This is a genomic window from Hyphomicrobium sp. 2TAF46 (assembly GCF_052114865.1).
Lineage (GTDB): Bacteria > Pseudomonadota > Alphaproteobacteria > Rhizobiales > Hyphomicrobiaceae > Hyphomicrobium_B.
Genome location: NZ_JBFRFO010000002.1, coordinates 446,483 through 558,008, shown reverse-complemented (window position 1 = coordinate 558,008; position 111,526 = coordinate 446,483). Strand labels below are relative to the sequence as shown.

The following is a 111,526-nucleotide window of genomic DNA, read 5'->3' as shown; positions in this document are numbered from 1 at the left end:
GGCTGCGTGGTCTTGGGTCGAGTAGATGTTGCACGAGACCCAGCGGATGTCGGCGCCGAGAGCCGCGAGCGTCTCGATCAACACGGCCGTCTGGATCGTCATATGCAGCGAGCCGGCGATGCGCGCGCCCTTCAGGGGCTTCGATGCGCCATATTCCTCGCGCGTCGCCATCAGGCCGGGCATCTCGGTCTCGGCGATGGAGATTTCCTTACGCCCCCAATCGGCGAGGCTGAGATCCTTGACGATGTAGTCCGTGAATTTCGTGCTCATATGGCTTTGTTCCTCGTGGATGCGCCCTGAGTGCGGAAGCGCGGTGTGCTGCCTCGGAGGGCACACCTCAGCCGTTTCAAATTTCGGCTGCGCAAACTGTCGTTGGGCGTTGCTATAGCGAACTCACGGCAGGCACGCAATAACATATAAACAAGTCTTTATGTCCTTAGGCCGGCGCGCGCTTGCACGACGCAATGCGATGACGGGTTGAGTATCGAAGTAAACGCAAAGTAAATTTATAAAATACATTTTGATTAAAACTGAATTCTTGAAATAAGACTTCGGTTAATCTCGATGTGAATTCGGCATATCGGATTAATTCGTCTTAAATGATCAACCCTTCAGTGTGGATCGTAAGTATTCCCTGGAGGCGGTCGATGAAGTTCGCGTCATATTCTGTACGGCGTGCGCTGGGCAGTTGCCGGATGGCCGGAAAGGCTCTGGCGGGCAAATCGCAGAAACGCGCGAGCACGCTTTACCGGTTTGCCGCCGATTCGCGCGGCGACGTCGCCATCCTGTTCGGCCTGATGGCGCTCGTCCTTGTGATGATGATTGGTCTGGCGGTCGATTATGGGCGGCTCATCAACGCGCGCAATCAAACGCTGGAGGCGGCAGACGCGGCGGTGCTGGCGGGTGCCCGCGCGCTGCAGACCAACGGGGGCGACCAAGCTGGCGCCATCAAGGTCGCCCAGGCCTTCTACAAGCAGGCCGTCCAAAGCCGCATCTCGGTCGTGTCCAAATCCGATACGGTTGACTTTGCCGTCACCGATAACGGGACGGCTGTCATCTCGAAGGGCAATGCCCAGATCTCGACGCCGTTCATGAGTGTGGCTGGCATCAAAACACTGCCGCTCCTGCATGCCAACGGAACGGACTATGCGAAGGCGGTGCTTGCCGTCGGCGGCAATGCCCAACTCAACCTCGAAGTCAGCATGATGCTGGACGTTACGGGGTCGATGGCTGGTCAGAAGCTAATAGACATGAAGTCTGCAGCTAGCGATCTGGTCAACATCGTCGTGTGGGCTGATCAGAGCAAATACACGTCCAAGGTCGCGATCGTGCCATTCACCGAGGACGTTCGGCTTCCGGTCAGCGCATTCAAGTTGGCTACCGGCACCACGCCGTCTGCTACCAACCCGAAACCATGCGTCGTCGAACGCACAGGCACCCAGAAATATACCAATGCTGCACCCAAGTCGGGTCAATATGTCATGGTGCACAATACGTCCAACATGAAAGCTACTTGCGACTTGGCATCGAGCGCCGAAGCGCTCCCGCTGACAAGCGACAAGACCGCGTTGACGACGAAAATAAACAACCTCACCACGGCTAACAGCACCGCTGGCCACATCGGTACGGCGTGGGCTTGGTACATGCTCGACCCCAACTGGGCGTCGCTGTGGCCAGCTTCAAGCACGCCGGCAGCTTACGGCACGGACAAGTTGAAGAAGATCGCAGTGCTGATGACGGACGGCGAGTATAATATGCAGTACACCTCGAAAGGTGTCGACGATGGCTCGTATTCTCTCACGTCTTGCCCGAATGCCGCGAATGGTTGCTCGAGCGCTCAGGCTATCGAGCAATGCAAAGCCATGAAGGCCAACGGTATCGAGGTCTACACAGTCGGCTTCCAGCTCGGCGGCAGTCAAATCGCAATCAATACGCTCTCAAGCTGCGCGACCGACGCGAACCATTTCTACAACTCGACGACCGGCGACGCCTTGAAGGCAGCGTTCCGCGATATCGCGCTGAAGATCTCGACGCTCTATCTTTCGCAGTGACGTTTCGGAACTGACTGCAAGGGGCGCTTTTCGCGCCCCTTTTTCTTTGGGCGGAGCGTTCGCTCAGGCGTCGCCGACGCACTCCTCGTCAAAGCCTGCTTCGACCAATTTGACGAGAGCCTGCAGCGCTTCCGGGCCCTGCGGGCCTTCGGCAACGATATGGAGTTCGGAGCCCGGACCCGCGGCAAGCATCATCAATCCCATGATCGAGGTGCCGCCTACAGAATTGCCGTGGTGGGTGACGGTGACGGTTGCATCAAAGCTTTCGGCGCATTTGACGAACTTCGCCGACGCCCGTGCGTGCAGGCCCTTGACGTTACGGATGATGACGACGGCTTCCGGTTTCAGACTGTTGACCAGTTCGGGCATAATTCCTTCTCAGCCGCCGGACAGTTCTTGGCTTGCAACCTTGATATATTTCTTGCCGGCGTCCCGCGCCATGATGACAGCTTGCCCGAGCGGCGTCTCGCTGCGGATGCTGGCGAGCTTCACCAGAATTGGAAGACTGATGCCTGCGATGACTTCGGCCTTCGTCTCGTCCATCACCGAGATAGCAAGGTTGGAGGGCGTGCCGCCGAACATATCGGTCAGAACGATCACGCCCTTGCCGCTATCCACGCGCTGGACGGCATTCAAGATTTCCACGCGACGCGCTTCCATGTCGTCGTCTGGACCTATGGCTATCGTCTCAAGCGCCTGCTGCTTGCCGACGACGTGCTCAAGCGCGTTGCGAAACTCTAGCGCAAGCCCGCCATGCGTGACGATGACAAGTCCGATCATGAGCGACGGGCCATTTCATTAGCGTGCGGCGAATTCATGTTTTGCCGCCGTGTCGCGCGGAAATTGGCAAGTGTTTGGAGCCGGCGCAAGCAGTTTCTGGACCTCATTCAGGGCTTTGGTTAGAGACGTGGCTGAGGGGCCGTCTGAATGGCTGCTACAAGTTTCAGTGGACTAGAGCCTTCGAAGGGCGATAGCCGGGTTTGCGGCAACTCCAGACCCAGAATACGGGCGCGGGGCCAGGGGTCGGGAAACCTGTCGATGACGCCTTCGCGGACAAGATCCACGATGAGAACGACGTTCGCTTCGGTAACGGCGTCAACCTCAAGGATGCCAACGCCGCGAACTTCAAGCTTGCCGCGCAGCTGAGCCGGGGCGCTGGCGTGCAGAGACGCGCCCTCGCGCCTCAGCAGGACCTGGTCGTCGGAAACCAACATAACCCTGTCCTGAACAAGCGCCGAGAGCCCAAGACCGAGGCATCGGAATGCCAGATCGGACTTGCCCGAACCGGAGGGTCCACGGATCAGAGCCGCGCGGCCGCCGACGGCGATGGCGGTAGCGTGGACGCGCTCAAATTCTCCAGGCAAGGCCAGGTCCTATGAGCGCCAGCGGGAGGCGAACCGTAAAGCGCGCGCCTTTCGGCACCTGCCCGGTATTCGCAGCGCGATTTTCCGCAAAGATTTCGCCGTTGTGGCTGACGACGATCTCACGCGAAATCGAGAGGCCTAGGCCCGAGTTCTTTCCGCGTTTGGCGTCGGTCTGCGGACGGTCGCTGTAAAACCGATCGAAGATCTGGGCGAGCTTGTCCGGAGGAATGCCCGGCCCTTCGTCCTCGACGGATATTTCGATTTTTCTGCCGTTCGGTTTGGCGCGAACGGTGACGTTCCCGCCTTCAGGCGAGAATGACAAGGCGTTATCGATCAGGTTCGTGAAGACCTGGCCGAGGCGACCGTCATTTCCGCGTACCGTGTAGGCTGCGGCCGTTCCGGGCTCGACGATCAAGCGAATGTTGCGCGTGTCGTCCGCCAGCATTTCCGAGAAGAGTTTATCGACGCTTTCGAGCACCGTGCGGATATCGAGGGGCTGCATTTCCTGGCGCGCGAGCTCGGCATCGAGACGCGAGGCGCTCGAGATGTCGTTGATCAGCCGATTAAGCCGCTTCAATTCGGACTGGATCTCCTGCACGAGTTCGGTGCGGTCGGCGTCGGACCGTGCGTAGGCGAGGGCTTCGGCCGTCGAGCGTGCGGCCGCGAGCGGATTTTTCAATTCGTGCGCGACGTCGGCTGCGAACTTCTCACTCGCTTCGATGCGTCGATAAAGTGCGTTCGTCATCGCAACAAAAGCGCGGCCCGTTTGTCCGACCTCGTCGCGGCGTCCGGTCAGGTCCGGCAGCTGTTCGCGGGCTGAAATATTTTGCGACACGCGATTGGCCGCTTCGGAAAGCCGCCGCATCGGACCTGCAACTGTGCGTTCCAGGACAAGAGAGCTGCCGATCGAAACAAGCAGCGCCATCGCCGCGATCTGCAGGATCAGCCAGCGCTCGTCCCAGAGGACATCGTCAATGTCGCCCGGATTTGTCGAGAGGAGCAGAACGCCGAGGATTTTGTTGCCGCGTTTGATGGGCTCCGCCATCGAGACGATTTGCTGGCCGTGCCGGTTGAGCAGCAAAATCGGAGTTTCGACGCCGTTCTGCGCCGCTCGCTGAACTTCCGGATAGAGGAAGCCGTTGGCCGTTCCGAGCTCGCGATAGACCTTGAGCTCCTTGTTGATCACCCAGTAATGCAGCCGGGTCCAGAAGTTCTTGAGGCGCGGAGCGGGCTCATCGGCTGTTTCGACTGGCGGATCGGCAGACGGATCGTCATTCGAGAAAAGCGTCTCGCCGTTGAGGATCAACGTGCCCTTCGCCGAATAAATACGCGCTTTCAGATTTGCGGGTCCGACCAGCTTTTTCAGAATGATCGCCGCCTGGTGCGGGTCGATCGGCAATTCGAGCGCGGCGAACGCATCGTCGCGCTGGGCCCGTGCGAGCGTCTTTTCGGGGATGCGGTTGGGATCGAAAATGGCGCGTTCGTTGACTGCGCGATAGGCGATGGCTTCCGCCGTGATGCGCGACACCGTCTTTACGACGTCCACCTTGGCGTCGAGCAGCCAGCCGTGATGGAGGCTTAGGTAAAGCATCGCGAACAGCAGGCCGGCCAACCCCAAGACGTTGGCCAGAAGAATGCGGCGTCGGAGGTTCTTGCCGATGATGCGGCCGATGAGGCTTTGCGCCAGCCATTGGCCGGTCGCGGCGCTCGCTCGCACGGCGGCGCCCCGAAGATCGACTCTCGGGTTCCTATCGCCAACTGCGGGCGCGGAGGCGTCCGCCCCGCCACTCAGCGTTGCGGTCGCCGAAATGTCATTGCTGTCGAGCGCCATCCCGTCCCCGGTGGCTGACCGGCCGCTTATTCCTTGAAGCGATAGCCGACGCCATAAAGTGTTTCGATCACGTCAAAATCGTCATCGACCTGCTTGAACTTCTTGCGCAGCCGCTTGATGTGACTGTCGATCGTGCGGTCATCCACATAGACCTGATCGTCGTAGGCCGCATCCATCAAGGCGTCGCGCGTCTTGACGACGCCCGGTCTCGTCGCCAATGCCTGCAAGATCAGGAATTCGGTCACCGTCAGCGTCACGCCCTTGTTGTCCCAGTGGCAGGTATGACGCTCCGGATCGAGCTTCAGCTTGCCACGCTCGAGCACGCGCTTGGCTTCGTCTTCGGTGGCGACGCCGTCTTTCGGCGCAACGCGGCGCAGAACGGCTTTGACGCGTTCGACAATGAGCCGCTGCGAAAATGGTTTTGCGATATAATCGTCGGCGCCCATCTTGAGGCCGAACAGTTCGTCGATTTCTTCGTCCTTCGACGTCAGAAAGATGACCGGCATCGTCGACTGCTGGCGCACGCGGCGGAGGAGTTCCATGCCGTCCATGCGGGGCATCTTAATATCGAAGATGCCGAGATCGGCGGGCTCCTCGGTCAGCGCTTCAAGAGCGGAGACGCCATCCCCGTAGGTGCGGACCTTATAGCCCTCGGCCTCCAGGGCCATGCGCAACGAGGTCAGGATGTTCCGCTCGTCGTCAACGAGAGCTATTGTGCTCTTTTCCTTCATCTGTTCCTCTTATGCCCCTCGGCCGCAGCGGGATGTGCACCGCGCCTCTTCAGGCGCTTATGGCGGTATGGTGTACCAATTGTGGCGTCCCGTCCAATGGACGCCGGAGGCTGAATGAGCCCTGAATAGGCGACCGCGCCTTCGACGGCAAGCGAACTGGATGAAATCTGCGGTCACAACTGCAAATTTCCGCTTGTTTACCGAAGTTGCCGCTCGCATCCTCCGCACAAAGACGAGTCCTGCAATATTCGAACGGTAACATAATGTTACCGATTTTTTCGTGCGTCGTTGCGTGCGGGACTCCAAATCGCCATAGTTCGTGTTAGGGCTTCGGGACCAGCGGCATTTGGGCCCAACTGAGTCTCTTTTGTGCGGCACAAAATCGCTTGATCGGGCGTTGTTTTTTGCGAGCGCAGGAAATTTCGGCGCGGCGCGACCTCGACGTCCATTTTCATGGGGCAGGAGAACGATGGCTGAGCTGTTTCCGACGTTATCTTCGCAGAGGGTACGTCATAACCTGCTTGAGGCGGACCTCGTCGAGTACGCGGTTCGCCGAGGTGAGGGTAAGCTCGCCGCCAGCGGCGCGTTCGTCGTCGAGACCGGGCAGCACACCGGCCGCTCTGTGCAGGACAAATACATCGTTCGCGATGCCGAAACCGAAGGCGCGATTTGGTGGGACAATGCGCTTTCGATGACGGACGAGCAATTCGACCGTTTGCTCGCCGACTTCATCAGCTTTGCGCGACACAAGGAAATTTTCGTTCAGGATCTCTTCGCCGGCGCCGAGAAAGAGCACCGTCTCAACACGCGCATAATTACAGAGCACGCGTGGCAATCGCTCTTTATTCGCAATTTGCTGCGGCGCCCCGAGCGAAGCGAACTCGCGTCGTTCGTTCCGGAATTCACCGTTGTCGATCTGCCGAGCTTTCGTGCGGCGCCGCTCTATCACGGCACGCGCTCGGAAACGGTTATCGCGTGCAACTTCTCGAAGCGCATCGTTCTCATCGGCGGCACCAGCTATGCCGGCGAGATCAAGAAAAGCGTGTTCTCGTTCCTGAACTACATCCTACCCGGCAAGAACGTCATGCCCATGCACTGCTCGGCAAATGTCGGCAAGGATGGAAGCTCGGCCGTGTTCTTCGGTCTCTCGGGCACCGGCAAGACGACGCTTTCAGCGGATCCTACGCGCGAGCTTCTGGGCGATGACGAGCACGGCTGGTCGGACCGCGGGATCTTCAATTTCGAGGGTGGCTGCTATGCAAAGACGATCCGTCTTTCGAAGTCGGCCGAACCGCAGATCTGGGACGCATCGAACCGCTTCGGAACGGTGCTCGAGAATGTCGTCATCGATCCCGTCACGCGCGTTCCGAACTTCGACGACAACCGGCTCGCAGAAAACGCCCGCTCGGCCTATCCGCTCGATGCGATTGCCAATGCAAGTTCAACCGGCACCGCCGGGCATCCCAAAAACATCGTGATGCTAACCGCTGACGCTTTCGGCGTTCTGCCGCCGATTGCGAAGCTCACGCCGAGCCAGGCGATGTATCATTTCCTGTCTGGTTTCACGGCAAAAGTTGCGGGAACGGAGAAGGGCATGGGGCCTGAACCGCAGCCGACATTCTCGACGTGCTTCGGCGCGCCGTTCATGCCGCGGCATCCGCGCGTTTACGGCAATCTGCTGCGTACACTCATCGCCGAGCACGGTGTCGATTGCTGGCTCGTCAACACCGGCTGGACCGGCGGCAAGTTCGGGCAGGGAACACGCATTCCGATCAAGGTCACGCGGGCGCTTCTTGATGCGGCGCTTTCGGGTGAACTCAAGCATCAGCCGATGCGGACCGATCCTGTTTTCGGCTTCGCTGTGCCCGTTGCCGTTGCTGGAATCGATCCGAAATTGCTCACTCCACGCGACACGTGGGCCGATCCGAAAGCTTACGATGCGATGACTGCGAAGCTCGCGCAGATGTTTCACGACAACTTTGCGAAGTTCGTGCCCTACGTCGATGCGGATGTGCTGAAGGCCAGTCCGCTCGGAGGCGCGATCATCGCTGCGGAGTAGCAGCGTCGACCCGTCGACGTTCGACTTGAAACAAAACCGTCAAGAAGACCCGTCGCGCATGTCGCGCGCGACGAGGCCATTGCCCACTTTCGGTGTGGCGCATAAACAGAAGCCGCGTGATCGACCGGCTCGAACCTACGAGGCTCACCACATGGGTACCCGCATTCCATTCGCCCGTCCGGACGGGAAGACTGCTGAAGGCTATCTGTCGCTTGCCGGCAAGGCCAACGCTCCGGGCGTCGTCGTCATTCAGGAATGGTGGGGTCTGCAGGACCAGATCAAGGGGCTTTGCGATCGCTTTGCGCTCCTCGGTTACGATGCTCTGGCGCCGGACCTCTTCAACGGCGTCGTCATTCCCTATCACGACGCGGATGCTGCCGGCCGCGAAATGAGCTCGCTGAATTTTCTCGAAGCGGCAGATCAACACGTGCGCGGCGCGGCGCAATTTCTATTGCGGTCGAGCCCCAAGGTTGCCGTTTCGGGCTTTTGCATGGGAGGTGCCGTCGCCGTGCTCGCTGCCTCGCGTGCACCGGAATTTTCGGCCGTCGTTCCCTTCTATGGCCTGCCTCCCGAGACGGTCGCGAAGCCCGCGGACGTGAAGGTGCCTTTGCAGGGACACTTCGCCAACAGCGACGACTTCATTACGCCAGCAATGGTCGATGCTTTCGAAAAGGGTTTGAAGGCCGCGGGGAAGCCGGCGGAGATTTTCCGCTATGACGCCAGCCACGCGTTCATGAACGAGCAGCGATCAGTTCATGATCGGCATTGCGCCGAGCTGGCTTGGGAGCGCACGAGCGCGTTTCTGAAGACGCATCTCGGCTAGGGCGCGTCCGGCGCTATTCGTCAGCTTCGGAAATCAGCGAGCGTCAGGAGCGGTTCGAACTTCAGGCCGGCGGCGGCGAAGGTCTCGGCGGCGCCGTCGAGACGGTCAACGATTGTGATGACGCTGACGATTTCGGCACCTGCAGCGCGAAGTGCTTCGGCCGCCTTCAGGGCTGAGCCGCCCGTCGTTGTCACGTCCTCGACGACAACGACCTTTTTGCCGGCCATGCTGTCGCCCTTCGCCAGCCCTTCGACGAGCGCCTGCGTGCCGTGTTCTTTTGCCTGCTTGCGGACGAAGAAGGCGGACAACTTTCGGCCTTCCGTATAGGAAACGGCTGCGACGCTCGAGGCGATCGGAACGGCGCCCATTTCGAGGCCGCCAATCAGGTCTGCTTCGATATTCTCAAGCCGATCAAGGATGAGCGAGGCGATCAGGTAGGCGCCTTCGCTGTCCAGCATGGTTGGCTTCATGTTGAAGTAAAAAGTCGACGTTTTTCCCGACGCGAGCTTGAACTCGGGCCCTTCCTGAAAAGACCGCTGTTTGATGATCTCGATAAGCCGCGCACGGCGGGCCGCTCGATCAGCCGATTTTCCTGGCATGCGGTAGTTGAGCCCTTGCGTTTTTTGCGTTCGATGCGCAAACAGCCGAGTTCCGAGGGCATGTCAAGTTTCGAAGGGCATATTGTGGTGGAGCGCCAACGCGCAATGTGGAACTGGTGGGCAAACCTCGCGGCGCGGCCGTGGGTGCCGTCGCTCGCGCTCTTGGCGTTGTGCCTTGCCGTATATTTACCGGGTGTGGTGCGGCTCCCAGCGGTCGATCGCACCGAGATCATCTACGCCGAGACGACGCGCGACATGGTCGAGCGCGGCGATTGGACGGACCCGCGCTACGGAAGCGTCGTTCACCAATATCGCCCCATCGGCACGTTCTGGGCGCAGGGCGCGGCGCGATGGCTGGCGGGCGAGGCGTTTGCGCGCGACATCACGGTCTATCGCATTCCATCGTTGCTCGCGGTGACGCTGGCCGTGCTGGCGCTGTTCTGGCTCGGACGCGGGCTCGTCGGCGCGGAGACAGCGCTAATCGCGGCGGCGCTGTTCGCCGTTTCGCCGTTGACGGTGCTCGTTTCCCAGCTTGCGATCGCGGAAGGGCTGTCACTGTTGCCCGCGACGGTCGCGATGGTGGCGTTGGCGCGGATCTATACAAAGCCCGATGAAGGCTATCCGCTGGCCCTGTTATTCTGGATCGCGCTCGGGTTCGGCATTCTGATCAATGCGCTGCTTGTGCCGATCCTCGTCGTTGCGACGCTGATCGCGCTCTATGTCATGGACCGCGATCTCACGTGGCTGAAGCGTTTGCGTCCTTTCATTGGCCTGCCGATTGCGCTCGCCATCGGGGCTTCGTGGCTGATCATCCGTACACATCAGGACGGTACCCCCTTTGCGGGCATGGACTGGCGGTCGTTCCTCGGCGCGCTCGGCGGTGCACAGGACATGAAGCTTCGGGCTTTCCCCGGCACGTTCGTGCTTGCGGTCGTCCTTGGCTTTCTGCCGGGAACTGTACTCATCGGCACGGCGTTCAAGCGTTTCTGGGATAGCCGCGAGCAGGCGCTTTCGCGATTTCTGCTCGCCTGGGTGCTCGGCTATATCGTTTATCTCGAATTGCTGTCGTCGAAGCCCGGCACCTACATGGTGCAGACGATGTTTCCGGCCCTGGCCCTTGGCGTTGCCATTGTCGTGACGAACGAAAGCGGGTTGGGCAAGCGTCCGCCGTGGAGCTTCTTCACGATCTGGCCGACATACTTCGCGGCGTTGCCGCTCGCGATATTTGCAGGCGTTTATCTCTTTACTGGCGAGGTTCCGGGCGTCATTCCGGCCGTGCTTATTGCGCTCATCGCGGTGCTCTTCATCTGGAGCGGGCGCCTTGGCCGGGAAGGCCAGCTTCGTCGTTGGGCTGCGATCGGCGTCGGCGCGCTCGCACTCTTCGCCGTTACGCTGCTTGGCATCATTCTGCCGAGCATCGACAGGATCTGGCCCGCACGGGAGATCGCAAAGGCGATTGCAAAGTGTCCGGCACAGAACGCGGCTCTCATCGGGTTCCGCGAGCCGTCAGGCCGGTTCGTGCTCGGTATTCCTTCCGAGCAACAGATGCCGGAAGCGCTTGCACAAGCCGTCGAGGACAAAGTTCCGACGCTGTCGATCATCGAGGATCGCTGGAAGAAGCGAACGAACTGGACGCTGCAGTCGAAATCGCAAGCGCCGCTGCCGCCGCCAACAGGGTGCGTTACGGCCTATAACGTGATGCGCGGCTGCGCATTGCACTTCCGGATCTATTCGCCAAATCCGGCACAGCCCTGCGCGGTTCCCGCCGCGTTTGTGTGCCCTGAGAATATTCCGCAGACAGGCCCTGAGAAATCGGGCGATTGCGATTGAAGGGGGCAGCCCCCTGACGATTGCGGGTCAATGATGCTATATGACGGAAAAATAGCGCAAGGATTCCTTTGAGATGTTCAACCCCGAACGCCCACCCGAGATCATCGCGCAGCGGTGGCTCAATTCCGACAAGAAGCGCACGCTGAAGGCCGAGAAGGGGAAGGTCGTCGTCATCGCGATCTGGCAGCTCGCTTGCCCCGGATCGCAGAAGTTCGGCCTGCCGCAGGCCATGCGTCTGCGCGGAAGCTTCACCGAGGATGAGGTCGCGGTGCTCGGTCTGCACATGGCTTTCGAGAAGTTCGACGAGCAAACGCCCGAGAAGGTTGAAGCGTACCTTGCGGAAAACGGCATCACCATTCCTGTCGCGCTCGACAAGCCGAGTGCCGAGGGCCTTCCGGAGACGATGAAGGCTTACGAGCTGCAGGGAACGCCGGCGCTGCTGATATTCGATCGTCAGGGGCGGTTGCGGCGGCACTACCTCGGCGCGGTCGACGATTTCCGCCTCGGCGCGGAAGTGATGGCGTTGCTCATCGAGGACAAGGACAGCCCGCGCGAAATGTCGATTGCGCTGGAGCGCAAGCTCGCGGCGGCGCTGGTCGATCCCGAGGCGCATCATCACGACCATGGCGATGGTTGCGGCTGCGGGCATGATCACAGTCATGATCATGGGCACGATCACGGCCATCATCACCATGATCACGGCGCGGCGCACGGCGAGCCAGGACACGTTCACGGCCCTGACTGCAAACACTGATCGCTGACGGCGGGCTGCCCGAAGAAATATATGCGGAACGGGCAGACCGCTGACGCCTGACTTTCTTGTGCCACCCGAATCACGCTTTCCTCCGCCCTACAAGTCGAGAGCGGAGAAAGCTCATGGTCGAGCGAGCAGGCGGGCGGGGAACGAAGGTACGGCTAAGCGAGGGGGCGCAGGCGAATTCGCGCCGGCGTTCGCAGGGCACTTCGGGCGCCGCCGAGGCGATTTCTCCGAGCCGTACAGCCTCGCCCGACAAGAAAGTCATCGCGCTCGTCTATGATTTCGATGGCACGCTATCGCCGCGTCCGATGCAGGAATACGCGTTTCTGCCGAAGCTCGGCATCGAGCCGAAAGAGTTCTGGGCCGAGTGCACGCGCGTCTCGAAGGCTGAGCGCGCCGACTCGCTGATCACCTACATGCATCTTCTCTACAAGAAGGCGAAGGAGAAAAGCGTTCGCATCGATCGGGCCGATCTCGTCGCACAGGGGAAGAAGGTCGAGCTGTATCCTGGCGTCGAGGCGTGGTTCGATCAGATGCACGCCTACGTCAAGAAGCGCGCCGGCGACGCGGGCATCAATGTGAGGCATTACCTCGTGTCGTCCGGTCTGACGGAGATCATCGAAGGGACGAAGATCTACCCGCACTTCGCCAACGTGTTCGCGAGCGAGTACTGGTTCGACGCCTACGATCTGCCGTTTCCGAAGCGCGTCATTTCCGACACCGGCAAGACGCAGTTTCTGTTCCGCATCAATAAGGGCATCGAGGACTTGGGTGAGAGCATCAACGCTCACATGCCCGAGGAGCAGCGGCCGATCCCGTTTTCGAACTTCATCTATTTCGGGGACGGCGATACTGACGTGCCGTCGATGGCGCTGCTGAAGAAGAACGGCGGCCACGCGATTGCCGTGCATGATCCCGGCGAGAGCGAAGGGAAATGCGTCGAGCTTTTCAAGGCCGGCCGCTGCGATTTCTACGCGGGCGCCGACTACCGTAAGGGTTCGGATCTATTCAAGCGCACGTGCCTGCTGCTTGATCGGATTATTGCGGATGTGCGTGTGAAGGAAGAGGCGCGGGGGTTGGGGTAATTTTGTCATCCTCGAAAAGTTGGTCTGTTCGAGGATGACGGTCGTGGGGGATCAGATCACCGCCCCTCGATCTTGATGCCAGGGAGATCGACCTTCACTTTGGTCTGCTGTGCTTCCCAGAGAAGGTAGCCGAGCACGATCACCGTTCCGGCGAGCACTCCGATGATGATCGATCTAATGTCCATTACACTTCCCCTTGGTTGAGCGTTCATCATGCCATCAATCGGCATGATGATCATCCATTTGTTCTGGCTGTTCTTCTGGCCGCAAAAAAGCGGCTCCGCAGAACGGAACCGCCGATGTCATTGCGATTACTTATCCTACCTTCATGGCAGGAAAAAGCGGTTTGAGGTTTTCAGCTTGCGTCCGCCTCAAGGCCGTCGGCTTTATCCGGCGGTCGAGAACTGGGCTTCAGACGTGTCTCTGGCCGCCGTCAGCAAGTCGCGCAGCGCAAACGGTGCCCAAACCAAGCCGAAGCTGAGCAGGGGAGTGTACAATGCGCCCCAATAGACGTTGAACGGTTTGCCGGCGACGCAGAACAGCATCGCATAGGCACTAACCGTCAGGGCCATGCGGTTGCCGCTGGGAAAGGCGAAGAGCCCCAGCAGTGCTACCGGCAGCAATGCGGCGCTGATCCAGAGCGGCGCCAGCACAAACGCGCCGTTGAATGCCGCAGTCCCTGCAAGAAAGTGCAATCCGCCAAAAGTGATCCAGCCACCGCTCGGGTCGGCGATGTCGTTGGGCCCGAGTTGCGCCGCGACCGCATGCATATGGAAGAGAAAGTACGCGGCATAGGCGGCAAGACCCGCAATGCCCAGGGCGAACTCGCCCCGCCGGCCCTGCAGCAGCGCAAGGCCAAGACAGATCACAACATAGGGTGCTGCCAGTTCACGCACGAACAACGCCAGCAGTGCCAGCAACATGCCCGGGAGCCATAGCCGCAACCCATAACAGCAGCAAGAGGCCAGGATCAGTACGCCGCCGACCAATTCGCCAAAAAACACTGCATTGGGCACCAGGACTGTGCAGAGCGATATAATCAGCAGACATGCCAGTGGTCCCGCCACATCCAGATTTCCCTCGCGATTGACCAGGTAAACACCCATCGCGCAGGCGCTGAATGTTATTGCGATCAGCACGATATGGGCCCAGAGCGTCGCCGGTGCCGCTGCAATCAACGTCATCAACAGCGGCGTGCGCCAGTTGAACACCGAGAGGGTGGGATAATAGTGCCCGGAAAGCAGTTCGATGTGAGCGGCCGAATAGTAGTCCTCACCATGCCGCAACCGATCGACAATGCGAGCGTAAAGGGCCGCATCTCCGAGTTCGGAAGACGTCGCGCCGGCCGGTGCCTGCCCGCCGAAGGAAAATGTGACGAGCAGCACGATCGCGGCGGCAACGGCAATAAGAACAGCCAGCGCCATGCCGCGACCAAACTTCCTGAAGGGGGTCGAGATCTGTGAGGTCGGCATCCCGACCAGTCTACGAGGCCGCAGTAAAGKGACGCTTAAGTCCCATGGAGCAGGCCGCCTCTCGCCGTTGTCTTGGCAACCGCTAGCGCTCTGTTCGCGCGTATATCCACTCGGCCTGCCCTCAGAACACTGAAGCTTTGCAACCTCAGCTTCCTCGGGCAGGACCGAGTGGACAACCTATGGGGAGTTCATATCCAACAGATTTGCTTAGTAGCAGACCCAGACGAATTCAGCGTACCGGGGAGACCAGCGCCAGCAGGAGCCTACGCCGTAGGAGTACCAGCGGCCGTGCCAGAACCGACGTCCGTGGTGGCCATGATGGCGACGGCCGCCGTGGTGGATATTTCCGCCGTCATGGCGTCGGCCCGGGCGGAAATGCTTGCCGCCGTTATGATGTTTGCCGATGTGGTGGCCACCGCCATGATGACCGCCGCCGTGGGGACGCGCGTCTGCCGCCAATGGCATCGCCAGCGCCGCTGCCAATGCAGACGCAAATACCAAACCTCGTTTCATGCTGACTCCTTTTTATAGTGGCGGTTGGTGCCGCAAAGCGGCGCTGTGCGCACCGTGGAATGACGCTACCTCGCAAACGGCAAAGCTCCGCGATCAGTTCCGAGCGGCGCGCAAAGTCGAGCTAAATTGGCTGCTAACTTTTATTTGCAGTTAAAACGGCCAGGTTTTTTGCGGGGTTGCGACGGATTTTCGATAGTTATGCGTCAAGCGCACCGGTTTTCCGTTTTCCGTGTCGCAGCATCATAGACGGAGCAAACGCCGCAGAAATCCACGGCTGGCTTTGGCTGCGGTCTCGCCGCTCTTGTCGACGCCGATGAGGAGCGCGGCGACGATGATGTCGCCGTCTTCGCTCATCGCGAGGACCGTGCCGCCGCCCTCGCGCTGACCATCGCCATAGATCCAGTCGGTGGCGTTGGTCGTGTCGGGCGTGGGGCGATCGTTGTAGGGTTGGCGCGTCGCGTAGATGCGGGCGCTGTAGTCGTCTGGAAAATAGATCTGTCCGGTCACAAGGCTCGTCTCGTTCAAGAAGACCTTGACGTGGATGTGCGGCGTGCGGCCCGGATACCATCCGGGATAGACGGAGGTGAATGCAACGCGTCCGTCGGCGTCGGTGGTCTGCGTGCCGCGCAGATAGGTCTGGCCTTTCGTCGAAATTTCCCGCGACGCGCCTTGGCCGGTATATCCGGAATAAATACCGCTCGCATCGGCGTGCCAGACATCGACGCGCGCGCCCGATATCGGCGTGCACGAGCCCGCTTCGATCATGCGCAGCGAAAGCCGGAGCGGTGCGCCGGGGCGGCCTTCGGTAATATCGGAGCGCACGAGCTTCGGATCGAAGTAGTAGGGCCCCTCGACGGCCTGGGGCAGGAGTATGCACTGGCCCGCAGGCTGCGCAGCGGCGGCTGGAGTTTCGCTCGCGGCGAGCGTGGGCTCGGCTATCATCGTGGACGCGACTGGCGCCGCGAGCGTAGTCTTCAACGCCTGACGCCGCGACAGAAGTTTCATCATTGTTTCTTCCGCTTTCTCGCAATCACCGTCCCAAGGCAGGGCAGTGGTGAAATCGAGATATAGGGAAACTCTGCGGCAGATTTAACGTGCGCGAAGCGCGCAGACGCCGAGTTCATTTGGCATTCGTCGGGATGCGTGCGCGCCGCGCTTTAGGCGCCGGGTTTTTTCGCGAGGAGGCGATTGACGTGCCCCATCTTGCGGCCGGGCCGCGCTTCGCGCTTTCCGTAGTGATGGAAGAACGCGCCAGGCTCAGCCGCGATCTTTTCCCAGGCGAGAATGTCATCGCCGATCAAGTTGATCATTTCGGCAGCGGGGGCTTTCAGCGCCGTCGCGCCGAGCGGCCATCCGGCGACCGCGCGAATGTGCTGCTCGAACTGCGAGGTCAGCGCGCCGTCCATCGTCCAGTGTCCGGAGTTGTGGACGCGGGGCGCCATTTCGTTGACGTACAGGCAATCGCGGCCGCCATCCGTCACGATGAAGAATTCGATCGCGAAAACGCCGACGTATTCGAGCTTTTCGGCGATCCGGTGTGCGATGTCGATGGCCTCGGCGGCGGTTGCCGGTGCGAGCGCGGCCGGCGCGACAGAGCGATGGAGGATGTGATTGCGGTGTTCGTTCTCGGTCACGTCGAACGCTTGGAACGTTCCGTCGAGTCCGCGTGCGGCAACGACCGAGGCTTCCGCGCGGAAGTTGACGAAGCTTTCGAGGATCGACGGCTGATCAGCCATATCGGCCCAGGCCGCCTCGGCATCTTCGCGCTTCAGGATTTTGGCTTGGCCCTTGCCGTCGTAGCCGAAGCGGCGCGTCTTCAGAACGGCGGGGATTTTGAATCCGCCGTCGAGAATTTTCGTGAGATCGGCGAAGCTGTCGATCGCGGCGAACTCGGCCGTCATGGCACCCAGCCCGCGCGCGAGGGCTTTCTCGTTCATGCGGTCCTGGGCGCAGGCCAAGGCTTTCGCACCGGGGCGGACGGGAACGCGCTGCGAGAGGAACTCGACGGTTTTCACCGGAATATTCTCGAACTCGTAGGTGGCAACATCTACCCCATCGGCGAAGGCTGTGAGCCGTGCTTCATCCTCGTATGCCGCGACCGTGTATTTGGTGGCGACATCGAATGCGGGGCTGTCCCCTTCGGGTGCGTAGATGTGAGACTTGAGACCGAGCCGCGCGGCAGCCAACGCCAGCATGCGGCCGAGCTGGCCGCCGCCGAGAATGCCGATTGTCGAACCGGGGGGAAGGGCGGTCATCGTATTCGTCTTTAGCCCTTCACGGGCGTTTCGGCGACGTCGGCCGAGTGCTGCTGGCGCCAGGCTTCGAGCCGCTCTGCGAGCGCGGTGTCGGAGAGCGCCAATATCTCTGCCGCCAGAAGGCCGGCATTCTTCGCGCCCGCTTCGCCGATGGCGAGGGTACCGACCGGCACGCCGGCGGGCATCTGGACGATGGAATAAAGACTGTCCTGGCCTTTGAGGGCTTTCGATTCGATCGGCACGCCGAGAACGGGCAGCGTGGTCATCGACGCGGTCATTCCAGGGAGATGGGCTGCGCCGCCGGCGCCCGCGATAATGACCTTCAAACCTGCGGCCTTGGCGCCCTTGGCGTAATTATAAAGCCGGTCGGGCGTGCGGTGCGCGGAGACGATCTTGGTCTCGAACGCGATGCCGAGCTCCGTCAGAATGTCAGCGGTGAGCTGCATCGTCGGCCAGTCTGACTGGCTTCCCATGATGATGCCGACGTGCGGCCTGATCCGGCTCATAGTGGCGTCCAAAGCCCCGAAAACGGAAACCGCGTCGGTACAGGAGGGACGTCTAGTTTACAAGGGTTTCCGGTGTCGCCGGGGAGAAATTGAGTGCGTAAGCCGCCATTCGCACAAAATGCGGGATCGGACCACGGGAAAGGGCGATAGCGGCCGCTTTCAGGGAGCGGAACCAAGAAGATAGTTGATTGAGTGGAAGAAGTTCTCCGGGCCGACATAGCCGGATATACGGCCGACTTCGTGCTGCGATTTGACGACGACGAATGTCGGGACGATGTCGACCGAGGTGTTGAAATCGAGATGGCCCGTCTCGACGTCGTTAACGTCGACGAACCGGATCGGCATCTTCTTTCCCTGCTCGGAGGTCTGGTAGGCGGGGAGGACGTCGCGCCGGAATACTCCGCAATATATGCAGCCATCCGCTTCGACGACGATGAGTTCAAACGTTCTGTCGGGGTTTCCAGTCGCTTCCGTGTCGAGGCCGGCGCGCGAGGTCGCGGCCGGGGACAGCATGAGCACTGCGGAAAGTATCACTCGGAAGATCGTCGGCATGATGGATCTCGCACGCATAAGCAACGCATCGATTTTAAATCAAATGCGTGCGAGCCGATCTCCGAAAATGAAGAGCTAGTTAATCACCGTCACAAAGCGAAACGGGAAAACGTTGGCCGAAGCGCGGGTCAGGACTTCTTGCAGGAAATCGCGACGGTCTTGTACGAGCCGAAACCGATGGCTCCGGCGCCAAACTGCTGCGCCATGGCGTCGCCGAGCTTCTTGGCCTGTTCGTCCTGCTTGTCGGCATCGGGATCGATGAGTGTCGCCGCGCAGCCTTCGGGGGCGGACGCAAGTTTGATCGCGTCGGTCTTCTCGGGTTGGAAGTCGATGAAGTAGGACGGATCGAAGACCGCGAACGTCAGACCCTCGGCGCCGGGGGGAAGAGGCTTGGCGAGCGGCAGGTGGAAGTAGAGGCGCAAGACGCCATTCGTATAATCCAGGCGCGCATTCGTCGGCGGCGAGAATTCGAGCGGTTTTTCACCGAGCTTCGCAACGGTGAAATAGTTGAATTCCTTCAGGCCATCCATATTGACCTTCAGAAGCTCGGCCAATTCGCTCTGGTCATACTTGCCGTCGTTGTTCGTATCGAGCCCTTCGAGCGCCATCGCTGTGTAGGAATCGTCGAAGCTCCATACGTGGTCGACGCCGGTTACGGAGCCTTTGTCGTAATCGACGGTCAATACGTACGTCACCCACATGTGCGGGTGCGCAGAGACCGGAACAATCGTGGCCAATACGGCAACGAAAATGAAAGCCGCAAGGCGATAGGACTTGTTAAATTCGAGCACGCGCCGCTCAACCCTTTTGCTCTGATGCCGGTCGAATCGCCGGTCGACCCTAACGGACGCATATCGAACCGGCGAGATTGCGACGCTCTATCGGCTACATGGTCTAAGAGATTTGCGCATCCCCTTGCGAATGTTCTCCATTGGTTGTTATATTATACGCTTCAAATTTTGGGGGAATTGAGCATGATCGGCAGGCTAGCGGGATATTTCGGGGCTTTTCTCGTGGTGGCGAAAATCTCCGCGGCGGCTGCAGCGGAGACGCCGAAGGTCGTTGTTACGATCAAGCCCATTCATTCCCTCGTCAGCCGGATCATGGACGGCGTCGGTGTGCCGCAGCTCGTGGTCGAGGGTTCGGCCTCGCCGCATACGTTCACGCTGAAGCCTTCGACGGCCCGGGCCATTCACGATGCTGAAGTCTTCGTTCGTGTGTCCGACCAGCTCGAGCCATTCACGCGGAAAATCGTGGCGTCGTTGCCTGCGAACGTGACGGTGCTGACGCTCGCGGGTGCGGACGGCGTGAAGCTTCTCGATCAGCGTCAGGGCGGCGCCTTCGAGAAGCATGAACACGAGCATGAGCATGAAGAAGCGAGTGGCGCAGCGGGTGATCACGACGACCACGACGAAGATGGCAAGGACGGGCACATCTGGCTCGATCCGCAGAACGCCAAGGCTATTGCCGCCGACGTCGCGAAAACGCTCGAGGCGCGCTATCCGGAATATGTCGACAAGTTCAAAGCCAACACGACCGCGCTTATCGCCGATCTCGACACGCTCGATAGCCAACTGACGGCGGAGCTCAAGGACTCAAAAGGAAAGCCGTTCATCGTCTTTCACGACGCGACGCAGTATTTTGAGGATCACTTCGGGCAGAAGGCTGCGGGCTCGATCACTGTCAGTCCTGACGTGCCGCCGAGCGCCAAGCGGCTGACGGAGGTTCGTCACAAGCTATCGTCGCTCGGCGCCATTTGTGTTTTCGTCGAGCCGAATTTCCAGCCGAAGCTCGTGGACGCAGTCACCGAAGGAACGAACGCGCGTTCGGGAACGATCGATGCCGAGGGGCAAACGCTTAACCCTGGGCCAGGCCTCTACTTCGATCTGATGCGCGGCGTCGCCCACAGTATTTCGGACTGTCTGAACGGGCAGAGCTGAGCCGTTCGATGCCGGCGCGGGCCCTTACTGGGCCGGCGCTTCGGCCTCGCGTCCGTCGAACACGTATCCGGCACCGCGGACCGTGCGGATCGGATCGCTTTCGTTGCCCCGGATCAGCGATTTTCTGAGGCGGCCGATGTGAACGTCCACTGTCCGCTCGTCGACCTCGGAGGACTGGCCCCAGACGCGATCGAGCAGCTGGCTGCGCGACAGAACGCGGCGCGGGCTTTCCATGAAGACTTCCAGCATCCGGTATTCGGTCGGGCCGAGACGCACTTCGCGCGGGCCGCGAGTCACCTTGTGGGCGCCGCGATCCATGGTGATCTCGCCGGAGACGAGGATATCGCTCATCCGCTCGGGCGCCGCGCGCCGAAGCAGAGCCTTGATCCTTGCCATCAACTCCTGAACCGAGAAGGGCTTCGTCACGTAATCGTCGGCGCCGGTCGTCAGCCCCCGCACGCGGTCGGTTTCTTCACCGCGCGCGGTCAACAGAATGATGGGCAGGCTTTGCGTCTCGGTGCGATTGCGAAGACGGCGGCACAACTCGATCCCGGAGATCTTTGGGATCATCCAGTCGAGTATCGCAAGATCGAAACTTTGCTCCGAAAGAAGAAGCTCCGCTTCCTCTCCGTCCGAGGCTTGCACGACGTCATAGCCTTCGGACTGAAGATTGTATTTCAGAAGTTCTGCGAGTGGAGCTTCGTCTTCGACGACGATGATCTTGGCTGGCATGGCTTTTCGTCAGTGTTCCTTCACAAGGTCTTCGTCATTAACGCGGCGTGATCAACGTCGACGACGTCTTGTCGCCCTTCGGCCGATCGTCGGCGATGGGTACGCCGTGAACGAGGTAGTAGACGTTCTCGGCGATGTTGGTCGTGTGGTCGCCGATGCGCTCGATGTTCTTGGCGCCGAACAGGAAGTGCGTGCAGATGCCAATGTTGCGCGGATCTTCCATCATGTACGTCAGCAGTTCGCGGAACAGCGAATTGTACATCGCGTCGACCTGCTGATCGTCGCGCCAGACCTGCATCGCCTTCTCGGCATCGAGCGCGGTCAGCGCATCGAGGACGTCGCGGAGCTGGGTCTGCACCATTTCCGTCATGTGGCGCATGCCGGTCATCAGCGGCTTCGGATAGGGTTCGTTGGCGATCGCGAGAGCGCGCTTGGCGATGTTCTTCGCCAGGTCGCCGATGCGCTCGAGATCGGCTGCGATCTTGATGACGGTCATGATGTGACGGAGATCGTTGGCCAGCGGTTGGCGGCGCGCGATCATCACGATGACCTGTTCCTGCAGCTCACGCTCGAGCTGATCGACCATCACGTCGTCCGAAACGGCCTTTTCGGCGAGTTTCGGATCGCGGCGCTCGAGCGCATCCATGGCCTGCACGAGAAGCTTCTCAGCGTAGCCGCCCATCTGCGCGATGCGGCGATCGAGAAGTCTCAACTCGTCTTCATACGATTTCACGGTATGTTCGTTCATGGTCTCAATTCCTGAAATCCGATTTGGGCTCAACGCCACGCATTATCCGAAGCGGCCGGTGATGTAGTCCTGGGTCCGCTTGTCCGACGGGTTTGTGAAAAGCTTCTGGGTGACGCCAAATTCAACAAGTTCGCCGAGATACATAAACGCGGTGCGCTGAGAAACGCGGGCGGCCTGCTGCATGTTGTGAGTGACGATTGCGATCGTGAACTCGTTCTTCAGTTCGTCGATCAACTCTTCGACCTTTGCGGTCGAGATCGGGTCGAGCGCCGAGCACGGCTCGTCGAAGAGGATGACCTCAGGACGGATTGCGACGGTGCGTGCGATGCACAGGCGCTGCTGCTGTCCGCCGGAAAGGCTCAAGCCGCTGCTGTGAAGCTTGTCCTTGACTTCCTTCCAGAGGGCGGCCTTCTCGAGAGCGGATTCGACGCGGCCGTCGATTTCCGATTTCGGGAGACGCTCATAAAGGCGGATGCCGAACGCGATGTTTTCGTAAATCGTCATCGGGAACGGCGTCGGCTTCTGGAAGACCATGCCGATGCGCGAGCGAAGGAGGTTCAGATCCTTCATGTCGAGGACGTTCTCGCCGTCGAACATCACTTGGCCCTCGGCCCGCTGGTTCGGGTAGAGGTCGTACATGCGGTTCAGGACGCGAAGCAGCGTGGACTTGCCGCAACCGGACGGTCCGATGAACGCAGTGACCTGCCGCTCATAGAGCGGCAACGAGATGTTCTTCAGGGCCAGAGTCGAGCCGTAGAAGAATTTCAGGTTGCTGACCGTGATCTTTTCGGTAAGCCCCGTATCAACGTCTTTTGACATCAAGTTCATTGCTGCGTCCTCGAAGAGCTTAACCAACGTGCGGCGATGCTAAGTGTCAGCACGGCTGCGGTAATAAGTAATGCGCCTGTCCAAGCGAGACGCTGCCAGTCCTCATAGGGGCTGAGAGCGTACTGGAAGATCACAACCGGCAAACTTGCCATTGGAGCGTTGAGATTGGTGCTCCAGAACTGGTTGTTCAGCGCGGTGAAAAGTAGTGGCGCCGTTTCTCCGCTGACGCGGGCGACGGCCAGCAGCACGCCTGTGATCATACCGGCGCGGGCCGCCTTGTAGGCAACCTTGCGGATGACGAGCGATTGGGGAAGTCCCAACGCTGAGGATGCCTCGCGAAGCTGGTTCGGCACCAGCAGCAGCATGTTTTCGGTGGTGCGGACGACCGTCGGGATGACGAGAACGGCGAGGGCCGCGGCGCCGGCGATGGCCGAGAAGTGACCCATCGGACGCACGAGCAGCTCGTAGACGAAGAGGCCGGTGACGATCGACGGCGCACTCAAGAGAATGTCGTTGATGAAGCGGATCACCGACGAGACTTTGCTGAAGCGGCCGTATTCCGCGAGATATGTGCCCGCGAGAATGCCGATTGGCGTGCCGACGATAACGCCGGCGATCGTCATGACGAGACTTCCGGCGATGGCATTGAGGAGGCCACCGTCGCTGCCGGGCGGCGGCGTCATTTCGGTGAAGACTTTCGGTCCGAGTCCGGCGAGGCCCTTGTAGAGCAGCGTCGCCAGAATGACGCCGAGAATGGCCAGGCCCAGAGCCGAGGCCGCCCAGCACAGTCCAACTGTGATGGTGCTTCTGAGACGGCGCCGGCGGTATTTCGAGATGTCCAAGGCCATGATTATGCTCCCGCCTTTTTCTCGATGCGCATCAACATGAGGCGGGCGAGTGCCAAGACGATAAACGTGATGAAGAAGAGGATGAGGCCGAGCGCAATCAACGACGATGTGTAGACGTCGCCGACGGCCTCGGTGAATTCGTTGGCGATGGTCGCCGAGATGGTCGTTCCAGGCGCCAGGATGGATCCCGAGATTCGATGGGCGTTACCGATGACGAAGGTGACCGCCATCGTCTCGCCGAGCGCGCGGCCAAGGCCGAGCATGACGCCGCCGATGATACCGACGCGGGTGTAAGGAATGACGACGTTGCTCACGACTTCGCGCGTCGTCCAGCCCATGCCGTAAGCCGCTTCCTTCAAGACCGGAGGAACCGTTTCAAAGACGTCGCGGCAGACGGCGGTTATGAACGGGAGAACCATCATCGCCAGGATCAGGGCGGACGTCAGGATGCCGATGCCGTAGGGCGGGCCGGCGAACAGCTGATTAAGGATCGGTACGTTCTGGAACGCCGAGATCAGCTCCGGCTGGACGTAGCGCTGGATGACGGGTGCGAAGAAGAACAAGCCCCAGATGCCGTAGATGATGCTTGGTACGCCAGCGAGGAGTTCGATCGCGATGCCGATCGGGCGGCGAAGCGCCATCGGGCAGAGCTCGGTCAGGAACACGGCGATGCCGATGCTGATGGGCACGGCGACGAGCATTGCGATCAAAGAGGTGACGATCGTTCCGTAGATCGGGGCGAGGGCGCCGAACTGCTCGGTAACGGGGTTCCAGACCTCGGTCGTGAGGAAGCTGAAGCCGAATGTCGCGAATGCGAGGTATCCGCCGATAACGAGAGAGGCGAAGATCGCACCAAGAAGAATGAGGACGAAATACGCGGACGAAACCGTCAGGCCGCGAAAGAAAACGTCTGTCGTGCGAAGACCTTCGAGAACTTTGCGCCTAGCTGCCGCCGCAGCCGTCGCCTGAGAGTTAGCGTCTGCAAGGAAGGCCAAGATATCGCTCCAGACTAAAGAAATGCCGCCGCTTTATAAACAAATCGGGAAGCGCCCGCCTGGGGCGCTTCCCGTAATCCAGTGATTAGTTCGAGAAAACCGGCTTGTTGTCCTCGCCGACGACGCCTTCCCAGCTCTTCTTGACGAGAGCTACGACGCTGTCGGGCAGGGGAACGTAGTCAAGTGCTTCGGCTTCTTTGCTGCCGTTGGCGTAGGCCCAGTTGAAGAACTTCAGGGCTTCCTTAACGGCTGCGACGTCCTTCGGCTTCTTGTGGATGAGGATGAACGTCGGGTTGGTGATCGGCCAAGATTCGGCGCCAGCCTGCTCTGTGAGGATCACGCCCATGCCAGGAGCTGAGGTCCAGTCTGCGCCAGCTGCAGCGGCCTGGAATGAAGAGATGACCGGAGCAACCGTCTTGCCATCCTTGTTGATCAGCTTGGTGTGCGAGAGCTTGTTCTGCTTGGCGTAGGCGTATTCGACGTAGCCGATCGCGCCCTTCGTCTGCATCACGTTGTTGGCGACGCCTTCGTTGCCCTTGGCGCCGAGGCCGACCGGGAACTGAACCGACGTGTTCGAGCCGATCTTCGCCTTGAAGTCAGCGCTGACCTTCGAGAGATAGTTCGTCCAAACGAACGTCGTGCCCGATCCGTCCGAACGGAAAACAGCTGCGATCGCGTCGGAGGGGAGCTTCACACCCGGGTTCAGCTTCTCGATGGCCGGGTCATTCCATTTGGTGATTTCGCCAAGGTAGATCTTGGCGAGCGTCGGGCCGTCGAATACGAGTTCGCCCGGCTTGATGCCGTCGAGGTTAACGACCGGGACGATACCGCCCATGACGGTCGGGAACTGAATAAGGCCGTTCTTCTCAAGTTCTTCGCCGCCAAGCGGCTTGTCGGTCGCGCCGAAGGTCACGGTGTTGGCTTCGATCTGCTTGATGCCGCCACCCGAACCGATCGACTGATAGTTAAGACCGACGTTGGTCTCTTTCTTGTAGGTGTCAGCCCACTTCGCATAGATCGGATAGGGGAACGTAGCGCCCGCGCCGGAAATATCCGCCGCCTTGACGGGAGCAGACACGGCGGCAGTCGCCGCAAGTGCCGCAAACAACGCCATAATAGACTGTTTCACTGTGGTCTCCTTGTTGAACGGGGGGCTTTAGGCCTCGCCACTCCATGCCGGCCATTGGCACCGGTCCGCACTCTCTAGTTCAGTTAAGTCACGGCCATGTGAAACGTTAACGCTTTGTTATCGAAGACTTTTTGTCTCGGCACTCACGCTTTTTCGCAACGGCAGTGTCGGGTTTCGTCAAACAATTCCGGCAATCATGCTCGTCATGATCATTAGCGCCGGAGCGTTCGCGGCCTTCCCCAAGGCGCGCGGTGCGACGAACGCGGACATTCTGAAAGTGAAGCCGCCTTAGCGGCGTGCCTTCAAAAAACTGTCGTTCAATCGCCAGCCCACTTCTAGCGATGTGACACAATAGAATTGTGACAGTGCAACGTTTTGTTTTGTAATAATTTTATTTATATGCCGGTAAAACGACATCGAAGGTCGTTCCCTTGTCAACCACCGACTGTACTGAAAGTTCGCCCTCGTGGCGGTTGAGGACGTGCTTGACGATGGCGAGGCCAAGGCCGGTTCCGCCAACGCGGCGGGAATGTTCGGTGCTGACGCGGTAAAAGCGCTCGGTAAGGCGGGGCAAATGCTCGGGAGCGATACCAGGACCGTCGTCGGAGATTGCAATGAAGGCGCGGGCGCCGACGCTTTCTGCTCGAACGCTAGATTTCTTTTTCAACGAAATTTTCACCGTGCCGCCGACCCGGCCGTATTTGACGGCGTTTTCGACGAGGTTGTGGAAGACTTGAAACAGTTCGTCGCGATCGCCCATCGCCACGAGTTCGCCGCTCGCGGATTCGACATCGATCGAGATATGCCGCTCTTCGGCGAACGGCGCCAGCGACCTTATAACGTCCTCGATCAAATCATTCAGATCGACGCGGCCCGTTGGCTTCAGGTTGGCCTTCTCTTCGACGCGACTGAGCAAAAGCAGATCGTCGATCAAACGTGTCATGCGTTCGGCTTGATCGGCCATGATCGCGAGAAATCGTTCGCGTGCGGCTTCATCGTTTCGCGCCGGTCCCTGCAGCGTTTCGATAAAGCCTCGCACGGATGCGAGCGGCGTGCGCAATTCGTGACTGGCGTTGGCGATGAAATCCGCGCGCATCTCGAGCAGGCGATGCTGTTCCGACTCATCGTGGATCGTGATCAATGCGGCCAAGGGTTGATGCTGCTTGTCGCCGCCGAGCGGCGTCACGGTGGCGATGAGACGTTGTCCCATGCCGCCGCGCGGGACTAGGCGTGCCGTCTGCTTCGCGCCCTTTTCGAAGGCCGATGAAACGGCCGCGATGAGTTCGGGGTCACGATTTACGTGCTCTAGAGGTGCACCTTGCCGCAAGCGATCGAAGAGGCTCAACGCTGCTTCGTTATAATTCAGAATGACGGATGCCGGATCGAGGATGATGGCGGGATTGGGCATCGCCGCCGCAAGGTCCATCCATGTGAGCATCTTGTCGGAATTCGAGATCAAACCAGCCATTTCATTCGCTTTTTGATCGAGTGCGGGGTGCCGCCAGGCCAACAGCGCGGACACTCCTGATACCAAACCACAGACAACGAAAAGTATGCTGCGCAGCGGCTCGCCGACCCATATCCATGTCGGAATGAGTGCAAGAAGCGCACATGCGGCTAGCGCCGCGAAACGCAAACGGAAGTTCTCACGGGTCATATCCCGTTGAACTATCTGCGAAGAGCGGGATAAGCCAGCCAGCAAGGGTCAACTTCGCCGCGAACTGCGTGCCGCCGGCTTTTTGCGCCGGACCTTACTATTGCGATTGTCTTCGCCGGGCTCTTCGGTCTCGCTCAGGCCTATCGGCGAGCGCACCGCGAGTTCGGCAAGCGTATGCTGATCTAGCACGGTGATGAATGCCGTCAGGGCGTCGTCAAACATGGCGTTGATATTGCCGGGGTCCGCATCGTTCGACGTCGGATCGTTTCCGCCCTCGACTTGCACTCGCGTCACTTCTATCGCCCGGACGACGTCGCCGATCTTGATGGAGGTGGCAGGTGCAGCAAGGCGCACCCCACCGTTCGGTCCCCTAACGGCCGAGAGGAAGCCTGCGTGCGAGAGGATGTGCACAATTTTAAATACGTTCTGCTTGGTCACGCCGAGCCGGTCGGAGATGTCGGCGACCTTTACGAGTTGATCTCCGGCCAGCGCGCAATCGATCAGAATGCGGATGGCGTGCCCGGTCTGCTTCGTCAAGCGCATCTGTATTTACCCGGTGCCGCGCGGCCGCGGCTCAAAAATCCTGAGACTTGCTTGTTTCACAAATCTTATCGGCGTGGCAAGGGGCGGGACGGCTCGGAGTTCACTTGACAGTCGGCCAGCGCCGCATTCTATACCATCACGGTAAATAATCGGGGTCCGGGGATCCCCTGCACTTATGTTGTGCCGCCTGAATATAGCTCGTTACGGAGACTGAGATGTCGAAAAAGGCGTTTCTATTAGCCTGCGCAACTCAATTGGCGCTGGCAGCCGTCCTTGGATCGGGAGCGCCCGCTTTCGCGGCACCTGCGACCAAAGACGTTGTGAAGAACTACGGGAATCTGGCGGAGGCGATATACTCCGATGCGCTGGCCAAGGCCAAGGATCTCGATAAGTCGATCGATGCCTTGCTGGCGGCACCGAGCGCCGAAACCCTGGAAGCCGCGCGCACGGCGTGGAAGGCTTCGCGCGTTCCCTACATGCAGACGGAAGGCTTCCGTTTCGGCAACAAGATCGTTGACGACTGGGAAGGCAACATCAACTCGTGGCCGCTCGATGAAGGCCTGATCGATTATGTCGACAAGGCGAGCTACGGCGATACCAAAGAAGAAAATCCTCTCTACACGGCGAACATCATCGCCAACAAGAAAATCCGCCTTGGCCCCAAAATTCTCGACGCATCGAAGATCGACAAGAAGGTCATCGGGCAGCTCAACAGCGCTCTGAACGTCGAAGCGAACGTCGGCACGGGATATCACGCGATCGAGTTCTTGCTGTGGGGCCAGAATTTGCACAAGCCCGGCGTCAAAGCCGGTGAGCGGGCGGCCAGCGATTTCGATCTCAAGAACTGCACGCATGAAAACTGCGACCGCCGCCGGGATTATCTGAAGGCTGCCTCCGGCTTGCTCGTCGATGACCTCACCGAAATGGTGGGCAACTGGAAGCCGGACGGCGCGGCGCGGAAGGCTCTCGCTGGACAGGACGAAAGCGCTCAGCTCTCGACGATCTTGACCGGGCTCGGCTCGCTCTCTTACGGCGAACTCGCAGGCGAGCGGATGAAGCTCGGCGTGCTGCTGCACGATCCGGAAGAGGCGCACGACTGCTTCTCGAACAATACGCAAAACAGCCATTACTACGACGAAGTCGGAATGATCGCGCTGTGGAACGGCAAATACGACGGTCCGACGGCGACAAGCGGACCGAGCATTGCCGATCTCGCGCGCGCGAAGGCACCCGAGGCTGCAAAGCGCGTCGACGAAGCGATGGCGACGACGCTCGAGAAGATGCACGCGATCAAGGCCAAGGCCGATTCCGGCACGATGCTCTATGACCAGATGCTGGCAGCCGGCAACGACGAAGGCAACAAACTCATCCTCGATGGTGTCGATGCTCTCGTGGCGCAGGCGCGAGCCCTCGAAGGTGTCGTTGCGGCGTTGAACCTCAAGGTGAAGATCGAGGGTTCCGACAGCCTCGATGATCCGGACAAGGTCGCCAAGGCAAAGTAGTTGGACTATCCAGCCAACAAAACCGCTGCCTTCGATGAGGTTTTCGCATGGTGACACGCAGAGACCTCATCGCCGGCGCAGCGGCGTTTTCGGGAAGCGCAGCGGCGGGTTTTCTCGCCGTTGGACGCAGGGTTGAAGCGCGCGCGGCCGATCCGCTGGAGGTCATCGCCCGGCCTATCGCAGAGGGCGTCAAAGCGGTCACCTTCGATCTAGCGGAACGGCCGACGGCGCTTCCGTGCTTCGATGGCAAAACGTTGCCGTTGTGGACGTTCGAGGCCGGCGCGACGTTTCCGATCGTGCGGATGAAGCTCGGCGAGCGGTTCGATACGGTCTTCAAAAACAATCTGCCGATGGTCGGCGAGGTCGCCTCGATCCACTGGCACGGCCTCCGGATTCCGAACGATCAAGACGGCGTCCCCTACATGACGCAGCAGCCGATCGCCCAGGGGGCTGAAGGCCGTTATTCCTTCGTGCCGCCGGATACGGGCTCGTTTTTCTTCCATACGCACTGCAACTCGACCGAGCATTTCGGGCGCGGTTTGATTGGCGTGCTGATCGTCGAGGGTGACGAAGTTTCGCCGCCTGACGATGAAGTCGTGCTCTTGATGAAAGACTGGCGCATCGGTCCCGATGGCGCATTCCTGCCGTTCACGACGGACGAGGGTGCCGCCAAGGGCGGTACGCCCGGGACCGTTCGTTCCGTCAATGGAGAGAAATCGCCCGTCATCACCGTTCCGTCGTCGGCCGACATTCGTATTCGCTTCTACAATCTCGATCCGATGCGCATTTCCGAAATCGGCTTCGAGAATGCCGGCGCGGCGATCATCGCGGTCGATGGCAACGGAATTCCGCCGATGGCGTTCGAATCCTGGCGGATGGGCACTGGCATGCGCCTCGACGTTTTGCTGCGCACGGCGGCGCCGGGAGAATCTGTGAAGCTCTTCGACTATTTTTCGAAAGAGCCGTACCTGCTCGCGGAATTCAAGTCGGAAGGTCCGCCGAAGCGCACGGGTCCGTTCGAGCCGACGCCGCTGAAGGTGATGCCGTTCGCCAAGCTCGACGAAGCTTCGGCGCAGCGGATGCCATTTGAATTCTCCGCGACGCCAACTGGCGCTTCGATTGCTGCGACGAGTGCCGTTTCAGACATCCAGATCGGCCCGCTCTGTCTCTCGAAACGGACGTTCTGGGCCATCAACAAGGAGGCTTGGCCCGGACACGATCATAAGGATCTCGGGCCGCCGTTCGCGGTTCTGAAATCCGGCAACAGCTACATCTTCGAGTTGAAGAACACGACGCCGCGGTCGCATCCGATCCATATTCACGGGCACACTTTCGAAGTATTGAGTTCGAGCTTGCGGCACCATCCACGCGTTCGCTGCGATACGGTGCTGCTGCTCCCCAATGAGCGTATCGAGGTTGGCCTCGTTGCGGGCGAACCTGGAAAGTGGATGTTCCATTGCCATATTCTCGAGCATCAAGAAGCCGGCATGATGGGCTACATCGAGGTCGTGTGAACGGCTGGCTTCGCATCTCGATTGCACTGCTGTTCGTTACACTTGCGCCTGAAGATATGCTTCGAGCGGATCAACTCGATGCGGCGGTCGGGAAAGCGCTCTTTGACCGTCAATGGATCCCCGCGCCGGCTTCGACGAAGGCTACCGACGGGCTCGGGCCGCTCTTCTCATCGCGCTCCTGCACCGGCTGCCATTCGCGCGGCGAGGGCGCGCATCTCGTGACCCGTGACGATGGGCAAGCGGATATTTCGGGTGCTGTCGTGCGCTTCGGTAAGGGCGACGGAACGACCGATCCTTTTTATGGCCTGCAACTGCAGACCGATGCGGTGCCCACTTTGATGCCTGAAGGGCAGGCGCGCTTTCTTCCTGGTCTTAAATACAACCTTGCGGGTCCGGCGCTCGCCGACGGCGTCCACGCGGGCGTTCGGCTCGCGCCGCCGCTCTTCGGACGGGCGGCGTTCGATGACGTTCCGGACGAAGAAATTCTGAAGCGCGCCGATCCGGGCGATCGCAATGCGGACGGTATCAAAGGACGCGCAAACGTCACCGCGCAGGGGATCGGGCGCTACGGCTGGAAAGCTGCGCACGTGACACTGAACGATCAGGTAGCGCATGCATTTGCAATCGATATCGGATTATCCAGTCCGAAAATGCCGTTCCCTTACGGGGACTGCACGAAGCTCGAGACGGCGTGCCTCGCTTTGCCGAACGGTGAGAGCCCGGAATTCGATGGGCGCGAGATTTCCTCGGCGATGCTCGGGTACATCGACAGCTATCTCAAAACGCTGCGCGCGGCATCGGATGCGGCGAATTCCCCTGGCGCCGCGGTCTTTGGCGCCATCGGATGCGCCAGTTGCCACGTGCAGACGCTGGCGACGCGCGACGGGCGGCAAATTCCGGCCTTCACCGATCTGCTTCTTCACGATATGGGTCCTTCGCTCGATGACGGTGTCGGCGAGCCCGGCGTCAAGTCATCGGAATGGCGGACTGCCCCGCTCATCGGTCACCGTTTACCTTCCGAGCAACGGCGTTTCCTCCATGACGGGTCGGCCGCGACCGTGGAAGAAGCGATTGGAAAACACGGCGGCGAGGCCGAGCATAGCCGTAATCTTTTCGAGGCGCTCTCGCCGGACGACAAGAGGCGGCTTGCCGAATACGTGAACGGGTTAAGATGATACGAAAAGCGACCCTCGTCGGGCTCTCGATCCTCGCATTAGTTGTGCAAGCCGCAAGCGTCTCCGCCAGCGAACCCATCAGTCATGAGGGGATGGTGAAGGCTGCGATCGAGAGGCACATCATTCCGCATTTCGAAGCACTGAAGGCGGCAGCGGAGCCCTTGCCGGCGGCAGTCGCAAACGTCTGCAAAACGGGCTCAGCGGACGCCAACCGCGAGCTTTCGGAGCAATTTGACAAGGCCGTTATTGCCTATGCCGGCGTCGATTTTCTTCGCTTCGGGCCGATGCTCGAAGGGGGCCGCCGCGAGCAGCTCTCGTTCTGGCCCGATCCGCGGGGCTATCTGGCGCGGCAGATGCGGCTCATTCTGACGAAGCAGGACGAGGCGATCGCGCAGTCTGGCGCGCTTGGCAAACAGAGTGCCGCGGTGCAAGGGCTGACGGCGCTCGAAATTCTGATCCGCGATCCGGATGTGCCGCTCGGGCCTGGCGAGCCGGCGCATTATCGCTGCCTTTTCGCGGAGGCGATCGCCGCGAATATCGTTCGTCTGGTGGGCGAGATCGTCACCGAGTGGGAGAAGCCGGGCGGCTGGGCCGAGAAGATGCTCCATGCCGGTCCCGACAATGATACCTACAAGAACCCGAGCGAAGCCGCCGTCGAGGTCGTCAAAGCGTTGATCGTCGGACTGTCGCTGACGGCCGATCTGCAGATCAAGCCGCAGATCGATCCCAAAATTCGTCTCAAGCCGCCCTACGACAAATCGGGACTGCAGAAGCCGTACTATGCGGCCAGCATCGCGTCGCTACACCAACTCTACAAAGTGCTCCAGCTCGAAGATTATCTCACGCCCGACAAGCGCTGGATGAAGGACTGGGTTGCGGGAACGTGGCGCGCACTCGAAGCGAGCGACGGCGCTGGCGGTCACGCCGCACATGCAGAGCGCGACGATGCGCCCACGCCGCGAGAAATTTTCGACCGCACGAACGGACTTCGCAACATGGTGTCCAACCGGCTGTCGGTGGCAGCCAAGCTGACTGTGGGGTTCAATGAACTCGATGGCGATTGACCGGAGATCGTTGCTGCTCGGCACGCTGGCGTTCGTTGGGACGGCGCCGATGCGTGGCGCTCTGGCAAAGGGCACTGACGACATCGCCTACGTCAGCGCCGCGCGCCGCGCCGAAGGCACGTACAGCGTGCTTCTTCTTCGCGCCGATGGATCGGTCATCAGAGAGGTTGCCCTCTCGGGCCGCGGCCACGACATCGCCATTCACCGCCCGTCGAACAACGTTGCTGTCTTCGCGCGGCGGCCGGGAACGTTCGGCGTCGCCTTCGACCTCGGCACGACGCGTCAGCCATACGTCTTCACGCCCGGCGAAGGGCGGCACTATTTCGGTCACGGCAGTTTCTCGCAGGACGGGCGACTGCTCTACGCGTCCGAGGCCGACATCGGCAGCGGACAGGGTCTGATCGGGATCTACGACGTCGCTTCCGGCTTCAAGAAGATTGGCGAACATCCGAGCTACGGCACCGGCCCGCACGAGATCATGCTGCTGGCGGACGGCCGGACGATCGCCGTCGGCAACGGCGGTCTCGATACGGTGCCGGATGCTGGACGCGAAAATCTCAACGTCGATGCGATGGAGCCGTCGCTGGCGTTCGTCGACGCCGTTACCGGCAAGCTCATCGCCAAGCATGACATGACGGGCGGTCTCAAATCGCTTTCGATCCGGCATGTCACGCAAGACGCTACGGGCCTCGTATGGTTCGGCGCTCAATGGGAAGGCAGCCCGGGCGAGACTCCGCAGCTCGTCGGCAGCGCGGGTCCGGATCGGGCGTTGAAGCTCATCGAGCCGCAGGCCAAGGGCGGCAGCGACCTCAAGGGATACATCGGCGCTATGGCGGTGAGCGCCGACGGGCGGACGATTGCGGCCAGCGCTCCGAAAGCAGGGCACGTGCTCTACGTCGACACCGCTACGGCGAAGGTTGTCGGGCAGAGCAATTTGAAGGATGTGTGCGGACTTGCGTCTCATGGCGACGCTGACTTCGCGGCATCATCGGGCTTCGGCGTGGTGCGCTATGAAACGGCGCAGGCCTCGACGATCGCGGAGCACGAGCTTCGCGATATTGCGTTCGACAATCACTTGCGTCGGGTCGTCTGACCGGCGGCGCGGAGGATCGCGGGGCGTTTTACTCCGGCACTTTCCGGAAGGCCGAAATGATTTGGGCGAGGATCGAGGTGGCGATTTCGCCGGGCGTCTCGGCCTTGATGTCGAGGCCGACGGGGGCGTTGATGCGGGCGATGGCAGCATCCGTGAAGCCCGCGGCCTTCAATCGTTCCACGCGCTTGGCATGCGTTCGCCGCGAGCCGAGAGAGCCGATGTAGCGGCATGGCGAGTTGAGCGCGATGGTCAGCGCTTCATCGTCGATCTGACCCACGTGGCTCAGCGTCACAACGGCCGTGAACGGATCGGCGGGCGTTTTCTCGAAGGCCTCTTTCGGCGATCTGGCGACGATCTGAGATGCATCGAAACGCGCGGCATTGGCAAATGACGTTCTCGGATCGAGAACCTTGACTTCGTACCCGGCCGCGGTTGCCATCGTTGCAAGATGCTGAGCGATGTGGGTCGCGCCGACGATGACGATGCGCGGCGGCGGCGTAAATGCATGAACGAACGTATCGCCGCTTTTGTCGACGGCGCTGCGGGCGCGCCGGACCGCTTCTGCAATCGCCGGATCGGCCGTCGTCCTCCCATCGTGGATTTCGTAGGCGCCGTCCGAGAGGTGCGTCGTGACGACAACGGGAGCGCGTTTGGCGGCGGCGTCTTCCAATCGTCTGATCAAGTCGAGGCCGGTTTTCGGATCGAGGCGCGCGACGTAAATGCGTATCTTGCCGCCGCACGCAAGGCCGGCACGCTGCGCGGCTTCATCGGGGATGCCGAAACTCAAAGTTACCGGTTTGCCGGTCTTGACGACATCGAGCCCCGCGGAGATGACGTCCGCTTCGACAGGGCCTCCCGAAACGGAGCCCTGGAATTCGTCGATGCCGGCAATCACCATTTGGCCGCCGGGCGGCACCGACGCCGAGCCCCAGGTTTCGATCACCGTTGCGATGGCGACCGGACGCCCGGCTTCGAGCCAAGCTCTTGCCGCCGCACGCGGATTGGTAAGCGGAGCGCCGGTTTTATGGGAAACCTGGTCGGTTTGGATACCGGTCACGGGGCTATCTTCAGGAAGCTGCTACAGTGTCGCGATTGCGCTTGCGAAGTCCGAAGGCTAGAAGCGCGAACATGGCGAGACCCTCTGGAAAGATCAAGGCAAAGGCAAGTGCAAAGGTGCGGCGGCTAGCGCACGGCCCAAGCGCGCCGGAACCGCGCACGCCCAAGGTCGGGTTCGTCTCGCTCGGGTGCCCGAAGGCGCTCGTCGATAGCGAACGCATCATTACCAAGCTCAGATCCGAAGGTTACTCGATTGCGCGCGACTATTCCGGTGCCGACGTCGTCGTCGTCAACACGTGCGGCTTTCTCGATTCCGCCAAGAAGGAAAGTCTGGACGCCATCGGCGAGGCAATGAACGGCAATGGGCGCGTGATCGTCACCGGCTGTTTCGGCGTCGAGGAGGACCGTATTCGCGAGGCGCATCCGGGCGTTCTCGCCGTAACGGGTCCGCATCAATACGAGCAGGTCGTCGAGGCCGTGCACGACGCCGTGCCGCCGCTGCACGATCCCTTTCTCGATCTCGTGCCGCCCGAGGGGCTTAGGCTTACGCCGCGCCATTACGCCTATCTGAAGATTTCGGAGGGTTGCAACAACCGGTGCACGTTCTGCATCATCCCGTCGCTCAGAGGCGATCTCGCCAGCCGTCCCGCGAACCACGTCTTGATTGAGGCAGAGCGGCTCGTCAGCGCGGGCGTCAAAGAGCTGCTCGTCATTAGCCAGGATACGAGCGCCTACGGTCTCGATCTGAAGTATGCGGAAAGCGCGTGGAAGGGCGGATCGCTCAAAGCGCGGTTTCTCGATTTATCGCGGGCGCTGGGTGATCTCGGTGCGTGGGTGCGGATGCACTATGTTTACCCCTATCCGCATGTCGACGACGTCATTCCGTTGATGGCCGAGGGCAAGATCCTTCCCTATCTCGACATTCCTTTTCAGCACGCCTCTCCTTCCGTCTTGAAGGCGATGCGCCGTCCGGCGTCGCAGGAGAAGACGGCAGAGCGCATCCGCCGGTGGCGTGACGTCTGTCCGGACCTCGCCATTCGTTCGACGTTCATCGTCGGGTTTCCGGGCGAGACCGAAGAAGATTTCGAGTTCCTGCTCAGCTGGCTCAAGGAAGCCAAGATCAACCGCGCCGGTTGCTTCAAGTATGAAGCCGTTGACGGCGCGCGCGCCAACGCGATCGAGGGCGCGGTTCCGGAAGAGGTGAAGGAAGAGCGCTGGCATCGTTTCATGGCAGCGCAGAAAGAGGTCAGCAGCGACATGCTGCGAGATCGCGTCGGAACGACGATCGACATCATCATCGATGAGGTCGACGAAGAGGGCGCCATTGGACGCTCCAAGTGGGATGCGCCCGATATCGACGGCAATGTGTTTCTCAACGGTGACGACGAACTGAAAGCCGGTGATGTCATCCGCGGCAAAGTTGTCGAAGCCGATGAATACGATCTCTGGGCCGTTCGCGCCTAAAGCGGTACGGCGCCCGACGCCTCCGGCTTCGCCTTGTACTCCGGCTCGACGTGAATCACGACCTCCGAGCCTTCGATGCTCTGCTCAATCGCATCCTCGAGCCGGTCGCAAATGACGTGGGCGTCATCGACGGTCATCGTGCCCGGCACGACGAGATGAAATTCGATGAAGAGCGCGCGCCCGGCCTGGCGGGTGCGAATATCGTGCGCCTCGAGCGCGCCATGGCCGTTTGCTTCGATAACGCCTCTGATGCGGCCCTCGATGTCCGGACTCGCCGCTTGATCCATCAATCGCGACATGGACTCCGTAGCTATGTTGTAGCCCATGAAGAGGATGTGGGTCGCGACGGCGGCGGCAATCAGTGGGTCGAGAATGGTCCAGCCCGTCAGAATGGCCAAGATCAGGGCGATGACGACACCGACTGACGTGATGACGTCCGTGAACAGATGCTGGCCATCCGCCACGAGTGCCGGCGAGCGCCAATTCCTTCCCCATTTGATCATCGCCCAAGCCCAGCCGGCGTTGATTATCGTCGACAGGACGTTGATTGCGAGGCCAAGGCCCGGATTCTCAAATTCGACGCCATTGACCAAGCCGGAGTAAGCCTTGATCAAAATGAGCACGGCGGCGACGGCGATCATCGCGCCTTCGAACATGGCGGCGAGGAATTCGGCCTTGTAGTGGCCGAAGGGATGATCGGCGTCAGCAGGTTTGGAACTGAGCCGGATGGCGCTGTAGGCCGCGATCGCGGTCATCACGTTGACAATGCTTTCGAGCGCATCGGAGAAGAGGGCCACCGATCCGGAAACAGCGTAGGCGATATATTTCAACGACACGACGATCAACGCCACGGCGATATTGATCGCGGCGATGCGTGCAATTCTGTGGTCTTTATTTTCAGCGGCCGTGAACATTAAGAGTCGTGTTCCCTCGATGGGTGCGTATTGGTCTCAAATTTCGAATCACTGCCCATGGGAGCAGAGCGTCGCTGCGCCCAGTGCAGCCTTCGTGCTCGCAGGCTTATCCACATCCGCGCCGCATCAGGCCCTCGCCGGGAGGGTGCGAATCTGATGCTCCATTAGCCCAAGAGAGGACCGCCAGCCAGTCCTCAAGTCTCGGCTTCCGAGCAGGCATTGCGGTTTGGGGCAATCATGGCGAATTTCACCACTCACATCGCGATTGGTACCGTCGTAACGGGTGCGCTTGCAACCCTCACGCTCGCCGCAGACGTCGTGGCCCCGCAGAATCTCGTCGCGGTAACTTTGGCGGGGGTGCTCGGTTCCGTGCTGCCCGATATCGATCTCAAGGACTCGCGGCCGAGCCGCGCGATGTTTGCCGGGCTCGCGATCTTCTTTTCATTCGCAGTTCTATTCAACGCGGCGACCAAATACTCGATAGCCGAACTCTGGGTGCTGTGGCTCGGGACGCTGCTGCTCGTGCGATACGGACTGCACGCGATCTTCCATCGGATTTCGGTGCACAGAGGCATCTGGCATTCGATCCTCGCCGCGGTCTTCTCGTCCGTCGCGACAGCGATCGTGTTCCGGCATCTGCTCGACAAGCCGGAGGGCGTTTCCTGGCTCGCGGCCGCTTTCATGTTCGTCGGCTACATCACGCACCTGACGCTGGATGAGATCTATTCCGTCGACGTGATGGACACGCGCATCAAATCGTCGTTCGGCACAGCGCTGAAGCTTTTCGATCGTCGGCACATCGGCGCGTCGGTTGCAATGGCGGGCGCAGTTGCCGCGGCGATCATGCTTTCGCCCCAGACGACGACATTCGTCGATGGCCTCAGTTCGCGGAGCATGTGGACGGGCCTCAGCCAGCGGCTTCTTCCGACTGACAAATGGTTCGGGATCGTCGAGGGGCCGCACTTTGCCAGCCGGAAGCCGGACGCCGCGAACGGCATCACGACAAGTTCAATCAGCGATCATGGGGGCGCGCCGCAGGCGAACGGTGCGCATCCGGAAGCAGCAAAGACTGCGCCGGAGGTTGTGGCGCCCAAGCCCGCTGCGGAAGCAGTGCCTGAGGCTGCTCCGGTTACCGATGCGCCGCCTCGGAACGCAAGCCCTTAAGAAAGAGCGTCGTCAATTCCTTGGCGTACGATTGTGCCGTGGCGGGCGTCAGATAAACGCCCTTTTCGGTAGCGGCTATTGCCGTAATGCCATTCAAACCGGCCCAAAAAGCGCGCGCCATTGCGTCCAGCGATTCCCGCGGCTCATGGGGCGCAATCGGTTCAAGAGCGCCTCTAACGATATCCATCAGACTATTCGTATAATCGTGCAGTAATACCGGCACGCTCGTTCCCGGCGGCAAGCTGTGGGCAAGAAACAGGTTCCACATCCGGCGATTGACGAGTGCGAAATCGACGTATCCATACGCCAATGCTTCGATATTTTTGTCGTTATCCGGTCCGAGCGGCACGCGCTTCATGTGCTCGAGAGTACGGCCCATCAGCTGCACCTGGAGGGTCAGCAGAACGTCGTCCAGGTTCTCGAATATATTGTAGAGCGTGCCCGGTGAATAACCGATCATGCGGGCGATTTCTCGAGCGGATAATCCCGTAATCCCGTTGCGCTCGACGATCGTCTGCGAGGCATCAAGGATGAGCTGCCGCAATTCCTCCGGTGAATGTACGGATCTTCGTCCCATAAGGTGACAGGTCCCTAAGCATTTTTAATGCTAAACGAGCAAACTGTACCGGATGGTTGCGACAAAACAAGAGAGGGTCTTGCCGTTGCTAGAAAGGATTACTCAATTCCTTCCTCCCGGCGAAAAAATAATTCCCATTACTTGCCTCGACGAGGTGTTCGCTGACAATTGGATGCTATCCGTTCCGCTGGCGGAGGATTAATTTCCTCCGTAGTCGGATTAATTAAAAAAGTATGTAAATTTAATCAGGTATGGGTGCCCGGCTCACACACTGGCCGGGAAAGTTTATCGTGAGGGGCCGACTAGGTCGGGCAAACCGAATTTTGCGTGGCTTGGCCGTAAAACACCGAGCCGAATCGCGGAGCAAACGTAATCGTGTCGGTCCAAGTCATCTGCTTGATAACATTCGGCAGGAGGTTCGTCAGAAGCGGTGAAAACTGGTACTTGGCATCGATGATGATTGCCGCGTCGCCTTTCGAGAGCAGGTTCGAGGGCACCAGCTTGTTCGCGGTGTAAGTCAGAGAGCAGGGCTGAATGATCATGTTGTTGTACCCGTAAGACCATTCGATCCGCGTCTTGGTCGCGTCGGTGCTGTTCGCCCTGAATTGATAGATCCCCATCTGCAATGATGTGTAGCTGTATGGCGCCATCGCGTGCTGCGCCGCCTTCATGATCGAGTTCAGCTGAGTCACGGCTTCGGAACTGCTCGCCCCGAGTTGCTGCTCGCGAGCGACGAGATCGCCGATCATTGCCGTCGCCCTCTGAAAGCGCTGGTGCATCATCAGCGCGCGGGTTATTTCGAAAGTGCCGAAGGTCATCAACATCAGCACCGGAGCCAGGAAGGCGAATTCAACTGCCGCGACGCCGCCGCTATCGCGTAAGAAACAGCGAAATCGCGATATCAATCGGAGATGACCGATCTGGTGCATGGGTTCAATTGCTCGGGTATGGCTCGCTGCGGAACGCGGTCGCGGTTTGCAGCATGGTCGAACCGTCTGGGGAATTGCCAAGCTTGATGAGGGGCAGCTTGGCGGTGAAATTCCATTGGTAGCAGGTCGTGACGATGACGACCTGGCTTGCGTTGCCCGTATATATTGCGATCAGATCCGTGGGCTTCATGATCTGGTTTTGGTTATTGGTGTTACCCAAGCACTGCGTCGGCTGCAGTGAATCGGTCCAGGTGTCCGCGGCCTGAGCGAAGACTTTCAGATTGTTGCAATCGATCCAGGCGCCCGCTCCCGAGCAAATGGCCTTTCTGAATTGATCGACGGTCATCTTCTGGGTAACGGCCTGGCCGGTTCGAATGAGCCGGGTGGCTTGGTCCATCCCCTTCTCGATCGAGTTCATGATGAAGAAATAAAAGGCGCAGCCGACGAGCCCGAGGATGAACAGCAAGAAGGGAGTCACGACGATCGCAAACTCGACCGCGGTCGCGCCGTTGTCGTCGCGTTGAAGGCGACGAAGGCTGCTGACCTGCAAAAGCGGCCGGCGACAAACCTTTCTTAAATTGGAGATAGGCATCCGCAGAAGCATTGCGCCCCTCATCACTCGTTATGCTGAGAGGTAGTCCTGGAACATTAAAAGCGTATTTATCGAAAGGTCTTTCCTTCTGCGCGGTTCATAAAGCGTTAAACGAAAGCGATACGTCTTCTCTGACCCGGGCGGCGCAGTTGGCCTCCAGCCTATTATTGCTGGTTGTTGGCGTTGATGCCCTGATCCGACGCGCTTTCCGAGAATTTGGTCTTGCTCGAGTTGGCGGATTTGACGTTCTCGAAGAAATCCTTCTCATCGCCGATCGTCAGCGTCGGTTCGCAATTCGGCGTGCAGGCGAACGTGAAGCGCTGGCTCCCCTTATGCAAATTCACGACCCTGCGGTCGTCGCGCTCTACCATCACCCGCTGATCCTGGATGACGTTGTGGTCGGTATCGAGAGCGATGATGTTCGTGATGCCGAATGTCTTGCCGGTCACGACGAGCAGGTTGCCGTCTTGAAGCGTAACGTCCGCGATCGAGGGATTGCCGACGATGATTTCGGACGCCGGTCTCGGAAGCCGCAGCAATTGCGATTGATCGTAGCGCACGATCAGATCGCCGGCGGTGGCCGGTGTCGCAAGCAACCCAATGAGGCTCGCGTAGCCGGCGCGACGAATAAGGCGAAGCGGCGTTGCGGTCGTTTTGAATCTTGCGGGCATGCGGCGTCCGATGTCTCGAGGATGAGATAATTACCGCACGAATTGGTGAAGGAACTGGTAACGGTCGTCTCAATCGAGCGCGAGGCGCCTCGGCGCGATCGCGCAAGTTGCGGCGCGTCATTCGCCAGAAGGGAAAAAGTTACTTGAGTTGAATGTGCGCCCGCGAGTGCTGGCGGTGATCATCCAAGGTCACGCGCGGCTGCGGCCGAGATCGTGGGGCAGAAGATGCCAGGATTTATACTCTGACTCTCTCGCCTCTCGCCGCAAAAAATCAAATAATTAAGTAGTATTAACTTATAAATACCATTATTTTTCGCGTATTTGTGCGGTTATTTTCGATTTGGTAACGAAATTTATCGAGTTTCTTCTTCATGTATACTTTTAATGCTTGTGAAATAATCCGTGTTCATTTGGTCTTTAGTCGTCTCACCTGCTCAACCTCTGCGGTTTTACCTGAATTTAATTTTTGACGATTATTCTCGCTAAAGTTCAACCGCGAGGACGGATACCCCCGGTGGACCAGGATCGGACACTACTTGTGACTAGTTTTGGGAGAGTACAAATGAACATGTTTTCGCGTTTCATGAACGACGAGTCGGGTGCAACGGCCATCGAATACGGCCTGATCGCCGCGATCGTCGCTGTCGGCATCATCACCGCGCTCCAGGGCGTTGGCACGCAGCTCAATGCGACGTTCAGCAAAGTGAGTAGCGAACTTACTACTGCGAATGGCCAGTAAGTAAGTAGTATTGGCTTGGATACATAAAATGCGCTCGGAGAAGGGCTCCGGGCGCATTTTTTTATCAAGGTTTTCGGTTCTACCGGAATGCTTCGTGAATTCATCCGGCCACCGACGATTAATAACTCTGCGTTGGCCTTGTCCGGAGCAGTTCCCTGGAAGGCGAATGCGCCCAACCAGGCAAACAGAAGGGATTTTTCGGCATGTATCAGGATCTTGTGCGGAACTTTCTGCGTGACGAAGACGGCGCGACGGCCATCGAATATGCATTGATCGCCGGGATCGTGAGTACGTGCATTGCCGGCGCTTTGAGCCAGATTTCGACAACATTGCAGGGCACGTTTAACTCCATCGCTGCATCCTTCGCCCCGGCAAACTGACAGAGCCTAAGGGCGGCACGCGGAGCCTTTTTTCGTTAGGCCCGCTTTTACTCAAATACTGCATTCTCGTGGCGTTCGTGGCATTCATCTAGGTTTCTGCATATGACGTCGCTTGCATCGCTTTTTCTCATGACCTTTCCCGTTGCGATGGCCTTTGCTGCTGCCAACGATCTCTTCACAATGAAGATACCGAACAAGATCTCGCTCGCGCTTGTCGGCGGCTTTGTCGCCGTGGCGATTCTCACGCGTATGCCGCTCGAGACATTCGGCATGAACCTCGCGATCGGGTTACTGATCCTGGCGGTGACGTTCGTTCTCTTTTCGCTCAATCTTCTCGGTGGCGGCGATGCCAAGCTGATTGCCGCTGGAAGCATCTGGATCGGCGCCAATCATATTGTCGAATACCTCGTGTTCGTCGCGGCTTTCGGCGGCGTGCTGTCGCTCGCGATTCTCGGTTATCGCAATTTGGTTCCGGCCGAAGCATTTGCCCTTCCGGGATGGGCACGGCGCCTTCACATTCCGAAGGGTCCCATACCCTACGGCATCGCCATCGCAGCCGGCGCGCTCGCGGTCTTCCCGATGACGGACCTCTTTCTTTCGCTTCTCGCGTAACGTACTCGCCGCCTTCGTGCATCGGCGGCGGGCATCCGTTAATGCTCTCATAACTGTCAATACAACGTTTCTCTGCCTTAGCCTCGCTTCGAGACAGAGATTAACCTCAAATTGACAATTGGGCGTCATCGTCCTGAGCAGATCGATTTTTGATCTCAAGGGACTACGGGGCGGATGAAACGGGCTCAGCTCATTGGATTTTCGGTGGCTTTAGGTGCCGCCGGGCTTGCCTATTATGTTGCGCGCGCTTTCGTGCGGCCGCCGCCGGCTCCTGTCACCGTCGAGAAAACCGTCGACGCCACAGAGGTTCTGGTCGCCGGGTCGGATATCCCGGTTGGGCAGATCGTCAACGAGGGAAGCTTTCGCTGGGTAGCCTGGCCGTCCGAAGCGGTGTCGGCGAGTTACGTCACGAAGCAGGGCGGCGGCGTTGCGATGATGCACAATCTCTCCGGCTCGGTGGCGCGTTCGCCGATGCTCGCGGGAGAGCCGATCACCACGCAGAAGCTGATCAAGGCAGGACAGGGCGGCGTTCTCGCTGCGATCCTGCCGCAAGGCATGCGTGCCATTTCGACGAAGATCAAAGCCGAGACGGCGGCCGGCAGCTTGATCCTTCCGAACGATCATGTCGACGTCATTCTGATCCGTCAGGTGCGCAATCGCAGCAATCATGAAGAGACCGTCGCCGATACGCTGTTTCGCAATGTGCGTGTGATGGCCATTGGGCAGCAGATCGAGACGAAGGAAGGCAAGAAGGCGGCGGACGGCTCGGCGACGACGGCGACACTGGAGCTGACGCCGCGGCAAGCCGAGATGATGGCGCTCGCGAATTCAATGGGCGAAATCACGCTGTCGCTTCGCAGTGTCGCTGATTTGAGCACCGATCCGGCACGGGCCGGCAGTCTCAATCTTGATAAGCCTAAAAACAATTCCGTGCGCATCGTTCGCTACGGAGCCAAGTCGCGTGTGTATGGCGTGAACTGAGTAAATCGTTAGTCAGTGGTCGTCATAAGGTAATAGGGCCTCATGCGCAGTAATTTCGGATTTTCGTGGCGCGCACAGTTGCGCGCCATCGTGATGCTTGCCGGCGCGATGCTGGCCCTTTCCGGGGCTTCAGCGCAGCCGCAAGACTCCGACGAGTCTTATCGCGACATCACGGGCGCGGGGCAGCATCAGTCCTTCATCCGTATCCAGGACGCTGGCGGACCGATCCGGAAAAGCCTCAAGATCGGCATGGGCAAATCGGTCCTGCTCGAATTCCCGCGGGATGTCCGCGATGTGATGGTGTCGAATCCTGCGGTCGTCGATGCGGTGGTGCTCAGCTCCAACCGCGTCTTTCTCCTCGCCAAAGGAATGGGCGAAGCGAACGCTTTCTTTTTCGATACGTCAGGCGCGCAATTCGCGACCATGGAACTTTACATCGAAAGGGAAACGGCGGGGCTGCAGGCGCTTCTGAACCGGATCATCACCGGCTCGTCGATCAAGGTCGAGATGCTCAATCAGACGGTTATCCTGACTGGAAGCGTCAAGAGCCCGATCGACTCGACGCGCGCCGGCGACATCGCCGCACAGTTCATCTCGCAGCAACTCGTGAGCGCGTCTATTAACCTCAAAGAAGGCGTGGCGTCGCAGCAGAGCCAGACCAACCAGGTCAAGGAATCCGTCATCAATATGCTGGCGGTCGAAGCCGAAGAGCAGGTGATGCTCAAGGTGACCGTCGCCGAAGTGCAGCGTACGCTTCTGAAGCAGATGGGCGTGAACCTCGGCGGCGTGCTGCAATCGGGAAGCTTCTCGACGACGCTTCTCACGCAAAACTCATTCCCGATTACGACCGCGCAAGGCCTCGGATCGCTTCCGACGTTCGGTGTTCCTGCGGCTGCGGGCGCGGCCTGCGCCGTCGGCGCGCCGATCTGCCCGTTCAACTCCGGTCCCGGTAACGGCGCCATCGGCAACAGCGGCCTGCTTTCGGGCTGGGGTTCCGGATCCAATCGGATTCAGTCGGCCATACGAGCGCTGGAACGCGACGGGTTGATCCGCACGCTTGCCGAGCCGAACCTCACCGCCATCTCCGGGGAGGCAGCCGAATTCCTCGCGGGCGGCGAGGTGCCTTACGTCACCGGCGTCGACACGCAAACAGGAGCGAGCTCTGTTGCGTTCAAGAAATTTGGCGTCCAACTCTCGTTTACGCCGGTCGTTTTGTCGGAAGGCCGCATTAGCCTGAAGATCGATACCAGCGTGAGCGATATTTCGCAGTTCATCGGCGGTAATCCGGTGTTCGATACGCGGCAGGCTAAGACTGTGGTGGAGCTGCCGTCGGGCGGATCGCTGGCGCTTGCGGGGCTCATCAACACTAAAACGCAGCAAAACATCGACGGCTTGCCTGGCGCAAAGGACATTCCGATTCTCGGCACTCTGTTCCGCAGCCGCGATTTCCAGAACCAGGAGTCGGAGCTCGTCGTCATCGTGACGCCGTATCTCGTGCAGCCGACGTCGCGTCAGCAGCTTGCGGCGCCGACGGACGGATTGGCGCCTGCGACCGATCTCAAGGCGGACTTTCTCGGTCATCTCAACAGGATCTACGGCAAGAGCGAAGTCATGCCTTCCGGCGGTCTCAAGGGTGACTACGGTTTTATCGTCGAATAGCTGGGGCGCAGACGCATCATGCCGAGCAAGTGCACGACCGACCGCCTTCCGCAAAATGTGCGATCGGGCATAGCGAAGGTCCTCATCGCCGCGTTGCTTCCGGTTATCGTCGCCGGTTGCCGCCACGACGCGCCCGGTCCTCAGGTTGCGGGTTGGCAGCTCGTCGACCCCGAGCAGCGCCACCCGATCCTCGTGTCGCAGCAGCCGGCAACGCTCAACCTCAGAGTCGCGACGAGTGCCGACGGATTGACGCCGATGCAGCGTGCGCGCGTCTTAGAGTTCGCCGGTCGGAGCAAGGCCTCGGATGCCGGCAACAGTCGCATCGTCATTTCGGCTCCCGGCGGATCGCCAAATGAGAGCGCTGCGATGCAAGCGGCCGACGAGGCTCGTCACTTGATGATCGAAAGCGGCTATTCAGAAACCTCGATCGCGGTCGAGGCTTATCATGCGGACGGCCGGGACGCGCCGCTGCGGTTGTCATACATGCGCTATGTCGCCGAAGCGCCCGACTGCGGAAAAGACTGGTCGGAAAATCTCGCGCGCACTTATCAGAACACGCCCTATCCGAACATGGGCTGCGCGGGACAACGCAATCTCGCGGTCATGGTGGCGAACCCGGCCGATCTTCTCGGTCCGCGCACGATGACGAGCCGCGATGCAAATCGGCGTGACGATATGTACGCGAAATACGTGAAGGGCGCGCCGATCGGTGCGAAGAGCGAAGACGCCGCAATCGCGAAACCTGGCGCCAGCAACTGATCTTTCGGAGACGACATGTCCAAGAACGCTTCAGCCATTCCAAGCGACGAGCCGTTTCTCGATGATGCCGCGCCGCAGGAACTCCACCCAGCGGATCGCGCCCGGCCCATTCCGCGCATTTCGATCCAGGCATTTTGCGATGATGCTCATGTCGCGGAAGCGCTTGAGCATGCCGCCGGTGACCGCCGGTTGTCGAAGGCGCATGTCAGCGTTCATATGGGCGGCATCGGCGCCGCCGTCGCGCATTATGTCGATAGTCCGACGCCAAATCTGATCATTCTCGACAGTGCGCTCAAAGCGGGCCAGCTGCTCGCCGATCTCGACCGGCTCGCGGAAAGCTGCGATCCGGGGACCAAGGTCATCGTCGTCGGACGCCATAACGATGTGGTTCTCTATCGCGAACTCCTGAAGCGCGGCGTCGCGGAGTATCTCGTCGCGCCCGTCGATCCGATGGCGTTGATGGAGAGCATCTCGAATCTCTACAACAATCCCGAGACCGACCCCGTCGGCCATGTGTTCGCGTTCATCGGTGCGAAAGGCGGCGTCGGATCGTCGACCATCTGCCACAACGTGGCGTGGACGATGTCGGAGGTTTTGAAATCCGACGTCACGATCGCCGATCTCGATCTGGCCTTCGGCACCACGGGGCTCGATTTCAACCAGGACCCGGTGCAGGGAATTGCCGAAGCTCTGGCGACGCCCGAACGTCTCGACGATCAGCTGCTCGACCGCCTGCTGACGAAATGCTCGGAACATCTCTCGATTTTCGCGGCGCCCGTGGTTCTCGACCGCGATTACGAAATTTCCCCGGAAGCTTGCTCCATCGTCATCGATGTGGCGCGCCAGAATGTGCCGTTCGTTGCCGTCGATCTTCCGCACGGGTGGTCGGCGTGGTCGAAGCGCGTACTCTTGCAGGCCGACGAGGTTGTCATCACGGCCGTGCCGGATCTGGCGAACCTCCGGAATGCCAAGAACATCGTCGATCTGCTGAAGACGGTGCGAAAAAACGACGAGAAGCCGCATCTCGTCCTCAACATGGCAAACGTGCCGAAGCGGCAGGAAATCAGCGTTAAGGAATTCGAGCAGGCTCTGGGGCTAAAGGTGATCTCGGTCATCGACTATGACTCCGAGACCTTCAGCCAGGCCGCCAACAATGGCCAGATGCTCGGTGAGTTCAACGCAAAAGCCAAAGCTATCGAGAAGTTTCACGAACTGGCGTTCAGGCTAACGCGCCGTAAAGACACTAAAGCGGAAAAACAGAGTTCGCCGCTGTCGGCCATCGCGCCGATCCTGGAGAAGTTGAAGCTCAAGCGTTGAGGATCTGGATCGCATGTTCGGTAGGCGCTCGAACGATTCATCGTCAGAGAGGCGCGTTGCGCCGCAGTCACCTGAACCGCAGGCGGCTGTTGCAGCTATCGAAGCGCGTGCAGCGGCGCCAGGGCGGACGACCATGCCTGCGAGCCCGCCCGTGCAGCGGTCGGCGGAGCCGGTCGTCGAATCACAGCGGCGACATTCGGAAGAGTACTACGACGTCAAAACGACGGTCTTCAACGCGTTGATCGATACGATCGATCTCACGCAGCTGTCGAAGCTCGACGGCATTGCGGCGCGCGAAGAGATCCGCGACATCGTCAGCGAAATCATTCAAATCAAGAACGTCGTGATGTCGATTGCCGAGCAGGAAGAGCTGCTCGAAGATATTTGCAACGACGTTCTGGGCTACGGCCCGCTCGAGCCGCTTCTCGCGCGCGACGACATTGCCGACATCATGGTGAACGGCGCCGGCACGACCTTCATCGAGGTCGCGGGCAAGGTGCAAAAGACCAATGTCCGGTTCGCGGACAATCAGCAGCTGATGAATATCTGTCAGCGCATCGTCAGCCAGGTTGGCCGGCGTGTCGATGAATCGAGCCCGATATGCGACGCGCGCCTTCCCGATGGATCGCGCGTCAACGTCATCGCCCCCCCGCTCGCGATCGACGGGCCGGCGCTTACGATCCGAAAGTTCAAGAAGGATCGTCTGAGACTCGAGCAGCTGGTGAAATACGGCTCGATCACCCCAGACGGGAAGACGATCCTCGAGATCATCGGCCGGGTACGCTGCAACGTGTTGATTTCCGGCGGCACGGGTTCCGGCAAGACGACGCTGCTCAACTGTCTCACTGGTTCGATCGATCACGACGAGCGCATCATCACGTGCGAAGATTCGGCGGAGCTGCAGCTACAGCAGCCGCACGTCGTGCGTCTTGAAACCCGCCCGCCCAACCTCGAAGGCGAGGGCGAGATCAAGATGCGCGATCTCATCAAGAACTGCCTGCGTATGCGGCCCGAGCGGATCATCGTCGGCGAGGTTCGCGGACCCGAGGCTTTCGACTTGCTGCAGGCGATGAATACCGGCCACGACGGCTCGATGGGCACCTTGCACGCCAACAGCCCGCGCGAGGCCTTGAGCCGTCTTGAATCGATGATCATGCAGGGCGGTTACGCGCTGCCGATCAAAACCATTCGCGAGATGATTTGCGGCTCGGTCGACGTGATCGTTCAGGCGTCGCGCCTTCGCGACGGATCGCGCAAGATCACGCACGTCACCGAAGTCCTCGGGATGGAAGAAGAGACGATCACGCTCCAGAATTTGGTCGTCTACGAAATTACCGGCGAGGATGCGCACGGGAAGCTGATCGGCAGGCACCGGTCCACGGGCATCACGCGGCCGCGTTTCATGGAGCGCGCGGAATACTACGGCGAGGCCGAGCGACTGATGACGGCGCTGGTCGCTTCCGAAATCGCAGACAAGCACGGTAGTCCGCTGGGAGATCGCAATGACTGACGTCGATCTTCATTCCCTATTGATTCCGCTGCTTGCGGCGCTGGCATTTGCAGGCGTGGTATTCGCACTTGCCTACCCGTATTTTTCGGATGACCGGCAGGCGAAGCGACTGGAGAGTGTTTCCGGTGTGCGCGGTGCACGCCTTGCGAATGCCGCCGGTGACGTTCAGAGCAGCCGCCGGAAATCGGTCGCGGACACCTTGAAGGAACTCGAAGATCGAGAGAACGCTAATAAGAAGGTTACTCTCAGCCTGAAGCTGGTGCGGGCCGGCACGAAAATGACGCCGCGCGAATTCTATGTCGCGAGCGCACTGCTTGCCGCTTTGTTGGCATCGATCTCAATCTTCGTCATCGGCCTTCCGATGGTGGGTACCTTCGTCGTCGTGTTCGTCGGCGGGCTCGGGTTGCCGCGCTGGATCCTGAATAAAATGATCAATCGCCGCCAACAGAAATTCGTCGGTCAAATGGCGAATGCGCTCGACGTCGTGGTGCGCGGCATCAAGTCGGGCTTGCCGTTGAATGAATGCATTCAGGTCATTTCGCGCGAAAGCCCCGAACCGCTTGCGAGTGAATTTCGCGAAGTCGTCGATCAGCAAAGGCTGGGGCTTTCTATCGGTGATGGCCTTGAACGGATGTGCGAGCGCATGCCGCTGCCGGAGATGCGCTTTCTGACGATCGTCATCAGCATTCAGCAGCAGTCGGGCGGAAACCTGTCGGAAGCGCTCTCGAACCTTTCGAACGTGCTCCGGGACCGGCAAATGCTCGCGCTTAAAGTAAAGGCGCTTTCTGCCGAAGCGAAGGCATCGGCGCTGGTGCTCGGCTCGTTGCCGCCGGGCGTCATGTCGATGGTCTATCTTTCTTCGCCCGATTACATGATGCCGCTTTTTACAACGACCGTGGGGCATTTCATGATTGTCCTCGGCGCGGTGTGGATGGGGATGGGCGTCGTCATCATGAGGAAGATGATCAATTTCAAGTTTTAGATTGCTTTTCGCACAAACGGACATGATGGCAGTACTTCGATGATGTCATTCGTCGACACGGTAATGGACCCGCAATTCGTCGCGACGATGCTGGCGGCGTTCTGCGTTTTTGCAACCGTTCTAACGGTGGCGCTGCCGATGCTGCAGCGTGACCAGATGAACCGCCGCATGAAAGAGATGGCGATCGAGCGCAGCAAACTGCGTTCGGTGCGCCTTGCCGAAATGGCGACGAAGGACCGCGCGCAAACCGGGCGCCTCCGGCCGACGCCCAAGGGCTTCATGCAGCAGGTCGTCGATCGGCTGAAGCTGCGCGAGCGTTTCGATAACGAGGAGCTGCGGGAAAACCTGAAGCGCGCCGGTCTTCGTGGGCAAGCGAATATCGTGTCATTCATGTTCTTCCGTGTCGCCGCGCCGGTTGTGCTTTTCTTTTTCGCACTCTTCTATTTCTTCGTTCTCTACGACACTGGCTACTCTGCTCCGGTCAATGTCCTGATGGCCTTTGGCGCGGGATTTCTCGGCTTTTACGTGCCGAATATGTTCATCTCCAACCGTGTTCAGAAGCGGCAGATGGCGATCAAGCAGGCATGGCCCGACGCGCTCGACATGCTTTTGATCTGCGTCCAATCGGGTATGTCGGTCGAGGCGGGGTTTGCGAAAGTCGGCAAGGAAATCGTCAGCCAGTCGGTCGAGCTTGCCGAAGAAATGATGCTGACGACGGCCGAGCTTTCCTACTTGCAGGACCGCCGCCAGGCTTACGAAAATCTCGCGAAGCGCACGGGACTTCCCGGCGTCAAGGCGGTGATGACGGCGCTGGTCCAAGCCGAGCGCTACGGTACGCCCGTTGGGCAGGCGCTTCGGACGATGGCGAAGGAGAACCGCGAGATCCGGCAGTCGGAAGCCGAGCGGAAGGCTGCGGCCTTGCCGCCGAAGCTGACGGTTCCGATGATTGTGTTCTTCCTGCCGGTGCTTTTCATCGTCATTCTTGGGCCTGCGGGCATCTCCTACATGCAGATGGAAAAGTAGGGATCGCTTAGCGCTCGCAAGAAGCAGTTTGTGTCGCGTTAGCCCCGATCGCCAATCCGGTGATCGGGGCTATTTCTTTTGAGCGAAGCGGTTCGCGCGAAGCAAAAAGCCCGGCGAACTGAAAGCCGCCGGGCTGTTCTCTAATGCTGGAAAAGAAGCGAATGGCCTCTGCTATCTCGCGATAGGCAGCGCTTCGTCGGTGCTCGTTTGCCAGACGCCTTGTGTGACGGGCAACGGCACACTGGTTGCCGTGGCGTTCTGGTATGCTCTCTCAGCCGGTGCGGATGGGTTGACCGACGTATTGACGGCGAAGCTTTGCGCATCGGGCATGGCGGTCGTCGGCTCGAGCTTCACCATCTGCTTCAGATAGGCCGCGTTGGCGGATGCCGTATCGGTGTTGAGCACGCTGGCAGCGACAGATTTCGATTCGTCGTAGCGTCCCTGGAGGCCCAAAACGAGCGCGAGGTTTTCGCGGACTTTCGGTGTCGCGCCCGGCGCCGACACTGCCTGGCGGAGCAGGTCTTCCGCTTTCTTGGGGTCGCCGTTCATTGCGTAGGCCATCGCGAGGTTGTTCGTGACGGTCGCGTTGTTGGGCGAGAGCGTCAGCGCGCGCTCGTAGAACGGGATTGCCTCGGTATACTTGCCTTGCTTCGCCATTACCGTGCCGCGCGCCGAGACGATACGCCAATCGGGCTTCGTCGGGTCGTCGGCCATAGTCAGCATCTGGTTGGCGACGCCGACCTGATCCAATTCCAGCGCCAGGCGGCCGTATTCGCCGGCAACTTCCTGGTCGTTGCCGTGGATCAGGGCGACTTGTTGCAGGACGGCGAGGGCTTTTTCTTTCTCGCCGAGAGCCTTCAGATTTTTCGCATAGTTGAGCGCAGGGCGAATCTCGGTCGGCTTTTTCGTGTATTCGTTGCCCCAGTAGATGGTTGCCTTCTGCAACTCGTTTTGCGGCGACGAGGGCGTGGCGTCGGCCGTCTTGGTGCCGCTGTCCGGTTTCATGGCGATGCTCGGCAGCAGGTCGGTCGACGCGGAGCACGCTCCGAGCAGCAAACTCGCGGAAAGGGCAGCAATGGTGCCCAGGCGAGCGGGCCGCAGTACGCGAAGCGGGAGGTGGCGCTCAACACGCGTCATGAAAGTCTCCGTAGGGGAATGATTCGCGGGTTTGCGCGCGAATCTGAGATGGCCGTCAGTTTCTGAGGCAGGCGTCAACAAACGCTTAAGTTTTGCTGGAGACCCGTATAAGCAGATGCATCTCTGAAAAGCTGTGCTCTGGCCGCCGCGACAGTTGCAGCCAGCGCGTGATTTCAGCCAATGATTACAACGTGCAGCGGAGTGTGAGACGGATGGTCGAGACAGCAGCCTGGGCAGCGGCGGAAACATTTGCACTTGGTGCTCAAGCCGCGGACGACATCCCTATTCACTTCGTCCCTTCCGACGGCGTCGACGCGATCGGCGCGCTCGACGATGTTCAGCGCGCCTGGCTCAAGGCACAGACCTTTTCGGGCAGCTCCAAGCGCACCGTTCTCATTCCCGCCGCGGATGGAAAGATCGCCTCCGTCGCCTTCGGGATCGGCAACGGTCAGCAGGGCGAGCCGAGCGGTCCCTCCGAACTGCTGGCTGGGCTTCTCAGTCCGGCGTTACCCGCAGGTACGTATCGGTTCGCCTCGGAACTGGCGCACGAGGAGCTCGCGGCTTTGGCCTGGTCTCTCGGGGCCTACTCGTTCTCGCGGTATAAGAACAAGGACAAGAACGGCGATCGCGCCAAGCTTCGGCTCGCGGGTCCGGAGGCAGATCGTATCATCAACACGGCCGAAGCCGTTTGGCTTGGCCGGGATCTCATCAACACGCCGGCTTCCGACCTGGCGCCGGCCGACATCGAAGCCATCGCGCGTGTGCTCGCGGAACGTCATGGCGCCGATATTTCGGTGACGACCGGCGACGATCTGCTGACCGCGAATTTTCCGTTGATCCATGCCGTCGGACGGGCCAGCCCGCGGCAGCCGCGTCTCATCGACATGACTTGGGGACCGGCTGGCGCGCCGAAGATCACGCTCGTCGGCAAGGGCATCACCTTCGATACCGGCGGGCTCGACATCAAACCTGCCAGCGCCATGCTGCTGATGAAGAAGGACATGGGCGGCGCGGCAACGGCGCTGGCGCTGGCCCACATGATCATGGGGCAGGGGCTCAAATGCCGCCTGCGCGTGCTGATTCCGACAGCCGAGAATTCAGTCGGCGGCGATGCCTTCCGGCCGGGCGATGTGATCGCAAGCCGTCTCGGTCTCACCGTCGAGATTGGGAACACGGACGCCGAAGGCCGGCTCGTGCTCGCCGATGCGCTGGCGCTCGCAGACGCGGACGAGCCCGACAGCATCTTCGTATTTGCAACGCTGACCGGCGCAGCGCGCACGGCGCTCGGTCCCGATTTGCCGGCCTTCTTCACGAATGACGATGATCTCGCGCGGAGCATGCCGCCGCTCGCGGCCTCGATCGGCGATCCGCTCTGGCATTTGCCGCTTTGGGAAGGTTACCGCCGCCATCTCGACAGTGACGTCGCTGATATTAACAACGTCTGGGAATCGCCGTTTGCGGGCGCCATAACTGCGGCATTATTCTTGAAGCGCTTTGTGAGCAAGGCTCGCCGTTTCGCCCACTTCGACTTATATGGCTGGCGACCGGCATCGCGGCCCCTCGGTCCGAAAGGCGGAGAGCCGCACACGGCGCGCGCGGTGATGGAACAACTGAGGCGAGAGTTGACCTCGTGAATACCGGAGTTTCGCAACGCCCCGCAGGCGCACTCGATCCGCGCCGCAATGCTTTCCGTCCGGACCTCGCAGCGAAGTCGCTCGAAGGTGTCGTCCGCGCGGAGCGTTATGTTGCGGGCGAGGCAGCCTTCGTCGTTCGCGCGACGGTGCCGCTCCGCAAACAGCCCGATCCGGCGCGCGGTTTCGAGACCGAAGCTCTGTTCGGCGAAAACTTGACGGTCTTCGAGGAAAACAACGGCTGGGCCTGGGTTCAGCTCGCGCGTGACGGATACGTCGGTTATCTGCGCTCCGACACGATCGCGCGCGGGGCCACCAATCCCACGCATCGCGTCCAGACGCTCGGTACCTTTCTTTACGGCGCGCCGGACATCAAGTCGGCGCCGATCATGCATTTGCCGATGAATGCGCCGATCGCCGCTCGGAGCGGCGACGAACGGTTTCTCGAACTCGAGGGTGGCGGTTTCATCTACGCGCGACATGCGGCTCCGAGAGACCGCTTCGTGCGCGACTATGCGGAAATTGCCGAGCGCTTCGTCGGTACGCCTTATCTCTGGGGAGGCCGCACGCGCGTCGGGATCGATTGTTCAGGTCTCGTGCAGACGGCGCTGCATGCGGCAGGCATTCCGGCGCCGCGCGACAGCGACATGCAGCAGGCCGAGCTTGGTGGCAACGTGCTCGTCTCAGAAGATCTCGAAGGGGTGACGCGCGGCGATCTCATCTTCTGGAAAGGGCACGTCGGCATCATGCTCGACGGTGTGATGGTGATTCACGCCAACGCCTACCACATGCTGGTTGCGGTCGAGCCGTTGTTGGAAGCGGCACGTAGGATCGCTAAAACGGGCAGCCAGATTTCCGCGATCAAGCGTCTCGCCGGGCACGCACCGGCTTTCTAGTCGTCAGGGCCGTCAGCGGCGATAGGGCAGGAAGCGCCGTGTGCGCCATTCTTCGGCCGCGGTCGCTCGGGCGATCCGGCGGTCGCCGATCCAGTCCCAGCCCGGTGCCAGCTCGACGCGCATCGCGATGCCGACGAGGGCATCCGTCATGGTGTTGTACATTTCGATCTTGTCGACGCGCCCGGCCTCGATTGCCCGCACGAGCGCCGGGAAGATGTCGAACCGTTCGATCGGGCGATCTTCGTAGGTTTCCGCGGCGAGCTTCAGGCCGAATTTCTGATCGGACCTGATCATCAGCTCGAACGCGCAGGCGAGATCCTCTTCCGGAACGACGGCTATCCGCCAATAGCGATCGGAAGCGGCGATGCCAACGTCGGCGCAGTCGCGAATTGTGGCCGCCCATCTCTCGATATCGACGAGCGTCTGTTCGAGGCGGTCTCGGAATACGTCATCGGAAAGCATCAAGGGATCCCGCAATCAGCGATTCGGAGACCTCAGGATAGCTCATCCCTCAGTCTCCGAAACCGGCTGCGCGAGGCGATCCTGTTCAGGATGCGAGTGCCTTGATGAGCTCTTCGTCCTTCGCCAGAGCGCTTTTGAACGCCGGACGGCTCGTCAGGCGTTCGATATAGCTCGCGAATTCGGGCTTTTCCGGCAGCAGCTTGAACAGCGTCATCCAGCGTACGGCGCCGCCGACTACGACGTCTGCGGCAGAGAATCGGTCGCCAAGAATGAAGGGACCGTTGCCAACCGCGCCCAGCAAGGCGTTGACCGTGTCGTCGTAGGTCCCGTAGCTCATCGCGGACGCCATCGACGGCTCGATTTTTCGCCAGCGGTCGGCGATGGCGGGTTCGATGGCGCCATGATTGAAGACGATCCATCTGAGATAGGTGCCGCGCGCGGTATCGCCGATGGCAGGCGCGAGTTTCGCTTCCGGGAAGAGATCAGCGAGATAGATGGCGATGGCTCCGACTTCCGTCACCGGAGTGCCGCCGTGCGTGATGGCGGGGACTTTTCCCATCGGATTGATGGCGAGATATTCCGGAGTTTTATGCTCGCCCTTCTTCATTTTGAGCACTTTGAGCTCGTGGGGCGGCGAGCCGAGTTCTTCGAGTAGCCAGCGGATAGCGAAGGATCGCGTTTGCGGTGCGTGGTAATGAACGAGCTTGGGCGTTGACATTCTCGGCCTCCTTTTTAGCTCGCGACGGCTCCCTTGTAGGCGACTTTGATGTCGAAGGCGGCCGCGAGCAGGGCCTTCGTATACTCGTCCTTCGGCTTTTCAAAGATGTCGCGCGAGGGTCCTTCCTCGACGACTTTGCCGTTCTTCATCACGATGACGTAGTTGCAAAGCGCGCGCACGACCTTCAGGTCGTGGCTGATGAAGAGGTATGCGAGATCGTGCTTCGTTTGCAGGTTGCGGAGAAGATCGACAATCTGGGCCTGCACGCTCATGTCGAGCGCGCTCGTCGGCTCGTCGAGCATGACGAACTTGGGCTGCAGAACCATGGCGCGTGCGATGGCGATACGCTGGCGCTGGCCGCCTGAGAATTCGTGCGGATAGCGATCTTGCGAAGCCGGATCGAGACCGACCTCGGTCAACGCGGCGCTGACCCGTTCGCGGCGCTGCGCATCGTCGAGCTCCGGGTTTTGGATGACCAGGCCTTCTTCGATGATCTGGCCAACAGTCATGCGCGGCGACAGTGAGCCATAGGGGTCCTGAAAAACGATCTGCATTTCCTTGCGCAGCGGCCGCATCTGCTTGTTCGTCAAGCCGTCGATGCGGTTGCCGACGTAGGCGATCGGCCCATCTGATGAGAGGAGGCGCAGGATCGCGAGGCCGAGGGTCGTCTTGCCGGAACCGGATTCGCCGACGACGCCAAGCGTTTCACCGGCTCTGAGCTTCATCGACAGGCCGTCGACGGCTTTGACGTGATCGACCGTCCGCTGCAGCAAGCCATGCTTGATCGGAAACCAGACCTTGAGGTTGTCGGTCTCGACGACAACGGGGCGCGTCATGTCGGTCGTCGGGGGCGCGCCTTTGGGCTCCGCTTCAAGCAGATGGCGTGTGTATGGGTGTTGCGGGTTCGTGAAGACCTCTTCCGCCTGTCCCGTCTCGACGATCTCGCCGTGGCGCATCACGTAAACGCGCTCGGCCATGCGGCGCACGATGCCGAGGTCATGCGTGATGAGCAGCATCGCCATGCCCATCTCTTTTTGCAGCGACTTCAGAAGCTCGAGAATTTGCGCCTGGATCGTCACGTCGAGCGCGGTCGTCGGCTCGTCGGCGATCAGCAGATCGGGCTTGTTGGCGAGCGCGATGGCGATCATCACGCGCTGCCGCTGGCCGCCCGACAGCTGGTGCGGATAGGCGCCGAGCCGCTTTTCCGGATCGCGGATGCCGACCTTCGTCAGCAACTCGATAACGCGTTCGCGGGTTTTTTCGCTCGAGAGCGACTGGTGGAGCTTGATGATTTCGCCGACCTGCTTCTCGATCGTGTGAAGCGGGTTCAGCGTCGTCATCGGCTCCTGGAAGATGATCGAAATTCGGCGCCCGCGAATGTCGCGGAGCTCAGCCGAGTTCGCCTTCAGGATGTCCTTGCCCTCGAACAGGATCTCGCCCGTCGGGTGCGAGGCCGAGTTCGGGAGGAGGCGCAGGATCGACATCGCGGAGACGGTTTTTCCGGAGCCGGATTCGCCGACTAGCGCCACGGTCTCGCCCTTCCCGATCGTGAACGACACGCCTTTGACGACGCGCACGGCTTCGGCGCCATCTCCGAAGGCGACGGAGAGATTGCGGACGTCGACGAGGGGCGCTCCGGCTGTCATCAACTCTTGCCTCTGAATGTCTTTCGCGGATCGAGCGCGTCACGTACGGCTTCGCCCATGAAGATCGCGAGCGACAGAATGATCGAGACGGCTATGAAGCCTGAAATGCCGAGCCAGGGCGCTTCGAGGTGCTTCTTGCCCTGCAGAAGCAGCTCGCCGAGCGAGGCCGATCCGGGCGGCATGCCTAGCCCCAAGAAGTCGAGCGCGGTCAGGGCGGCGATGCCGCCTGAAAGCTTGAACGGGAGAAACGTCAGCGTTGCGACCATCGCGTTCGGCAGCAGGTGCTTGAACATGATCTGCCAGTCGGAAAGTCCGAGCGCGCGCGCGGCGCGAACATATTCAAGGTTCCGGCCACGCAGGAACTCGGCGCGGACGAGGCCGACGAGGGAGGTCCAGCTGAAGATCATCAGGATGCCGAGCAGCGTCCAGAATCCGGGAACGAAAAGGGACGAGAGGATCAGCAACACGAACAGTTCGGGGATCGAGTTCCAGATTTCGAGCAAGCGCTGGAATATGAGGTCGACGCGGCCACCGAAATAGCCCTGCACGGCACCCGCGAGAATGCCGACGGCGGAGGAGACGACTGTCAGGATAAGGCCGAACAGCACTGAAACACGGAAGCCGTAGATGACGCGCGCGAGCACATCACGGCCTTGATCATCGAGGCCGAGCCAATTGGTGTTTCCAAGTTCCTCGTAGCGCGCGACCTGGTCGGCCGGCGCCTCGCAGAGCTTGAGCTTCGTTGCCCACGGTGGCGGTGCGGGATAGCCGAGGCAGACACCGTTATCGCCGATGCGGCCCGGATAATCCTTGTTGATCGTCGAATAGGAATAGCGGATCGGCGGCCACAGCATCCAGCCGTTGGCGTTGATCTCGTTGGCGATGTCGGGTGTCCGGTAGTCGGTCACGGCGAGGAAGCCGCCGAACTTTTCTTCCGGATAATCGACGAGCACCGGGAACAGGATTTCGCCCTTGTAGCTCGCGATCAGCGGACGATCGTTCGCGATGAACTCAGCGAACAGCGAGCCGACGAACAGGGCCGTGAAAATGATGAACGAGCGATAGCCGATCTTGTGGGCTTTGAAGCGTTCGAGACGGCGTTTGTTGACCGGCGAGAGACGGAAGCGCTGGCGCAACCTCGCCAAGAGCGACGTTCTGAGCTTCTCGGCTGGAGCAACAGTGGCGTCTGACGCGCGTTCGGTTCTCTGGTCCATCGTCATACCTCGCGCGTCTCGAAGTCGATGCGCGGATCGACGAGGGTGTAGACGAAGTCCGACAGGATGCCGACGAACAAGCCGACGAGCGAGAAGATGTAAAGCGATGCGAAGACGACGGGATAGTCGCGCTTCTCGATGCTCTCGAACGAGAGGAGCCCGAGGCCATCAAGCGAGAAGATCGTCTCGATCAGCAATGCGCCTGAGAAGAAGGCGCTGATGAAGGCCGACGGGAAGCCCGAGATGACGAGCAGCATGGCGTTGCGGAAGACGTGTCCGTAGAGCACCTGGTTCTCGGTCAGTCCCTTGGCGCGTGCGGCGACGACGTATTGTTTGCGGATCTCGTCGAGGAACGAGTTCTTCGTCAGGAACGTCATCGCGGTGAAGGAGCCGACCGCCATCGCGATCATCGGCAGCACGAGGTGCCAGAGATAGTCAGTGACTTTTCCGAGGAACGACAGCTGATCCCAGTTGTCGGAGAACAGGCCTCGCGACGGGAACCACTGGAAGAACGACGAGCCCGCGAAAAGAATGAGCAGCAGCACGGCGAATAGAAAGCCCGGGATCGCGTAGCCGATGACGAGCACGGCGCTCGACCAGGTATCGAAGTGCTCGCCGTCCTTCACCGCCTTGCGAATGCCGAGCGGAATCGAGATCAGATACGTCAGCAGCGTCATCCAGATGCCGAGCGAGATCGAGACCGGAAGCTTCTCCTTGATGAGGTCCAAGACCGAGACGTCGCGGAAATAGCTCTTGCCGAAATCGAACGTCAGGAAGTTCTTCATCATGATGTAGAAGCGTTCGTAGGCGGGCTTGTCGAAGCCGAACTGCTTCTCGAGACTTTTGATGAAAGCCGGGTCGAGGCCTTGGGCGCCCCGATACTTCGATGTGATCGAGTCGCCGCCGCCGACGCCGAGCTGGTTGCTCATGGCGCCGCCGCCAAGCGTGTCGCCGCCACCGCCGCCCATGCGATTGACGATCGAAGACGATTGGCCCGTCAACTCGGCGATCATGCGCTCGACGGGTCCGCCTGGGGCGAACTGGATGATGATGAACGAGAACAGCATGATCCCGAAGAGCGTCGGGATCACCAGCAGCAGTCGCTTTAAGAGATAAACAGCCATCAGGGCTTTGCCGGTTGTTCCTGAGATTGAGCCGTCGGCTTGCCGGAGCTTAGTGCCGCGGCCTTTGCCGGATCATACCACCACGTATCTAGTATGCCCGCATCATACTTGGGCTGAACAGCAGGTCGCGAGTACTTATTCCAATACGCAATCGAGTACGACGCCTTATAGTAGTGGGGCACCCAATAATGACCTGCACGGAGCACGCGATCAATGGCGCGCGTCGCTGTGACCAGTTCGGCTCGCGATTTCGCTGCGACAACCTTGTCGATGAGGGCATCGATGACGGGGTCGGATATGCCGGCGAGGTTGAATGAGCCATCCGTTTTGGCAGCTTCCGAGCCCCAATAGCTGCGCATTTCGATGCCGGGCGTCAGAAGCAACGAATAGCGCTGGGTCGTTGCATCGAAATCGAAGGCCTTCACGCGCCGCTCATATTGGGACGGATCAACGAGACGCCACGAGGCTTCAACGCCGATCTTGCGCAAATTGTCCGTGTAAGGAACGGTGATGCGTTCGAACATTGCCTCGTAGTCGAGGAACTCGATGGTCAGCCGCTCGCCCCTGTCATTGTGGAGGTAACTGTCAGTCCCGGGTTTCCAGCCGGCTGCGATCAGCAGGTCGCGGGCCTTCTTCAAATTGTCGCGGTTGTTGCCGCTGCCGTCCGTCACCGGCGGCATATAGGGCTCGCCGAAGACTTCGGGCGGCAGCTTATCCTTGTAGGGTTCGAGCAGCGCCAGCTCATCAGGGCTCGGCTTCCCGACCGCCTTCATGTCGGTATTTTCGAAGTAACTCGTCGTGCGCTGGTAGAGCCCGTAGAACAGCTTCTTGTTCGACCATTCGAAATCGAACACGAGATCGAGCGCCTGGCGGACACGCGGATCCTTAAACTTATCGCGGCGGGTGTTGAGGAAATAACCCTGCGCGCCAGACGGGCGATCGTCCGGCAGCGATACCTTGAGCAGGCGCCCTTCGGTAACGGCCGGGATGTTGTAGCCGGTTGCCCAGGCGACGCTCGAGAATTCCTCGCGGAGGTCGAGGTTGCCAGACTTCACCGCTTCGAGTTCGATGTTGCGATCGCGATAATAGTCGTAGCGGATTTCATCGAAATTATAGCGACCCCTGTTTACGGGCAGATCCTTCGCCCAATAGTCGTCGCGGCGGGTGTATGTGATATCGGTGCCGGGGTTGAAGCTCTTGATCTTGTAGGGTCCCGATCCGAGCGGCGGCTTCAGCGACGTCTCTTCGAACGGCTGCGTCGTATAATAGGCCTTCGACAGTACAGGTAACTGAGCGACGGTGATCGGCAGATCGCGAACCAGCGTGCCTTTAAACGTGTAGCGCACCGTTTCGGGATCGAGCGCTTCTGCCGACACCACATCGTGCAACGTCATCGCGATTGCGGGGTGACCTTTTTCCTTCAGGATGCCGAAGGAGAAGGCCACGTCTTCGGCGGTCAGTTTTGAGCCGTCGGAGAATTTCGCCTCGGGGCGCAGCTTAAATGTAACCGACATGCCGTCCGGCGCGACATCGGCCGATTTGGCGACGAGGCCGTAGACGGCATCGGGCTCGTCCTGCGCGCGCACCATCAGGGAGTCGAACAACGAGGCGAGGCCCTGCGCGGCATCGCCTTTCAGGATAAACTGGTTCAGCGTGTCGAACGTGTTGGCGCCGCTCGTTCCCATCGTCGCCATGCGGCCGCCCTTCGGCGCGTCGGCGTTGACGTAGTCGAAGTGCTTGAAATCTGCCGGATACTTCAGTTCGCCGAAGACGGAGAGACCATGACGCGGCTCCGCAGACGCGATTTCTCCGTGCGCGGCGGAGAACAGCACCGCCAACGTGGCGGCCAGCGCCACCTTGGCGGTCATCGTCTTTATGGACCGAGAGCTTGCCACGGTCATTTTCCCTTCGCCGCCTCAAGGGCTTTCGCCTTGTCAGCATCGTACCACCAGACCTGCGAGAACCCTGATGTTTGCGATGGCAACTTCTGCGGCCGGCTGAACTTGTCCCAATAGGCGACACGATCGAACGGGTAATACCAATTGGGCACGACGTAATAATTCCACAGCAATACGCGATCGAGCGCGTGCGTCGCGGCCACAAGCTCGGCTCGGTCCTTGGCGAAGATGATCTTGTCGACGATCTTGTCGATCGCGGGGTTCTTGATGCCTACCGTATTGCGGCTGGAGGGCCTGTCGGCCGCGGCCGAGCCCCAGAAGTCCCGCTGCTCGTTACCGGGGGAATTCGACTGAGAGAAGTTATCGACGATCATATCGAAATCGCGATTGTCCTCACGCTGCTTATACTGGGCGCCGTCCACTTCGCGAACGGTGGCGTTGATGCCCATTGTTTGAAGGTCTTTCGCGTATGGGAGCATGATCGGTTCGAACGTGTCGTCTGGGAGCAGAATTTCGACATTCATTTGCTCGCCCTTGGCGTTGCGAAGCACGCGCGCCGTCGAGGCCGATGAGAGGCCGATCGTCTTTTTGATCTTGCACCAGGTGCCGCACGACGGATCGTCGACGCTCTCGCTCTTGATTTTCCAGCCCGCGGCTTCGAGGAGCTTCAGCGCTTCCTGCTGATGCTTGCGGTAGTCGCCCTCCTCGGCATTGACCGGGTTCTTCCACTCGGTCGTGAAAACTTCCGGGGGAATCTCCGACTTGACTTCATTCAGGATCTCGAGTTCGCGCCCCTGAGGCAAGCCTTTTGATGCCAATTCGGAATTGTCAAAATAGCTGCCGACGCGCTTGTAGCTCCCGAAGAAGGTTCTCTTGTTTGCTTCCTCAAAATTGAACAAGAGGTTGAAAGCTTGCCGTACCCGGACATCCTGAAACTGCTCGCGCCTCGTATTGAATGCGAAGGCCTGCATCGGGGCAAGCCGTTCCACCGGAATATCCTCTTTCTTGACGAGGCCTTTCTTTAGAGAATCGAAGTTGTACTTCGTGGCCCAATCGGAAGCCTTATTCTCCGCCCAATAGTCCAGCTTCCCGATTTTGAAATCTTCGAACGCGGGCGTTTTGTCCCGATAGTAGGTGTACTCGAGAGTGTCGAAATTCTGCTGGCCGCGCATGACGGGCAGATCTTTCGCCCAGTAATCGGGAACGCGCTCATAACTAATCTTGCGGCCAGTATCGACTGACTTGATTTTGTACGGGCCGTTGCCGAGGGGGGGCTCGACGGTGGTCTTACCGATGTCGCGCTGATTGCCGTTGGCGTCCTTGCCTTCCCAGTAATGCTTCGGCACGATGTTCAGCTCACCGACGATCATCGGCAACTCGCGATTGCCTGTCTTGTCGAACGTGAATTTCACCTCGTGGTCGCCGGTCTTTTCCGCTTTCTCGACGTTCTTGTAGTAGAAAGCGTAAAATGGATTGACCTTCTTGGCCTCGTCGAACGAGAAGATCACGTCTTCAGGAGTGATCGGTTGACCGTCCTGGAATTTCGCTTCGGGGCGCAGCTTGAACGTCACGGACGAAAAGTCATCCGGGTGGGACGCGCACTCGGCGATCAGCCCGTACTGCGTCGAGGGCTCGTCGAGGCTCGGCGTGAAGAGGCTGTCGTAGATCAGTCCAAGTCCCGCGGCCTTGACGCCCTTATCGGAGATTGGATTCAGCGTGTCGAAGCTGCCGAGCGACCATTGGCGCACCGTTCCGCCTTTCGGTGCATCGGGATTGACCCAATCGAAATTCTTGAAATCCGGTCCGTATTTCGGGGCGCCGACAAGCGACATCGCATTATGGCATTGGGCCTCGTCCGCCTTTGCCGGGTTCGGGATCGGAGAGAAACTCAAGAACGCCAGCGCGGCAGCAATCAACGGCGTCAGGCGCATCTGCATATTCAGTTTCGTCCTTCCAAATCGTAACGACGGTCGCAGCTTAACATGGGGTCTGTGACCGGGGATAAAGCCGGCCGGCCGGACGTGAAACGACCCTGCCAAGTGTCCCGGCAGGGTCGCAAAGTTTTCCACCCTTAGCGAGTTACAACGCCGTCATTTTGGCAGTGGAACGGGGGTATCTGCAAGCGTTGCCAAATAGGCGATTACATCCGCTTCATCAGAAGCAGACGGAAGCCCGTTGAAGACCATTTTGGTGCCGGGAACGAAGGTTTTGGGGCCGTGCAGGAAATGCGCGAGTTCGGCGAAGGACCAGTCGCCGCCCTTTTTCTTCATCGCGTCGGAATAATTGAACCCGGGATAGCTCGCTTTGGGACGATTGACGACGTCCCAGAGGTTCGGACCGACGGTCGGCGCTTTACCTTTTTCCGAGACGTGGCAGGCTTGGCACTTCTTGAAGATCGCCTTGCCGTTGTCCGCGTTTGCCTTCGCCAGAAGTGCGACAACTTCCTCACCACCCCCTGCGGCGGCGGCGGGCGCGTTCGCCGCAGCGCCTTCGGCCGATTTCGCGGGCCCGGCCGGGGCTGCGGCCGGCAGCACGAAGCCCGGCTTTTCAGGCGTGTGGCCGACATTCATTTCGATGATTGTCTTCGTTCCGAAAATCAAAAGCAGGGCCGACAGCACGGCGCCCGCAATCTTCGTGAATTCAAAACTATCCATTCCTTCCATTCCTTGGCTCCCTCTTGGTCTTCCCCAGGACGCGCAATTCAGGATGACGAGATCGATTTGCCGTATATAAGCTGGCCCGCCTCGCAAGCGCGTTGATGCTTTTTCCGATGTCGATAGCGATATCGGGGCAATTTGTCACCGAACAAAAGAACTCGAACGCAGTGCCCCAAGAAACTCTCATCCTCATACCGGCCCGGATGCAGGCGACGCGGCTTCCCGGAAAGCCGCTCGCGGACATCCACGGCAAGCCGATGATCGTTCACGTCTGGCAGCGTGCGACGGAAGCCAAGGCCGGGCGCGTCGTTGTCGCGACCGACAGCGCGGAGATTTTGCAAGCCGTGAAAGCGGCGGGCGGCGAAGCGGTGATGACACGCGCAGATCATGCGTCCGGCTCCGATCGCATTCACGAGGCGCTGACGACGATCGATCCGGGCCGGAAGGCCGGCATTATCGTCAATCTGCAAGGCGATCTGCCGACGCTCGACCCGGCGCTTGTCACGGAATGCATTGCCCCGCTTACGGCGGGCGAGACGGATATCGCGACGCTTGCCGCCGTCATTTCGGACGAAGAGGAGCGGGGCAATCCGAATGTCGTGAAGGTCGTCGGCACGCCGATCGGCGAGAACCGGCTCCGGGCCCTTTATTTCACGCGGGCGACGGCGCCCCATGGCGAAGGGCCGCTCTTTCATCACATCGGCATCTACGCCTATCGCCGCGACAGTCTCGAGCGCTTCGTGTCGCTGCCGCCGGGGACGCTCGAGAGGCGGGAAAAACTTGAGCAGTTACGGGCACTTGAGGCACAAATGCGCATAGACGTCGCGATCGTTGACACAGTTCCCCTCGGTGTCGATACTCCCGCCGACCTTGAGCGCGCCCGCCGCCTCATCGCGCCCTAACATCTTCTCCCGGACAATCGAACGGCAATGACAAAACAATCAGGTTCCGGCACCGGAGCCGCAAAAATTTCGTACCAGGGTGAGCCGGGGGCGAATTCGCATCTCGCGGCGCGCGAGGTCTATCCGGGCTTCGAGAGCGTCGCCTATCCGACGTTCGAGGATGCGCTTGCGGCGGTCAGCAGCGGGGAAGCGCGGTATGCGATGATCCCGGTCGAGAACTCTGTTGCCGGTCGCGTCGCCGACATTCACCACCTCATGCCGGATTCCGGTCTTTACATCGTCGGCGAACATTTTCTTCGCGTTCGTCACCAGCTGATGGCGAAGCCCGATGCCAGCATGGCGACGATCAAGCGGGTCATGAGCCACACGCAGGCACTCGGCCAATGCCGGAATACGCTGCGACAACTTGGCCTGAAGCCGGTTCCCGAGGCGGATACCGCGGGGTCGGCCCGGCTGGTGGCTGAGAGCGACGACCTTACGACGGCGGCGATCGCGTCGCGGCTGGCTGCAGAGATCTACGGTTTGAAGATCCTGAAGAGCGACGTCGAGGATCAGGAACACAACACGACGCGCTTCGTCATCTTCGCGAAGGAGCCCGACGATGCGGAGCCGGGCAACGGCCCCGTCATGACCACCTTCCTCTTCCGTGTGCGTAACGTGCCCGCGGCACTTTACAAGGCGCTCGGCGGCTTCGCGACGAACGGCGTCAACATGACGAAGCTCGAGAGCTATCAGGAGGAGGGCACCTTCAACGCTACGATGTTCATTGCCGACATCGAAGGCCATCCCGTCGACCGGCCGGTGCAGCTTGCGCTCGAGGAGTTGTCCTTTTTCTCGACGCAGACGAAGATTTTCGGCACCTATCCGGCGAGTCCCTTCCGGAAAGAAGCGCGGGAGCTTGCCGCGAGCGGACTCGTGCCGATCAAGCGTCCGAGCTGATCAAATAACCGAATAGATCCATTTTATCGCTCGTTCGGTAGGTCGCTGCCGACGAGGGATTTGTTGTCCCGCGACATGTTCGCGATAAGGTAGGCTCGAGGCTCGGAATTCGGTCCGCCTGGGCCTCAAGCCGATTGGAGTTCCGGGATATCTTGGCTCGTCCAATCCAAGAAATGCCTGTTGAGCAAAGGGTTGTACTTTTCGGCTGCCCGGCCCATTATAAGAACGGGCTGGCGACGGACGAATTCGTCGCCAACCGGGTCAGGTCCGGAAGGAAGCAGCCCTAACGATCAGAAGTCGGGTCGTTCGCCAGCCTTTATATTTGCGCTCACGGGCCGATGGCCCTCCGCGAGGGCGCGACTCATCGCGGGTCGCCTTGCTCCCTCGCCCCTTCCGGGCGAAAGGTTCGATCCAGGGATCATGGCAAAGAAAAAATCAGATGCGTCGGACGGCGTAGAGGCTTCTGGCGGCGCAGAGCCCGCGAAGCCTTATGTCGTCCTCGCGCGTAAGTATCGTCCTGCAACGTTCGATGATCTGATCGGCCAGTCGGCCATGGTGACGACGCTCCGGAATGCCTTTGCGTCGGGCCGGATCGCTCAGGGCTACATGCTGACCGGTGTGCGCGGCGTTGGCAAGACGACGACGGCGCGAATTCTCGCACGCGCGCTCAATTACGAAGCGCCGGGCTATGACAAGCCGACGATCGACATGCCGGGCCTCGGCGTTCACTGCAAAGACATCATGGAGGGCCGTCATCCGGACGTGCTCGAAATGGACGCTGCATCCAACACCGGCGTCGATAACATCCGCGAGATCATCGAAAGCTCGCAGTACACGCCGCTCGTTGCGCGCACCAAAGTCTTCCTCATCGACGAGGTTCACATGCTGTCGAAGGGCGCGTTCAACGCGCTCCTGAAGACGCTTGAAGAGCCGCCCGCGCATGTCCGCTTCATTTTCGCGACGACGGAAATCCGAAAAGTTCCGGTGACCGTGTTGTCGCGTTGCCAGCGTTTCGATCTCAGACGCGTCGAGCAGCCGGTTCTCGCCGAGCACTTCCAGAAGATCGTTGGCGCGGAAGGCGCGAGCGCCGATGGCGATGCGCTGCAGCTGATTGCGCGCGCGGCCGAGGGTTCGGTTCGCGACGGTCTTTCGATTCTCGATCAGGCGATTGCAATGGGCGAGGGGCACGTCACCGCCGCCAAGGTGCGCGACATGCTCGGGCTTGCCGATCGCGCGCGCATTTTCGATCTTGCCGAAAGTCTCTTCCGGGGCGACGTCCCTGCTGCGCTCGCGGGCCTTTCCTCGCTGCATCGCGACGGCGCCGAGGCGGCCGAGATCGTGTCCGATCTTGCTGAGGCGGTGCATGCAATCGCCCGCGTAAAAGCGGTCGGCGAAGAGCCTGCGGGCGAAGGTCTGACCGCGGAAGAAAAAGCGCGGCTGAAAGACCTCTCAGCTCGGCTGTCGATGCCATACCTGTCGCGTGCCTGGCAAATGCTGATCAAGGGTTTCGAGGAGACGGCGCGGGCTCCCAATCCGCGCGTCGCGGCAGAGATGCTGCTGATCCGTCTCGCCTATACGTCCGATCTTCCGACCCCGGATGAATTGATCCGGGCGCTGGGCGGTGGTTCGGTACCGGCGCGGCGTCCGGCTCTTCCCGCAGGTGACGGTAGCGGCACTGCTGATCAACGTGCGCCGCTCAATTCGCGCGCCAGCGCTCCGGTCGCCGAAAGCTTCGACGATGAGGCGGGGGATGCATTCGAATTCGACGACGGCGAGCCGATTGGCGGCGACGATGATGATGGAGAAGGTTCCAGTCCGCTTCTCGCCGCCAATCCACGGTCGTTCCCCGAGGTCATCGCGCTTGCGAGCGCGAAGCGCGACGTGAAGCTTACGATTCATCTCGAAGATCATGTCAGCCTCGTGAAGTTCGATGCGGTTGCCGGATCGATCGATTTCTTTCTTTTGCCCGAGGCGCCTCAAGAACTTCCCAACGAGCTGCGCGAGAAACTCAACGCCTGGACGAACCGGCGCTGGGTCATTCTTGTGTCGAAGGAAGCCGGCGCTTTGCCRGTCGGCGTCGTACGCAGACAACGCGAAGCGGCGGAGCTCGAGTCGCTCAAAGCACATCCGGCCGTACGCGCCGTGCTCGAAGCGTTTCCCGATGCGAAGATCGCCGAGGTGCGGCGAATCGCTGGGCGTGAGACAGATACGGACAGCGAGAGCGAAGCGGTCTAAAGCTCGCCACGATTTTTTAGATTTCGGCATGTTGCCGCGAGGAAGACAATGAAAGACCTGATGGGAATGATGAAGCAGGTGGGCCAGATGCAGGCTCGCCTCAAAGAGATGCAGGACGATCTCGCCAAGTCCGAAATCGAAGGCCAGTCGGGTGGCGGCCTTGTGCATCTGACTGTCGACGGCAGAGGCGAAGTCAAGCGCGTGCGCATTGATCCGAGCCTGATGAAGCCGGACGAGGTTGAGATTCTCGAGGATCTCATAGTCGCAGCCGCCGCTGACGCGCGCGCCAAGGTCGATAACATCATGCAGACCAAAATGTCCGAGATCACCGGCGGCCTTCCGTTGCCGCCGGGGATGAAGCTCTTTTAAAAAATCCGAACGATGTGAAACCCGCGCGGTTTCTTCCAAGCATCGCCTTCTCCGGCATCGCATTGAATGTCACGCAAAACGGCAGGTCCCGAAATCGAGCGTCTGGTGCAGCTCTTGGCGCGATTGCCGGGGCTTGGTCCGCGTTCGTCGCGCAAAGCCGTGCTGTCACTGTTGAAGCGGCGCAATGAGCTGCTCGTTCCACTATCGGAAGCTTTGCAGCAGGCCATCGCGAAGATCGCGGAATGCCCCGTGTGCGGCAATCTCGATACGGTTTCCCCGTGCAGCATTTGCGCCGACCCGCGCCGCGATCAGAGTTTGATCGTGGTCGTCGAAGAGGTCGGCGATCTCTGGGCACTCGAGCGTGCGGGCGTCGTGTCGGCGCAATATCATGTGCTCGGCGGACACCTGTCGCCGCTCGATGGTGTCGGGCCAGACAAGCTCAACATCGCGAACCTCGTCAGCCGGGCACGGTCGCCGGACGTGAGGGAAATTTTGCTGGCGCTCAACGCTACCGTCGAGGGCCAGTCGACGGCGCATTTCATTTCGGATCAACTCGCGTCGGCCGACGTTACGGTATCGCGCTTGGCGCAAGGCGTTCCGATCGGCGGCGAACTCGATTATCTCGACGACGGCACGCTCGCAGCCGCGTTCAAGGCGCGTCGCAAATTATAAAAAAAATGTAGGCCGCCGCCGTGGCGCGCCGAAGAGGGCCGGGAGCGATGGCAGAAGTCGAAACCGTTCGCCGGCGAAGCGAAAGCCCGCGGTTCGTCACCGGCTCGCTGCTCGGGCACATTCTGTCGATGACGGCGGCGGGCGCCGTCGGGCTGATGGCGATCTTCATCGGCGATCTCGCGAACATTTATTTTCTGTCGCGTCTCGGCGATGAGGCGATCGTAGCGGCTCTCGGCTATGCGAGTTCGGTTCTCTTCTTTTCGACGTCCATCGGCATCGGCCTGTCGATTGCGGCGACGTCGCTGATCGCGCCTGCGCTCGGGGCGCGGCGGCGTGTGCGTGCGCGCAGGTTGTCAGCGAATGCGCATGTGCTGGCGTTTTTGTTTTCGGCCATCGCGAGCGTTGTGATCTGGCTCGCGATCGGGCCGCTGCTCGAGCTACTTGGGGCGAGCGGCAGGACCTTCGAACTCGCGCGGTTCTATCTTCTCGTCCTGGTTCCGACGCTGCCTTTCCTGTCGCTCGGCATGACGTCGGCGGCGGTGCTGCGTTCGGTCGGGGACGCGCGGCGCGCGATGTTCGTGACGTTGTCCGGCGCCATCGTTAATACGATCCTCGATCTCATCTTCATCGTGCATTTCGGTATGGGTCTTGAGGGCGCGGCGCTCTCGTCACTTCTGGCGCGTATCGCGATTACGGGCGTCGGCCTTTACGGCGTCGTCGCGGTGCACGACCTGATGGGCCGACCGAAACTCGCGACGCTCAAGCAAGATACGCCGCCCTACTGCCGCATCGCGGGCCCGGCCGTGCTGACGAACATCGCGCCGGCCGTCGGTAACGGTTACATCACGCTCGCGATGTCGAGCTACGGAGACGCGGCGGTTGCGGCGTGGGCCATCATCGGGCGGATTACGCCGGTTGCGTTCGGCGCTATTTACGCGCTTTCGGGGACGGTCGGACCGATCCTCGGGCAGAACTTCGGGGCGCGCTCGCCGTCACGGATGCGAGATGTTTTTACGCTGTCGCTGTTGACGATGGCGGCCTTTACGGGCCTCGCATGGCTCGTTCTCGCACTCGTGGCGCATCCGCTCGCAGATCTATTCTGGGCCGGCCCTGAGACGCGTGAACTGATCGTGTTTTTCTGCCGCTGGCTGTCGCCTCTGTTCGTATTTCTCGGAACTGTTTTCATCACGAGTGCGGTATTCAATACGCTCGGCCAGGCTCACTATTCGACGCTGCTGAACTGGGGCCGTGCGACGCTCGGAACCGTGCCGTTCGTGGTGATCGGCGGGCATCTCGACGGCGCCGAGGGTGTGCTCGCCGGGAATATGATCGGCGGCGTCGCGTTCGGTGTTATTGCCATAATGGCGGGATATCGGTTGATCGCGCGAGTCGGGAAAATGCTGGCGCTTTAGGTTCACTAGTTAGCTTCTCTGGGCGTTGCACTTTTCGGCGACGCAGTTCTAGATCGTCCGGGGACGTCCTTTTTGCGCCGGTTGGTTTGCTGACCGGCAAATTCGAGGGAAACGGCTTGGCCATTGCGCAGCGCATTCTCGTGACCGGCGCCTCGGGCTTCATCGGCCAGCATGTCGTCAGGACGCTTGCGGATCGGGGTTATTCCGTGCGCGCGGCGTCGCGGCAGCCGATCATGTTCGACAGTCCGCGGGTCGAGGGCGTGGCGGTCGGGGACATGTCGCGGTCGTTCGCGGCTGAATTCCTGGTGCGCGGCGTCGATGCGGTGGTGCATGCCGCCGGTTTGTCTCATGCGCGCGCGAATTTGCCGGAGGCGGCGTACACGGCGATCAATGTGGGTGCAACTCGTCAGCTCGCCAGGGCCGCGCGGGCGGCGCGCGTGAAGCGCTTCGTGCTCATGTCGTCGATCCGCGCGCAAGTCGGCGTCACGTATCCGGGCATCGTCACGGAGGCGACGCCTGCCGCGCCGACGGATGCCTATGGCCGGTCGAAGCTCGCGGCCGAGTCGATCCTGGCGACGACGCTCGAGGGATCGCAGACACACTGGACCGTGCTCCGCCCGGTGCTCGTCTACGGCGGCGGCGTCAGGGGCAATATGGGCGCCTTGATGCGACTCGCCGCGTTGCCGGTGCCGCTGCCCTTCGGGGCCCTCAAGGCGCGCCGGTCGCTCCTCAGCATCGGCAATCTGCTTAGCGCCATTCAATACGTGCTGCAGACCCAGACGGCGGAAAACACGATCTTCGGCGTGGCCGATCTGGAGCCGTTAACAATAGCGGATATTATCCGGGCGCTGCGCCGGGGTTCGGGACGGCCGGAGCTGCTGCTTCCGGTTCCCGAGGGCTCCCTCGTGGCGGTGCTCCGGATGGCCGGGAAGCCGCATTTCGCCGACCGGCTGACGGGCGATCTGATCGTCGATCCCGTGCTCCTGCGGCGGATCGGATGGGCTCCGCCGGAGGCGACTTTGGATGCGCTGGTGGCGTCGGCGCAGGCGGGACCCAGTGCCGAGCGTTCAAAACCTGAACGGTATAGGGCCGCACGCCATTGACCGTGGCTCAAGGCTTTCATATGTCACCGCTATGACCGTTCTTCCAATCATCACCATCCCTGATCCCGTCCTGCGCAAGATCTCCGATCCGGTCGAGCGCGTGGACGATGCCGTCGTCAAGCTTATGGACGACATGCTCGAGACCATGTACGCCGCCCCCGGCGTTGGGCTTGCCGCCGTACAGGTCGGCATCCTGAAGCGGGTCGTCGTCATCGACGCGGCGGAGGATGGCGAGCCTCCGAGGCCGCTCGCGATGGCGAACCCTGAGCTGATCGGCGTCGGCTCGACGACGCGCGTGCACGAAGAGGGCTGCCTTTCCATTCCGGATGTTCGCGTCGAGATCGAACGGCCGTCGACGGTGACTGTGCGTTACATCGATCGAAACGGGAAAGAGCAGGAGCTGGAGGCGGATGGTCTGCTCGCGACTGCCATTCAGCACGAGATCGATCATCTCGACGGGCAGCTGATCATCGATTTCCTGTCGCGCCTCAAACGCGACATCATCATCCGCAAGTTCAAGAAGCAGGTCCGGTCGGGCGGGGACTGAATTTCGCGCGTGCGCCCACCCGATTGAAGGGCAGTCGCGCGCCAACACAGACGGGCGACATGCCGCTCAATATCATCTTCATGGGGACGCCGGATTTCTCCGTGCCCGTTCTCGACGCGATCGCGGCGGCCGGGCATCGCGTCGTTGCCGTCTACAGTCAGCCGCCAAGGCCGGCCGGACGGGGCATGGCGGAAGTCAAATCGCCCGTTCAGCGCCGCGCGGAAGAACTCGGGCTGGACGTCCGTACGCCGGTGAACTTCAAAAACGATGCCGATCGCGAAGCGTTCGCGGCGCTGAAGGCCGATGCGGCGGTGGTCGTCGCCTATGGGCTGCTGCTGCCGCAAGCGGTGCTCGATGCCACGCGGCTTGGGTGTTTCAACGTCCACGCATCGAAACTGCCGCGCTGGCGCGGGGCTGCTCCTATCCAGCGCGCGATCATGGCGGGCGACACGGTGACGGCCGTCAATATCATGCGCATGGAGCAGGGCCTCGATACGGGTCCGGTCTGTCTTGGCCGCGACGTTGCCATTCCTCCTGGGATGACGGCTGGAGAGCTGCACGATGAGCTGTCCCAGCTCGGCGCGAAGCTCATGGTCGAAGCGCTCGCCGAAATCGAAACTGGCGCGATCGATTGCGTGCCCCAGTCCACCGACGGCGCGACCTATGCTGCGAAGATCGGCAAAGGCGAGACGCGCATCGATTTCTCGCGTCCGGCGAGCGAGGTTATCAATCACATCCGGGGGCTTTCGCCCTATCCGGGCGCGTGGTTCGAACTTTCGATCGGCAACAAGCCTGAACGGATCAGGGTCCTGGCGGCGTCCGAAATGGATGGACGTGCGGAGCCTCGCACGCTCCCTGGCACGCTCATCGACGACCGCCTGACGATCGCCTGCGGCTCGGGGGCCATTCGCGTTGAGAGATTGCAGCGGGCGGGAAAGCAACCGATGGCTGCGGCGGATTTCCTTCGCGGGACGCGACTTCCGGCCGGAACGCGTCTTGGCTGTTAATCATAGGTGCGAATGGGACTGAGACTTTCGCTCCATGCGGTTAATCTCGGGTCGATTCATCGGTCCGGAGAACCAGCCGTGCTTCGAAAGTTTGTGCTTCTTCTTTCCATCGGCGGTTCGGCCATCTCTCTGCTCGCGGCGTCAGCGAATGCGGATCGCTTCACGACCCGGATCGAGACGCGTCCCTATTACGGCGCCGTCGTCACGCTCGAGCACGGCGTTCGCGTTTATCGGCCTTTGCCGCCGGATCGCTACGTGATCATCAATCCGGACCGGGTGCCCCTGTCGCTCAGCATCAGCGACACGAATATTTACGGACGGAACTCATCCGCGGGCTATGGCGGCAATGCTTATGCGGGCGATGGGCTTTATCGTGCGCCGGCATCGGGACTGGCTTATCAGTGGCGGCCGGGTTTCTATCATATCGGCGGGCCTCGCGATGAAACGCACTTCCGGCACCGCCGGCCGCCGAACGACAAGCCGCAAGAAATTCAACCCGCGCCTTAGCAAAGGGCCGTTGAGGCGCTGCCCGGCAAAGGCTAGGGATGGCGGAAACCGCTTTTCAACCTGAGCCCAATGCCCCGCTACCGCATTACCATTGAATACGACGGCACGCCTTTCGTCGGCTGGCAGCGGCAGGCCGAAGGTCTATCGATCCAAGGCTTGCTCGAAGAGGCGATCCGGAAATTCACCGGCGAAACGGTCGGTGTGCGCGGCGCCGGGCGGACCGACGCGGGCGTTCATGCGCTGGGGCAGGTCGCGCATTTCGATCTAACGAAAGACTGGGCGGCAACGCGCGTTCGCGATGCGATGAATTTTCATTTGCGTCCGCACCCGATCGGCATCGTCGCGTCGGCAGCCGTGGACGCCACGTTCGACGCGCGTTTCAGTGCGGTGAAGCGTCATTACCGGTATCGCTTGCTGACGCGCCGTGCACCGCCGATCCTCGATAAAAACCGCGTCTGGTGGACGATGCGCGATCTCGATGCCGAGGCGATGAACGACGCGGCGCAGGCGCTTGTCGGAAAGCACGACTTTACGACGTTCCGCGCGGCGCAATGCCAGGCGCAGTCGCCGGTGAAAACGCTCGACGTTTTCGAGATCAGGCGTTTCGGAGACGAGATCGTGTGCGAGGTTTCGGCACGGTCGTTCCTGCACCATCAGGTGCGGTCGATGGTCGGGAGCCTGAAACTCGTGGGCGAGGGGAAGTGGTCGCGCGATGATCTGGCGGCAGCGCTTGCCGCGCGCGACCGCGAAGCGTGCGGGCCGGTTTCGCCCGCATCCGGACTTTATCTCGTTGCCGTCGATTATCCGGAAGACGCCGTTACGACGTCTTCGAGTCCTCGGTCACGATCGCCAGAAATTCCTGACGCGTAAGCGGATTGTCGCGGAAGGCGCCGAGCATGCGGCTCGTCACCATGTCGGTTCCTGGCTTAAGGACGCCGCGCGTCGTCATGCAGTGATGCTCGGCCTTGATCACGACGGCGACGCCCTGCGGCTTCAGCACGTCCTGGATCGTGTTGGCGATCTGCGCGGTCATCTTCTCCTGGATCTGGAGACGCTTGGCGTAAGCATCGACGACGCGGGCAAGCTTCGAGATGCCGACGACGCGGCCATCAGGAATATAGCCGACCCAGGCGCGGCCGATGATTGGCGCCATATGATGCTCGCAGTGGCTTTCAAAGCGGATGCCGCGGAGCACGATCATCTCGTCGTAGCCTTCGATCTCCTCGAAGGTCTTCTGGAGAATGGCTTCCGGATCCTGGTCGTAGCCGCGGAAATATTCCTCAAGCGCCTTCGCGACACGGGACGGTGTTTCCTGCAGGCCGTCGCGCGAAGGGTCATCACCCGTCCAGCGGATGATCGTCTTGACGGCCGCTTCGACATCAGCGCGCGTCGGCTTCTTTTCTGAATTCATTTGAGAACACTGGTTGTTATGGGATGGAGCAGTCACGGCAACAGGCACCGATGACTGCCCTTATAGACCCATCGGATTCGCCACCGCAAACGTCACCTTGCCGCCGCTAGATGGGGGCCGAGGTGGCGTTTGTCGATATTGGAGACTTGTCGCAGTTAATTTGGGCATGCCTGGAGAACGCTGGAGATCGTCATCCGGGCCCTCCATTGGCTTTTTTGCAGTCAAAGCAGCGTGCCGCGTAGAACGAGGAGCGCTACGCTGAAATAGATCATCAAGCCGGTAACGTCGACCAGCGTCGCGACGAATGGGGCGGAGGCGCTCGCCGGGTCGAAGTTGAGACGTTTCAGCACGAACGGCAGCATCGAGCCCGCAAACGAGCCGAAGGTCACGATGCCGACAAGCCCCAAGCCAACCGTCAGCGCCACCAATTGCCAGTGCTCGCCATAATCGAAGATGCCAAGCTTCTGCCATAGCGTTATGCGGGCCATGCCGATGACGCCCAGGATGGCTCCGAGCGTCACGCCCGTCGGGATCTCCCTCACGGCCACGCGCCACCAGTCGCGCAGCCGCAGCTGGCCGAGCGCCAGAGCGCGAATAAGGAGCGAGGTCGCCTGCGAACCGGAGTTACCGCCGGAACTCATGATGAGCGGAATGAAAAGGGTGAGCACAACTGCTTTTTCCAGCTCGTCCGAGTAATGCTGCATGGCGCTGGCTGTCAGCATTTCGCCGAGAAAGAGCGCGCACAGCCAGCCGGCGCGTTTGCGGATCATCTCGACGAAGCCGATTTGAAGATAGGGCTCGGCGATGCCTTCGACGCCACCGAATTTCTGGACGTCTTCCGTACTTTCCGCGAGGATTGTGTCGATGACGTCGTCAACGGTCACGATGCCCAGCACGCGATGCCGGGCGTTGAGGACGGGCACGGCGAGAAGGTCGTGGATCGAGATTAGGCGCGCCACTTCCTCCCGGTCGGTGTCGGGTCCGACCCATAGGGGTTCGCGGTCAGGCGCGAGTTCGAGTATCGGCTGATCGGGCTGCCCCATGATCAGCTGGCGCAGTGTCACGGTCTGCACCAGCGCGCGCGATTGCGGATCGAGGACGTAAATCGCGTAGACCGTCTCGCGGGTGTGCTCTACCTCGCGGATAAGTTTAAACGTTTCGGCCACGGTGAAGGTCGAAGGAACGCTGACGAACTCCGTCGTCATCAAGCTGCCGGCCGTGCCCTCGGGATAGGCGAGCAGCAGTTTCAGAGAGGCGGCGGTCTCGAAATCGACCAGGCTCAGGAGCTTGGTGCGGTCGGGCGGGTCAAGCTGGCGCAGCGTGTCGGCCGCACGGTCCGCCGACATGCCCTTCAGGATCTGGCCAGCGAATTCGTCGGGGAGTTCGAGGATGAGGTCGCCGGCGCGCGTCAGCTCGGGCCGGTCGAAAATTTCGACAACGCGATCGAGGGGCAATTCGGCGAGTATCGAGCCTGCCGTCTCGAGGTCCACCTCGTTGAGCTGGGCGACGATATCGGCGTCGTGCTCTTCGAGCAGCTCCACCAAGACAATCGGGTCGACGTTGTCACCCGAGGCGCTGCGGATGTTTTCCATGGCTCACCTTTCGATCCGCCGTTGCAACGGATCGTGGCGAGCCGACCCAAGGTCAGGCCACGAGCCGCAACGGCCGAAGCATTCGACTACTGTCGCCAGACAAGGGTTTGGGTTCCTTCGAAATCGCGGCGCCAGAAATCACGGCAACCACCCAGCCACTTGATCCAATTGCTATTAATAGTCAAGTGCAAGACCTGCCGTTTTTTTGGGGGGCTGTGCCCGGTACGGTGCGACAACGGTCCGCGTGCCGCTCGAAGCTCTTCGGAATGCGCGACCTGCGTTCGGCTCGGATGTTAATTCGCCGTCCTGACTAGTTCAGTTTTGCCAGGAACGCGCGGACCAGATCCGCGATCTCGTCGACGGCTTCGTCGAGAGCGAAGTGGCCGGCATCAAGTAAATGGATCTCGGCGTTGGGCACGTCACGCGCATAGGCGCCTGCGCCGGCCACAGCAAATGAAGGGTCATATTTGCCCCACACCACGAGCATGGGCGGCTGATGTTGGCGGAGCCATGCCTGCCACTTCGGATACGACGCCACGTTGCTGCGGTAGTCGTAGAAGAGGTCAGCCTGAATTTTATACTGGCCGGGCCGCGACAGCGATGCGAACTCGTCGGTCCACGTATCGGGGTTATATCGTTCCGGGCGCGGGCTCGTTCCGACGTGACGTTGCCTGCAAGCATCGAGCGATGTGAAACTCGACATGAAGCTTGCCTCGTTCGCCGCGCGATCCTGCCAATAGGCTTTGCGGGCTTCCCATGCTGGGCCGAGCCCTTCGATGTGAGCGACCGCGTTTTGAACGATCATCCCTCGAACGCGCTCGGGGTGTGCAAGCGCGAGGCGAAATCCGACGGGGCCTCCATAATCCTGCATGAACAATACGTAGCTTTTGACGCCGAGCTTTTCGGTGAAATCGCCGATCACGGCTGCCAGATGGTCGAAGGTGTAGGCAAATGTTTCCGCTGATGGGGCATCGCTATTGCCGAAGCCCGGATAATCCGGCGCAACGAGATGATAGCGGTTGGCGAGCTTTGGGATCAGCGTGTCGTACATCCGCGATGATGTTGGGAAGCCATGCAGAAGCAGCACGGTCGGGGCATCACGTGGACCAGCTTCGCGATAGAAGATCTTCAGGTCATCGACCGCGATGCTGTTATACGTCGTCGTTTGCGACGTCGAAGCCACCGTCTGCGCGTGCGCCGCGTTGCCGAAGAGTGCCAATCCAGCCATGAGAAAAGCTCGCTTGAGCATCGCGCCTCCTTCTATAAGCGTCTTCATGATTTGCGGATGACCCATTCGCTGTCTCCGTCTCCATATGACTTCGCCGCTTGCCAGAATATTTCCGCAATTGCTCTCGAGCGGCAAAAATGCCGGATAAATAGCGTTACGCTCTTGCGTGAAGGTTGTTCACGGCAGTCTTTTCTTTTAGGCGTTTGGATTTGCTCAAAACACACACTACTGACGATCTTTCGCGAATGCCATTGGATGTCAGCTTTTGCAGGCGATGCTCCCGGGGGTGACGGCGCCGTGATTTCGCGCGAATTGGATTTTAGGCGGAAGGTAAGCATGCTGACAAAGCCGATTTGGCGGACAATCGCGAAATGCCCTAAGTGTCTTTGAGGCGAAGGCGGCGTTTGGGCACATCGCCATTTTCGACCGACGGGAACGATCCATGACAGTGCTGCCGGTTGACTTCGCGAAGCACGTGCACAAATCGGATCCGAGGCCGGACCTTGGGCTGCCGGTTGAAATTCTTTCGATTGCGTCCGCCAACCCGCCACTCAAGGTCAGCCAGAGCGATGCGCTTGCCAATGCGGCGCTGATCTATCCGCAGTTCGCGAGCATGCATGGGCTTTTTTCGAATACGGGTATCGAGCATCGCTATACCTGCCAGCCGATGGACTGGTACCGGCAAACACATACGTGGGAAGAGCGCACGGACGTCTTCCAAAAGCATGCGTTGGATTTACTCGAGCAAGTAGCGCTCGAAGCAACCGCCCGCGCGGGACTGGCGCTTGGCGATATCGATGCCTTCGTCACCAATACGATCACGGGCCTCGCGATTCCTAGTCTCGACGCGCTTCTCATGAACCGCCTGCCATTTTCACCGAACGTGGAGCGGCTGCCGATTTTCGGCCTTGGCTGCGGTGGCGGCGTCGCGGGGTTGGCGCGCGCAGCGCGTTTTGCGCAAGGGCGGCCCGGCCGGAACGTACTCTTCATCACCGTCGATCTCTGCAGCCTTTGCGCGCGTCCGAACGACCCGAGCATGGCGATGTTCGTCGCTGCAGCCTTGTTCGGGGATGGTGCGGCGGGCGTCGTGCTGCGGACAGCTGCCAATGGTGCGAGTGAGGGCGGCAATGGCGATAGGCCGGTTGTGCGCACGTTCGGCGAACACACGTGGCGGAACACGCGGCATATCATGGGATGGGACGTTAAAGGCGACGGCTTTGGTGTCGTGCTCAGTCCGGAACTTCCGACGTTGATGCGTAACAATCTCGGTCCGGTGGTGAAGGACTTCGTTGGCAGAAGCGGCATGACGCTCACCGACTTCAAAGGATTCCTTTTTCATCCCGGCGGACGCAAAGTGCTCGAGACGGCAGAAGAGGTGCTCGGCATCGACAGGTCGCTGCTGGGGCACTCCTGGAGCGTGCTGCGCGACTTCGGCAATATGTCTTCGGCGACGGCGCTCTTCATCCTGCAGCGAGCGATGACCGCGGGCGACAAGGGGCGGCACCTTTTGGCGGCGTTTGGCCCCGGTTTCTCGGCTTATTTCGTGGCGCTCGATCTTTAGGTTCGCGCGTCCGCCGACGTTATCAAGCTGTCGAGACCGCTGAGGCGCGTCGCGGAGACAAGCATCGTCACTATGCTGGGGAAAAGGCGGGCTCCCACAATTCCGGCACGGCGAAGCCGCGCGTCGGCAATGACCCGGTCGAGAATCAACGCACGGCGAAACTGCGGCGTGTAGCCCGCGAGCATGCGACGCTGAAAGCGAGAAGCGCTTTCGCCCTTGAGAACGGCTTGAGCGGCGGCAATTCCCGATGCCAAAGCGAGGGCTGTGCCGTCGCCCGAGAATGAGGGGATTACGGCCAATTGGTCGCCGACCGGGTAGATCGTCTCCGCGATCGTTGCCGACCTCATGAAACCGTAGGGCAGGCCCGAGACAGCGAGCGGCTTTTCCCAGTCGGGTGTCGCGCCTTTGGTCAGTTCTTCAAAGAAAGGAGACTGCCGCGTGAAATAGGCCGATTGCGCGGCCCAACTCGTTCCGATGGATTGCAGAGCATCGGAACTCACTATCCATGCCATCGAGAGCGTTCCGTTCTCGATCATGCATAGCCCGAGGTAGCCGCCGGTAAATGCGATCAGATGGACGACACCCATCAGCGATGCGCGCGTTGCTTCCGCAGGGCGGAGATGCATTTTGAAGCCGACCATCGGCGCGTCGGGCCTCGGAAGCCCGCGGATGTTGTGTTTGCCGCTCGCAAGGGCTGCGGCACGGCATTCGAAAGCGGCTCCCGCCGTCTTAACGCGTACGCGACCTCCGCAAGCTTCGAGCCGCTCGACCGATGTCGCGCGATAGATCTTTGCACCGGCGCGTTCCGCTGCTTGCTGGAGCGTTTCATCAAGCAGAAGCCGCGAAATGCCGACCGCCGCGAAGGGAAGCTGCGCGCTGGCACGCGTCGCGCCGCTTGCGAGAGAGAGCGCTTCGACCGAACTGCCGCCGAGCGCGGCGACGTCGATGCCGAGATAGTGCAGCAGGGCTTGTGCGCGATCACTCAGGAATTCGCCGCACACTTTATGATGCGGGCCGCGCGTGCGTTCGAATATCGTCGCGCTCACGCCATGACGTGCGAGTTCGAGTGCGAATGCGGAACCTGCAAGTCCGCCGCCGACGGCTATGGCGTCCGCCGTCGTGCCGCCGATGGGCACATCGTCAGATTTCGGTTCGTTGTGTCGCAACGGCTTGCTCGGAAAGCGCGCGCCGAACCGAAAGAGCTTCGTCCTCGAGTTCGATCTTGTACGCTAGAACCGCGGTCCAGACCGCGCCCATGATGACGCCGAGGGCCAAGGCGCCGAAGACGGCCGGCAGCAGAAACGTCTCGGTGATCGTGACCGCGTAATTCGGATGGCGGAAATATCGATAGGGGCCGCGCAGTGTGACCGGCGCACCTTCGAGCGTGAAGATGCGGTGGGTCCAAAATCGTCCGAGCGTGCTGATGACCCAGTAGCGAACGCCTTGGAGAGCAATATAGATCGCTGCCAAAACGTAGGATGCGGTCGCGTTCGCAGGTATCAGGAAAAAGATGCTCGCGATCCAGGCGAGATGCGTCGTCGCGACGACGGGATAATACGATCGGCCCGCTTCTTTAGCGCCTGCTGCGATCAACGCCCGCGTGTTGCGTGCCGAGTAAAGCTCCTCAGCTCCTCTTTGGAGGAGGACGAGGAGCGCGATTATCTGCGGCAGGCCGATAAGGTCTGAAAGCATAGACTGGCTGCTCACGAATGAATTCGGTGGCACTCTACAATTGGATTGCCGCCATTCCTATCGGTTGCGATCCAATTGGTTGATCAGCCATTGCTGAACGGCATTTGGGACGCCCTGTTCGCAGGACGGAAAAGCGAACGAAAAGCCGGTGGATTTCAGCCGATGGTTTGAAAGCCGGTTTTCATAAGCAAGGCTGTCCGCTATGACATGGCCGGACAAAAGCCTCAGCATAACGAATGGCAACTTGCGGCCGCGCCCTCGGACGCCCAGTGCCTTCGCCGCAATCTCGGCCAATCGCTCGCCCGGAACGGGCAAGTCGTCGACGATGAAATAGCGGCTTCCAATCTCGCCATGGCCGGTCAGATGAAGAATGGCTCGCGCGCAATCCTCGACGTGTACCGGAGAGGTATAGCGGGCGGGACCTCGCAGGCCGTAGACAGGCCTGCCGTCCCGAAGCGGTTCGAGCACATACTGCGCGAACCAGGACCCGGCGCCATACACCCAGCCCGGAAAGGCGGCCACGATGGGCAGTCCGCGTGCGACGTATTCCGGCAAGGATTCGATGGCGGGAGCGAGATAGGGTCCCCATCCTCGCGGATGAGGAACCGCGGTCTCGTCGCAGATCTCCGGTCCGCAGTCCCCATAATAGCTGGTGCCGGCGACGTAGACGATCCGTCGCGTCTTCGCGGGGTCGATAGCTTTGAACAGAGCGCGATCCATGTCGAGCCGGTGGAGGCAATATTGTCTCGCGCGCTCCGTTGTAACGCGGCGGCCGAATGTCTGAGGCTGCGCGAGATGGATGACGGCGTCGGCCTTACGCACGGCTTCCCGCCATGCGCCCTCTCTGTAGGACAGGTCTCCGGTGATCGACTTCGCCCCGCGCGCTTCAAGCGCCTCGGCGTTGCCTTTCGATCGGGTCAGCGCATCGACTTCGTGACCGGCGGCGATTGCCGCGCGGAGGACATGGGCGCCAATGAAGCCGGTTGCGCCTGTGAGGAATAGTCTTTGGCCCATCTCGGACGCCAAGGTCATGGCCTCCATTCAGCTCGCGAAAAACGTTCATCCTCAAAGTCGAAGAAGTGAACGAGTCTCGGCCCGCAGAAAGTGGACTATCTGCGGACAACGAAGCTCGCGAAGATCACCGACAGGATGCCTGTCAGAAAAATGCCGTCGAACGTTCCGGCACCTCCAATCGATACGACAGGCGCTCCCATCGCTTGCAGATTGGTGAGATTGAGAAGGTCGGCGCCGATGAGCGTGCCTAGGCTGCCGCTGATATAGGCGACGGCTGCGACGTTCCGATCAGCAATCATCAGTACGACGATCGTCGTGATGATCGGGGGAACAAATGCGGGAATGGAAATTCCGAAGCCTTCCACGGGCGTCGCGATCATGTAGCAGACGGCTGCGACGAGAGCGGTGGCGATGCCCGCCCGAATCCAAAGGTTGTTCTTGATCAGCAGATATAGCGATAGGAGGCAGGGCACGAGGGCGCCTCCGACGTTCACAGCTATGACGGTTCCTGGCCAGTCGGCGACTTCAGGCACGACATAGCGCATCCCGAAGAAATCAATCTCCTGAGGAGTCACGACCTGCTCTTCCGGCAGATGCGCGACCGGGATGTTGATGTAGCTGCCGACGAGTGAGACGAGCAGCAACAACAACGCCGCGCGAGAACTGATACCGAGCCGTACATACGCGAAGTGCAGCAGTTGCAATTGGAGTAAAATAATGAGGGCGACAAATACCCCGACGAGGAAAATGAAAAACGGCGGGGTCAAAGGCAGGTAGTTCATTTGACTGGAATACATGTCGCCTGTCCCTGGCCGCCGGCCCTGGAGGGAACTTGCGGGATGAAACTCACTCCCCCATTCTTAGTTCAATAGTCCTTTGAGAACGATGAACGCTGGATGTCTCGGCTGTTGATCATTGTCGGATTGCTGCTTGTCGTCATCGGGCTTCTCTGGCCGGTGATCGAGAAGGTCGGGTTTGGGCGGTTGCCTGGAGACATCGTCATCGAGCGGGGCAACTTCCACTTCTACTTGCCCTTGGGAACAAGTCTGCTCGTGAGCGTAATCCTGAGCCTTATCTTCTGGATACTCAGCCGCTGAGTGCCGGCTTGATAAGCGTCAAACCCTGGTTCGGGTTTTACGGACAGGGCCTGGTGCTGCCGGAGGGGATTGAGCTCGACTGAGCATCGGCCCCAGGAAACGATCGTTTCGATCAGTGCCGGCAGTACGCTCGACCAAATGGCTAGTTCTTTCGGGCACGTTCACGCGCCAGTATTTTAGCCGTCTCTTAAGAAGCGTCGCAGATCCTGTCATTGAGGGACAGGGCTCAATGGATATTGCGATGCGTTATGTCGTTCTGATGCTCGCGGCACCGGTTGCGTTGTTCGTTTCACCGTCAACGTGGGCTGATGAAAGCCTCACGCGCCCACAAGAGGTTATCAGATCGCTTTTCATGCATGAATATGGGCCTGTCCAGGCTCCCCCGGCCTTCTATCGATTCTGTGTTGAGAACCAAAGCGAGTGCCTGCCACGTAGCGCGGCTCACGGCTTTGTCGAGACCGTTCAGCAATTAGAGCAATTGGATGAGGTCAATCTCCGGGTCAATCGTACGATTGTACCGGAGACTGATATCGCGCATTACGGAATTGAAGATTATTGGACCATCCCTAAGGACGGCAAGGGCGACTGCGAAGACTACGCCCTAATGAAGCGGCACATTCTTATCTCAATGGGTTGGCCTACGAGTGCGCTTCTGATGACGGTAGTCCGCATCGAGAACGGTGAAGGTCACGCGGTGCTGACCGCACGTACCAATTACGGCGATCTCATCTTAGACAATCGATCCAATGAGATTTTGCCATGGTATCAAACGGCGTACAGCTTCAAGATGAGACAGTCATCTTACAACCCCAAAATCTGGGTCGACCTCGATCCAACCGATGACGTTCTCCCGGCTCCTATCGCTGTTCCAGATTTGGATGGCCTCGCCCACCTCCACTGAATTCGAATATTCGCTTGGTTGGATCGATGAGAACGCGCTCGCCGAAGCAGCGCGCTTTGTTTTGAAAAACAGTAATGAAAATATGGTGCTGCCGGAGGGGATTGAACTCTCGACCTCTCCCTTACCAAGGGAGTGCTCTACCACTGAGCTACGGCAGCTGAAGGCGGATGCCTCGAAGAATCGGACATGCCAGGGGCGTCGCGTACGTACGCTCCTGCTTCGGGCGGGCGGACACTGCCACAAGGCTTGACGGCGAGCAAGACGGAAAGCCAAGCTGTCAGCCATCGGGGACGGCACGCTAAAATTGAGGCCGGCGACGCATTCTGAAGGGCGCAAGACGGGTCATGACAGGCAATTTCCAGCCAAAGCGCCCAGGAAACGCGGCTACCGGGAAAGGCGCCGGCAAGCTCGCGCGTCAGGACCGGCTTGCGGAAGAGCTCAGGGCAAACTTGAAGCGGCGCAAGGCCGCGGCCCGGCGCCAGGGCGGGGAGGGTGGCGATCCTCCTCCGGACAAGAACGAGCCCTAATCTCCCCTGTCGTAAAAGCCGCTTGCCGATGATGGCGGGCAGCCTTTAATCACCCTTTGCTTGTAGCGGGATCGAGATTCGCTTCCGTTTTCATCATCCGGAGACAATAGGCTTACATGGATCGGATCAAAATCGTCGGCGGCAAACCGCTACGCGGTACAATTCCGATTTCAGGGGCCAAGAACGCGGCATTGCCGCTGCTGATCGCGAGCCTTCTGACCGAAGACCGCCTGACGCTCAAGAATGTCCCCAATCTGGCGGACGTCAATCTCCTGGTGCGCATTCTGCGCAATCACGGGGTCGATCTCGCCGTTGACGGGAAGCGGCCCGGCCCCACCAGCCATCTCGGCGATACCATTCATCTCACGGCGCGCGATATCGTCGATACGACGGCGCCCTACGAGATGGTTTCGAGGATGCGGGCGAGCTTCTGGGTGCTCGGACCCCTCGTCGCGCGTATGCACGAAGCGAAGGTGTCATTGCCGGGCGGTTGCGCGATCGGCACGCGGCCTGTCGACTTGCATCTGATGGGGCTGAAGGCGCTCGGCGCGGAAATCGACATCGATGCCGGTTATGTCATCGCGCGGGCGCCGAAGGGGCTACACGGTGCGCGCATCGTGTTCCCGAAGGTGTCGGTCGGGGCCACGCACAACGTTCTCCTGGCCGCGGCGCTGGCCAAGGGCGAAACCGTTATCGAGAACGCGGCGCGCGAGCCCGAAATCGGCGACGTCGCTCTCTGCCTCAGCAAGATGGGCGCGACGGTCGAAGGTATCGGCACGTCCACTCTCCGGATTCAGGGACGCGACCGCCTCGAAGGCGCGGTGCACACGGTGCTCCCGGATCGTATCGAAACCGGAACTTTTGCGATGGCGGTTGCCGCGACGGGTGGTGACGTGACGCTCGAGGGCGCGCGCCTTCGCGATCTCAAGACGGCGCTCGAGGTTCTTGCGAACACGGGAACATCGATCGAAGAGACGGAAACGGGTGTTCGGGTTCTCAGGAACGGCGGCGGCATTGCTCCGGTATCGGTCGAGACCGAGCCTTTCCCCGGTTTCCCGACAGACCTGCAGGCGCAACTCATGGCGCTCCTGACGCGCGCGTCGGGCACCAGCGTCATTCGCGAGACGATTTTCGAAAACCGTTTCATGCATGTGCAAGAGTTGGCCCGTCTCGGTGCCGACATTCAGCTTCACGGCGATACGGCGACGATCAAGGGCGTGAAAACGCTGAAGGGCGCGCCGGTTATGGCGACCGATCTCAGGGCGTCGGTTTCGCTCGTCATTGCCGGGCTCGCCGGAGAGGGCGAGACGACGATAAACCGGGTTTACCATCTGGACAGAGGGTTCGAGCAGCTCGAGCGGAAGCTTGGTGCCTGCGGGGCGGAGATCGAGCGCATTGGCAGTAGCTGATGCACCGGCTCGAAGTTGCAGCTTTCGGGATGTATTTGTAACACTCTGCGGTAAAAGCCGCTCAGGCTGCCCAGCGGAGACATTCGACACTGATGCCGGACCTCAAGCTCATTGCCTTCGATACGGACGATCTCGGCGTCATCTCGGCTCAACTGCAAGATGCGGTTCTGCGCGTCGGAGATATGAAATATCTCCCCAAGGAAAAACGTTTCGTCGGAATAGCCAACCGGTTCGATTGGCAGAAATTGGCGGAGTCTCCGCATGCCGCGCAAACGGGAGACTTCGAGCGGCGCCGTTGCGGGGTGCGTTTCGAGCGCGTCAATAGCGTGAAAGTTCACGGATTTGATCTTAAGGATCAGCGGGCGTCATTGGCGCTGCTCGCGGTAACCTATGAGCCAACTGCCGGCACAGAATCGCCCGAAGGCAATGTCACGTTGACATTTTCCGGCGGTGCGGCCATTCGGCTGGGCGTCGAGTGTATCGAGATCGAATTGAAGGACCTCGGGGCGGCGTGGGCGACGAAGCACTCGCCACAGCACCCCGAAGACGCAAACTGATTTCGCTCGACCGCTTGCCTTAAGGAATGATGCCGATGCCTGTGCGGCTCAATAGCAACGACAAGGACTTCGAGACCGGCTTCGCGGAGCTGCTCGGGCTGAAGCGCGAAGTCTCGGCGGACGTCGACAATGCGGTCCGCGCCATCATCGACGATGTCCGGGCGCGCGGGGACGCGGCGCTCGTGGATCTTTCGCTCAAGTTTGACCGAGTTGATCTTCGCAAGGTGGGCTTGGCCGTGACCTCCGCGGAGGTCGAGGAAGCCTACGCCGCGTGCTCGAAAGAAACGCTCGACGCCCTGGTCTTCGCGCGCGACCGCATTGCCGATCATCACAAGCGCCAGTTGCCGTCCGACGATCGCTATACGGATGCTGCGGGCGTAGAACTCGGTCATCGCTGGACGGCTGTTGAATCCGTTGGTCTCTACGTTCCGGGCGGTCTCGCGTCTTATCCAAGCTCAGTGCTGATGAATGCCGTGCCGGCGCAGGTTGCGGGTGTGCCGCGCATCGTCATGGTCGTGCCGTGCCCGAGCGGCGAACTCAATCCGCTCGTTCTGGCGGCCGCAAAAATCGCGGGCGTCTCCGAGATTTATCGCATCGGTGGCGCGCAAGCGGTCGCGGCGCTCGCCTACGGCACGGAAGCGATACGGCCGGTCGTCAAGATCGTCGGTCCAGGCAATGCTTACGTCGCCGCGGCGAAGCGGCAAGTGTTCGGTCAGGTCGGCATTGATTCCATTGCGGGTCCGTCCGAGGTTCTGGTCATCGCCGACAAGCACAACGATCCGGAGTGGATCGCGTCCGATCTTCTTGCTCAGGCGGAGCATGACACAGCCGCGCAATCGATTTTGATGACGGACGACGTGGCGTTCGCCGAGGCCGTAGAGAAAGCGGTTCGCCGTCAGCTCGAGACTTTGCCGCGCGGAAATATCGCGGGCGAAAGCTGGAACACCTTTGGCGCGACAATCATTTTAAGTTCGCTCGGAGAGGCCGTTGCCCTGGCCGATCGCGTTGCGGCCGAGCATTTGGAAATTGCGACGGCGGATGCGGAAGATCTTGCGATGCGCATTCGCAACGCCGGGGCAATTTTCATCGGCGGCATGACACCCGAGGTCATCGGGGATTATGTTTCCGGTTCCAATCACGTTCTCCCGACGGCGCGCAGCGCGCGGTTCTCATCGGGTCTTGGAGTTCTCGACTTCATGAAGCGCACATCGATTCTGAAGCTCGATCCTGCCGCGCTCGAAAAGATCGGGCCTGCCGCCATGACGCTGGCGCGCGCCGAGGGCCTGGAAGGCCACCGCCGATCCGTCGAAATCCGCCTCAAAAAGACAGGCTGATCTTGATGGATCAAACGGTCGCCGCTCAAGAGAAAAGCCGGGATCGCCTTATCGACATCACGCTCGATGTGAAATCGCTCGGGCGCGCCAATTCCAATATTGAGCACGAGCGCGAAGTCGCGATTTTCGATATTCTCGACGGCAATGCGTTCCGCATCGAGGGTATCGATGACGGCCCGTACAAGCTCAATCTCTCCCTCGCGGAGGACCGGCTGTTGTTTGCGATCAGTCCTTCGAACGGTGGAGACGTCGTGGAGCACACGATCGCGCTCACGCCGCTGAAACGCATCGTCAAAGACTATTTCATGATCTGCGAGTCCTATTACGAAGCTGTGCGGACTGCGCCTCCCGCTCGCATTCAAGCGATCGACATCAGCCGTCGTGCACTCCACGACGAGGGCAGCGTGCTGCTCAAGGAAAAACTGCTGCCGAAGATCATCGTCGACGACGATACGGCGCGGCGCCTCTTTACGCTTGTGTGCTCGCTGCACTGGAAGGGCTGACTGTTGCGCCGGCGGCCTTCGGGCCGATCAGGAACCACGACTCCTGCGGTCCCACTCCCTTTATTTCGATGAGCCCGCGGGGTTCGATGGCGAACGCATCGCTGAGGGCTGCATAACACGACGGGCAGATCGCAATGCGGCCCGGTGCGCTCGTTTGTTCGAGGCGGCTCGCGAGGTTCACCGGATCACCCCAGACGTCATAGCTGAATTTATTCTTGCCGATGATGCCAGCCATCATCGGGCCGCTTGCCATGCCGACGCGGACATTCAGCTGAACGTTTTCGGCGATGCTTACTTCTTTAACGGTGGCGACGAGATCGAGTGCCATCGCAGCCAATGCCTGCGCGTGATCTTGGCGCGGGACCGGTACACCGGACGCCACCATGTAGGCGTCGCCGATGGTCTTGATTTTCTCGACACCGTGGCGTTCGGCAAGCTCGTCGAAAGCGCTGACGAGCCTGTTCAAGAGCGCGACGGTTTTCTCGGGCCCAAGTCCGCGCGCCATGCTGACGAAGCCGGTGATGTCCGCGAACAGGACGGAGGCCTCTGAGAAGCCGTCAGCGATTGTCTCGCCTGGCGCTGCCTTCAGACGTTCGACGACGCTATCGGGCAGCACGTTGCGGAGGACGGATTCCGTTTCGGCCTTGGCGTGCTCGAAAAGGCTGAAGGCGTAATACACGCAGGCTGCGATCAGGCCGAACGTGGTGACGGCGCCTTGGACGTACAGCGAGCTTAGGATCTGCTCGTCGGCCTTCAGTTGGGCGGTTTCCGTTGGGAACTGAAACCACGCGATCAAGTGCAGGATCAGCGCGGTGAAGACGATGGCGATGATGAGCCGGAAGCGGCGCGCTTCGAAAATGACGAAGGGTGCGGCCGCCGCAACGACGTATTGCAGGGGCGCGCCACCGAGCCGGCCGAAGAACGACGTGAAACCGATCAGTGCGACGAATTCCGCAAAAACGAGGAGGAGGCCGCCTGCAAGCTCGTTGATCCGATGCATGAAGGGAACGAGCGAGACGAGAAACGCGAGCCCGAGATTGATGTAGACGACGGGCATCATCTCCTTATTGCCCGACGCCCAAAGCTGAACGGCGTAGATAAAAGTCGTGACAACGACGAGGGACGAGAAGACGTTGACGATCTTCAGGCGCCGCTGAATTTCCGGCGGATAGCCCTCGATGCCGCAGCTCGCCATGCGGCGGACGAAGGAACGGATCGCACGCAATACCCCAGCGACGGGCCCTGGAAGGAACGCCGGTTGCGACTGCCGTTTTTGCCGATCGATGATCGTCATTTGCGTCGCCCGGCGCCTGATTGCAAAGGCGGCTATTCTTTTTCGTCGAGACGGCCGATGCCGCTCAACGCCGCGATATCGCACACGACCTGCTGTCCACGACGCTCAATCGCGCCTTCCGATTCGAGCATGCCCAAAGCCGCGTTGACCTTGGGGCGGCTCGCACCGACGAGAAGGGCAAGCTCGCTTTGCGAAATCGGCAGGGGAAGAGAAATCTTCTCGGCCTTGCCGGTTGGATCCTTCTGGCGTACCGCGGCGAGGAAGAAGCGCGCTAATCTCGCCTCGATCGGATGCAAGGCGATGGCCTCGAGCTGTTCGTCGGCGTCGCGCAATCTGCCGGCGAGAAAGCGTACGGCTGCTTCGCCGACTGCCGGACGCGATCCGAGCAAACGGACAAAAGCTACCTTCGAGAGCATCAGCGTCTCGACCTTGTTGACGGCTGTGGCGTCGGCCGACCGGGGCCTGCCGTCAAAGACAGCCAGTTCCCCGAAGATCGATGGCGCTTCGACATGGGCGAAGGAAAGTTCGCGCCCGTCGGAGGTTAGCACCGACAGCCTGACACGGCCCTTTGTTACGATATGCAGCTCGGAACCCGCCTGGCCGCGCGAAAAAATGATCTGCCCCGGCTCGTAGGCGGCTTCCCGCAATTCGAGGGCGACGGCCTTGCGGCTCGGTTCATCGAGGGTGCCGAAAAGCGGCGTTCGAGCAAGGAGGTCCGCAGGGTCCGGTTTCAGAGCCATTGCCATCGATCAATTTTGCTAAAGAATGAGCTATTCATGCCCTGTTTCGGTTCTGGCTGCAACGCGGGCGCTCTTGCTAAGGCGGTAGGCATTCAGTCATTGTCCGCCGGCGTCTGGTTAGCCCGACGTTAATAGTCTCATAGTCTCGATGATGATAATGACAATTATGAGCAGTTTTCTTCCCTCCTTCGCACGCTCCGAGGCACCCGGCCGTGAAACGCTACGGCGCACGCTGGCGCGGGAAGCGGCGCAGGCCAAAACCGAGACCGAGCGGCCGCAACTCGTTCTGGCGAGCGCCAGCCCGCGGCGCGTCACGCTGCTGGCGCAAGTCGGCGTAACGCCCGACGCATTGCGGCCGGCTTCCATCGACGAGACGCCGAAACGCGGAGAGATGCCACGTGCGCTCGTTTCGAGGCTCGCACGGGCCAAGGCGGAGGTTGCACGGAACCAGATCGCGAACGACCGGGATCTCGCTGGGGCTTATGTGCTCGCGGCCGATACGGTCGTTGCGATGGGGCGGAAAGTATTGATGAAGCCGACGCACATCGAGGAAGCGATGGCGTCTCTACAACTCCTGTCGGGCCGCACGCATAAGGTCCAGACCTGCATCTGCCTGATCACCCCGGATGATCGGGTACGCACGAAGATCGTCGATACGCGGGTGCGCTTTCGCTACATCAACAGGTCCGAACTCGAATCCTATATCGCGTCGCGGGAATGGCGCGGGAAGGCCGGAGGCTATGCCATTCAGGGCCTCGCCGGATGCTTTGTGCAACGCCTCATCGGCTCCTACACGAATGTGGTCGGCCTGCCGCTGACGGAGGTCGTCAGCCTCCTCAACTCGGAAAAGTTTCCGATCCAGTACAATTGGCTGAAATACGCCGAGGTCGATCGCGATTGAGCGCGCCATGTCTGCGTCCCGTTCCGCCAGCAAGCCTTTGCGTTGTCCTATCTGCGGGAAGGAGGCCGTCGAAGCCTATCGCCCGTTCTGCTCGAAGCGCTGCGCCGATATCGACCTCGCGAAGTGGTTTAGCGGCAGCTATGCGATTGGCGGCCGGGAGGAAGACGAGGGCGACGATCCGCAGGCGAAAGGCCCGCCCCAGCGACCAAATGGCGAAGATCAAGAAGACTGAAATTCTGATCTCTTGAGGTGCTTGCATACGGCGGATCACGCCCCTATAAGACCCCCTACTTCGCACGGGCTCAGCGCCGCGGAGGCAGGCCCAGGTAGCTCAGTTGGTAGAGCATGCGACTGAAAATCGCAGTGTCGGCAGTTCAATTCTGCCCCTGGGCACCATTTGCCCAAAACCACCGCTGATCTCTCGTTATAGATCTCGATAAATCCCTCGATTTGCCATCGCGCGTTTTTGCGGCTCAGGGGTGGGTTCGCGTTCGATTTTTGCTGCGCATCGCCTGCGATGCAAGACCATCCGCGGACGAGGCATCGCGATCGTCGATCAGGGCGAGGCTCCCAATCGCTTCAAGCCTTCGGACGCCGCGGCGAGCGTCGGCTCGAGCGCCAATGCGGCGTGGAAGTCGGCGATGCTCGCATCGCGTTCGCCAATCATTTCTTTCGCCAGCGCCCGGTTGAGGAGCGCAGGTGACATATCCGGCGCGATTTCGAGCGCTTTGGAGTAGTCGGCTATCGCCTGTCGCGGCTTGCGCATGTCGAGGTAGACGTTGCCGCGATTGTAATACGCAAAGTTGTTGTTCGAGTCGGCGCGTATGGATGCGGTGAAGTCTGCGATAGCCTTCGCATTTTCGCGGCGCTGGGCATAGGCGATGGCTCTGTTCATATAAGCCGTCGAGAGAGCATCGGTCAGTATCGTATGCTGGATGACCTGGGTGCATCCCCGAATCTGCGTGGCCAGATCGGCTCCGTCATTACAGTCGGCTACGGCGTCGGCGCGTGCGTTTCCCGATGCAAGGATGAAAATGGCCGTCGCTACTCGAATTACGCGGTTCACAATGTGAGAGCCTTGCTACTTGGGTTCGGCCATCTGGAAAGCGACCGACCAGTTCTTCGTCGTCTATACTACTGCGCGATGGGCCAGACGGTTTCGCACCAACTCAGAAGCCAGTCTCTTCGGAGCGGGATTAAATTTCCATGATCCCAGATCGTGGTGCGTTTTTTTCGGGCCGCCGGCCGGTAAGCGCACGCTGTCATAGTGTGCGCGACGTCATCGATAGTCCAGACAAGAGAAGAGCGTGGCGAATTTTTATTTTGCTGCAAAATTGGTGAACCGCAGACTTCCGTGTTCGTCGGCCGAGAATTGCGGCGAGCTTCTGCGGAGCCGGGGTAGGGCAGCCACAGGATGAGCGCAATCAGTTCGCAAAGCTCGCCTCTCGATTTGCGATTCTCCGAGGGGAAAGATCGATGGGTATTCTAGACTGGATGGGGAAGCGCCCACCGCAGGCCGTTGACGAGGAAGCGAAGGCGGCGCAAGGGAACCGGCGTCCAAAGCTCGACAAGGCCGCTGCGGCGGAACGCGCACGCAAAAACAGCCCGTGGCGCTTCGATGACGGCCCGTCGCGGCGTCCTGTCAGTGAAAATAAAAAATAGGGCTTGTGGCGGTCCCGCGGAATTTGGACGCTAGCATTTGAGCAAGCCTCCACGTAGTGTCCGCGGGTCTGGGTGGGACCGTGTTCGCATGCTCGAACGTTATCTTTACGAGCCTGTTTTTGCATATCGTGTATGCGGTTACCCCGAGCGGCCGGTGCGGCTGCGAGGGGATGATTTTCATCGCGAGGCACAAACGCCGGCCGCCGCGGATGCGCGTCGATGAGCGTTATGATCGCGATCGCCAACCCGAAGGGTGGCGTGGGCAAGTCGCTGACCACTATGATGCTCGCGGACGGCCTGGCGCTTTCCTACGGCGCGCGGGTGCTGGTTGTTGATGCCGATCCGCAAGCCGGAGTTACGAAGGCGCTTCTCGGCATCGACGCCGAGCAGCAATTGCGGCAGCGCCAGATCGGCTTGGCGGCCATGCTACAAGCTTTTGCCAGCGGGCGGAGCATGCGGCTCGCATCGCACCGGGTGGCGGCCGGCGATCTGATCGAGCTTCGCGATAGGGAAGCGGGCTTCATCGACATTTTGCCGTCGAACCACGAGCTTCTGAAAGAGATGGCGGACTTCGAGCATGAGGCCCGGCGAAAGAAGCGCAAGGACCGCCTCGACGTTCTGCTTGCCAATGCGCTGCGGTCCGAGCTTGCGAAAATCGATGCGGGCTACGACGCCGTTCTGATCGACTGTCCGGCGGGGCCAGGCGTGCTCGGACTTTCGGCCATGAGACTGGCCGAGCACATTGTGGCGCCGACGAGCCTGGAGACGAATGCGTACTCGACGCTCACCGACTTCTTGAAATTCATTCTTGCCGACGATCTCGATCTTGCGTCGCAGGTGAAGGTTCATCCGTTGATCACGCAGTATCAGTCTACGAACACGGTGCAGCGCGAGATGCTGCAACACATCAAGCAGGGTCTGCATCATCTCAACGCGATAGCCCGGCCCGTTCCCTATACGAGCGCCTTGCAGAATGCGGCCACGCACCCAGGGCTCGGCGTGTTTCGTTCGGCGCGTGAGAAATACGGAAGTGCTCTTCCCGAAGTTATCGCGCTGACGAAAGCCGTGGTCGAGAGAATTAGTCCGGGCGGCTGATCATGCGGCAAGGCCGATCAGCGTAGCAGGCATCACCCAGAGCATGGTGTGATGTGGACGAACAAAGCTCAGACGCGGCTGCTGACGCTTGCCGAGCTTTGGGGCTTCACCGGGTGTGCCGGGGCAATGCCGCTCGCGCTGTGGTCAACTGCGAAATCGTAGAAATCATCGGCTTCGCGGGCAACTTCGGAAAGCGCAAATTTTTTGGCGCAATGTTCGCGTCCGCTGCGCGCCAAACGAATACGCAGGTCACGATCAAGGATCAGTGTGCGCAGGTGTTCGGCAATATGGGCGAAGGTGAACTCCGGAGGGAGCATCAGCGTGTGCTCGGGAGCAATCTCGGATAATCCTCCGGTGCCCGAGCTGATGACCGCACATCCTGACGCGTGAGCTTCGAGTGCCGTGCGGCCGAACGGTTCTTGCCATTTGGACGGAATGATCGCGATGGCCGCATTCTGGTAGCGTTCCTTCACCGCGGCGAAGGGCAGGCTGAATTCCACGCTGATCCGGTCTCCAAAGGGCCGGACAATAGACAGCGCTTCCTCCAGATAGGCTGGAAAGCGGCCGGGCTCACTCAGAATGAAACGTCCGCGCCAGCCGGGCTGCTCTTTCAGGACGCTTGCGATTGCCTCCGCGGCTTCTTTGATACCCTTTTCGGGCGCCGCCCGGCCCACACATATGATTTCGTCGAGCTTCGGCTCCGCTGGTCGCCATTGCGAAAAATCCAGCCCGTTATAGACAATGGCGGACGGCAGGCGCACCTCAGGCCAATCCTCCGCGAACATTTTCCGGCAGACGTCGCTCACGAAGATCATGCCGGCCAGCGACCGGTACTGGCTCAGCTTGAACCGACGCCGGATCAAACTCCACAAATTGCGGCTTGGAATGGCCTTGATCATGTTGTGCTTATGGAGAACCACCGGCACCCGTGTGCGCGCTGCCAGCGCCGCAGCGGTCGGCAGATGCTGTTGCACCACGATCAGATCGGGCGACGTGCGGGCGACTTGATCCACGGCAAAGGCGACCTTGCGCCGCCGAGAGTCGTCGACCGCACGCGAATAGGTCAGGATGTCGACTTCGGAAAAAAGCGTTTCATTCTCGCAGCAGACGACTGTCGTCGTGTCGCGATAGCGGCTCGCCGCCACGAGATCGCGAACGCAGAGGTCGATCGACGATGCGTTGCTCGGGCCGAAACGCATGTGCCGAGGCAGAAACATCAATATGCGCATGATATCGATCTCAAGCCGAAGTCCTGCGTTCTATTGAGCGGAGTGGTTGTTCGAAATGAGGTCAACGTTTCAGCGCATCAATATACGCGCCGGTCTGCGGGGATGTAGCCAGCATACGTTTCGGCTGCACTGTCGAGATAGTACTCCCACCGCGCGGGATTGGATACCAGCAGCGTCGTATAGAGATACAGAAGCCGTGCATAGAGTTGCGGAGCCTCGGCAATGAGTTTTTCGCGCCGCATCCATTTCAGAGCTCGTGAAACAGTCTTTCTTGCAGCCATGTAGCGGTAGTTCTCATCAAACTTGGATGCGCCAAACTCCTTGAGAATCTGGATCGTCTGAAAGTAGGTGAGGGCTTCGTTGGAAGATAATCTCTTATTGCTACGAACGAGCTGATGACAGACGGCGACGTCGATGCGTGCGACGCGGGCCTGTTCGAAAACGGGGAGCGCGAGGGCAAGATCCTGACAGGAGATGAGGTCTTCGTTGAGACGAAGTGATGAAGGTACGCTCAGACGCCGCATCAGGGCTGTGGTCGGAATGTGGTTGTAGTCCCTGATGGCATATCGAAACGGGTCGGACACTATCGTTACGGCAGACGGGTGCTGCTGAGGGATTTTGCTCTGCTCAGCGGTGAGCGGCGCGGGGCCGTACATCAAGGTTGTGCCGAAAATGTAATCGGCATCATTTTCCTCAGCCAATTTCACCATCAACTCGGTGGACCCGCTGATCGGAGGATCATCGCAGTCGATGATGCGTAGCCACTTCTTGGTTGCAAAATCGATGAGCTGATTGGTGACGTTGAAAATGCCGCGATTTTCCTGGCGGCGGCAGGTGATGCGTCGATCGCTTTCGCAGAATTTCCGGATGATGGACCACGAGGAATCTTTCGACCCATCGTCGATAATAAAGACTTCCCCTCCGGTCGCGGCGAGTTCGGCGCTCACGCTCTCCAGCACCGCGCCGAGATATTCGGCCTTGTTATACGAACTAATGAGATAGCTAACAGACATTTATAAAATTGATTTTCGCGTAGCTACTGAGCCGGTCGTCTCCGCGCGCGTTTTGGTTGGCCGCTCGAAACACCAATTCATCACCTTCGCCGATACATCTTTTGGTTTTGCCAGAAGACCACAAAACTGGGTTTTCAACATAGGAAGTCAAGTAAGTTGTCCACGTAAATTTTTGATGCAGACCCGAGGTCAATTGACGCTTACGCTGTTTGTGACAATTACATTGCACGTCGGAAAATACTGAGATCATCGCGTGATCTTGGTTATCGGCATCCGCGTGGAGAATCGCCGACGATTTTTGTTTCGGCGCCACTTGCCTGTGTATGGCTTGCATCTGTCCGTTGCGCGATGACAACACGTCGACGAAGGTTGCAGGAGATGTGGAAAGCTCTCGTCTATCAGGGATTGTCTCCATAGCGCCTGTTATGCGAACGAAACGCCGTCTCGGCTCATCCGAATGGGCGCAGCGATTACCTGGAATTTTTGTAGTGCAAATTACTGAACTCGAAGTACCGGGCGTTTTTCTCATCACGCCAAAGCGCTTCCACGATGATCGAGGGTTTTTCACCGAGCTTTACAACGCGAAGGCGCTCGCAGACGCCGGGTTCAGGGACGTGTTCGTCCAGGATAACTTTTCGCTCTCGTCGAAGGTTGGAACGATTCGAGGTTTGCACTTTCAGGTTCCACCTTATTCGCAGGTCAAGCTCGTGCGCGCCGGCCGTGGCCGCGTATTCGACGTCGCTGTCGATCTCCGACCAACCTCGCCTACCTACAAACGGTATGTTTCAGCGGAATTATCGGCTGAGAATGGTAACCAAATATATATACCCGACGGTTTTGCACACGGGTTCTGCACGCTGGAACCCGACACCGAGCTCGTCTACAAAGTGTCCAGCCACTATGCGCCGGGTGCCGAAGCTGGCGTGTTGTGGTCCGATCCCGAGCTTGGGATTGCGTGGCCGGTCAGCGCGAGGGATGCGATCCTATCGGAAAAGGATGCGAAGCTTCCCTTGCTGAAAGACATCGCAGGGCTGGGCTGATCGTCATTTAAACGCGGGGGGCGGAAAGATGAGAGTCGTCGTCACAGGAGGCGCCGGTTTTATAGGTTCGGCACTCGTGCGCCATCTCGTGCTGGGTCGCGGCTGGGACGTGCTGAATATCGACAAGCTCACATATGCCGCCAACGTGCAGTCGCTTGCTTCGGTATCCGACAAGAAGAACTACCGGTTTGTCCTTGCAGACATTTGCGATGCCGATGCGATGGCTCGCACATTTGCGGAATTCCGGCCTGATGCGGTGATGCATCTTGCTGCCGAGAGCCACGTTGACCGGTCGATCACGTCTTCGGCCGAATTCATCAAAACGAACATTCTTGGAACTCACGTTCTCCTCGAGGCGAGCCGGCATTACTGGGAAGGCCTGCCGGCGGACCGCCGAAAGAGCTTCAGGTTTCTGCACGTTTCGACGGATGAAGTTTACGGCAGCCTCGACGAGGGGGACTTCTTCGTTGAGAGCACGGCCTACGATCCGAGATCACCGTATTCGGCGAGCAAGGCTTCCTCCGATCATCTCGTGAGCGCGTGGCACGAAACCTACGGACTGCCGGCGCTGATAACGAATTGTTCGAACAATTACGGTCCGTATCATTTTCCCGAGAAGCTCATTCCGCTCATTCTTCTGAACGCGCTAGAAAAGCGACCGCTGCCCGTTTACGGCGACGGACGGAATATCCGGGATTGGCTTTACGTCGAGGATCACGTGAGAGCTTTGACGATGGTTCTCGAACTGGGGCGTGTAGGGCAGACATACAATGTCGGCGGGCGGGCTCCGATGGAGAATATCTCGGTGGTCGAGCGCATTTGCGACGTTCTCGATGACCTTAGGCCGGATGGCGAGTCGCGTCGAAAACTTATTTCTTTTGTTCCCGATCGCCCTGGTCATGACCGGCGGTATGCGATCGATCCCGGCAAGATCGAGACGGAGCTTGGCTGGCGCGCAGAAAATACCTTCGATACCGGCATTGCGGCAACCGTCGAATGGTATTTGGCCAATGAGTGGTGGTGGCGGCCGCTGCGCGAGAAGGTTTATTCGGGAACGCGGCTCGGGTTGCTGCCAACGCAAGCACCAGAAGATGGCGCATTGGCGGAGCAGGTCGTGTGACCGGCGACACGTGCAGCACGCTCATAATTGGTAAAAGCGGTCAGGTTAGTAGTTCTCTTGCCGGATTGTTGGGAGGCGAGGGCTATCGCGTTGTGACCGCTGGGCGGCCGGAGATCGACCTTCGTGATCTGCAATCCGTGAGGCGCGCCATTCTCGCGGCCCGTCCCAAGGTGGTCGTGAACGCCGCCGCCTACACAGCCGTCGATAAGGCCGAGGACGAACCCGATGTTGCTTTCGCGGTCAACGCGACCGGCGCGGAGGCGGCCGCGAAAGCTGCCGCCGAGATCGGTGCCGCAATCATTCATTTCTCGACCGACTACGTGTTCGACGGAAGCAAGCGTGCGCCTTACGCCGAGACGGATGCCGTGTCGCCGATCGGCGTATACGGGCGAAGCAAACTGGAGGGCGAGGAGCGCGTCGCCGCGGCTAACCCGAAGCACATCATTCTACGTACGGCCTGGGTTTTCAGCCCGTTTGGAAGCAACTTCGCGAAGACAATGCTGCGTTTGGGTAGTGAGCGCCCCGAAATCAAAGTCGTTGACGACCAGCGGGGAAATCCGACGTATGCGCCGGATTTGGCGGAGCTCGTCAGCAAACTTCTGCCGCTTGCAAGCGCACCCGCGCCGGATCAGAGGATTTTCGGCACCTTCCACGCCGTGAACCATGGTGAGACGACTTGGTTCGGTTTCGCCAAGGCCATTCTCGAAGGAGCGGCGCGGAGGGGCGGGTGCGAGGTCACTGTGCTGCCGATCGGCACCCGTGATTATCCGACCAAAGCCGAGCGACCCGCGTATTCCGTGCTCTCGACGGACAAGCTTCGCGCGGTCACCGGCTTCGAGCTTCGGCCTTGGACGCAGGCCCTCTCCGATTGCCTCGACCAGCTCGCCGGTTCCCCACTCCGAGAAGCAGCCGCGCGTCCGCAACAGACTGACGGAAAATTCACATGAGCACGCTCAAAGGGATCATTCTTGCAGGCGGAAGTGGGACGCGGCTCTACCCGCTGACGCTCGCCATCTCGAAGCAACTGCTTCCCGTCTACGACAAGCCGATGATCTATTATCCGCTGTCGACGCTGATGCTCGCGGGAATTCGAGACATCCTGATCATCACGACGCCGCATGACCAAGCTCTTTTCAAAAACCTTCTGGGCACCGGCGAGCAGTTCGGCCTGCGCCTGAGCTATGCGGTGCAGCCCGAACCCGAAGGCCTTGCACAGGCGTTCATTATTGGACGCGACTTCATCGGCGGGGATCGATGCGCTCTGGTGCTTGGCGACAATATCTTCTACGGCCACGGCTTCGGCGAGCTTCTGCGCAATGCGGCTCTCCGCGAGCAGGGCGCGACGGTTTTCGCTTACGAAGTCGCGGACCCCGAGCGATACGGCGTCGTGACTTTCGATCAAAGCGGCCGTGCGAAAGCCATCGATGAGAAGCCGCAAAAGCCACGCTCGAATTGGGCTGTCACGGGACTTTATTTCTACGACGAGCGGGTCGTGGAATTGGCTTCCCAAGTTAAGCCGTCGGCGCGAGGCGAACTTGAAATCACAACGCTGAATGAAATGTACCTCAACCTTCACTCGCTCCACGTCGAAAAAATGGGGCGGGGCTTCGCTTGGCTCGATACCGGCACGTTCGATAGCCTCAAAGACGCCAGCGACTACATCGCGACGATCGAGCGGCGTCAGGGACTTAAAATTTCATGTCTTGAGGAAATCGCGGTGCGGATGGGGTTCATCTCCCCCGCCGAGTTGGCCCCCTGGCTCGCTCGTCTGGGGAAGAGTCCCTATGCCGAGTACGTTCGGCGCGTCATCGACGGCTTCTGAGGGCCGAGGCACCCGCCGGTAACCTTCCGCGTTAAGCCAAGTTGCCGCGTCTTGCTCTTCCGGGGCCCAGAACGTATTGAAATGGGCTTGGACGTTCAATCGCGGACGACAGCCGATGATTTGTCCATTCCTGGTCAATTTATGAAAGCCACACGCGCGTGACGGTGAAAGTCGCTGCCTTTTATAAATTCGTTTCGATAGACGATCCGGCGGAGCTTCAGACGAGCCTGCGCGAGCTTTGCGCGGCGCGCGGAATCTTGGGCACGATTCTGATCGCGGACGAGGGCATCAACTCCACCGTATCGGGCGGCGATAGCGACATCGATGCGCTCATCGCGACGATCGTGTCCGATGCGCGGTTTTCCGGTCTCGAGGTCAAATATTCGGAAGCGGCCGAGCATCCGTTTCAGCGCCTCAAGGTGAAGATCAAGAAGGAGATCGTTACGTTCGGTGTTCCCGATGCTAGGCCCTCGGTGGCGACGGGCACGTTTGTCGAACCCGACGCGTGGAATGCGCTGATCGCCGATCCGGATGTTCTGGTCATAGATACGCGCAACGATTACGAATTTCAGGTCGGCACGTTCGAGGGTGCGCAAAATCCCGAAACCCGAGCCTTTAACGAATTTCCCGATTACGTGAAGCGGACGCTTGCTGGCGATCCGAAACGCAAGATCGCAATGTTCTGCACGGGCGGCATCCGCTGCGAGAAGGCGAGCGCGTTTATGCTTCGCGAGGGATTTCCGAACGTCTATCAGCTCAACGGCGGCATTCTGCGCTATCTCGAACAGGTTCCGCCGGAAGAAAGCCTGTGGCGGGGAGAGTGCTTCGTTTTCGACGAACGGGTTGCCCTCGAGCACGGCGTCCGTCAGGGGCATCACACGCTCTGCTCGGAGTGCGGATTTCCGGTCAGGCTGGGGGAGGGAAGCGCCGCTGCCCTCTGTGACGACTGCGGCCAGCCACAGGCCAGCGCGAACTGACGGCGCGGGAGGCGGGCTAAATGGCCCGCAAGGCGCAGCTTCTTAACTTCTTGGTACCAAGGCCGCGGCAGAACTGGTGCTTGCTCGCCGAGCACCGAATGATGATATAGATCCTAGTGTTTCCGCTGTTCTTGGCATTCCGACCGGCCCATTTTCGCAAATGACTGTTCGCAAACCCGACGATGACAATCCGAATGCGGATCAGCGCGCGACGCTGGAGCAACTCATCCGCTGGCGGCGGGATGTGCGGCGGTTCAAGCGGGATGCCGTTCCCGATGCCCTGGTGGAGCGGCTTTTGCGGCTCGCAGATCTCGCTCCCTCGGTCGGCAACAGTCAGCCGTGGCGCATCGTCAACGTGCCATCGGCGGAATTGCGGACCAGGGTCGAAGAGAACTTCGAAGCGGCCCGGAACCGTGCCGGCAGTGGCTATAACAGCGATCAGGCGGATCTCTACTTTCGACTAAAGCTCGCAGGATTGGACGCTGCGCCCGTGCATCTCGCGATCTTTTGCGATCACGGCGTGCTGCAGGGTCACGGGCTCGGACGGCAAACGATGCCGGAGACGCTCGATTATTCCTGCGCGTGCATGGTGACGGTGCTTTGGCTTGCCGCCCGGGAAGCAGGTCTTGGCCTCGGTTGGGTATCGATCGTCGATCCTGCCGAGGTCGCGAAGATGCTTGGCGCGCCGCCCGATTGGAGGCTCGTCGGGTATCTCCTGCTCGGCTGGCCCGAAGAAGAACATCTCGATCCTGAGCTCGAGAGACATGGATGGCAGCCGCGTACAGCCTTCGAGACGCGTTATTTTACTGCGGGTGCTGCGCCACTTCTGAACAAAGCAAAGGGCACGCGGCCTGCAGAGGCAACACGTCAGGGCTCAGTTACACTCGTTGGAGCGGGACCGGGCGATCCGGAGCTTTTGACGATCAAGGCTCTTTATGCGTTGCAAGCTGCCGACGCTGTGCTGTTCGACGATCTCGTCGCCAAACCGATCCTCGATCTCGTCCGTCCCGGCGCGCGGCTGATCGATGTCGGCAAGCGAGGATATCGGAAGTCGTGCAAGCAACCCGACATCAATGCGCAAATGGTGTCGCTGGCGCGCGAGGGGCTCAATGTCGTCCGTCTCAAGTCGGGCGATCCCTTGATTTTCGGGCGCGCCGGGGAAGAGATCGAAGCGTGCGAGGCTGCCGGCATCGCGATTAGCGTCGTGCCGGGCGTGACCTCTGCTCAGGGCGCGGCGGCAAATCTCAAGGTATCGCTGACCAACCGCAATCATGCGCGCCGTTTGCAGTTCATTACGGCGCATGACCGGCACGGGGCGTTGCCCAAGGACATCGACTGGAGTGCCGTTGCCGACAGCGCCGCGACGACCGTCATCTACATGCCGAAGCGGACGCTTGCGGAACTGGCCGAGATTGCGCTCGTGCACGGACTCGATCCACAAACGCCGGCGATCGCGGTTGCGAATGCGACACGGCCGGACGAGCGTGTCTTTGCCTCAACCATCGGGGCCATTGCCGCAGCGCTTGATGCGGCGCATCCGGACGGGCCGGTGCTCGTCATGCTCGGGGAGGCTTTGCGTTATGCAACGGCGCGAGATGCGGCGAAGCAGGCGGAAGATATCGCGGTAGAGCACGGCGTTTTGCCGGAACAATCCTGAGATTGCCAGTGGTGCTCCTCTTGCTCCCCTCCATTGCGTGCAACGTCCGTGAGTGAGTCCACCACGCTTCTGGTTCTCGTCGCTGCGCTCGCGCTTGAAGCCGCCTTTGGATATCCGAATTGGATTTATCAGCGCATGGGCCATCCGGTGTCCTGGATCGGTTCGCTCATTGCGACGCTCGATCGCCGGCTCAACCGCGAGAGCGAGAGCGACGACAAGCGCCGCGTGGCGGGTATCATTGCTTTAACAATCGTTGTGGGGACCGTCGGAGCCATTGCATGGCTGGTCGAACGTCTGGCCGCGCATAGCTCATTTGGCGGCATTTTTGTTGCGATACTCGCTTCGACGTTGATTGCGAGCCGAAGCCTTTACGACCATGTCGCCGCCGTCGCACGTGCGCTTGACGAAGAGGGGCTCGCAGGCGCGCAGCGGGCGGTCGGCCGCATTGTCGGGCGCAATCCCGAGACACTCGACGAACATGGCGTCGCCCGTGCCGCGATCGAAAGCCTCGCCGAGAACGCGTCCGACGGCGTCGTCGCGCCGGTGTTCTGGTTTGCCTTTTTTGGGCTGCCGGGCCTTGCCGTTTATAAGGCGATCAATACCGCCGACAGCATGATCGGCCATCGGACGAAGCGGCATGAGGCGTTCGGATGGGCTGCGGCTCGGCTCGACGATCTCGTCAATCTGCCGGCGTCACGGCTGACGGGATTGATGTTTGCGGCAGCGGCTCTTTTCATCCGGGGTGCATCGCCGGCTGCCGCGCTCGAGGCGATGTCTCGCGATGCTTCGAAACACCGGTCGCCGAACGCAGGTTGGGCAGAAAGCGCGATGGCGGGAGCGCTGGGGTTCAAGCTCAACGGGCCGAAGGTCTATGGCGACGTACGCGTCGAGGATGCTTACATGGGCAACGGACGCCGAGAGCTGACAGCGGATGATATTCACGCGTCGCTTCGGCTGTCGGTGTTCGCATGGGGCATCATGATCGCGACGCTCTTGTTCTTCGCCGTCATTTTGCGAGGCTGAGAAGGTCGTCGACGGCGATGTGGCGCGCGAGGTGCTCGGCGAAACGGTCGAGGATGTCGTCGACTTCCGCCTCGTAGCTGGTTCCCGATGCTTCGACGCCGAATGTCGAAAGGATTGCCGCGCGCGCGGCGTCGGACGAAAAGATCCCGTGGACGTAGCATCCCGCGACCCGGCCGTCCGGCGACGTTGCGCCGTCGCTGCGGCCATCGGCAAATGTCAGGATCGGGCGCGCCGTGTCGGGTCCAACTGTCCGGCCGACGTGCATCTCGTAGCCTTGGAAGGGCGCTGCGTTCACGTTGAGCGTTCCGGTAACGGTGGCCAACGTCTTTGCGGTTTCAAATTCCGTCTCGACGTCGAGGAGGCCGAGGCCTTCGACGGTTCTTGGGGGTCCTTCGACGCCGGCAGCATCGGTGATGCGCTTGCCCAGCATTTGATAGCCGCCGCAAAGTCCGAGCACGTGTCCACCCCGCCGGACGTGAGCCTTGATGTCGATATCCCAGCCTTCGGTGCGGAGGGCGGCGAGATCGTCGATCGTTGCCTTCGAGCCTGGCAGCAGGATGAGGTCCACGTCGGCCGGAATGGGCCGGCCGGATTCGATCATCGCGACGGCGACGCCCGGCTCGCTGCGCAACGGGTCGAGGTCGTCGAAATTCGAAATGCGCGGCAGAACGGGAACCGCGATGCGAAGCTTCACATTCGTGCCCGGTTTCGATGCTTTCGCAAGATCGCGGAGGGCGAGTGCATCCTCGGCAGGAAGCTTCCGCGCATCATTGAAGAACGGCACGAGACCGAGGGGCGCCCATCCCGTCATTTTCGCAATCGCCGTCATGCCGTCGGCGAAGAGGGCGGGATCGCCGCGCATTTTGTTGACGATGAAGCCGCGGATCATTGCTGCGTCGTCCCGTTCAAGGACGCGCTCTGTTCCGACGAGGCTGGCAATGACGCCACCGCGATCGATGTCGCCGATCAGGACGACCGGCACACCGGCCGCGCGCGCGAAGCCAAGGTTTGCAATATCGTTCTTGCGGAGATTGATTTCCGACGCGCTGCCCGCGCCTTCGACGAGGACGAAATCGGCTTCGGCCCTCAGGTGTTCGAAGCTTTCGAGGACCGCCGGGAGAAGCTCGCGTTTTTTGGTTTGAAACTCGCGGGCTTTGGCGGATCCGATCATTCTGCCCTGTACGACGATCTGGGCGCCTGTCTCGCTTTCGGGTTTCAGAAGAACGGGGTTCATGTGAACCGATGGCGCGACGCGGGCCGCGCGCGCCTGGAGTGCCTGCGCGCGGCCTATCTCGCCGCCATCGGCCGTCACCGCGGCATTGTTCGACATGTTCTGCGGCTTGAACGGCACGACGGGAATGCCGCGGTTCGCGAGGAGACGGCAGAGGCCAGCCACCATCAGCGATTTACCGACGTCCGAGCCGGTACCTGAAAACATCAGGGCGCGCGCTGGCATTAGAACTCGATGCCTTCCTGCGCTTTGATGCCGGCCGCGAAGTGATGCTTCACGGCGGCCATTTCGGTCACGCCGTCGGCGAGCGCGATCAGTTCCGGCTTGGCGTTGCGGCCCGTCGCGACGATGTGGAGATCGGGTCGGCGGGCACGTAGCGTTTCGATGACCTCGTCGAGCGGAAGGTAGTCGTAGCGAAGCGCGATGTTGATTTCGTCGAGGATGAGAAGGCGGATGGACGGATCCGCCATCAACTCTTTCGCTTTCGTCCAGGCGCGCTCGGCCGCCGCAATGTCGCGCGCCTTGTCCTGGGTTTCCCAGGTGAAGCCTTCGCCCATCGTGTGCCAGGAAACCTGATCGCCGAACTTGCTAAGCGCATCGCGTTCCCCGGTCGTCCATGCGCCTTTGATGAACTGCACGACGCCGACGCGCCAGCCGTGTCCGAGCGCGCGCAAGACTAAGCCAAAGGCGGCCGTCGACTTGCCTTTGCCGGGACCAGTGTGAACGAGGAGAACACCCTTCTCGATCGCCTTGGAGGCGACCTCGGCATCTTGCACGGCTTTGCGCTTCGCCATCTTTGCCCGGTGGCGTTCGGCTTCGCTGTCCGTCGGTTCGCTGGTCACGTTGCTTCAGCCTTTCAAATTTAGAGGCAGGCCCGCGGCGACAAAGACGACCTTGTCCGCGACGGCTGCGATTTTCTGGTTGAGACGTCCGGCCTCGTCGCGGAAGGCACGCGCCAGAGCATTCTCCGGCACGATGCCGAGACCGACTTCGTTCGAAACGATGACGCAGGGCGCAATGCGCTTCGAAAGAGCTTTGATCAATTCTTCGGTCGCATCCGGAACCGAATGTTCCGCGTGCATCAAATTCGAAACCCACAAGGTCAAGCAGTCGACGAGCGACGGCAGCTCGGACGTCCGGTTTGCCAAAGTGCCGGCGATATCGAGCGGCGTTTCGTGCTGAACCCAGCCGGTGCTTCGGCGGCTTTTATGCTGTTTGATCCGCTCATTCATCTCGCCGTCGAAAGCTTCGGCCGTGGCAATGTAGGCCCAGGGTCCGGGCAGGCTTGTCACAAGGCGTTCGGCGTACAGGCTTTTGCCCGAGCGCGCCCCACCGAGAACCAATGTCAACTGTGGCAGGGGTGGCGTCGGCATGGGCTACTTTCGGGGCGTTTTCGGCGATTGACGAAGCATAGGCGCTCACTTATCGATGGTGAGGACGGTCCCTCGCAAGAGGGTTCAAAGGGAATGCGGTATCAACTCCGCAGCTGCCCCCGCAACTGTTAGCGGTGAGCGCTGGCGATATGGCCACTGGACGATGTCCGGGAAGGTCGTCAGACGCTGAGACCCGTGAGCCAGGAGACCTGCCGTCTCAGATCGTTTTTCCAGCCGTCGCCGGTGGGGCGAGAAAGGTTAACATGCACTTCAGCATCCTTCGCGCACATCATTGCGCACCAATCCAACATGCGCCTCATGTCCACGGAACCTCGGAGTTCTGCCAATGAGCGTCCGCAAGGTCCCTGTCACAATCGTCACGGGTTTTCTCGGCGCTGGTAAGACGACGCTCGTGCGCCACGCAATCGAGAACGCCGAGGGCCGCCGCTTAGCGTTGATCGTCAACGAATTCGGCGACGTCGGCGTCGACGGCGCTATTCTTCGTTCGTGCGGCATCGCGAATTGCCCTGAGGAAAACATCGTCGAGCTGACGAACGGCTGCCTCTGCTGCACCGTTGCCGACGATTTCGTGCCGACGCTCGAGGCGCTGCTATCGCGAAATCCGCCGCCCGAGCACATCATCGTCGAGACGTCGGGGCTCGCACTCCCCAAGCCGCTGGTCAAAGCTTTCGAGTGGCCGGACATACGCAATCGCGTGACGGTCGACGGCGTCGTCACCGTCGTTGACGGGCCGGCGGTGAAGGCCGGACGGTTCGCAGACGATCCGGTGAAGGTCGCGGCGCAACGCGCGGCCGACCCGTCCGTCGATCACGAAAATCCGCTGGAGGAAGTCTACGAGGATCAGCTTCTCTGTGCCGATCTCGTTGTCTTGAACAAGACCGATCTCTTGTCGGCTGAAGAGGCGGATCAGATCACGGAAGAGATCCGAGCCGGCGTTCCGCGCGCCATCAAGATCGTCGCGACGCGCGAGGGCCGCGTTCCTGCGAGCGTGTTGCTTGGTCTTTCGGCGGCTGCCGAGAACGATCTGGCCGCCCGTCCCTCGCATCATGACAACGAGCCGGACCACGACCACGACGATTTCGAGACGTTCATTGTCGACGTTCCGCCGCTGGCGTCGCCCGCCGATCTCGCGTCGCGCGCCAAGGCCATTGCCAATGCCCACGACGTGCTACGCATCAAAGGCTTTGCGGCGATCGACGGCAAGCCAATGCGGCTCCTATTGCAGGGCGTCGGCGAACGCGTGGATACGCGGTACGAGCGCGCTTGGCGGGACGATGAGCCACGACTTGGAAAGCTCGTCGTCATCGGCCAGAAGGGGCTCGACCGTGAAGGCATCACCAGGACTCTGACAGGCGCGGCCTAATGCATATCGTCGTTCGCGAGAGCCGGGATCTCGATGAGGCCGCCGTGCCTCAGGATCTCGGACTTGCGCCCGCCGATATCGTGTTTCTTTCGTTTTCGGATTCCGACCTGGCGATGGCGGCGGCGGCGTTTCGTTCGGTTGCCGCCGATGCGCGGCCGAGCCTCCGCGTCGCCAATCTCAATGCGCTCAGGCATCCGATGTCGGTCGATCTTTTCGCCGACACAACGCTTGCCGGTACGAAGGCCGTGCTCATCAGGTTGCTCGGCGGCCTCGATTATTGGCGCTATGGCGGCGAGCAATTCGGGAAGCGCTGCCGCGACCTCGGAATTGCCTTGGCCATCGTGCCGGGCGACGGTCGCCCCGACATACGGCTTGCCGCGCTTTCCACCATCGATGCCGAGGATCTGACGCGGCTCGGCGCCCTTCTCGATCAAGGCGGCGTCGAGAACACGCGGGCGGCGCTGCAGGGGGTGTTGTCCCGGGCTGAGCATAGTCGCGCGAACATTCCGACGCCGTCCATCATTCCGAGCTTCGGCATCTATCGGGAAAGCGCGCTGGGGACGGCCGACATTGGAACGGCGGCTGTCGTCTTCTATCGCTCGCATTTGCTTGCCGGTGACGTTGCGCCGATCGACGCGCTGATCGATGCTCTCGATCATCGCGGCCTCGCAACGACGGCCCTCTATGTGCCGAGTCTCAAGGCGCCCGAGGCGGCGGCGTGGCTCGGCAACGAACTCTCCCGAGTGCGCCCGAGCATCGTCATTAACGCAACGGCGTTCGCAGCGCGCGATGGAGCTGAGGGATCTCCGCTCGGCCGGTGCGATTGTCCGGTTCTGCAAGTGGCGCTCGCGAATGCGTCGCGGGCGGCGTGGGAAAATTCGCAGCGCGGGCTCGGCGCATCCGATCTCGCAATGCACGTCGTTCTGCCGGAACTCGACGGCCGGCTTTTTTCGGGCGTCGTTTCGTTCAAGGAAGAGGACGATCTCGGCAGCGATTTGGGGATGTCGCTCTTCCGGCATGCGTCTTACGGGACGGGTGTTGAACACGTCGCGGATCTTGCCGCTGGTTGGGCGCGATTGAAAACGTCGCCTCGGAATACGCGCCGCGTGGCGTTGCTGCTCTCGACCTATCCTGGGCGGCCCGATCAGATCGCGCACGCCGTTGGGCTCGACGGGCTCGCCAGCGCCTGCAAGATCGCAGCGGGGTTGCGCGACGAAGACTACGCGATTTCCGGCGCGCCGGCGGAAGGGAAAGATCTTGTTCGGCGGCTTGGCTCCGATGCGCAGCAGATGCGTTGGTCGGTCGAAGAATATCGTGCTGCCTTCGCTCAGCTCCCGGAGGCTTTTCGCGACAGTGTGACGGCGGCTTGGGGCGAACCGGAAGCCGACAGCTTTGCCGTCGACGGTGCGTTTTCGTTCCGTGCTGCGGAGTTCGGAAATTTCCTGATCGGACTGCAGCCGGAGCGCGGGCAGGTTCAGGACCGGAAAGCGCAATATCACGATCCATCGACGCCGCCGCGCCATAGCTATGTCGCGTTCTATCTCTGGCTCAGACACGTTGCGAAGATCGATGCGCTGATCCATCTCGGGGCGCACGGCACGCTCGAATGGCTGCCGGGCAAGGCGATCGCGGGAAGCGACGCCTGCGCGCCGCGAGCGTTGCTCGGGCCAGTGCCGATGATCTATCCGTTCATCGTCAACGATCCGGGCGAAGCCGCGCAGGCCAAGCGCAGGCTTGCCGCCGTGACGCTCGGGCATCGTCCGCCGCCAATGGTCGAAGCCGGACTTTCCGGCCCGTTAAGTGATCTCGAACAGCTCGTCGATGAATTCTCGTCCGCTGATGGTTTAGATCCCCGGCGGCGAAAGGCTTTGTCGGGACAGATCGTCGATGCGGCTTTTCGCGCCGGGATCGCGGAGCGCTGTGGTCTCGAAGCCGGCATGTCTCCAAGCGATGCGCTGATGCGGATCGACGCGTTTCTCTGCGATGTGAAAGAACTGGCGATCCGAGACGGCCTGCATGTGATCGATGATACCGAACTCGATGCGATCGTCCGTGCGCTGGACGGAAAGTTCATCGAGCCGGGACCGGCGGGCGCGCCGAGCCGCGGGCGATCCGATGTTCTGCCTACCGGTCGCAATCTTTATAGCGTCGATCCGCGTAGCGTGCCGACGCCGACCGCATGGGCGAACGGCAGGCGCGCCGCCAAGGCTATTCTCGATCGGTATGTCGGCGATCACGGCGATTGGCCACGCGCGATCGTGCTCGACCTTTGGGGCAGCGCGACGCTGCGCACGGGCGGGGAAGAGCTTGCGACGGCGCTGGCTTTGCTCGGCGTCCGGCCCGTGTGGGATCATCGGTCCTATCGCGTTACGGGGATCGAAACAGAAGCACTGGCGGAACTCGGTCGCCCGCGCGTCGATGTAACGTTGCGCATTTCCGGGCTTTTTCGCGACATGTTCGGTGCGCAGCTCGCGCTCTTCGACAGCGCCGTTTCTCTCGTTGCGGGTTTGTCAGAGGAGGAGGCCGATAATCCGTTGC

The 111,526-nt window shown here is 60.4% G+C and carries 111 protein-coding genes, 2 tRNA genes, 1 other RNA gene and 1 riboswitch (2 of these 115 cut by a window edge); of the genes, 61 read left to right on the top strand and 53 right to left on the bottom strand.

All coding sequences use genetic code 11. The features are described 5' to 3' along the window. A protein-coding gene (ahcY, locus tag AB4Z24_RS06560) for an adenosylhomocysteinase (protein ID WP_441706734.1) crosses the window boundary here: on the bottom strand, positions 1-270 show its 5' portion. 1,140 nt of this gene lie to the left of the window's left edge; 270 of the gene's 1,410 nt are visible here — the first part of the coding sequence; it begins with the start codon at positions 268-270; its stop codon lies beyond the left edge, outside the window. 377 nt (positions 271-647) lie between these two features. Here ahcY and AB4Z24_RS06555 point away from each other — a divergent pair, with 377 nt between their 5' ends. Continuing rightward, positions 648-2,051 carry a pilus assembly protein TadG-related protein gene (locus AB4Z24_RS06555; RefSeq protein WP_441706732.1) on the top strand — a complete coding sequence of 468 codons (1,404 nt, stop codon included), beginning with the start codon at positions 648-650 and terminating at the stop codon, positions 2,049-2,051. Positions 2,052-2,114: 63 nt separating this feature from the next. Here AB4Z24_RS06555 and AB4Z24_RS06550 read toward each other — a convergent pair whose 3' ends face one another. The 5 genes from AB4Z24_RS06550 to AB4Z24_RS06530 all read right to left on the bottom strand — a co-directional run bounded on the left by AB4Z24_RS06550 (position 2,115) and on the right by AB4Z24_RS06530 (position 5,977). Next, positions 2,115-2,420 (bottom strand): HPr family phosphocarrier protein, encoded by a 306-nt coding sequence (locus AB4Z24_RS06550; RefSeq protein ID WP_441706731.1) that lies wholly within the window; start codon positions 2,418-2,420, stop codon positions 2,115-2,117. Between the two features lie 9 nt (positions 2,421-2,429). After that, the gene (locus AB4Z24_RS06545; protein ID WP_441706729.1) at positions 2,430-2,831 is read right to left on the bottom strand and encodes a PTS sugar transporter subunit IIA; all 402 of its coding nucleotides are present in this window, start codon (positions 2,829-2,831) and stop codon (positions 2,430-2,432) included. 119 nt (positions 2,832-2,950) lie between these two features. Further along, entirely contained in the window at positions 2,951-3,415 is a 465-nt protein-coding gene (locus AB4Z24_RS06540; protein ID WP_441706727.1) for an HPr kinase/phosphorylase, read from the bottom strand. Then, the gene (locus AB4Z24_RS06535; RefSeq protein ID WP_441706725.1) at positions 3,399-5,246 is read right to left on the bottom strand and encodes a stimulus-sensing domain-containing protein; all 1,848 of its coding nucleotides are present in this window, start codon (positions 5,244-5,246) and stop codon (positions 3,399-3,401) included. Before AB4Z24_RS06535 ends, AB4Z24_RS06540 begins: the two co-directional genes overlap by 17 nt. A 26-nt stretch (positions 5,247-5,272) precedes the next feature. Continuing rightward, a complete protein-coding gene (locus tag AB4Z24_RS06530; RefSeq protein WP_441706723.1) occupies positions 5,273-5,977 on the bottom strand; it encodes a response regulator transcription factor in 705 nt (234 codons plus the stop codon). Positions 5,978-6,446: 469 nt separating this feature from the next. Between AB4Z24_RS06530 and AB4Z24_RS06525 the strand changes: the two genes are divergently transcribed. Next, the gene (locus AB4Z24_RS06525) at positions 6,447-8,036 is read left to right on the top strand and encodes a phosphoenolpyruvate carboxykinase (RefSeq protein ID WP_441706722.1); all 1,590 of its coding nucleotides are present in this window, start codon (positions 6,447-6,449) and stop codon (positions 8,034-8,036) included. A 151-nt stretch (positions 8,037-8,187) separates the two neighbouring features. Next, positions 8,188-8,859 carry a dienelactone hydrolase family protein gene (locus AB4Z24_RS06520; RefSeq protein ID WP_441706720.1) on the top strand — a complete coding sequence of 224 codons (672 nt, stop codon included), beginning with the start codon at positions 8,188-8,190 and terminating at the stop codon, positions 8,857-8,859. 20 nt (positions 8,860-8,879) lie between these two features. Here AB4Z24_RS06520 and pyrE read toward each other — a convergent pair whose 3' ends face one another. Then, the gene (pyrE, locus tag AB4Z24_RS06515) at positions 8,880-9,458 is read right to left on the bottom strand and encodes an orotate phosphoribosyltransferase (protein WP_441706718.1); all 579 of its coding nucleotides are present in this window, start codon (positions 9,456-9,458) and stop codon (positions 8,880-8,882) included. A 60-nt stretch (positions 9,459-9,518) separates the two neighbouring features. Here pyrE and AB4Z24_RS06510 point away from each other — a divergent pair, with 60 nt between their 5' ends. From AB4Z24_RS06510 to AB4Z24_RS06500, 3 genes are all read left to right on the top strand, one after another. After that, entirely contained in the window at positions 9,519-11,288 is a 1,770-nt protein-coding gene (locus AB4Z24_RS06510) for an ArnT family glycosyltransferase (protein WP_441706716.1), read from the top strand. Positions 11,289-11,361: 73 nt separating this feature from the next. After that, positions 11,362-12,042 (top strand): TlpA disulfide reductase family protein, encoded by a 681-nt coding sequence (locus AB4Z24_RS06505; protein ID WP_441706714.1) that lies wholly within the window; start codon positions 11,362-11,364, stop codon positions 12,040-12,042. 122 nt (positions 12,043-12,164) lie between these two features. Next, positions 12,165-13,130 (top strand): HAD family hydrolase, encoded by a 966-nt coding sequence (locus AB4Z24_RS06500; RefSeq protein WP_441706712.1) that lies wholly within the window; start codon positions 12,165-12,167, stop codon positions 13,128-13,130. 56 nt (positions 13,131-13,186) lie between these two features. Here the strand turns inward: AB4Z24_RS06500 and AB4Z24_RS06495 are convergent, their stop codons facing one another. Together AB4Z24_RS06495 and AB4Z24_RS06490 are read right to left on the bottom strand one after the other, a co-directional pair. Beyond that, a complete protein-coding gene (locus AB4Z24_RS06495) occupies positions 13,187-13,315 on the bottom strand; it encodes a hypothetical protein (RefSeq protein WP_441706711.1) in 129 nt (42 codons plus the stop codon). A gap of 201 nt (positions 13,316-13,516) precedes the next feature. Continuing rightward, positions 13,517-14,554 carry a hypothetical protein gene (locus AB4Z24_RS06490; protein WP_441706709.1) on the bottom strand — a complete coding sequence of 346 codons (1,038 nt, stop codon included), beginning with the start codon at positions 14,552-14,554 and terminating at the stop codon, positions 13,517-13,519. 336 nt (positions 14,555-14,890) lie between these two features. Between AB4Z24_RS06490 and AB4Z24_RS06485 the strand changes: the two genes are divergently transcribed. Next, positions 14,891-15,133, top strand: a complete 243-nt coding sequence (locus AB4Z24_RS06485) for a hypothetical protein (RefSeq protein WP_441706707.1) — start codon at positions 14,891-14,893, stop codon at positions 15,131-15,133. A 222-nt stretch (positions 15,134-15,355) separates the two neighbouring features. On the opposite strand, the gene AB4Z24_RS06480 is transcribed toward AB4Z24_RS06485, so the two are convergent. From AB4Z24_RS06480 to AB4Z24_RS06460, 5 genes are all read right to left on the bottom strand, one after another. Beyond that, positions 15,356-16,123 carry an intradiol ring-cleavage dioxygenase gene (locus AB4Z24_RS06480; protein ID WP_441706705.1) on the bottom strand — a complete coding sequence of 256 codons (768 nt, stop codon included), beginning with the start codon at positions 16,121-16,123 and terminating at the stop codon, positions 15,356-15,358. A gap of 149 nt (positions 16,124-16,272) precedes the next feature. Then, the gene (locus tag AB4Z24_RS06475; RefSeq protein WP_441706703.1) at positions 16,273-17,370 is read right to left on the bottom strand and encodes a 5-(carboxyamino)imidazole ribonucleotide synthase; all 1,098 of its coding nucleotides are present in this window, start codon (positions 17,368-17,370) and stop codon (positions 16,273-16,275) included. A gap of 11 nt (positions 17,371-17,381) precedes the next feature. Then, the gene (gene purE, locus AB4Z24_RS06470; RefSeq protein WP_290991361.1) at positions 17,382-17,876 is read right to left on the bottom strand and encodes a 5-(carboxyamino)imidazole ribonucleotide mutase; all 495 of its coding nucleotides are present in this window, start codon (positions 17,874-17,876) and stop codon (positions 17,382-17,384) included. 159 nt (positions 17,877-18,035) lie between these two features. Continuing rightward, a complete protein-coding gene (locus AB4Z24_RS06465; RefSeq protein ID WP_441706701.1) occupies positions 18,036-18,428 on the bottom strand; it encodes a hypothetical protein in 393 nt (130 codons plus the stop codon). Positions 18,429-18,556: 128 nt separating this feature from the next. Next, positions 18,557-19,219: a DUF1007 family protein gene (locus tag AB4Z24_RS06460; RefSeq protein ID WP_441706699.1), complete on the bottom strand. Its 663-nt coding sequence runs from the start codon at positions 19,217-19,219 to the stop codon at positions 18,557-18,559. 183 nt (positions 19,220-19,402) lie between these two features. Here AB4Z24_RS06460 and AB4Z24_RS06455 point away from each other — a divergent pair, with 183 nt between their 5' ends. Beyond that, positions 19,403-20,368: a zinc ABC transporter substrate-binding protein gene (locus tag AB4Z24_RS06455; RefSeq protein WP_441706697.1), complete on the top strand. Its 966-nt coding sequence runs from the start codon at positions 19,403-19,405 to the stop codon at positions 20,366-20,368. A 24-nt stretch (positions 20,369-20,392) separates the two neighbouring features. On the opposite strand, the gene phoB is transcribed toward AB4Z24_RS06455, so the two are convergent. The 8 genes from phoB to AB4Z24_RS06415 form a co-directional block, all read right to left on the bottom strand. After that, positions 20,393-21,100, bottom strand: a complete 708-nt coding sequence (gene phoB / locus AB4Z24_RS06450; RefSeq protein WP_441706695.1) for a phosphate regulon transcriptional regulator PhoB — start codon at positions 21,098-21,100, stop codon at positions 20,393-20,395. Between the two features lie 37 nt (positions 21,101-21,137). After that, positions 21,138-21,848 carry a phosphate signaling complex protein PhoU gene (phoU, locus tag AB4Z24_RS06445; protein WP_441706693.1) on the bottom strand — a complete coding sequence of 237 codons (711 nt, stop codon included), beginning with the start codon at positions 21,846-21,848 and terminating at the stop codon, positions 21,138-21,140. Between the two features lie 42 nt (positions 21,849-21,890). Then, the gene (gene pstB, locus AB4Z24_RS06440) at positions 21,891-22,676 is read right to left on the bottom strand and encodes a phosphate ABC transporter ATP-binding protein PstB (protein ID WP_441706691.1); all 786 of its coding nucleotides are present in this window, start codon (positions 22,674-22,676) and stop codon (positions 21,891-21,893) included. Then, entirely contained in the window at positions 22,673-23,524 is an 852-nt protein-coding gene (gene pstA / locus AB4Z24_RS06435) for a phosphate ABC transporter permease PstA (RefSeq protein ID WP_441706689.1), read from the bottom strand. The genes pstB and pstA overlap by 4 nt, the downstream gene beginning before the upstream one ends. 2 nt (positions 23,525-23,526) lie before the next feature. Beyond that, positions 23,527-24,519, bottom strand: coding sequence for a phosphate ABC transporter permease subunit PstC (gene pstC / locus AB4Z24_RS06430; RefSeq protein WP_441706687.1), 993 nt, complete (start codon positions 24,517-24,519; stop codon positions 23,527-23,529). 85 nt (positions 24,520-24,604) lie between these two features. Then, a complete protein-coding gene (pstS, locus tag AB4Z24_RS06425; RefSeq protein ID WP_441706830.1) occupies positions 24,605-25,633 on the bottom strand; it encodes a phosphate ABC transporter substrate-binding protein PstS in 1,029 nt (342 codons plus the stop codon). A gap of 406 nt (positions 25,634-26,039) precedes the next feature. Then, positions 26,040-27,116, bottom strand: coding sequence for an ATP-binding protein (locus AB4Z24_RS06420; protein WP_441706685.1), 1,077 nt, complete (start codon positions 27,114-27,116; stop codon positions 26,040-26,042). Positions 27,117-27,353: 237 nt separating this feature from the next. Further along, a complete protein-coding gene (locus tag AB4Z24_RS06415; protein ID WP_441706683.1) occupies positions 27,354-27,848 on the bottom strand; it encodes an RrF2 family transcriptional regulator in 495 nt (164 codons plus the stop codon). 215 nt (positions 27,849-28,063) lie between these two features. Here AB4Z24_RS06415 and AB4Z24_RS06410 point away from each other — a divergent pair, with 215 nt between their 5' ends. From AB4Z24_RS06410 to AB4Z24_RS06390, 5 genes are read left to right on the top strand one after another with little or no spacing between them, the layout of a single operon-like run. Next, a complete protein-coding gene (locus AB4Z24_RS06410) occupies positions 28,064-29,350 on the top strand; it encodes an imelysin family protein (protein ID WP_441706681.1) in 1,287 nt (428 codons plus the stop codon). A gap of 47 nt (positions 29,351-29,397) precedes the next feature. Beyond that, positions 29,398-30,864, top strand: coding sequence for a multicopper oxidase family protein (locus AB4Z24_RS06405; RefSeq protein WP_441706679.1), 1,467 nt, complete (start codon positions 29,398-29,400; stop codon positions 30,862-30,864). After that, the gene (locus AB4Z24_RS06400; protein WP_441706677.1) at positions 30,861-32,039 is read left to right on the top strand and encodes a di-heme oxidoredictase family protein; all 1,179 of its coding nucleotides are present in this window, start codon (positions 30,861-30,863) and stop codon (positions 32,037-32,039) included. Before AB4Z24_RS06405 ends, AB4Z24_RS06400 begins: the two co-directional genes overlap by 4 nt. Beyond that, on the top strand, positions 32,036-33,103 hold the full coding sequence (locus AB4Z24_RS06395) for an imelysin family protein (RefSeq protein WP_441706676.1): 1,068 nt from the start codon (positions 32,036-32,038) through the stop codon (positions 33,101-33,103). Before AB4Z24_RS06400 ends, AB4Z24_RS06395 begins: the two co-directional genes overlap by 4 nt. Next, positions 33,093-34,196, top strand: a complete 1,104-nt coding sequence (locus AB4Z24_RS06390) for a DUF1513 domain-containing protein (protein WP_441706674.1) — start codon at positions 33,093-33,095, stop codon at positions 34,194-34,196. Before AB4Z24_RS06395 ends, AB4Z24_RS06390 begins: the two co-directional genes overlap by 11 nt. A gap of 28 nt (positions 34,197-34,224) precedes the next feature. Here the strand turns inward: AB4Z24_RS06390 and AB4Z24_RS06385 are convergent, their stop codons facing one another. Further along, positions 34,225-35,253: an XdhC family protein gene (locus AB4Z24_RS06385; protein WP_441706673.1), complete on the bottom strand. Its 1,029-nt coding sequence runs from the start codon at positions 35,251-35,253 to the stop codon at positions 34,225-34,227. A gap of 71 nt (positions 35,254-35,324) precedes the next feature. Here AB4Z24_RS06385 and rimO point away from each other — a divergent pair, with 71 nt between their 5' ends. Beyond that, on the top strand, positions 35,325-36,716 hold the full coding sequence (gene rimO, locus AB4Z24_RS06380) for a 30S ribosomal protein S12 methylthiotransferase RimO (RefSeq protein ID WP_441706671.1): 1,392 nt from the start codon (positions 35,325-35,327) through the stop codon (positions 36,714-36,716). On the opposite strand, the gene AB4Z24_RS06375 is transcribed toward rimO, so the two are convergent. Beyond that, positions 36,713-37,630, bottom strand: a complete 918-nt coding sequence (locus AB4Z24_RS06375; protein WP_441706669.1) for a cation diffusion facilitator family transporter — start codon at positions 37,628-37,630, stop codon at positions 36,713-36,715. The two genes, rimO and AB4Z24_RS06375, sit on opposite strands and share 4 nt — an antisense overlap. 237 nt (positions 37,631-37,867) lie before the next feature. On the opposite strand from AB4Z24_RS06375, the gene AB4Z24_RS06370 reads away from it, so the two are divergent. Further along, positions 37,868-38,794, top strand: coding sequence for a metal-dependent hydrolase (locus AB4Z24_RS06370; RefSeq protein ID WP_441706667.1), 927 nt, complete (start codon positions 37,868-37,870; stop codon positions 38,792-38,794). On the opposite strand, the gene AB4Z24_RS06365 is transcribed toward AB4Z24_RS06370, so the two are convergent. The 4 genes from AB4Z24_RS06365 to AB4Z24_RS06350 form a co-directional block, all read right to left on the bottom strand. Continuing rightward, positions 38,760-39,371, bottom strand: coding sequence for a TetR/AcrR family transcriptional regulator (locus AB4Z24_RS06365; RefSeq protein ID WP_441706665.1), 612 nt, complete (start codon positions 39,369-39,371; stop codon positions 38,760-38,762). The two genes, AB4Z24_RS06370 and AB4Z24_RS06365, sit on opposite strands and share 35 nt — an antisense overlap. Positions 39,372-39,673: 302 nt before the next feature. Further along, a complete protein-coding gene (locus AB4Z24_RS06360) occupies positions 39,674-40,300 on the bottom strand; it encodes a TadE/TadG family type IV pilus assembly protein (RefSeq protein ID WP_441706663.1) in 627 nt (208 codons plus the stop codon). Between the two features lie 4 nt (positions 40,301-40,304). Beyond that, on the bottom strand, positions 40,305-40,778 hold the full coding sequence (locus tag AB4Z24_RS06355) for a TadE/TadG family type IV pilus assembly protein (protein ID WP_441706662.1): 474 nt from the start codon (positions 40,776-40,778) through the stop codon (positions 40,305-40,307). A 278-nt stretch (positions 40,779-41,056) separates the two neighbouring features. Then, positions 41,057-41,563 (bottom strand): pilus assembly protein N-terminal domain-containing protein, encoded by a 507-nt coding sequence (locus AB4Z24_RS06350; protein WP_441706660.1) that lies wholly within the window; start codon positions 41,561-41,563, stop codon positions 41,057-41,059. Between the two features lie 562 nt (positions 41,564-42,125). Here AB4Z24_RS06350 and AB4Z24_RS06345 point away from each other — a divergent pair. From AB4Z24_RS06345 to AB4Z24_RS06300, 10 genes are all read left to right on the top strand, one after another. After that, positions 42,126-42,302 (top strand): Flp family type IVb pilin, encoded by a 177-nt coding sequence (locus AB4Z24_RS06345; protein ID WP_441706658.1) that lies wholly within the window; start codon positions 42,126-42,128, stop codon positions 42,300-42,302. Between the two features lie 203 nt (positions 42,303-42,505). Next, on the top strand, positions 42,506-42,682 hold the full coding sequence (locus tag AB4Z24_RS06340; protein ID WP_441706656.1) for a Flp family type IVb pilin: 177 nt from the start codon (positions 42,506-42,508) through the stop codon (positions 42,680-42,682). Between the two features lie 129 nt (positions 42,683-42,811). Continuing rightward, positions 42,812-43,294, top strand: coding sequence for an A24 family peptidase (locus AB4Z24_RS06335; protein WP_441706654.1), 483 nt, complete (start codon positions 42,812-42,814; stop codon positions 43,292-43,294). A gap of 174 nt (positions 43,295-43,468) precedes the next feature. Further along, positions 43,469-44,275, top strand: a complete 807-nt coding sequence (gene cpaB, locus AB4Z24_RS06330) for a Flp pilus assembly protein CpaB (protein WP_441706652.1) — start codon at positions 43,469-43,471, stop codon at positions 44,273-44,275. A 42-nt stretch (positions 44,276-44,317) separates the two neighbouring features. After that, positions 44,318-45,934 (top strand): type II and III secretion system protein family protein, encoded by a 1,617-nt coding sequence (locus AB4Z24_RS06325; protein WP_441706650.1) that lies wholly within the window; start codon positions 44,318-44,320, stop codon positions 45,932-45,934. 18 nt (positions 45,935-45,952) lie between these two features. Continuing rightward, positions 45,953-46,693, top strand: a complete 741-nt coding sequence (locus tag AB4Z24_RS06320) for a CpaD family pilus assembly protein (protein WP_441706649.1) — start codon at positions 45,953-45,955, stop codon at positions 46,691-46,693. Between the two features lie 15 nt (positions 46,694-46,708). Further along, complete coding sequence (locus AB4Z24_RS06315) at positions 46,709-48,010, top strand: AAA family ATPase (RefSeq protein ID WP_441706647.1); 1,302 nt, start codon at positions 46,709-46,711, stop codon at positions 48,008-48,010. Between the two features lie 13 nt (positions 48,011-48,023). Next, entirely contained in the window at positions 48,024-49,520 is a 1,497-nt protein-coding gene (locus tag AB4Z24_RS06310) for a CpaF family protein (RefSeq protein ID WP_441706645.1), read from the top strand. Beyond that, positions 49,513-50,502, top strand: a complete 990-nt coding sequence (locus tag AB4Z24_RS06305; protein ID WP_441706643.1) for a type II secretion system F family protein — start codon at positions 49,513-49,515, stop codon at positions 50,500-50,502. The genes AB4Z24_RS06310 and AB4Z24_RS06305 overlap by 8 nt, the downstream gene beginning before the upstream one ends. A gap of 39 nt (positions 50,503-50,541) precedes the next feature. Continuing rightward, entirely contained in the window at positions 50,542-51,525 is a 984-nt protein-coding gene (locus AB4Z24_RS06300) for a type II secretion system F family protein (RefSeq protein WP_441706641.1), read from the top strand. Positions 51,526-51,696: 171 nt separating this feature from the next. On the opposite strand, the gene AB4Z24_RS06295 is transcribed toward AB4Z24_RS06300, so the two are convergent. Then, positions 51,697-52,662 (bottom strand): tetratricopeptide repeat protein, encoded by a 966-nt coding sequence (locus tag AB4Z24_RS06295; protein ID WP_441706639.1) that lies wholly within the window; start codon positions 52,660-52,662, stop codon positions 51,697-51,699. 212 nt (positions 52,663-52,874) lie between these two features. Between AB4Z24_RS06295 and AB4Z24_RS06290 the strand changes: the two genes are divergently transcribed. Together AB4Z24_RS06290 and AB4Z24_RS06285 are read left to right on the top strand one after the other, a co-directional pair. Beyond that, on the top strand, positions 52,875-54,296 hold the full coding sequence (locus AB4Z24_RS06290; protein ID WP_441706637.1) for a leucyl aminopeptidase family protein: 1,422 nt from the start codon (positions 52,875-52,877) through the stop codon (positions 54,294-54,296). Next, positions 54,293-55,189, top strand: coding sequence for a C40 family peptidase (locus tag AB4Z24_RS06285; protein ID WP_441706635.1), 897 nt, complete (start codon positions 54,293-54,295; stop codon positions 55,187-55,189). Before AB4Z24_RS06290 ends, AB4Z24_RS06285 begins: the two co-directional genes overlap by 4 nt. Positions 55,190-55,201: 12 nt before the next feature. Here AB4Z24_RS06285 and AB4Z24_RS06280 read toward each other — a convergent pair whose 3' ends face one another. The 8 genes from AB4Z24_RS06280 to AB4Z24_RS06245 all read right to left on the bottom strand — a co-directional run bounded on the left by AB4Z24_RS06280 (position 55,202) and on the right by AB4Z24_RS06245 (position 64,905). Then, positions 55,202-55,651, bottom strand: a complete 450-nt coding sequence (locus AB4Z24_RS06280; RefSeq protein WP_441706633.1) for a hypothetical protein — start codon at positions 55,649-55,651, stop codon at positions 55,202-55,204. Between the two features lie 85 nt (positions 55,652-55,736). Then, positions 55,737-56,369, bottom strand: coding sequence for a glutathione S-transferase family protein (locus AB4Z24_RS06275; protein ID WP_441706631.1), 633 nt, complete (start codon positions 56,367-56,369; stop codon positions 55,737-55,739). Between the two features lie 14 nt (positions 56,370-56,383). Then, positions 56,384-58,015 carry an ABC transporter ATP-binding protein gene (locus AB4Z24_RS06270; protein ID WP_441706630.1) on the bottom strand — a complete coding sequence of 544 codons (1,632 nt, stop codon included), beginning with the start codon at positions 58,013-58,015 and terminating at the stop codon, positions 56,384-56,386. Further along, positions 58,015-59,229, bottom strand: a complete 1,215-nt coding sequence (locus AB4Z24_RS06265) for an ABC transporter permease (RefSeq protein ID WP_441706628.1) — start codon at positions 59,227-59,229, stop codon at positions 58,015-58,017. Before AB4Z24_RS06265 ends, AB4Z24_RS06270 begins: the two co-directional genes overlap by 1 nt. A 2-nt stretch (positions 59,230-59,231) precedes the next feature. Then, complete coding sequence (locus AB4Z24_RS06260) at positions 59,232-60,353, bottom strand: microcin C ABC transporter permease YejB (protein WP_441706626.1); 1,122 nt, start codon at positions 60,351-60,353, stop codon at positions 59,232-59,234. Then, positions 60,353-62,254 (bottom strand): extracellular solute-binding protein, encoded by a 1,902-nt coding sequence (locus AB4Z24_RS06255; protein WP_441706624.1) that lies wholly within the window; start codon positions 62,252-62,254, stop codon positions 60,353-60,355. The genes AB4Z24_RS06260 and AB4Z24_RS06255 overlap by 1 nt, the downstream gene beginning before the upstream one ends. Further along, a complete protein-coding gene (locus AB4Z24_RS06250) occupies positions 62,251-64,188 on the bottom strand; it encodes an extracellular solute-binding protein (protein ID WP_441706622.1) in 1,938 nt (645 codons plus the stop codon). Before AB4Z24_RS06250 ends, AB4Z24_RS06255 begins: the two co-directional genes overlap by 4 nt. A gap of 153 nt (positions 64,189-64,341) precedes the next feature. Further along, complete coding sequence (locus AB4Z24_RS06245; RefSeq protein ID WP_441706620.1) at positions 64,342-64,905, bottom strand: c-type cytochrome; 564 nt, start codon at positions 64,903-64,905, stop codon at positions 64,342-64,344. A 170-nt stretch (positions 64,906-65,075) separates the two neighbouring features. Here AB4Z24_RS06245 and AB4Z24_RS06240 point away from each other — a divergent pair, with 170 nt between their 5' ends. The 12 genes from AB4Z24_RS06240 to truA all read left to right on the top strand — a co-directional run bounded on the left by AB4Z24_RS06240 (position 65,076) and on the right by truA (position 75,471). After that, positions 65,076-65,810 carry a 3-deoxy-manno-octulosonate cytidylyltransferase gene (locus tag AB4Z24_RS06240; RefSeq protein WP_441706618.1) on the top strand — a complete coding sequence of 245 codons (735 nt, stop codon included), beginning with the start codon at positions 65,076-65,078 and terminating at the stop codon, positions 65,808-65,810. 27 nt (positions 65,811-65,837) lie between these two features. Continuing rightward, on the top strand, positions 65,838-66,749 hold the full coding sequence (locus tag AB4Z24_RS06235; RefSeq protein WP_441706616.1) for a prephenate dehydratase: 912 nt from the start codon (positions 65,838-65,840) through the stop codon (positions 66,747-66,749). A 225-nt stretch (positions 66,750-66,974) separates the two neighbouring features. After that, an RNA gene (gene ffs / locus AB4Z24_RS06230) (signal recognition particle sRNA small type) lies at positions 66,975-67,070 on the top strand. Between the two features lie 99 nt (positions 67,071-67,169). Beyond that, positions 67,170-68,984, top strand: a complete 1,815-nt coding sequence (locus tag AB4Z24_RS06225) for a DNA polymerase III subunit gamma/tau (protein WP_441706614.1) — start codon at positions 67,170-67,172, stop codon at positions 68,982-68,984. Between the two features lie 48 nt (positions 68,985-69,032). After that, positions 69,033-69,353 (top strand): YbaB/EbfC family nucleoid-associated protein, encoded by a 321-nt coding sequence (locus AB4Z24_RS06220; protein ID WP_441706612.1) that lies wholly within the window; start codon positions 69,033-69,035, stop codon positions 69,351-69,353. A 66-nt stretch (positions 69,354-69,419) separates the two neighbouring features. Then, on the top strand, positions 69,420-70,025 hold the full coding sequence (gene recR / locus AB4Z24_RS06215; RefSeq protein ID WP_441706610.1) for a recombination mediator RecR: 606 nt from the start codon (positions 69,420-69,422) through the stop codon (positions 70,023-70,025). Between the two features lie 47 nt (positions 70,026-70,072). After that, positions 70,073-71,437, top strand: coding sequence for an MATE family efflux transporter (locus AB4Z24_RS06210; RefSeq protein ID WP_441706609.1), 1,365 nt, complete (start codon positions 70,073-70,075; stop codon positions 71,435-71,437). Between the two features lie 116 nt (positions 71,438-71,553). Continuing rightward, the gene (locus tag AB4Z24_RS06205) at positions 71,554-72,540 is read left to right on the top strand and encodes an NAD-dependent epimerase/dehydratase family protein (protein WP_441706607.1); all 987 of its coding nucleotides are present in this window, start codon (positions 71,554-71,556) and stop codon (positions 72,538-72,540) included. 31 nt (positions 72,541-72,571) lie between these two features. Beyond that, positions 72,572-73,087, top strand: a complete 516-nt coding sequence (gene def, locus AB4Z24_RS06200) for a peptide deformylase (RefSeq protein ID WP_441706605.1) — start codon at positions 72,572-72,574, stop codon at positions 73,085-73,087. A gap of 59 nt (positions 73,088-73,146) precedes the next feature. Continuing rightward, positions 73,147-74,094: a methionyl-tRNA formyltransferase gene (fmt, locus tag AB4Z24_RS06195; protein WP_441706603.1), complete on the top strand. Its 948-nt coding sequence runs from the start codon at positions 73,147-73,149 to the stop codon at positions 74,092-74,094. A gap of 78 nt (positions 74,095-74,172) precedes the next feature. Then, positions 74,173-74,601, top strand: a complete 429-nt coding sequence (locus AB4Z24_RS06190; RefSeq protein ID WP_441706601.1) for a hypothetical protein — start codon at positions 74,173-74,175, stop codon at positions 74,599-74,601. Positions 74,602-74,670: 69 nt separating this feature from the next. Beyond that, a complete protein-coding gene (gene truA, locus AB4Z24_RS06185; protein WP_441706599.1) occupies positions 74,671-75,471 on the top strand; it encodes a tRNA pseudouridine(38-40) synthase TruA in 801 nt (266 codons plus the stop codon). Here truA and folE read toward each other — a convergent pair. From folE to AB4Z24_RS06170, 3 genes are all read right to left on the bottom strand, one after another. Then, positions 75,419-76,012, bottom strand: a complete 594-nt coding sequence (gene folE, locus AB4Z24_RS06180; RefSeq protein ID WP_441706597.1) for a GTP cyclohydrolase I FolE — start codon at positions 76,010-76,012, stop codon at positions 75,419-75,421. The two genes, truA and folE, sit on opposite strands and share 53 nt — an antisense overlap. Before the next feature lie 221 nt (positions 76,013-76,233). Beyond that, positions 76,234-77,604 carry a magnesium transporter gene (mgtE, locus tag AB4Z24_RS06175; RefSeq protein ID WP_441706595.1) on the bottom strand — a complete coding sequence of 457 codons (1,371 nt, stop codon included), beginning with the start codon at positions 77,602-77,604 and terminating at the stop codon, positions 76,234-76,236. 310 nt (positions 77,605-77,914) lie between these two features. Continuing rightward, complete coding sequence (locus AB4Z24_RS06170) at positions 77,915-78,853, bottom strand: alpha/beta fold hydrolase (protein ID WP_441706828.1); 939 nt, start codon at positions 78,851-78,853, stop codon at positions 77,915-77,917. Between the two features lie 421 nt (positions 78,854-79,274). Here AB4Z24_RS06170 and AB4Z24_RS06165 point away from each other — a divergent pair, with 421 nt between their 5' ends. Next, positions 79,275-80,393, top strand: coding sequence for a type III polyketide synthase (locus tag AB4Z24_RS06165; RefSeq protein ID WP_441706593.1), 1,119 nt, complete (start codon positions 79,275-79,277; stop codon positions 80,391-80,393). Here the strand turns inward: AB4Z24_RS06165 and AB4Z24_RS06160 are convergent. The 4 genes from AB4Z24_RS06160 to AB4Z24_RS06145 form a co-directional block, all read right to left on the bottom strand. Beyond that, complete coding sequence (locus AB4Z24_RS06160) at positions 80,390-81,559, bottom strand: NAD(P)/FAD-dependent oxidoreductase (RefSeq protein ID WP_441706591.1); 1,170 nt, start codon at positions 81,557-81,559, stop codon at positions 80,390-80,392. The genes AB4Z24_RS06165 and AB4Z24_RS06160 overlap by 4 nt on opposite strands. Continuing rightward, complete coding sequence (locus AB4Z24_RS06155) at positions 81,534-82,100, bottom strand: isoprenylcysteine carboxyl methyltransferase family protein (RefSeq protein ID WP_441706589.1); 567 nt, start codon at positions 82,098-82,100, stop codon at positions 81,534-81,536. Before AB4Z24_RS06155 ends, AB4Z24_RS06160 begins: the two co-directional genes overlap by 26 nt. 42 nt (positions 82,101-82,142) lie before the next feature. Then, the gene (locus tag AB4Z24_RS06150; RefSeq protein WP_441706587.1) at positions 82,143-83,117 is read right to left on the bottom strand and encodes an NAD-dependent epimerase/dehydratase family protein; all 975 of its coding nucleotides are present in this window, start codon (positions 83,115-83,117) and stop codon (positions 82,143-82,145) included. A gap of 77 nt (positions 83,118-83,194) precedes the next feature. Next, positions 83,195-83,896, bottom strand: a complete 702-nt coding sequence (locus AB4Z24_RS06145) for a DUF1614 domain-containing protein (protein ID WP_441706586.1) — start codon at positions 83,894-83,896, stop codon at positions 83,195-83,197. Between the two features lie 99 nt (positions 83,897-83,995). Between AB4Z24_RS06145 and AB4Z24_RS06140 the strand changes: the two genes are divergently transcribed. Together AB4Z24_RS06140 and AB4Z24_RS06135 are read left to right on the top strand one after the other, a co-directional pair. Then, the gene (locus AB4Z24_RS06140; protein ID WP_441706584.1) at positions 83,996-84,196 is read left to right on the top strand and encodes a DUF2905 domain-containing protein; all 201 of its coding nucleotides are present in this window, start codon (positions 83,996-83,998) and stop codon (positions 84,194-84,196) included. A gap of 229 nt (positions 84,197-84,425) precedes the next feature. Beyond that, complete coding sequence (locus tag AB4Z24_RS06135) at positions 84,426-85,097, top strand: transglutaminase-like cysteine peptidase (RefSeq protein ID WP_441706582.1); 672 nt, start codon at positions 84,426-84,428, stop codon at positions 85,095-85,097. 83 nt (positions 85,098-85,180) lie between these two features. Here AB4Z24_RS06135 and AB4Z24_RS06130 read toward each other — a convergent pair. Then, positions 85,181-85,255: transfer RNA gene (locus tag AB4Z24_RS06130), tRNA-Thr, on the bottom strand. A gap of 186 nt (positions 85,256-85,441) precedes the next feature. Between AB4Z24_RS06130 and AB4Z24_RS06125 the strand changes: the two genes are divergently transcribed. The 5 genes from AB4Z24_RS06125 (at position 85,442) to AB4Z24_RS06105 (ending at position 89,427) form a co-directional block, all read left to right on the top strand. Next, positions 85,442-85,624: a hypothetical protein gene (locus AB4Z24_RS06125; protein WP_441706581.1), complete on the top strand. Its 183-nt coding sequence runs from the start codon at positions 85,442-85,444 to the stop codon at positions 85,622-85,624. 116 nt (positions 85,625-85,740) lie between these two features. Beyond that, a complete protein-coding gene (murA, locus tag AB4Z24_RS06120; RefSeq protein ID WP_441706579.1) occupies positions 85,741-87,033 on the top strand; it encodes a UDP-N-acetylglucosamine 1-carboxyvinyltransferase in 1,293 nt (430 codons plus the stop codon). 92 nt (positions 87,034-87,125) lie between these two features. After that, the gene (locus AB4Z24_RS06115; protein WP_441706578.1) at positions 87,126-87,590 is read left to right on the top strand and encodes a DUF2948 family protein; all 465 of its coding nucleotides are present in this window, start codon (positions 87,126-87,128) and stop codon (positions 87,588-87,590) included. 35 nt (positions 87,591-87,625) lie between these two features. Next, a complete protein-coding gene (gene hisD / locus AB4Z24_RS06110) occupies positions 87,626-88,924 on the top strand; it encodes a histidinol dehydrogenase (protein ID WP_441706576.1) in 1,299 nt (432 codons plus the stop codon). Positions 88,925-88,929: 5 nt separating this feature from the next. Further along, complete coding sequence (locus tag AB4Z24_RS06105; protein ID WP_441706575.1) at positions 88,930-89,427, top strand: UPF0262 family protein; 498 nt, start codon at positions 88,930-88,932, stop codon at positions 89,425-89,427. Here the strand turns inward: AB4Z24_RS06105 and AB4Z24_RS06100 are convergent. Together AB4Z24_RS06100 and AB4Z24_RS06095 are read right to left on the bottom strand one after the other, a co-directional pair. Beyond that, on the bottom strand, positions 89,393-90,721 hold the full coding sequence (locus AB4Z24_RS06100; protein WP_441706573.1) for an adenylate/guanylate cyclase domain-containing protein: 1,329 nt from the start codon (positions 90,719-90,721) through the stop codon (positions 89,393-89,395). The two genes, AB4Z24_RS06105 and AB4Z24_RS06100, sit on opposite strands and share 35 nt — an antisense overlap. A 32-nt stretch (positions 90,722-90,753) precedes the next feature. Continuing rightward, positions 90,754-91,461 carry a Crp/Fnr family transcriptional regulator gene (locus AB4Z24_RS06095; RefSeq protein WP_441706571.1) on the bottom strand — a complete coding sequence of 236 codons (708 nt, stop codon included), beginning with the start codon at positions 91,459-91,461 and terminating at the stop codon, positions 90,754-90,756. A gap of 151 nt (positions 91,462-91,612) precedes the next feature. Here AB4Z24_RS06095 and AB4Z24_RS06090 point away from each other — a divergent pair, with 151 nt between their 5' ends. The 3 genes from AB4Z24_RS06090 to AB4Z24_RS06080 all read left to right on the top strand — a co-directional run bounded on the left by AB4Z24_RS06090 (position 91,613) and on the right by AB4Z24_RS06080 (position 92,758). After that, positions 91,613-92,362, top strand: a complete 750-nt coding sequence (locus AB4Z24_RS06090) for a Maf family nucleotide pyrophosphatase (protein ID WP_441706826.1) — start codon at positions 91,613-91,615, stop codon at positions 92,360-92,362. A gap of 7 nt (positions 92,363-92,369) precedes the next feature. Continuing rightward, complete coding sequence (locus AB4Z24_RS06085) at positions 92,370-92,594, top strand: DNA gyrase inhibitor YacG (protein ID WP_441706569.1); 225 nt, start codon at positions 92,370-92,372, stop codon at positions 92,592-92,594. An 88-nt stretch (positions 92,595-92,682) separates the two neighbouring features. Then, positions 92,683-92,758, top strand: a tRNA-Phe gene (locus AB4Z24_RS06080). A 160-nt stretch (positions 92,759-92,918) separates the two neighbouring features. Here the strand turns inward: AB4Z24_RS06080 and AB4Z24_RS06075 are convergent. Then, entirely contained in the window at positions 92,919-93,428 is a 510-nt protein-coding gene (locus AB4Z24_RS06075; protein WP_441706567.1) for a tetratricopeptide repeat protein, read from the bottom strand. A gap of 410 nt (positions 93,429-93,838) precedes the next feature. Between AB4Z24_RS06075 and AB4Z24_RS06070 the strand changes: the two genes are divergently transcribed. Both AB4Z24_RS06070 and AB4Z24_RS06065 read left to right on the top strand, forming a co-directional pair. Next, a complete protein-coding gene (locus AB4Z24_RS06070) occupies positions 93,839-94,024 on the top strand; it encodes a hypothetical protein (RefSeq protein WP_441706566.1) in 186 nt (61 codons plus the stop codon). A 219-nt stretch (positions 94,025-94,243) separates the two neighbouring features. Continuing rightward, positions 94,244-95,119, top strand: a complete 876-nt coding sequence (locus AB4Z24_RS06065) for a ParA family protein (RefSeq protein ID WP_441706564.1) — start codon at positions 94,244-94,246, stop codon at positions 95,117-95,119. Positions 95,120-95,187: 68 nt separating this feature from the next. Here AB4Z24_RS06065 and AB4Z24_RS06060 read toward each other — a convergent pair whose 3' ends face one another. Together AB4Z24_RS06060 and AB4Z24_RS06055 are read right to left on the bottom strand one after the other, a co-directional pair. Continuing rightward, positions 95,188-96,348, bottom strand: coding sequence for a glycosyltransferase family 4 protein (locus AB4Z24_RS06060; protein ID WP_441706562.1), 1,161 nt, complete (start codon positions 96,346-96,348; stop codon positions 95,188-95,190). Between the two features lie 77 nt (positions 96,349-96,425). Continuing rightward, the gene (locus tag AB4Z24_RS06055) at positions 96,426-97,361 is read right to left on the bottom strand and encodes a glycosyltransferase family 2 protein (protein WP_441706560.1); all 936 of its coding nucleotides are present in this window, start codon (positions 97,359-97,361) and stop codon (positions 96,426-96,428) included. Between the two features lie 488 nt (positions 97,362-97,849). Here AB4Z24_RS06055 and rfbC point away from each other — a divergent pair, with 488 nt between their 5' ends. The 7 genes from rfbC (at position 97,850) to cbiB (ending at position 105,000) form a co-directional block, all read left to right on the top strand. After that, positions 97,850-98,401 carry a dTDP-4-dehydrorhamnose 3,5-epimerase gene (rfbC, locus tag AB4Z24_RS06050; RefSeq protein WP_441706558.1) on the top strand — a complete coding sequence of 184 codons (552 nt, stop codon included), beginning with the start codon at positions 97,850-97,852 and terminating at the stop codon, positions 98,399-98,401. Between the two features lie 28 nt (positions 98,402-98,429). Then, positions 98,430-99,521, top strand: coding sequence for a dTDP-glucose 4,6-dehydratase (gene rfbB, locus AB4Z24_RS06045; protein ID WP_441706556.1), 1,092 nt, complete (start codon positions 98,430-98,432; stop codon positions 99,519-99,521). Then, the gene (rfbD, locus tag AB4Z24_RS06040) at positions 99,518-100,468 is read left to right on the top strand and encodes a dTDP-4-dehydrorhamnose reductase (protein WP_441706554.1); all 951 of its coding nucleotides are present in this window, start codon (positions 99,518-99,520) and stop codon (positions 100,466-100,468) included. Before rfbB ends, rfbD begins: the two co-directional genes overlap by 4 nt. Then, the gene (gene rfbA / locus AB4Z24_RS06035; RefSeq protein WP_441706552.1) at positions 100,465-101,343 is read left to right on the top strand and encodes a glucose-1-phosphate thymidylyltransferase RfbA; all 879 of its coding nucleotides are present in this window, start codon (positions 100,465-100,467) and stop codon (positions 101,341-101,343) included. Before rfbD ends, rfbA begins: the two co-directional genes overlap by 4 nt. A 158-nt stretch (positions 101,344-101,501) precedes the next feature. Beyond that, positions 101,502-102,320 carry an oxygen-dependent tRNA uridine(34) hydroxylase TrhO gene (gene trhO, locus AB4Z24_RS06030; protein WP_441706551.1) on the top strand — a complete coding sequence of 273 codons (819 nt, stop codon included), beginning with the start codon at positions 101,502-101,504 and terminating at the stop codon, positions 102,318-102,320. A 160-nt stretch (positions 102,321-102,480) separates the two neighbouring features. Next, positions 102,481-103,977: a uroporphyrinogen-III C-methyltransferase gene (gene cobA / locus AB4Z24_RS06025; protein ID WP_441706549.1), complete on the top strand. Its 1,497-nt coding sequence runs from the start codon at positions 102,481-102,483 to the stop codon at positions 103,975-103,977. Positions 103,978-104,025: 48 nt separating this feature from the next. Continuing rightward, positions 104,026-105,000 (top strand): adenosylcobinamide-phosphate synthase CbiB, encoded by a 975-nt coding sequence (gene cbiB / locus AB4Z24_RS06020; RefSeq protein WP_441706547.1) that lies wholly within the window; start codon positions 104,026-104,028, stop codon positions 104,998-105,000. Here the strand turns inward: cbiB and AB4Z24_RS06015 are convergent. Genes AB4Z24_RS06015 through cobU form a run of 3 tightly spaced genes read right to left on the bottom strand, consistent with a single transcriptional unit; the run spans position 104,984 to position 107,604 of the window. Then, positions 104,984-106,456, bottom strand: coding sequence for a cobyric acid synthase (locus AB4Z24_RS06015; protein ID WP_441706545.1), 1,473 nt, complete (start codon positions 106,454-106,456; stop codon positions 104,984-104,986). The genes cbiB and AB4Z24_RS06015 overlap by 17 nt on opposite strands. Beyond that, a complete protein-coding gene (gene cobO / locus AB4Z24_RS06010) occupies positions 106,456-107,073 on the bottom strand; it encodes a cob(I)yrinic acid a,c-diamide adenosyltransferase (protein WP_441706543.1) in 618 nt (205 codons plus the stop codon). Before cobO ends, AB4Z24_RS06015 begins: the two co-directional genes overlap by 1 nt. A gap of 6 nt (positions 107,074-107,079) precedes the next feature. Continuing rightward, the gene (gene cobU, locus AB4Z24_RS06005) at positions 107,080-107,604 is read right to left on the bottom strand and encodes a bifunctional adenosylcobinamide kinase/adenosylcobinamide-phosphate guanylyltransferase (RefSeq protein ID WP_441706541.1); all 525 of its coding nucleotides are present in this window, start codon (positions 107,602-107,604) and stop codon (positions 107,080-107,082) included. Between the two features lie 48 nt (positions 107,605-107,652). Beyond that, positions 107,653-107,835: riboswitch (cobalamin riboswitch) on the top strand. A gap of 115 nt (positions 107,836-107,950) precedes the next feature. Here cobU and cobW point away from each other — a divergent pair. Both cobW and cobN read left to right on the top strand, forming a co-directional pair. Beyond that, on the top strand, positions 107,951-108,988 hold the full coding sequence (cobW, locus tag AB4Z24_RS06000) for a cobalamin biosynthesis protein CobW (protein WP_441706539.1): 1,038 nt from the start codon (positions 107,951-107,953) through the stop codon (positions 108,986-108,988). After that, on the top strand, positions 108,988-111,526 hold the 5' portion of the coding sequence (gene cobN, locus AB4Z24_RS05995; protein ID WP_441706537.1) for a cobaltochelatase subunit CobN. It continues 731 nt past the right edge of the window; the window shows 2,539 of its 3,270 coding nt (coding positions 1-2,539); it begins with the start codon at positions 108,988-108,990; the stop codon falls past the right edge of the window. Before cobW ends, cobN begins: the two co-directional genes overlap by 1 nt.

What these genes read in the sequence shown, in the direction of transcription:
- AB4Z24_RS06555 (WP_441706732.1), top strand. Translation starts at nt 648, where the DNA reads ATGAAGTTCGCGTCATATTCTGTACGGCGTGCGCTGGGCAGTTGCCGG.
- AB4Z24_RS06550 (WP_441706731.1), bottom strand. Translation starts at nt 2,420, where the DNA reads ATGCCCGAACTGGTCAACAGTCTGAAACCGGAAGCCGTCGTCATCATC.
- AB4Z24_RS06545 (WP_441706729.1), bottom strand. Translation starts at nt 2,831, where the DNA reads ATGATCGGACTTGTCATCGTCACGCATGGCGGGCTTGCGCTAGAGTTT.
- AB4Z24_RS06535 (WP_441706725.1), bottom strand. Translation starts at nt 5,246, where the DNA reads ATGGCGCTCGACAGCAATGACATTTCGGCGACCGCAACGCTGAGTGGC.
- AB4Z24_RS06530 (WP_441706723.1), bottom strand. Translation starts at nt 5,977, where the DNA reads ATGAAGGAAAAGAGCACAATAGCTCTCGTTGACGACGAGCGGAACATC.
- AB4Z24_RS06525 (WP_441706722.1), top strand. Translation starts at nt 6,447, where the DNA reads ATGGCTGAGCTGTTTCCGACGTTATCTTCGCAGAGGGTACGTCATAAC.
- AB4Z24_RS06520 (WP_441706720.1), top strand. Translation starts at nt 8,188, where the DNA reads ATGGGTACCCGCATTCCATTCGCCCGTCCGGACGGGAAGACTGCTGAA.
- pyrE (WP_441706718.1), bottom strand. Translation starts at nt 9,458, where the DNA reads ATGCCAGGAAAATCGGCTGATCGAGCGGCCCGCCGTGCGCGGCTTATC.
- AB4Z24_RS06510 (WP_441706716.1), top strand. Translation starts at nt 9,519, where the DNA reads ATGTCAAGTTTCGAAGGGCATATTGTGGTGGAGCGCCAACGCGCAATG.
- AB4Z24_RS06505 (WP_441706714.1), top strand. Translation starts at nt 11,362, where the DNA reads ATGTTCAACCCCGAACGCCCACCCGAGATCATCGCGCAGCGGTGGCTC.
- AB4Z24_RS06500 (WP_441706712.1), top strand. Translation starts at nt 12,165, where the DNA reads ATGGTCGAGCGAGCAGGCGGGCGGGGAACGAAGGTACGGCTAAGCGAG.
- AB4Z24_RS06495 (WP_441706711.1), bottom strand. Translation starts at nt 13,315, where the DNA reads ATGGACATTAGATCGATCATCATCGGAGTGCTCGCCGGAACGGTGATC.
- AB4Z24_RS06490 (WP_441706709.1), bottom strand. Translation starts at nt 14,554, where the DNA reads ATGGCGCTGGCTGTTCTTATTGCCGTTGCCGCCGCGATCGTGCTGCTC.
- AB4Z24_RS06480 (WP_441706705.1), bottom strand. Translation starts at nt 16,123, where the DNA reads ATGATGAAACTTCTGTCGCGGCGTCAGGCGTTGAAGACTACGCTCGCG.
- AB4Z24_RS06475 (WP_441706703.1), bottom strand. Translation starts at nt 17,370, where the DNA reads ATGACCGCCCTTCCCCCCGGTTCGACAATCGGCATTCTCGGCGGCGGC.
- purE (WP_290991361.1), bottom strand. Translation starts at nt 17,876, where the DNA reads ATGAGCCGGATCAGGCCGCACGTCGGCATCATCATGGGAAGCCAGTCA.
- AB4Z24_RS06465 (WP_441706701.1), bottom strand. Translation starts at nt 18,428, where the DNA reads ATGCCGACGATCTTCCGAGTGATACTTTCCGCAGTGCTCATGCTGTCC.
- AB4Z24_RS06455 (WP_441706697.1), top strand. Translation starts at nt 19,403, where the DNA reads ATGATCGGCAGGCTAGCGGGATATTTCGGGGCTTTTCTCGTGGTGGCG.
- phoB (WP_441706695.1), bottom strand. Translation starts at nt 21,100, where the DNA reads ATGCCAGCCAAGATCATCGTCGTCGAAGACGAAGCTCCACTCGCAGAA.
- phoU (WP_441706693.1), bottom strand. Translation starts at nt 21,848, where the DNA reads ATGAACGAACATACCGTGAAATCGTATGAAGACGAGTTGAGACTTCTC.
- pstB (WP_441706691.1), bottom strand. Translation starts at nt 22,676, where the DNA reads ATGAACTTGATGTCAAAAGACGTTGATACGGGGCTTACCGAAAAGATC.
- pstA (WP_441706689.1), bottom strand. Translation starts at nt 23,524, where the DNA reads ATGGCCTTGGACATCTCGAAATACCGCCGGCGCCGTCTCAGAAGCACC.
- pstS (WP_441706830.1), bottom strand. Translation starts at nt 25,633, where the DNA reads ATGGCGTTGTTTGCGGCACTTGCGGCGACTGCCGCCGTGTCTGCTCCC.
- AB4Z24_RS06420 (WP_441706685.1), bottom strand. Translation starts at nt 27,116, where the DNA reads ATGGCTGGTTTGATCTCGAATTCCGACAAGATGCTCACATGGATGGAC.
- AB4Z24_RS06415 (WP_441706683.1), bottom strand. Translation starts at nt 27,848, where the DNA reads ATGCGCTTGACGAAGCAGACCGGGCACGCCATCCGCATTCTGATCGAT.
- AB4Z24_RS06410 (WP_441706681.1), top strand. Translation starts at nt 28,064, where the DNA reads ATGTCGAAAAAGGCGTTTCTATTAGCCTGCGCAACTCAATTGGCGCTG.
- AB4Z24_RS06405 (WP_441706679.1), top strand. Translation starts at nt 29,398, where the DNA reads ATGGTGACACGCAGAGACCTCATCGCCGGCGCAGCGGCGTTTTCGGGA.
- AB4Z24_RS06395 (WP_441706676.1), top strand. Translation starts at nt 32,036, where the DNA reads ATGATACGAAAAGCGACCCTCGTCGGGCTCTCGATCCTCGCATTAGTT.
- AB4Z24_RS06390 (WP_441706674.1), top strand. Translation starts at nt 33,093, where the DNA reads ATGGCGATTGACCGGAGATCGTTGCTGCTCGGCACGCTGGCGTTCGTT.
- rimO (WP_441706671.1), top strand. Translation starts at nt 35,325, where the DNA reads ATGGCGAGACCCTCTGGAAAGATCAAGGCAAAGGCAAGTGCAAAGGTG.
- AB4Z24_RS06375 (WP_441706669.1), bottom strand. Translation starts at nt 37,630, where the DNA reads ATGTTCACGGCCGCTGAAAATAAAGACCACAGAATTGCACGCATCGCC.
- AB4Z24_RS06370 (WP_441706667.1), top strand. Translation starts at nt 37,868, where the DNA reads ATGGCGAATTTCACCACTCACATCGCGATTGGTACCGTCGTAACGGGT.
- AB4Z24_RS06365 (WP_441706665.1), bottom strand. Translation starts at nt 39,371, where the DNA reads ATGGGACGAAGATCCGTACATTCACCGGAGGAATTGCGGCAGCTCATC.
- AB4Z24_RS06360 (WP_441706663.1), bottom strand. Translation starts at nt 40,300, where the DNA reads ATGCACCAGATCGGTCATCTCCGATTGATATCGCGATTTCGCTGTTTC.
- AB4Z24_RS06350 (WP_441706660.1), bottom strand. Translation starts at nt 41,563, where the DNA reads ATGCCCGCAAGATTCAAAACGACCGCAACGCCGCTTCGCCTTATTCGT.
- AB4Z24_RS06345 (WP_441706658.1), top strand. Translation starts at nt 42,126, where the DNA reads ATGAACATGTTTTCGCGTTTCATGAACGACGAGTCGGGTGCAACGGCC.
- AB4Z24_RS06340 (WP_441706656.1), top strand. Translation starts at nt 42,506, where the DNA reads ATGTATCAGGATCTTGTGCGGAACTTTCTGCGTGACGAAGACGGCGCG.
- AB4Z24_RS06335 (WP_441706654.1), top strand. Translation starts at nt 42,812, where the DNA reads ATGACCTTTCCCGTTGCGATGGCCTTTGCTGCTGCCAACGATCTCTTC.
- cpaB (WP_441706652.1), top strand. Translation starts at nt 43,469, where the DNA reads ATGAAACGGGCTCAGCTCATTGGATTTTCGGTGGCTTTAGGTGCCGCC.
- AB4Z24_RS06325 (WP_441706650.1), top strand. Translation starts at nt 44,318, where the DNA reads ATGCGCAGTAATTTCGGATTTTCGTGGCGCGCACAGTTGCGCGCCATC.
- AB4Z24_RS06320 (WP_441706649.1), top strand. Translation starts at nt 45,953, where the DNA reads ATGCCGAGCAAGTGCACGACCGACCGCCTTCCGCAAAATGTGCGATCG.
- AB4Z24_RS06315 (WP_441706647.1), top strand. Translation starts at nt 46,709, where the DNA reads ATGTCCAAGAACGCTTCAGCCATTCCAAGCGACGAGCCGTTTCTCGAT.
- AB4Z24_RS06310 (WP_441706645.1), top strand. Translation starts at nt 48,024, where the DNA reads ATGTTCGGTAGGCGCTCGAACGATTCATCGTCAGAGAGGCGCGTTGCG.
- AB4Z24_RS06305 (WP_441706643.1), top strand. Translation starts at nt 49,513, where the DNA reads ATGACTGACGTCGATCTTCATTCCCTATTGATTCCGCTGCTTGCGGCG.
- AB4Z24_RS06300 (WP_441706641.1), top strand. Translation starts at nt 50,542, where the DNA reads ATGATGTCATTCGTCGACACGGTAATGGACCCGCAATTCGTCGCGACG.
- AB4Z24_RS06295 (WP_441706639.1), bottom strand. Translation starts at nt 52,662, where the DNA reads ATGACGCGTGTTGAGCGCCACCTCCCGCTTCGCGTACTGCGGCCCGCT.
- AB4Z24_RS06290 (WP_441706637.1), top strand. Translation starts at nt 52,875, where the DNA reads ATGGTCGAGACAGCAGCCTGGGCAGCGGCGGAAACATTTGCACTTGGT.
- AB4Z24_RS06280 (WP_441706633.1), bottom strand. Translation starts at nt 55,651, where the DNA reads ATGCTTTCCGATGACGTATTCCGAGACCGCCTCGAACAGACGCTCGTC.
- AB4Z24_RS06275 (WP_441706631.1), bottom strand. Translation starts at nt 56,369, where the DNA reads ATGTCAACGCCCAAGCTCGTTCATTACCACGCACCGCAAACGCGATCC.
- AB4Z24_RS06270 (WP_441706630.1), bottom strand. Translation starts at nt 58,015, where the DNA reads ATGACAGCCGGAGCGCCCCTCGTCGACGTCCGCAATCTCTCCGTCGCC.
- AB4Z24_RS06265 (WP_441706628.1), bottom strand. Translation starts at nt 59,229, where the DNA reads ATGGACCAGAGAACCGAACGCGCGTCAGACGCCACTGTTGCTCCAGCC.
- AB4Z24_RS06260 (WP_441706626.1), bottom strand. Translation starts at nt 60,353, where the DNA reads ATGGCTGTTTATCTCTTAAAGCGACTGCTGCTGGTGATCCCGACGCTC.
- AB4Z24_RS06255 (WP_441706624.1), bottom strand. Translation starts at nt 62,254, where the DNA reads ATGACCGTGGCAAGCTCTCGGTCCATAAAGACGATGACCGCCAAGGTG.
- AB4Z24_RS06250 (WP_441706622.1), bottom strand. Translation starts at nt 64,188, where the DNA reads ATGCAGATGCGCCTGACGCCGTTGATTGCTGCCGCGCTGGCGTTCTTG.
- AB4Z24_RS06245 (WP_441706620.1), bottom strand. Translation starts at nt 64,905, where the DNA reads ATGGATAGTTTTGAATTCACGAAGATTGCGGGCGCCGTGCTGTCGGCC.
- AB4Z24_RS06235 (WP_441706616.1), top strand. Translation starts at nt 65,838, where the DNA reads ATGACAAAACAATCAGGTTCCGGCACCGGAGCCGCAAAAATTTCGTAC.
- AB4Z24_RS06220 (WP_441706612.1), top strand. Translation starts at nt 69,033, where the DNA reads ATGAAAGACCTGATGGGAATGATGAAGCAGGTGGGCCAGATGCAGGCT.
- recR (WP_441706610.1), top strand. Translation starts at nt 69,420, where the DNA reads ATGTCACGCAAAACGGCAGGTCCCGAAATCGAGCGTCTGGTGCAGCTC.
- AB4Z24_RS06210 (WP_441706609.1), top strand. Translation starts at nt 70,073, where the DNA reads ATGGCAGAAGTCGAAACCGTTCGCCGGCGAAGCGAAAGCCCGCGGTTC.
- def (WP_441706605.1), top strand. Translation starts at nt 72,572, where the DNA reads ATGACCGTTCTTCCAATCATCACCATCCCTGATCCCGTCCTGCGCAAG.
- fmt (WP_441706603.1), top strand. Translation starts at nt 73,147, where the DNA reads ATGCCGCTCAATATCATCTTCATGGGGACGCCGGATTTCTCCGTGCCC.
- truA (WP_441706599.1), top strand. Translation starts at nt 74,671, where the DNA reads ATGCCCCGCTACCGCATTACCATTGAATACGACGGCACGCCTTTCGTC.
- folE (WP_441706597.1), bottom strand. Translation starts at nt 76,012, where the DNA reads ATGAATTCAGAAAAGAAGCCGACGCGCGCTGATGTCGAAGCGGCCGTC.
- mgtE (WP_441706595.1), bottom strand. Translation starts at nt 77,604, where the DNA reads ATGGAAAACATCCGCAGCGCCTCGGGTGACAACGTCGACCCGATTGTC.
- AB4Z24_RS06170 (WP_441706828.1), bottom strand. Translation starts at nt 78,853, where the DNA reads ATGCTCAAGCGAGCTTTTCTCATGGCTGGATTGGCACTCTTCGGCAAC.
- AB4Z24_RS06165 (WP_441706593.1), top strand. Translation starts at nt 79,275, where the DNA reads ATGACAGTGCTGCCGGTTGACTTCGCGAAGCACGTGCACAAATCGGAT.
- AB4Z24_RS06150 (WP_441706587.1), bottom strand. Translation starts at nt 83,117, where the DNA reads ATGACCTTGGCGTCCGAGATGGGCCAAAGACTATTCCTCACAGGCGCA.
- AB4Z24_RS06145 (WP_441706586.1), bottom strand. Translation starts at nt 83,896, where the DNA reads ATGTATTCCAGTCAAATGAACTACCTGCCTTTGACCCCGCCGTTTTTC.
- AB4Z24_RS06140 (WP_441706584.1), top strand. Translation starts at nt 83,996, where the DNA reads ATGTCTCGGCTGTTGATCATTGTCGGATTGCTGCTTGTCGTCATCGGG.
- AB4Z24_RS06135 (WP_441706582.1), top strand. Translation starts at nt 84,426, where the DNA reads ATGGATATTGCGATGCGTTATGTCGTTCTGATGCTCGCGGCACCGGTT.
- AB4Z24_RS06125 (WP_441706581.1), top strand. Translation starts at nt 85,442, where the DNA reads ATGACAGGCAATTTCCAGCCAAAGCGCCCAGGAAACGCGGCTACCGGG.
- murA (WP_441706579.1), top strand. Translation starts at nt 85,741, where the DNA reads ATGGATCGGATCAAAATCGTCGGCGGCAAACCGCTACGCGGTACAATT.
- AB4Z24_RS06115 (WP_441706578.1), top strand. Translation starts at nt 87,126, where the DNA reads ATGCCGGACCTCAAGCTCATTGCCTTCGATACGGACGATCTCGGCGTC.
- hisD (WP_441706576.1), top strand. Translation starts at nt 87,626, where the DNA reads ATGCCTGTGCGGCTCAATAGCAACGACAAGGACTTCGAGACCGGCTTC.
- AB4Z24_RS06105 (WP_441706575.1), top strand. Translation starts at nt 88,930, where the DNA reads ATGGATCAAACGGTCGCCGCTCAAGAGAAAAGCCGGGATCGCCTTATC.
- AB4Z24_RS06100 (WP_441706573.1), bottom strand. Translation starts at nt 90,721, where the DNA reads ATGACGATCATCGATCGGCAAAAACGGCAGTCGCAACCGGCGTTCCTT.
- AB4Z24_RS06095 (WP_441706571.1), bottom strand. Translation starts at nt 91,461, where the DNA reads ATGGCTCTGAAACCGGACCCTGCGGACCTCCTTGCTCGAACGCCGCTT.
- AB4Z24_RS06090 (WP_441706826.1), top strand. Translation starts at nt 91,613, where the DNA reads ATGATAATGACAATTATGAGCAGTTTTCTTCCCTCCTTCGCACGCTCC.
- AB4Z24_RS06085 (WP_441706569.1), top strand. Translation starts at nt 92,370, where the DNA reads ATGTCTGCGTCCCGTTCCGCCAGCAAGCCTTTGCGTTGTCCTATCTGC.
- AB4Z24_RS06070 (WP_441706566.1), top strand. Translation starts at nt 93,839, where the DNA reads ATGGGTATTCTAGACTGGATGGGGAAGCGCCCACCGCAGGCCGTTGAC.
- AB4Z24_RS06065 (WP_441706564.1), top strand. Translation starts at nt 94,244, where the DNA reads ATGAGCGTTATGATCGCGATCGCCAACCCGAAGGGTGGCGTGGGCAAG.
- AB4Z24_RS06060 (WP_441706562.1), bottom strand. Translation starts at nt 96,348, where the DNA reads ATGCGCATATTGATGTTTCTGCCTCGGCACATGCGTTTCGGCCCGAGC.
- AB4Z24_RS06055 (WP_441706560.1), bottom strand. Translation starts at nt 97,361, where the DNA reads ATGTCTGTTAGCTATCTCATTAGTTCGTATAACAAGGCCGAATATCTC.
- rfbB (WP_441706556.1), top strand. Translation starts at nt 98,430, where the DNA reads ATGAGAGTCGTCGTCACAGGAGGCGCCGGTTTTATAGGTTCGGCACTC.
- rfbA (WP_441706552.1), top strand. Translation starts at nt 100,465, where the DNA reads ATGAGCACGCTCAAAGGGATCATTCTTGCAGGCGGAAGTGGGACGCGG.
- cobA (WP_441706549.1), top strand. Translation starts at nt 102,481, where the DNA reads ATGACTGTTCGCAAACCCGACGATGACAATCCGAATGCGGATCAGCGC.
- AB4Z24_RS06015 (WP_441706545.1), bottom strand. Translation starts at nt 106,456, where the DNA reads ATGCCAGCGCGCGCCCTGATGTTTTCAGGTACCGGCTCGGACGTCGGT.
- cobU (WP_441706541.1), bottom strand. Translation starts at nt 107,604, where the DNA reads ATGCCGACGCCACCCCTGCCACAGTTGACATTGGTTCTCGGTGGGGCG.
- cobW (WP_441706539.1), top strand. Translation starts at nt 107,951, where the DNA reads ATGAGCGTCCGCAAGGTCCCTGTCACAATCGTCACGGGTTTTCTCGGC.